Here is a 115,343-nt window from a genome sequence, read left to right as displayed (position 1 = left end):
CCGCTCCCCACTCCAATTCCCGCTTTGCCATTCTGGTGGCTGGGGGCAGCGGCACGCGTATGGGCGCCGACCGGCCCAAGCAGTTCCTGAATCTGCTGGGTGAGCCGGTGCTGCTGCACACCTTGCGCCGGTTTGCGGAGGCGGCCGTGCGGGTAGAAAAGTGCGTGGTGGTACTCCCGGCCGAGCAGTTGGAAACCTGGCAGCAGCTGTGCCACGAGCACAACGTGACTATTCCGCACGCGGTGGTGGTGGGCGGCGAAACCCGCTGGGCTTCCGTGCGCAACGGGCTGGCCCAGCTGGCCCAGGAAACGGCCGGCATCGTGGCAGTGCACGACGGGGTACGACCGTTGGTGTCAGCCGCGGTGATTGAGCAAACCTACGCCGCCGCCGCTACGCACGGGGCGGCCGTGGCGGCCGTGGCGCCCAAAGACTCGGTACGGGGCCTGGCCCAGCAGGGCTCGTATGCCATGGACCGCGCCCGGCTCCGGCTGGTGCAGACGCCCCAGTGCTTTGAGCTGGACCTGCTGCGGCGGGCCTACCGGCTGCCCGAGCTGCCCGCTTTCACCGATGATGCCAGCGTGGTAGAAGACCTGCAGCCCATCTATATGGTGCCCGGCGACTACCGCAACCTCAAGATTACAACGCCCGAAGATTTGATTGTGGCCGAAGCCCTGCTCCGCGCCGAACGGGGTATCATTTGAGGCTAAGCCGGGGCGTGTTTGCCGGGTTCGGCGTACTTTTCGGCTCGCAAATCATTCCACCCGACAACCCTTGCTATGTACACTTGCCTGCTTTACGACGCGCAGAATGGCGTGGCCACTATTACCCTCAACCGGCCTGAGGTCTTCAACGCCTTCAATAACCCGCAGAGCTACGAGCTGCAGGATGCCCTGCAACAAGCCGCCGACGACGACTCGGTGCGGGTGGTGGTGCTGACCGGAGCCGGGCGGGCTTTCTGCTCGGGTCAGGACTTGAAGGCTACGCAGGACGAAGCCGACTTCTCTTTCGCCGATACGCTTCATAAGCGCTATAACCCCATTATCCGGGCTATGCGCGCCATGCCCAAGCCCATCATCGGGCGCCTCAACGGGGTAGCGGCCGGCGCAGGCTGCTCCTTGGCCCTGGCCTGCGACGTACTCATTGCCTCCACCGACGCCTCCCTGATTGAGGTGTTTATCAACATTGGTCTGGTCCCCGATTCGGGCTCCTCCTACTTCCTGCCGCGGCTGGTCGGGACGCTGAAAGCCTTTGAGCTGTGCACGCTGGGCTCGAAAGTAACTGCCGAGGAAGCCCTGCGCCTGGGTTTGGTAAACCAAGTGGTGGCTCCGGCCGAGCTGGATGCTGCCGTAGCGACCATGGCCGCGCGCTACGCTACTGCGCCAACCAGGTCGATTGGCCTCATCAAGCAAATGCTCAACAAAGCCGGCACCGCGTCGCTGGACGAAATGCTGGACTACGAAGCCGAGTGTCAGCAGGCCGCCGGCGAATCGGCCGACTACCGGGAAGGAGTGGCCGCTTTCACGGAGAAGCGCAAGCCTGTCTTCAACGGCCGGTAATAATCTGCATGTAAACAATATCATAGCGTTAAACCCAGTCGTGGCACTCTGCTAAACGCCTGGGTAATCTGCTTTTTATTAGGAGCAGTCGTGCGGAGCAGCTTCGGGCAGCTTCCCGCTAAGAAAGCCACGAACAGTCCTTAGAAACGTTCTTTTTAAAGCCACAGGGCAGCTTTTCACCAAAGGCTGCCCTGCGGTGGTTTCGGGGCTGGCGGTAAGGGCAGCTATGCCCGGCGGTGCTCCCGCTGCTACTACGGCGGTGCTACAGCGCAGATTACCGACTTGGCCCGCACAAATATTACAATAGACTGATTGTTAAATTGTTACAAACACATGTTACTTGTTAGATATTTAAACTTTCGTTTACACTAATGCTCCTTGCAGTCTGAGGCCGAATGGTATTTATCAATATTCAAATATCTATTTTAACTCCTTTCATTCCTGTGTAGCTTATTAGAAGTAATTCATAGTCAACCACTTCTAATCTCTACACCCATGTCACACACCGCCTCCCTATTGCGAATGCTGGCCCTTGGCTCGGCTATGTTGTGCGTGAGCTGCGAAAAGGACAGCTCCCTTGCTCCCCGGAAATCGTGCGGCCCGGAGGCCGCCGCTAGTGCTAATGGCGAAGGCACCGGCGCCTACACCGCTAAAAACTACTTTCAGGTAGGCATGTGTACCTGCCTGACGGGCTTAACCCAGGCCATTGACATGACGCAGAGCAACTACGTGGAAACTCCCAACGGCAACCGGACGTCGGTGTGGACCGGGCCGGTAGCAGCCGCCCTGATGCCCCCGCTGACGCTGAACCCTACGACGGGCGTTGCGGCCTTCACGTATTTATCGTACTGGAACCGGGATGCCGACGGCGTGTACTACGACAGTGAGTGCGTCGTGGTGGCCGATGGCACCGGCGGTGGTATTGCCACGCTGACGCTGCACGCCAAAAAAGCCAAGAAGTAAGCGGCAGGCGGCAGCACCCGTTTCTACACGCAAAAGCGGCCCGGAAACTCCGGGCCGCTTTTCGTTTTACCGCCGCCTAAACCGGCAGTGTGCTAGGTGTGGGGTGCTGGGGCGGAAAGCTAGCGGAGGCGAATCGTGCGCGTGGTGCCGTTCACCGTGATGCTGGCAATGTTGTCGCAGGCCGCGGTGCCGGTGGGGTCGTAGTTCAGCAGCAGGGTTTTGCCCTTGGAGTTGCTGATGCTGACGGTGCCCGCCGTGAAATGCCGGGCGCAGCCGAGCGTGAAGTTTTTTACCAACGGGGTTTGGATCTGGGCCGTGTAGCTTACGCCCTTGCGGTTGACACCCGAAGCCTGCCCCGTTACCTGATACTTATCGTCTTGCACGGTGGGCGTGCCGAAGCCGGCCGTGCGCGAGTATACGCGCTGCGAGGTCCAGCTGTGGGTGCCGTCCGGGGTGGTGATGCTGGCATTCTGCACGCTCAGGTTGAAGGAGCCATTGCCCAGGCTGGTAAAGACCCTGGTACCGGTGTGGCGGTTGTCGTTCACGTAGTAATTTATCAGGTTGACGGTAGCCGTAGCGCCGGCCTGCACCACACCATTCAGGCGGTAGGGGCCGCCGAATACCACTACAATCTGCCCGCGCCGGGTTTTGCCGTTGGGGCACACGCAGTTGGTAGCGCCAAAGTCAATGGTCAGGGTGCGGGTTTCGGCGTTGTAGGTGCGCACGGCACAGGTGCCCACCACCCGAGCCACGTCGCCCGGCTCGCGCACGGCCCCGTTCGACACCCGCTCATTGTCGGGAGTAGCAGCTTCAATCATGTCACCGATGGAGGCGTTTTCGTCTTCCGCGTTGCCGCTGTCCTCCGCCGATTCCAGGTTTTCGGGGGCAGCATCTTTGTCGAGGTCACGGTTGCAGGCGGTGAAGCACAGCAGGCTGCTGGCCAGGGCAGCTAGTCCGAGCGAGCGAAGGATGGGATTTTTCATGCAGAGGCGGGTTGAAGAGTGTGGTATGGGTTGATTTTGTAGCCGTTAGAGGCGGAGGCTGAACCATAGTTTAACCCTTAGCAAAGTTTTTTTTCGGACCGCGGAACTATTTCATTCTGAACCACCCACGCCGATGACCGTATAGATAACCCGGCTGTACCTCCACCTTCCCGGCCGGTATCCTATGCGTTGTTCTTATCGAACCCTAGCCCTGTGGGGCAGTCTGCTGATGCTTGCTGCTGCCTGCTCGCCAGAGCAAGGGCAGAAAGACCCGGTGGCCGAGGCGCAGTTTCAGAACGAGAAGCGGATCGGCGACGAAAACGTGACGGAAAAGCAGGAGCGCGACGCCGAGTTTATGGTAGCTGCCGCCAGCGACGGTATGCTGGAAGTGGAGCTGGGCAAGCTGGCCCAGCAGAAAGCCACCCAGCCGGCAGTCAAGACCTTTGCGCAGCAGATGGCCACGCAGCACGGCGAGGCGAATGCCGCTCTGAAAACCCTGGCCGAGCAGAAAGGCCTGGTATTGCCGGCCAGCCTGGGCCGCGAGCAACAGGAGACCTACCGCACGCTTTCGGGTTTCACTGGCACCCAGTTCGACAAGGAATACATGGCCCGCATGGTAGACGACCACAAGAAAAGCGCCGATGAATTTGAGGACATGAGCAAAGACGCCTACGATGGCGACATCCGGGGCTTTGCCGCCAAATATGCCCCCGTACTGCGGGACCACCTGGACATGGCCAAGGAGGTCGATGACCAGCTAGAAGACTTACCCTAAGTACATTTCCCTTTTTTACTCAACCCAATCACTGTATGATGACCCGATTTCTTTCTCTGCTTGCCCTCGGGGCAATGCTTTCCCTGACTAGCTGTGGCAACGATGAAAAGCGCACCGACGGCACGGCCGGCGAGGCCGTGAGCGACATGGACCAGGCCGCCCAGGAAGGTGGCGTGCAGGCCGATGCCACGGTGATTGACAATGATGCCGGCGTGAACGTGACGGCCAACGCCGACTCGGCCATGGCCGATACCACTACGGCTCCTTAACCCCCCCGATTACCCCGCTCCCGGCTGCTCCTAATGCCATGCCCTGATGGCTGCAGCTACTGTACCAATACCCCCCGCTCCCCTTTTCTATTCCAACCAAACCACCTTTATATGAAACGTATTACGATGAGCCTGCTGTGCGCCAGCCTGATGAGCCTGGGCGCCTGCAGCAACGACAGCACCACGACCACGACCGACGGCACCACGAACTCGGAAGAAGCCGGTGGCAACGCCGGTGACAACTACATGAACGCGGCCACCAACGGCGACTCCTCGACTACTTCGATGCCTGCCGATGCCAGTGCGGCGGGTAGTGCCGCTGCCACGGGCACCGCTCCAGCCGATATGAACGCCAACTCTTCCGGTGCCACCGCCCCTCATTCCACCGACCCGGAGTTTATGATGTCGGCGGCGCACAGCGACCAGAATGAGATTCAGCTTAGCAAGCTGGTACTCTCGAAAGGCGCTACGGGCATGACCAAGCAGCACGCCGACATGATGATTAAGGACCACACCAAGTCGACGACGGACCTGATGGCCATAGCCAAGAAGAAGGGCGTGACCCTGCCCACCGACATGGATGCCGAGCACAAAGCCATTGCCAAACAAATGGAAAGCCTATCGGGGGCTGAGCTGGAAAAGCAGTTCCTGAATCAGATGGTGCTCGACCACCAGAAGACGCTGAACACGCTCAAAGCCCACCAGACCATGACTCAGGACGCCGACCTGCAAGGCTTCATCAGTAAGGTGACGCCCGTAGTCCAAGGTCACCTGGATATGTCGAAGAAGCACGCCAGCATGTAAGCTAGCTGCTGTAGTGAGTATAGAAAGCCGTCGGACTCGTGTCCGGCGGCTTTTTTGTTGCGGCACTTTCCCGGCGGGCGGGGTTGGCTGATCATAGCACAAACTCTATATTTGACCAGCCGGCTTACCATTGCGGGCCCTATGCACTATGGATGGTTCTGAACAGATTCAGCAACACCGCGACACATTCCAGATTGAGCGGGTAATCCTGTTTACCGATGCCGTGTTTGCTATTGCTATTACCCTGCTGGTCATCGAAATCAAGGTGCCGGAGCTGGAGCACCCCACCGAGGGCGCGGTGCAGTCGGTGCTGGCTCATTTGATACCCAAGTTTATCGGGCTCTTTTTAAGCTTCTTCATCATTGCCATTTACTGGACGGCCCATCACCGCATCTTCCGCTTCGTACGCCGCCTCGACAACCGGCTGCTGTGGCTGAACCTGGTGTTTCTGCTCAGCATCATCCTGATGCCCTTCACTACAGCCTACCAGAGCGAATACAGCCTGCTACGCACCCCCTGGATTCTGTACAGCATCAACATTGCCTTCACCGGCCTGATGCAGATTGCCCTGCAACGCCACCTGAGCAAGGCCCGCCCCCAACTAGTAGCCGCGCCCGAGCACGAGCATCCCGACCTAGATATAGCCCGGCCGCTGATGTCGCCGGTAGTATTTATCAGCAGCATTGCCCTGGCCTTCGTACTGCCACCGCTGGCCCTGCGCCTGATACCGGCCGTAGCGTTTCCGCTGCTAGCCTTTCTGCAGCGCAAACGCTACCGGCGCCTTACGGCTGCTTACCAGCAGCGGCATGGAGCAACCGTGCTGGCTTAACAGCCGCTATAATTCTTATTTGGCTGGGCCCACGGCCGAGGCTTCCCACTGCAATTCGTAAGAATCGCACCGTAAGGCATTGATGTTCATGCGGAAGCGGCCGGCAGCTGTTTTGCCCGTGAGCTTGCCGCCCAAATCGAAGCACCAAGCTGATGCGCCGCCGTTCGGGGGCTCACAGATGCGGCCGGCAACTGTGCCATTGGTAACTGCAAAAGTACCCTGCGGGCCGGTAGCACCCAGCATTTCCAGCTTACCGTCGCAGCGCCAATACCCTTTAAACGTAACGTCGCGGATAGTTTTGCCGTCGGGAGCCAGCACAAAGCTGAGCGTATTGCCCTTCATGCCATTGGTAAACTTGCCTTCGAAACGGGTGCCGGTCGGCGGGGTGGTAGCGGCACCAGCAGCTAGGAGTGCCAGAATTGGGAGCAGTAGAAAAACGCGCATAGACAGAAAAAAATGAGGCCGGGAAATAATCATTTCCCGGCCTCATTTGCAATACCTTACTCTTGCTTACGCCTCAGCGTACTTACTACTCCTGAGCTCCTCGGCCAGGAAGCGGGCCGTGTGGCCTTTCTTCACCTTGGCCACCTGCTCGGGCGTGCCCTGGGCCACGATGGTGCCCCCACCCCCGCCACCCTCAGGCCCAAGGTCAATGATATGGTCGGCGACTTTAATCAGGTCCAGGTTGTGCTCGATGATAAGTACCGTGTTACCCTTGTCGACAAGCTTCTGGAGTACGTCGGAGAGGTGGTTAATGTCTTCGAAGTGCAGGCCGGTGGTGGGCTCGTCGAGGATGTAGAAGGTTTTGCCGGTGTCCTTTTTGCCCAGCTCGGTGGCCAGCTTCACGCGCTGGGCCTCGCCCCCACTCAGCGTAGTAGCCTGTTGCCCCAGGGTGAGGTAGCCCAGACCTACTTCGTTCAGCACCTGAATCTTGCGCAGAATCCGGGGCTGATTTTCGAAGTACTCCACCGCTTTTTCCACCGTCATGTCCAGAATGTCGGTGATGCTCTTGCCCTTGAAGCGCACTTCCAGCGTTTCGCGGTTGTAGCGGCGGCCTTTGCAGGTTTCGCAGGGCACGTGCACGTCGGGCAGGAAATTCATTTCGATGGTGCGCATGCCGGCTCCTTCGCAGGTTTCGCAGCGCCCACCTTTCACGTTGAAGGAGAAGCGGCCCGGCCCGTAGCCCCGGATTTTGGCCTCGGGCAACGAGGCGAACAAGCTGCGGATTTCGGTGAACACGCCCGTATAGGTAGCCGGGTTGGAACGCGGCGTGCGGCCAATCGGCGACTGGTCGACCTCGATTACCTTGTCAATCAGCTCCAGGCCTTCGATACTCTGGTAGGGCAGTGGGTCGCGCTTGGCGTTGAAAAAGAACTGGTTGAGAATCGGGTAGAGCGTGTCGTGAATCAACGACGACTTGCCCGAGCCCGACACGCCCGTAACGGCTACCAGCTTGCCCAGCGGGAACTTGGCCGTGACGTTCTTCAGGTTGTGGCCGGTGGCGCCTTTCAGCACCAACTGGCCTCCGTCGCCCTTGCGCTTCTGGCGGCGCAGCTCGATGTGCTTCTGCCCGCTCAGGTACTGCGACGTGAGGCTGCCCGACTGAAAAATATCCGTGGGGGAGCCCTGGGCCACGATATGGCCGCCGTGAATACCCGCGCCCGGACCAATGTCGAGCACGTAGTCGGCATTCATAATCATGTCCTTGTCGTGCTCCACCACAATCACCGAGTTGCCGATGTCGCGCAGGTGCTGCAGGGCCTTGATGAGCCGCTCGTTGTCGCGCTGGTGCAGGCCGATGCTGGGCTCATCCATGATGTAGAGCACGCCCACAAGCTGGGTGCCAATCTGGGTGGCCAGGCGAATCCGCTGCGACTCCCCACCCGACAAGGTGCGGACCGAGCGGTGCAGGCTCAGGTACTCCAGGCCCACTTCCAGCAGAAAGCCGATGCGCTTGCGGATTTCTTTCAGCAGCTCCCGGGCAATCAGGTTCTGGCGGTCCGAAATCCGGCTTTCCAGGCCTTCAAACCACTGGGCCAGCTGAGCAATGTCCATCACCGACAGCTCCCCGATGTTCTTGTCGGCAATCTTGAAGTGCAACGACTCCTTTTTGAGGCGGTAGCCGTGGCACTCGGGGCACTCTTTGGCCTGGGTGTACTCCTGAATCCAGGCGCGGATATTCTCCGAGTCGGAATCCATCTGGCGGCGCAGAAACGGTATAATGCCCTCGAAGGGCTCCACGTAGCCGGCCTTCTTGGGGTCACTGCCTTCCTCTTCTTCCACGCCGTAGAGCAGCTTTTCGAGCAGGTCGGCGGGTAGCTTGTCGAGGGCGGTGGAGAGGCTGGCTTTGTGGCGCTTGAGAATGGTGCTCAGCTGCTGAAAAATCCAGATGTCGCGGTACTCGCCTAAGGGCGCGATGCCGCCGCGGCTGATACTCAGCTTCTTGTCGGGCATCACGCTGTCCTCGGTAATCTCCTGCACCTCGCCCAGGCCATTGCAGGTGGGGCAGGCCCCGTAGGGCGAGTTAAACGAAAACGTATTGGGCGCCGGGTCGTCGTAGGCAATACCGGTCGTCGGGTCCATCAGGAAGCGCGAGAAAAACTGCGTCTTACCCGAGTCCGAGTCCAGCACCAGCATCGTGCCCTTGCCGTGGGTCAGGGAGTTTTGCACCGAGCCCGACAGCCGGAACCGGTCTTCCTTCGTGGCCTTGAGCCGGTCGATAACGATTTCAATGTCGTGGATTTTGTAGCGGTCCACCTGCATCTTGGGCGTAATGTCGAGCAGCTCCCCATCGACGCGTACTTTGGTAAAGCCCAGCTTGGCAATCTGCTGAAACAGCTCCCGGTAGTGACCTTTGCGCCCTTTTACGACGGGCGCCAGCACCACCAGCTTCTTGTCGGCGAAGTGCTTGAGGATATAGTTGATAATCTGCTCGTCGCTCTGCCGGATCATCTTCTGCCCCGTAGCGTAGCTGAAGGCCTCGGCCGTGCGGGCGTAGAGCAGGCGCAGAAAGTCGTAAATCTCGGTGATGGTGCCCACCGTGGAGCGGGGGTTGCGCGAGGTGGTTTTCTGCTCGATGCTGATAACCGGCGACAACCCTTCGATTTTGTCCACGTCGGGGCGCTCCAGCCCGCCCATGAACGAGCGGGCGTAGGCCGAAAACGTCTCCATGTAGCGGCGCTGACCCTCGGCATAAATCGTGTCGAAGGCCAAGCTAGACTTGCCCGAGCCCGAAATGCCGGTGAACACCACCAGCTGGCCCCGCGGAATCTGGACCGACACGTTTTTCAGGTTGTGCTCCCGGGCGCCGTACACTTCAATAAAAGGGGCCTCCACATCGGCAGCCCGCTCCGGCTGGGGGGCAGGCGGGGCCATTACAGCGGCAGAATGAGCAGAAGCACTAGGGGCAGTCGTTTTCTTAGCCATGCAAGCAGGTCGAATAAGTCCGCAAAGGTACGCAAAACGCGGCCCTTTGGCTACCCCGAATAGCTTATTTGCCAGTGGTTTTAGCCCCTGACTTCGAGGGTAGCCGCCAGTAGTTGACCTGGCAGCAGAGGAGTTACAACACGGAGGCTGGGCAGATTGTCCCGTTCCAATCAAAATTAATATGGTGGCCCGCGCAACGCCGCCGAGCTGAACCGTGGCGGGTTGGCGCCGTATTTGCCAGAGCTCCGCTTTACGTTCCCTTCATTATACCCCACCAAACCATGAAACTGCTCAAAATTGCCGCGGCGGGCCTGTTTGCCCTCTCCCTGCACACCACCACGGTCCAGGCTCAGGTTAATATCAACATCACGCCGCCCTCCTGGGGTCCGGCGGTGGGCCCCAACACGCAGTACTACTACATTCCGGAAGTGGACGGCTACTACGACGTGCGCGACCGGCAATACGTGGTGCAGCGCGAAGGCCGGTGGAGCCGGGTACGCAATGCCGGCTACGATACGCGCACCTTTCACCCCGTAGTAGTCGATTACGTGGGGGCCCAGCCCTGGGTACGCATTGAGGAGTACCGCACCAAGTACAAAGGCCACCCGCACGGCATGCCCCCCGGCCAAGCCAAGAAAATGCGCAGCGGCCAGACCGTCATCGTCAACCAGAATGCCGTGTACGAAGGCAACTCGGGCAATGGAAAAGGCAACGGCAAGGGCAACGGGAATGGCAAAGGCCACGGAAATGGCAAGAACAAGCACTAAGGCCGCCCCGGCAGTATAGTACAGCGCAAGGCCTCTCCTACGGGAGAGGCTTTTTTGTGCCGATTATTGTGCGGTATCTCGCGTAACATTACACCTTAGTCCCAGCTCTTGCTTATGCCCCTCTGGTTTACGCGTCGTCGGTCTTTGCTGCTGGTATTTCTGCTGGCCATGGCTCTGCTGTGGAGCAATGCCTACTTCGTGCTGGTCAACCACCCGGCGGCCTATACCATCGATGAGCGCAGCTACCTGCAGATGGCCCAGGGCAACTTCGACGTGCCCGTGACGCACCGCTACCGGGTGGTACTGCCGCTGGTGGCTGGCGCGCTGGCCCGCAGCATCAGCGGAGTTACGAGCCTTATTTCCCCCTCGAATACACCGCCCATCGGCAGCAGCTTTTTCCTGCTGAATGTGCTGCTGCTGAGCCTGGCCGGCCTGCTGCTGTACCGCACGGCACGGGCCCACGGCGCGGCCGCCGGACCGGCACTCATTGGCATGGCGGCAGTAGTGTGCAGCGGCACGGCCAGTTACATCAGCGGGCTGGTGCTCGTGGATAGCGCGGTGGTGCTGGCCGTAGCGGCGCTCTGCTACGCCGTGCGCGTGAAGGCGGCGGGCCTGCTGCTGGCCGTAATAGTACTGGGCCCGGTGCTGAAGGAGTCATTTCTGCTGTTTCTGCCCGTGGCCTTACTCTACGGCCGCTTCGTGCCGCTGTGGCAGCGGCTGCTGGCGTTGCTGGGCGCGGCGGGGCTGGTGGTGGCCCTGCACGCGGCCGTCGATGCGTATACGCCGGCCGCGGCGGTAGGCAGTGTGGCCAATGCCCTGGAGCACGGGCGCAACATTCTCAGCAACCTGAAGTGGCTTTTGTCGCCGCGCGGCCTGTTTATCTGCGGGGGCGTGTTCGGCTTGTTTAATCTGGTACTGCTCGCAGGCTTCTGGGGCGGCCGGACGGCTATTCGCTCGTGGCTGGGCCTGTTGCAGCCCGGCCCTACCCTGCTGGTACTGGCGGCCGTGCTGGCCCACATGCTGCTCTCGGGCGAAATGAGCCGCATGCTGCTGCTGGCCGGGCCCGTGGTGGCTACTGCCGTAGCGCTTATACTTGACCGTCACCCGCTGTTCGCGCCACTGCGGCAGTTACTGGGCGCGTCCGCTAAACCGGATTCCGACTTACCTGCTTCCGGCCGAAATCCGTAAGCAGAAACTCCACCCTGTTTGCTTCACGCCATGCCCCAGAATCCGTATCAACCCATCAGCTGCAGCTTCTACGACGAGCTGGAAGCCCGTGCCACCACCCGCCAGGTCTGCACCCTGCTCTACCGCACCGAGCCCGACACGCCGCCGAGCACCTACACCGGCATTATCACCGACCTGTTCATCAAAGACAAGGTGGAGTATTTGCGCCTGGAAGACGGCTTCGAGCTGCGCCTCGATGCCTTGGTAGCCGTGGATGACAAGGAGCTGCGCAATTACTGCTGAAGTAAGCATACAAAACAGAAATGGCGGACCTGATCAGGTCCGCCATTTCTGTTTTGTATGCTCTAAACGCTGCACTTCCTAAAACTCGGCGCTCTTGGGGAAGCGGGGGAAGGGAATTACGTCGCGGATGTTGCCCATGCCGGTCACGAACAGCATGAGACGCTCGAAGCCTAGCCCGAAGCCGGCGTGAGGCGCGGTGCCGTACTTGCGCAGCTCCAGATACCACCACAGCTCTTCCTCGTGCACGTGCATTTCGGCCATGCGGGTGGTGAGCTTCTCCAGACTTTCCTCGCGCTGCGAGCCGCCGATAATTTCGCCGATGCCGGGAAACAGCACGTCCATGGCCCGCACGGTTTTGTTGTCGTCGTTGAGCTTCATGTAGAAGGCCTTGATATCCTTGGGATAATCGGTCAGGATAACGGGCTTCTTGAAGTGCTTTTCTACCAGATACCGCTCATGCTCGCTCTGCAGGTCGGTACCCCAGTCCACGGGGAATTCGAACTTCTGCTTGGCCGTTTTCAGGATTTCCACCGCTTCGGTGTAGGTCAGGCGGGTGAAATCGTTGTCGACCACGAACTGCAGGCGACCCAACAGCTCCTTGTCGTACTGCTCGTTGAGGAACTTGAGGTCGTCGGCGCAGTGGGTCAGGGCGTAGCGCACCAGGTGGCGGAGGAAGTCCTCGGCCAGGTCCATGTTGTCCTGCAGGTCGTTGAAGGCCACCTCGGGCTCAATCATCCAGAACTCGGCCAGATGGCGGGCGGTGTTGGAATTCTCGGCCCGGAACGTGGGCCCGAACGTGTACACTTTGCCCAGCGCCATGGCGGCCACTTCGGCTTCCAGCTGGCCCGAAACGGTCAGGTTGGTTTGCTTGCCGAAGAAGTCCTGCTTGTAGTCTACCGCCGACTTGTCTTCCATCAGGGGCGGGTTCTGGTCGGGCAGCGTGGTTACGCGGAACATCTGGCCGGCACCTTCCGCATCGGAGCCCGTCACGATGGGCGTGTGCACGTAGTAGAAGCCGTGGTCGTTGAAGTACTGGTGCACGGCAAAGGCCATAGCGTGCCGGATGCGCAGCACCGCGCCAAACGTGTTGGTACGGGGGCGCAGGTGGGCAATTTCGCGCAGGAACTCGAGGGAGTGGCCTTTCTTCTGGAGCGGGTAGGTTTCGGTGTCGGCCTTGCCATACACCGTAATTTCCGACGCCTGAATTTCCACGCTCTGGCCTTTGCCCTGGGAGGCGACCAGCTTGCCGCGCACCATCACGGCCGCGCCGTTTTCGACGCCGTCGGCCTTGAGCGTTTCCTCGGGAAACTTCTCGGCATCGGCCACCACCTGAATGGAATTGAAGCCGGAACCGTCGTTGATGGCAATAAACTGCACATATTTATTCCCGCGGCGGGTACGCACCCAGCCTTTCACCACCACCTCACGCTCCAGCTCCTGGCTCTGGAGCAGCTCCTGCACACTCGACCTTCTGACAGACATCGGACTTAGCTTTCTGTATTGTAAACGTTAAGTCGGCAAAGGTAGGACTTTTGCGGGGTGCAAAAATCAGTTTACCGGATTCGCCTCGTTTGTTTTGTGATTCGGGGCCGGCGGCGTTGTTTTGCCAAAATGATGTGGGGCCCCGGGCTCAACTTTTTTGACCTAACTCAAGTACAGAAAGGTCTATATTTGAAGAGAACCCCGCTGGCACTTTACCGTGGGGTTACACGCTTTCCAGAGTATGCAAAGACTTGACATGAAACAGCTTCTCTCGCAGAAGCTGTCTCCCCAACAGATACAATTCATTAAGCTGCTGCAAATCCCGACAGCAGAGCTGGAGGCGCGCATCAAGGAAGAGCTGGAAGTGAATCCGGCCCTGGAGGAGGGCGACGAAAACACCGACGACGAGGTAGAAGACCAGGAGCGCGACGACGAGGCCGACGATTCGGACGACTTCGACGACCCCGATTCCGAGTTTGACTCCGACGATAACACCCTCGACGAAGACTTCGATCAGGGCAGCGAGGAACAGCCCGAAATTGAGATTCCGACCAAGGAGGATGACCCGGTCGACAACACCAAGGACAATGAAGAGCTGGACCTGGGCGATTACCTGAACGACGACGAAATAGCGGGCTACAAGATGCAGGGCGACGGGCCCGGTGAGCCCGAAGACGACCGGGAAATGCCCCTGGCCGATACCGGCGCCTCCCTCACCGATGCCCTGCTCGACCAGCTGGGCTTTGCCGACCTCGACGAGAAGCAAGAAGCCATCGGCCGCCAGCTGATCGGCTCGATTGACAACGACGGCTACATCCGGCGCGACCTGTCGGCCATTGCTAACGACCTGGCTTTTTCGCAGAACATCGAGGCCGATGAGGCCGAAATCGAAGGCGTACTCCACCTGATTCAGAGCTTCGACCCGGCCGGTATTGCCGCCCGCGACCTGCAGGAGTGCCTGTTGCTGCAGCTGGAGCGGCGGCATCAGGATGAGCTGACTGAGCACGCCGAGCGGATTCTGAGTGAGACGTTCGACGAGTTTACCAAGAAGCACTACCAGCGCATTCAGCAGAAGCTGGACCTGGAAGACGACGAGCTGAAGGAGGCCATTGCCCTGATTCTGAAGCTGAACCCCAAGCCCGGCGGCACTGGCCCCGTGGGCATGGGCAAGGTGCAGTACATCATCCCCGACTTCATCCTGACCAACGACAACGGCGTGTTCAACCTCACGCTGAACGCGCGCAACGCCCCGGACCTGCGGGTGGCCCCGGCCTACACCGAGATGTTCCAGACCTACGACAAGGCGGCCAAGAAGGACAAGAAGATGAAAGAGGCCGTGACCTTCGTGAAGCAGAAGCTCGACTCGGCCCGCTGGTTTATCGACGCCATCAAGCAGCGCCAGCAGACCCTGCTCAAAACCATGGACTCCATCGTGCGCTACCAGCACGACTTTTTCCTGGAAGGCGACGAAAGCAAGCTGCGCCCCATGATTCTGAAGGACATAGCCACCGAAATTGGTATGGACATCAGCACCGTGAGCCGGGTGGCCAACTCCAAGTCGGTGCAGACCGAGTTTGGTATCTACCCGCTGAAGTACTTCTTCTCGGAAGGCATTGCCACCGACTCGGGCGAAGATGCCAGCTCCCGCGAGGTGAAGCACATCCTGAAGGAAATCATCGAGGGCGAAAGCAAAAACCGCCCGCTCAGCGACGATAAGCTGGAGAAAATGCTCAACGCCCGCGGCTATAACATTGCCCGCCGCACCGTAGCCAAGTACCGGGAGCAGCTTAATATTCCAGTAGCTCGTTTGCGCAAAGAGCTGTAGGCCTCACTGGAAAGCATTGCAAATCACAAAGAGCCGCCGGAAGCATTTCGGGCGGCTCTTTGTGTACCTGACTATTGAGAGGTCAGCACCCCGCTTAGCGGTGCATCACGCGGCGGGTGGCCTGCTGTCCGGCGGCCTGCACCGTGAGCAGGTAGCTGCCGGCGGCCAGAGTGGTGGGCACGGCCAGCGGCACCAGGCGGCTGGGGCTTTGCTGACGGGCACGGTAAACCACGCGGCCCTGTGTGTTGGTCAGCGTGGCCATAATGTCGCCGCGCACCGGCTCCCGCAGCTGCAGCGTCAGCTCGTTGCTGAAGGGACTCGGATAGGCACTGGTGAGCAGCGGCGCGGCACTGGCGGCTAAATTCACCATCACGGCGGGCGAGTAGGAACCCGAGCCGTCCTGGTCGAGCTGGTGCAGACGGTAGGCGTACTTGCCCGGGCCAGCCGTTTCGTCGAGGTAGGTATACACGCGGACGGCACTGCTGTTGCCAGCGGCAGCCTGGCTACCGATTGCCTGGAAAGACTTCCCATCGGCGGCCCGCTCTACCACGAAGCTACGGCTCTGGTGCTCCGAAGCCGTTTGCCAGCGCAGCGCCACTCCCGCCTCCGTGCCGCGGCCCGTAAAGCTGGTCAGCTCCACCGGCAGCGGGTTGACGATAAAGACGTTGGAAGTAAAGACACCGCGCCCGTGGGTGGCGGCCACCACCATGCGGTCGGCTTTGCGCAGGCGCAGCATATCCACACGCACGTTGGCCAGGTTGGTGTTAGACGGCGACCAGCTTACGGCGGCGGTCGTCAGGTCGTCGGTGGTCCACACGCCCAGCTCGGTGGCAATCATAGCGCGTTTGCCGCCCGTGGGGTCAAACAGTACCCAGCGCACGGGCATATCGGGCAGGTTGCCTTCGGCCGAAGCCCAGGCGGTGCCGCCGTTGGTAGTCTGCCACACGCTGGTAGCTCCGTAGTTGGAAACGGTGAACAGAATGTGCTGGTCGGCATCGGGCGTAACAGCGCTGCGCTCCACGGCAATGCCGGAAATGGAAACGTTGGTGGGCCCGGTAGTATAAATCGGCGTAACGGTCGGCGTGGCCGTGTGGGCGTTGTCGATGCGCAGCACTTTGCCGCTGCTGGTACCCACATACACCCGGTTGTCCACGTTCGGCGACACGGCTACGTGCGTAACCTGACCCGGGGCGGGCACGGCCGTGGTAACCAGGGAGATAGTAGCCGATACCGGTGAGCCGGTGGCCTGCAGGGTGCGGCGCAGGTTGTTGGCGCTGTAGGCGTAATACAGCGCGTTGTTCTTGCTGTCGTACTCCATCGGGTTGATGAAGGAGCCGGTGTTGTCGTTCACGAGCGTGGTCGGAAACTGGGTTTCCGTGCCGCCCGTCGAGGTGCGGTAGATGTTGCTGTAAACGTAGGTGGCAAACTGGTATTGAGGCTGGTCTTCGTCGATAAAGCAGAAGGCCCCGTCGCCGCCGTTGATGTCCCGGGTTTGCGTGCCGGTGGTACTCCTGAACTGCTGGGTTCCGTTGTCCTGAGCCCCGGCCAGGAAATAGTTGTAGTCGGTGGGGTGAGCCGCCACGCTGTAGAACTGCGTCACGTTGAACCCCGAGTTGATGTGCGTCAGGGTCGGAGTGGCCGCCGTAGCGTTGGTGGTCCGGGCCACGCCGCCGTCGTTGCCGAAGTACGCAATAGTGCCCGAGCCCGGCAGAAAGGCAATGGCATGCTGGTCAGCGTGAATATTCTGGAAGCCGAAGCCGCCGTACCAGTGCGTTACCTGCTGCCAGGAGACGCTGTTGGCCCCGGTAGCTCCCGCATTGCTCGTCTTGAAAATATCGATTCCGCCCACAAACACCGTGTTGGGGTCCGTCGGGGACACGGCAATAGCCAAGTCGTACCAGGCCTGCCCGCGGGTGAAGTCGGCCGCCGTAATGCCGGTATCCGCATCATCGGGCTTAGGTAGCGCCTGCCAGGTCAGGCCACCGTCTAACGACCGGTAGATGTTGAGCAGCGTGCTGGAGGTGGAGCAGAACATGGCGTACATCCGCGTTGGGTCGCTGGGCGCAATGGCCACCTCCACCCGGTAATGGGTGTTGTTGGCCGGCAAGCCGGAGTTGGCCGGAGCGTTCAGGTTGGCATAGGTCCCGGCATCGCCCGAAGCCGAGTACATAATGCCTCCCCCCGCCTGAAAGATACCCAGCGAGGCGTATACCGCTCCCGTGGTCGGGTGCACATCCACGTCCGAAAAGTTTCCGTAGCCCGCGCTGTTATTGTACAGCACGCCCGCCCAGGTGGCGCCACCGTCCTTGCTGCGGCGCAGGCCGCTGGACGTGGCGGCGTACAGCCAGCCGTTCTTGTCGACTACTAGCTTCTGCACATAGTAGAACTCAAAGGTGTTGGTGCTGCTTAGCTGGCTCCAGGATGCGCCGTGGTCGGTTGATTTCCAGATACCCATGCCCCGCACCGCATCTACATTGCCAAAGCCCTCACCCGTTCCGAAATACATAATATCGGAGTTATTGGGATTGTAGGCCATGGTCGTAATGGCCATGTTGGCAAACGAGTCATTCACCTTCGTCCAGGTGGGCGTGGTGGCCATGGCGTTGTTTGTTTTCCAGAGGCCGCCGCCCACCGAGCCGGCCCACACCTTATTGCCGGTAGCGTCAGCGGGGTCGGGCAACAGGGCCCGCACTCGGCCACCGATGTTGCTGGGGCCTTTCTCCGACCAGTTGGCCGTGCTCAGACTGCCGCCAATGGCCCGCTGGCCGGCCTTTTCCGCCAGCATCTGCGCGATCTGCTCCTGGGCTACCAGCAGCCGTTCGCGCGGCACGGTGCCCGTGGCCGGGTCGCGGGTAAGCGCTACTTCCTGAGCCAGGGCCAAATCGGGACGGTCGGGGCGCTTTGGTTCTTCCTCTTCTGACTCTGAGCTCAGACCGTGCGGTGCAGGACGGTGGGACAAGGAAAGCTGTTGCAGGTGGTAGCTGCCCAAGGCAACTCCCATAGTAAGTAAGCTGGCGCATGCCCATTGCATGCCGCTTACGGAGCGTAAATTTTTTTTCAAGCGTTTCTCGAATTGAACCCAACTATTAGGGTTTCCAAATATAACTAGGAGTTTCCTCTGTCGCCTTCTTGCTTTAATCTTATTATTTGCACACTGCTAATCAACCACTGACTTAGGCTACTGCCCGTGCAGCCCAGCTTAAACCATTTGGCACACAAGAGATTCAGATAATAAAAAAGGGGAACCCTGTGTAGGGCTCCCCTTTTTGCAAACACGTACTACGGCTATTACTAGCGTTTTAGTACTACTTGGCGCGTAGCCATTTGCTTGGCGTCACGCACGGTCAGGGTGTATACCCCGGCGCTGAGGCTGCTGGGCACGTTCAGCTTCAGCAGACGGTCAGCAGTTTTCACTTCGGTCTTGTACACCACGCGGCCCTGCATATCGGAGAGGCTGATGGTGGCACCGCTGGCAGCAGCCTGGCTTAGTTCCACATTCAGGGTTTGCACGAAGGGGTTCGGATAGGCACTGCTGATGAACTTGTTATTTACTGCCACGGCGTTCTTGTTAGCTAGGGCCACAAATACATCCGTGGTATAGAGGCCACGACCGTGCGTAGCGGCCACAATCTGCTTGTCCGACGTGCGCATGCGCAGCATGTCGACGCGCACGTTGGCCATGCCGGTGTTGGCGGGGTCCCAGGCCACATCCGGTGCGTCCAGGTTGTCGGTGCTCCACACACCTAGCTCGGTAGCCAGCATTGCCCGCAGGGGGTTAGCAGGGTCAAACAGGGCCCAGCGTACGGGCATATCGGGCAGGTTGCCTTCTACGCTCCGCCACGTGGTGCCACCGTTTCTGGTTTCCCACACGCTGGTCACGCCGTAGTTGGAGTAAGTCACCAGCAGGTGGTTGTCGTTGCCGGGTTCAGCCGCCACGCACGACACCGAGCCGATACCAGCCCGGATTTCCGTGAACGTCGGCGTAGCCGGAGCTTCGGCCAGGGCATCATCAATGCGCAGCACTTTGCCGTTGCTGGTACCCACGAACACCCGGTTATCCTGAACCTTCGAAACCGTTACGTGCGTCACCGAGCCTGAGCCCGCAGGCAGAGCCATGCTCCGGGTCGTGTTGGAAGTCGTTGCGTTGGGCCACACAAACATAGTTCCGGCCGTTGAGCCAGCGTACATCGTGTTGCTCTTGCTGTCGTAGTCCGTGGGGTTAATAAACGAACCGTTGTTGTTGTTGGTGATGCGGGGGAAGGTAGCACCGCTGTTGCTGGAGCGGAAGTAGTTGCTGTAGACGTAGGACGTAAACTGGAACGTTGGGTCATCCTCGTCGATAAAGCAGAAGGCACCGTCGCCACCCGAGGCTTCGGCTGTGCTGCTCAAACCAGCGGCATTAAACCGCTGGCTACCGTTGTCCTGCGCACCAGCCAGGAAGTAGTTCCGGTTGGTGGGGTGAATGGCGGCGGCGTAGAACTGCGTTACGTTCAGACCGTTGTTGCGCTGCCGGAATACCACTTCACCGGTAGCAGGAAAGGCATTTTCCGTGAGAAAAACACCACCGTCACAGCCGAAGTAAGCCTTGCTACCGTCGTTGGAAGCAAAGGTTACCGTGTGCTGGTCGGCGTGCACGTAGCCGGGGTTGGTTTTGCTCCGGCTCCAGTACGAAGCTTGGCTCCAGACTACGGGCGTGGCATTGGCATCCAGGGTGCGGAACAGGTCGACACCACCGATGTAGATCTGGTTGGGGTTGCTGGGCGATACGCCGATGGAGAGGTCGTACCAGGCCTGGCCGCGGGTGAAGTCGTCGGAGTTTTCCCAGCGGGGCTTGTTCAGCGCGGTCCAGGTAGCACCACCGTCGTTCGAGCGGAAGATGTCCAGGATGGCATTGTTCACGTCCTGGAACAGGGCGTACACGCGGTTGGCATCGCTCGGCGCGCAGGCCAGCTCAATGCGCTCATAGCCCGAGGTTGGCAGGCCCGAGTTGGTCTGCGTGTTCAGGTTGGTCCAGCTGCCGGCATTGCCCGTGGTCGAGCGGTAGATGGCGTCGCCTTCCTGCACGCCCATGGCGGCGTAAATCTTATTGTCAGCACCGATTTCGATGTCGGCAGCGCGGTTAGAAACGGCGCCGGTGCCAGCGCCCAGCACTTTCTCCCACGAGGTACCGCCGTTGGCGCTCCGGAACAGGCCGCCACGCGTCGCGGCATATACGTCGCCGGTTACGGGGTGCACCACCAGCTTCAGCACGTACTGGAAGTTAGCACTGCGGGCCGTAGAAGACAGCTGGGTCCAGGTCACGCCATGGTCCGTCGATTTCCAGATACCCAGACCGCGCACGGCATCAGCGTTGTAGTAGCCTTCACCCGTACCGAAGTACATGATGTCGGGATTGAGAGGGTTGAAGGCAATGGCTGTCACCGCCAGATTGGCGAAGAAGTTATCCACGCTCTGCCAAGACACGGGCGTAGTCAAAGCCCCCGTCGTGGTTTTCCACAGGCCACCGCCGGCCGCACCAACCCATACCGTATTACCGGTAGCATCAGCGGGGTCAACTACTAGGGCCCGGATGCGGCCCGCCACGTTGTTTGGGCCCCGCTCCACCCAGCTGGTCTGAGTCAGGCTGCTGACGGGCAGACGCCGGCTGGGGCGCTCTGCCAGCAGCTGCTGAGCGTATTCCTGGGCTTGTATCAGCCGCTCGCGGGGCACAATGCCCAGGGCGGGGTCGAGGGTACGCTCGATGTCCTGCTCAAGAGCCAGGTCGGGGCGGTCTTCCTTCGACTTTTCCTCCTCTTCCTCACCTTCGAGCCGCTGCTCCAGGTTTTGGGAAATGGGGGTGGTAGCGCCGCGCTGCCAGAAGAACAAGCCACCAAAAGCGGTAATGACGCTCAGCAGCAGCAGAGCCCACCACTGACGGTTACGGGGGGTTGATGATTTCACCATTTAGAGAGTAAAATTGAACAAATTGAAGGGGTGTTGGAGTATGGCCTGACACACGCTAAGCGCGTCTTAATCAGGAATAAATATAATGCTTTTGGTAGTTTTGGAGTTCTAGGGCCCAAGACATTAATTTTTCTTTAATCTTTGAACAAGCTGATTGCCAATATATTATCTGGAATTCTCCACCCATTACTGGTGCCTTCGTATCTATTTTATATGATATGTTATCAGTTGCCGGGCACAATTATGCTCCCCGACCCGGCTGATCGGTGGGTAGTAATGGCTATTGTTTTTGCTTTCACCTTTCTATTACCGTCACTTGGAACCGGGGCATTGTACTGGTTTGGCCACGTCAATTCCCTGCTCCTGCGCGAGCGGGCCCAGCGGCCCCTGCCGCTGCTGCTGGCTGCCTTCAGCTTCGGTATGGCCACGATGGTGCTCTACCAGCCCGCCATTTTCGACCGGCTGCTCAGCCAGATCATGACGGGCATGACGGCAGCCGTGTTCCTGACCTTTCTGATTTCGCTGCGCTGGAAAATAAGCGCCCACGGCGTGGGTATGGGGGGCGCCCTGGGTTTGCTGCTCCTGTTTCATCTGACCGGGCCTTCCGCCTACACGCTGTGGGGACTGGTGCTGATGGTGGTGCTGGCCGGTAGCGTGCTCAGCGCGCGCCTAGCCCTGGATGCGCACACGCCAGCCGAGGCCTGGGCCGGCCTGAGCCTGGGTATCGGGCTGGTTTTCGGCCTTAGCGTTGGCCTCTGGCTTAGTAGCTAGACCAAAGGCCAACTCCGGCTAACTTTCGGCCTTAGCCGCGGCGCGCCATTTCCTGCTCCACCAGGGCCTGTACCTCGGGCCGGTCGTAGTCGGCTTCGGCCTGGATATGGGGCATCAGGCGGCTCATAATCTGTTCCTGGGTCTGCCCACTCTGCCAGGCTTCCGCGTAAGGGGTGTGCGAGAAGGTTACCTGCGAGTAAAGCGGCGTCCATTTGCCGGGAAACTGGGCCGAAATGCGGGCTTCGATCTTCTTTTGCAGCAGAAACCGCGGGTCGCCGACCCGGTCGCGCATTTCCTCGAAGTTGTACACGGCTAAGTCGGCAATGGCGTCGGCGTTGGGCTTGCGCTGGCGCTGAAACTCGGAAAAAATGCGGTGCCAGTCGTCGCCATACTGCTCCAGCAGCTGGTTGAGCACCGTGCAGTCCTCAAAGCCGGCATTCATGCCCTGACCGTAAAACGGCACAATGGCGTGCGAGGCGTCGCCGAGCAGCAGCACGTCATCGTCGAAAGCCCAGGGAAAGCACCGGATGGTCACCAGCGAGCCAGTGGGGTTGCGGAAAAACTCGTCCGTCAGCTCGGGCATCAGCGGCACCACATCCGGAAATACCTCCTCAAAAAACGCCTGGACCTGCTCGGGCGTTTGCAGCGAAGCGAAGGAATGCGGGCCTTCGTAGGGAAAAAACAGAGTGCAGTTAAAAGAGCCGTCCAGGTTGGGCAGGGCAATCATCATGTACTGCCCGCGGGGCCAGATGTGCAGGGCATTCTTTTCCAGCAGCCACTCCCCCGCCGGGCCGGGCTCAATGTTGAGCTCCTTGTAGCCATAATCGAGGTAGCTCTGGGAATAGTTGTAGCGCTCGGTTTTCTGCAGGGCGCTGCGCACGGCCGAAAAGGCCCCATCGGTGCCAAACAAGCGCCGGAAAGTGGTGTGCTGCTCCTGCCCGGTGATGGTGTCGCGCAGCTCCAGCTGCCGGGTGCGCGGGTCGAGGCTCAGGCACTGCTGATTGAAGTGCAGCCGGATGCGCGGGTCGGCCTCGGCCAGCCCAAGCAGCGTGCGGTTCAGGCCCGCGCGCGACACGGAGTAAATAGCTTGGTTATCCTGGCCATACGGCTGGTAGCTCAGGTTGCCCTGGGCATCGTGCATCACGCGCCGGTACATGGGAATAGCCACCTGCCGGATTTCGTCGCCGATACCTACCTCCTCCAAGGCCCGCCAGCCACGGTCAGACAACGCCAGGTTGATAGAACGCCCCTCGACGGACCCGCTCAGGCGCATATCGGCTCGCCGCTCATACACATCGACGGTATGGCCGCGCCGCGCCAAGAACAGGGACAACAGGGAGCCGACCAGCCCGGCCCCCATTACGGTGAGTGTTTCGGCAGAAGTGGTAGCGGAAAACGAGTGGGTGGGCATGATGGGTGAACGTAGGAGAAGGAGAGCGGAACTATACAGGGCGAAAGTAACCCTTTCCCGCTAGTTGCTTGGGCCGGAAATTATCCATCTTCAACGGGCAAGTAGCTAAGGTTGGACGTAAATGCGACAATTCCGGGTTTTGGCCACTGTATCTTGCGCTGTTAATTGGCCTGATTAAGCGGGAAAGGAGCAGTGCAGTAAAGTCAATAGGTGGCCCGGGCAACTACTAATACGTTTTACCACGCTCGAAGAGCCTACAACGGCTACCAATTATACTTTTTCCGCTTTCAAAAAACCAACTTCCATTTACTGCCAAGTATATATTCCGGAATAATGCAATTCAATGCATAGTCAGCCAAGATAGCAGCCCATAAGCTGCAATTTGGTTATTCGGCATACATACTTTATTTTTACGAGATTTTTCTGCTCGAAAACAAGCTTCTCCCCACCTTTTGCACACTTTTTTTATGAGGAAACCCTACAGTTTTCTACTCATCCTTTTATGCTTACTTCTAGCCGGCGGCCGGGCCTGGGCTCAGGATGACGTCACCGTCAGCGGAGTAGTACAAACCGAGACCGGCGAAGCCCTCCCGGGCGCTACGGTATTTGTCAAAGGCACCTTTATTGGCAGCAGCACCGACCGAGACGGTAAGTTTCAGCTGCGGGCCGATTTCAGCACGCCGCCGGTCGTATTATCGGTGTCGTTCGTGGGCTATGAGAGCCGCGAAATAACTCTGCAGCAGCCCGACCAGGCCGTGAAGGTGCAATTGAAGATTAACTCGGTACTGACCAGCGAAGTTATTGCGTCGGCCTCCCGCGTGGAAGAAGGTATTCTGCAGGCTCCCGTGACCGTGGAGAAGCTGAATGCCCAGCAAGTGGAGCGCATCACTACCGCCGACCTGCAGGGCGGCCTGAGCCAGTACAAAGGAATTGACGTGAACAGCAGCAGCCTGCTGATGAACTCCATCAGTACGCGCGGCTTCAACTCGGCCAAATCCGAGCGCCTGATTCAGCTGACCGACTACTTCGATACGCAAAGCCCCAGCCTGAACCTGAACGCCGGCAACCTGACCGGCCTCTCGGAGCTGGACGTGGAAAGCGTGGAAATCATTCACGGCCCGGCCTCAGCCCTCTACGGCGCCAACGCCTTTAACGGCGTACTGCTGCTGAACTCGAAAGACCCTTTCGTGAGCGAAGGCCTGAGCGTGCGGGTGCGCGGCGGCGAGCGGAGCTACTTCGACGGCCAGCTGCGCTACGCCAAAAAGCTGGGCGAGAAGTTTGCTTTCAAGATTGTGGGCTCCTACACCAAAGCCAACGACTGGCTGGCGGAAAACTACGGCGCCAACAGCACCGTGATTGAGCGCGCCAACAACGCCGAAGGCTCGCCCCTGGGCTACGATGCCGTGAACCGCTACGGCGACATCGGCCGCTTCACCTTCCCCAGCACCGCCCCCGAGGGCGTGCGTGGCAAGACCATTTTCCTGCCCGGCTACACGGAAAAGGAGCTGATTGGCGAAGATGACCAAGCTAAGTCGCTGAAGGTGCACCCCACGCTGTCGTACTTGCTGACCGACAACATCAAAATGACCGTGGGTGCCAACTATGCCCGCGGCACGGCTACCTACCAGAGCAGCAGCCGCTACCGCCTGCGCGACTTTGGTACCAACCAGCTGCACGGTGAAATCAAAGGCGCGAACTGGTTCCTGCGGGGCCAGACGGTGCAGGACTTTGGCGCAAACTCTTACGACCTGACCTTCTTGGGCGGTTACATCCAGGGCTCCAAGATTTCGCCCGACGGCACCGGTATGAGCTATGCCGAGCGGTATTATGCCACGTACCTGAGCGAATTTCAGAAAGGCAAAACCCTGGAGCAGGCCCAAGCCGCCGCTAACGCTACGCTGCTGAAGCCCTCGGATCCACGCTTCCAAGAGCTGCGCTCCAACATCATCAGCGACCCGACGCCTGGTAAAGGTGCCCAGCTGAACCCCAGCTCTTACCTGAACGAAGGCAACGCCCAGTACAACTTCACCCTGACGGAAAAAACCAGCCTGATTGTGGGCGGCGCTTACCGTAAATTCCGCCTGGGCTCGAACGGTAACTTCTTCTCCGACGACAACGAGCGGATTCAGAACTACGAGCTGGGTGGCTACGGCCAGCTGAGCCACACCATGCTGAACGACCGTCTGAAGCTGGCCCTGGCCGGCCGCGTCGACGACTTCAAGAACTTCAAGCCCGCCTTCTCGCCCCGTGCCTCGGCCGTATACTCGGCGGGTGCCAATAAGGAGCACAACTTCCGCGCCTCCTTCGGTCGGGCCTTCCGCTCGCCCACGCAGCTCGACCAGTACGTGCGCATCGACATCGGGCAGGTGGTGCTGCTGGGCAACGTCGGCAACGGCTTCCAAGGCGTCAACACGACGACCCAGGCCCCGGTTGACATTGCCAAGCTGAAGCTGGAGCGCCTGAACACCTTCGAAGTGGGCTACAAAGGCACCTTCCAGGAAAAGATGGTGGTTGATGTGAACTACTTCCGCAGCTACTACAACGACTTCATCGGCGCGCAACGCTTCATCGGCAACCGGGACGGCAGCCGCCCCACCAAGGAGCAGCTGGCCGCCGGTGCCCCTACCCAATACCGGGAGGCCGCCTCCCAGACCCGCGTGCTGCAGGTGTGGACCAACGCCCGGCAGGAAGTACAAACCCAAGGGGCAGCCCTGGGCCTGAGCTACAACGTGAGCCGCCCCCTGACCATTACGGCCAACTACTCGCTGAACCTGCTCGACGAGAGCAAGCTGCCCGAGGGTTTCCAGGCATTTTTCAACACGCCCAAGCACAAGTACAACGTCGGCGCCAACGGCCTGGTGTCGCGCCACTTCAACTACTCGGTAAACTACCGCTGGGCCCAGGGCCACCTGTACGAAATGCCGTTTGCCGTGGGCACGCTGGACGACTACAGCTCGGTAGATGCCTACGTAGGCTACGTCATTCCCAAAGCCTTCACCACGATTCAGGTGGGGGGCTCGAATCTGTTCAACGCCAACAACACGCAGGTATACGGTGGTCCTAACATCGGCCGCCTGATCTTCGCCGGCCTGTTGATTGACATCAAATAGATTCGGTCTGGCTTCATAAAAGAAGGCTCCCCAGCAATGGGGAGCCTTCTTTTATGCGGGTATAATCCGGCGAAAGGTCAGGTTGAGGCGCGGGCCAACCGGCTGGGTTGTTTTGGGCACCGCGTGCAGCCAGTGCTGCTGAGTGGGGCCGCGCATGAGCAGCAAGCTGCCCGAGGCCAGCTCCAGCGAAACGGGTGCGTGCGGCGTCGCCAGCGGGTCGCGGGGCTTGAGGCGAAACCGGCGCGTGGCCCCCAGGCTCACGGAGGCAATTACGGGCTCGGGGCCCAGCTCCGGCTCGTTGTCGGCGTGCCAGCCCATACTGTCGTGGCCGGCCCGATAGAGGTTGAGCAGTACGCTGTTGAACCCGGTTTGGGTGGCCTCTTCGACCAGCGTGCGCAAGGCCTGCAGAGCCGGCGTCCAGGGCTGGGGTTCCCAACTGAGGCCCGAGTAGGAGTAGCGGGCCGACGGGTCGCCGTGCCAGGCAGTGAGGCGGGGCTGGGGTACCAGCTTGCCGAAGAGCTTAATCGATTCGTGGCGCCAGGCTATGGTTTGCTCCAGCTCGGCGAAAAGGGCATCGGCCGCCGCCACCGGCAGAAACTGCGCGTCGAGAAAAACCTCGGCGTTGGGTAGCGGCACAAAAGAAAGAGGCACGGAGGAGAAAGCAGAACCGGAAGTAACAGGTCAGGTGCACCCGGCGGCGTTTACTTGCCCACCAGGTTGGGCGCCAGCAGATAAAGGCCGAAGATGAGAGCTAAGCACACCAGCAAAGCCGGCAGCCAATGCCGGCTGACGTAGGGACGCGCCCCCACGTACTGGGGCCAGAAATAGAGCAGATACGCCAGGGCGGCAATCAGATTGACCATGCTCACAAACCACAGGTGGGGCCCGTAAGTCATCATCAGCCAATTCACTACGCCAGCGGCGGCCAGCAGAAAGCCCAGCATAAACAGCACCAGGCGGAAAGCTTTGCCCGACTCCTTGAGCCGTACCATATTCACCACCAGCAGCGCCCCGCCGGCAATAAAGGAAATCAGCATGGAGAACAGGGCAATGGTACCGGGCGAGTACAGGGCCGGTCCTTCAGCAACCGGTGCAGCGTCCGGATCAGCAGCGGTTTCCTCGGCTACCTGTTGGGCCTGGGCGGCCTGCTGGGCCTGGCGCTGCTGCTCCACGATGGGCAGCAGCTCGGCCCGGATAGCGGTAGCCTCTTGTGGCGCCTGCCCCCGCTTCTCCAACTCGTCGAGCACGGCTAATACGGCATCTTCGCGGTATTCGGCGCGATTTTGCACGTAGAGCAGCAGCTCCGACAAGGTTTTGCGGGACATTTTCTCCGCGTATTCTTCAGCCATGACGTTTGTAAATCAGCAAAAATCCTTCCCACGTTCCCAGCAGTAATACAACGTAAAACCCGGCTGGTCGGCGAAACATGCTCAAAATATTATACACTGGCCCAGCGCGCCAGCACTTCTCCTACCCGCTGCACGTCGCTGAAGGAGTTGTAGAGCGGCACGGGCGCCAGCCTGATTACGTTGGGCTCGCGCCAGTCGGCAATGATGCCGGCCCCGGCCAGGTAGTCGAACAGGGCGCGGCCGTTTTTGTGCACCAGCATGGAAAGCTGGCAGCCGCGGGCGGCGGGGTCGTGGGGCGTAATGATTTCGAGTACCTCGCGGGGCAGTTCCAGCTGGCGCACCATAAACTCGAGGTAGGCCGTGAGCTTCTCGCTCTTTTTGCGCAACGCTGCCATGCCACCGGCCTCGTCCACGATGGCCAAAGCGGCCCGGTGAATGGCCATCGGGAAAATCTGGGCGTTGGAGAGCTGCCAGCCGGCCGCACCGGTCATGGGCCGGAAGCCTTTTTTCATCTGGAACCGGTCGGCTGGGTCGTGGCCCCACCAGCCGGCCAGGCGCAGCAGGTCGGGGCGGTTCGCAAACCGCTCGTGCACGAACACGCCGGATGTGCCGCCCGGTCCCGAGTTCAGGTATTTGTAGGAGCACCAGCAGGCAAAATCCACGTCCCAGTCGTGCAGGTGCATCTCCAGGTTGCCGGCCGCGTGGGCCAGGTCGAAGCCCACGTTGGCACCCACGGCGTGGCCAGCTTTGGTAATGGCCTCCATGTCGAACGCCTGGCCCGTGTAGTAGTTCACGCCCCCCAGAATAACAACGGCCAGCGACTCGCCCAGCTCTTGGATTGCCGCCTCAATGTCTTCGGTGCGCAGCGTATGCTCGCCCGGGCGGGGCACCAGCTCCACAATGGCCTCGTCGGGCGCGAGGCCGTGCAGCCGCACCTGCGACTCCAGCGCGTACTGGTCAGAGGGGAAAGCACCGCCTTCCATCAGGACTTTATAGCGCGTGGTGTTGGGCTGGTAAAACGACACGAGCAACAGGTGCAGGTTGGTCGTCAGGTTGTTCATTACCACCACCTCCACGGGCTTGGCGCCCACCAGGCGGGCAGCGCTGTCGGTCAGGCTTTCGTGGTAGTGCATCCAGGGCGAGGTGCCGTGGAAATGACCTTCCACCCCCTGGGTTTCCCAGCTTTCAAACTCGGCTTCCACGGCGGCGCGGGCCGCTTTGGGCATCAGCCCCAGGGAGTTGCCGCAGAGGTAGACGCTGGGTTGCCCATCGGGGGCCAGAGGCAGGTGGAAGCGTTGCCGGAAGTCGCGCAGGGCGTCCTGCTCGTCGAGGGCAGCGGCAAATTCGGCGGTGGGCAGAAAGGAAATCATAGAAGTAAAGATAGACAGGTAAAATCGACCCGCTGCTACCTCAGGCCCGAGCATTGCTTGGGCAGCCCTTCGGTTCCTCTTGTTTTTCTCAACCGTGAGCCGGTTGGTATTGGGCTTTTATCACCATAGTCCAGAGTGGTTTCGTGCACCTTTCGCTAGTTAATCCAGATGCCCTGCATGAAGAGCACAAAGAGGTATACCATAAGCAGCACGTTTACAATATACAGTCCGGTAGCAGCTTCCCGGTACCAGCGGGCTGCGTTGGGACTCACGGCCAGGTAAACCACTACATACAACAGAAACAAGGTAAAGTAGACCACGGCCTGCCCCGGATAGAAGCTGGTAAAGCGCCATACTCCGCCCATACACACTATCACTGCAAGTCCAGTCCCCACCACAATACCCAGCAACTTACGCTGCTGCGGGGCGGGCATCGTCCAGCACCACCAGAGCAGCACCACAAAGAAAGGCGAAGCCAAAACATAGCGGGCCATCCCCACTAAATCACCACCCTGATAAAAAATAATGAAGAATGCCGCGCCCACGCAGTACCCCATAGAAAACAACACGGCCTTGGAGGGAAATGCCCCTTCTGCTGGATTACTTTTCTTAAGCCACCGTATCCCCAGCACGGCACAGGAAATGAAGCAGATAAAGCTAATTATCAAAGCGAAGGCATCCAGCCATAGAATGTTAAAGCCCCCCGAACTAAATAAAACAACGTCGGGTAGACGGATCTTATGCCCCCAGAGCTTATCGTGTACCTTGAAGAAGGCAAAGGCGTCGCCATGGCTTTTATACTGAGCCAGCATAACTCCTCCCACAGCTGTCAGTATGGCTAATAATCCAGTAATGATGCGCAGCAAGCTGGCTAGCTTGGCCGACCGGCTCCACCACAGCAACTCGGCAAACAGATACGCCGGCACAAAAAGCGTGGCAGCTGAGCGGCTCAGGCAAGCCAGAAACAGGCCCACCAGCACCAGCCCATGTTTACGCTGGTGTAATCCCACGAGCATTATCGTCGAGAAGAAAAAGAAAAATGCCTCGGCGTATGGTACCAAACCGAAGAAGAGCATCGGGGCCGACAACGCCACCAGAATCTGGCGGAACGATAACTGAAAGCTCCACGCCAGTAATCCTACTCCAACCCAAGTGCAGCAGGCATTGAGAATGCTGACGGATATGGCGCTCATATTCGTGTAATGCCACACGAGGGGAAGCAAAGGAAAAAAGGCGTTGATGCCACTTGTGGCCTGGTCATACCCCGTTTGCGACAAGTTGTGGAATAGGTTGGCATCCCAAGTAAGCAGGCGCTGATCGGTAGGCAACTGTTGAATAACACCAAAGGCATACAGCACCGAATAAGCAACCACTAGCAAAACGGCGTGTAATGCTATTGCCAAGAAGATGGTGGTGCTGCGCTGTAAAACACCACGGATCGGCTGGACCACCGGATGATTTAACTGGGATTCGGATAAAAGCATTAGCGTAGTTTTTCCACGAACATATCATCACACTTCATCCTGTGATGCTCTCCCCACTGCCATATATACACGTTTACCATATCGGTCGGCCTCATATCCGCCGGTAACTCGTGGGTTTGATGCACCAGTTCCCAGGAGCGGTAGCGCTTTACAACCTCCCGAAAGCCCATGCTCTTGTAGTAAATCTTTTCGCCGTCACGCTCTACATTTATGGCCAGCGCCGTGGTTATTCGCCCGTGGGGCAGCCATACCCAGGCGCCCACCCGAATGGTTTTGGGATTGTTTAATTCGGCCCAGGAGCGGGAAAAATTTGGCCCGTAATCATCAGCAATACTTAGGCTGTATGACCAACGCCCGGAGTGTGCTGTGCTATCAGTCAGCCAGGGCGGGTCCTGCGGGCCCCAGCCATGGATGTCGTCAAAGCCGATTCGCACAACTTCTTCGGCCTGGGACTGGCAGCCAGTTGTAAGAATAGCTCCTAAGCCTAGCTTAAGCAAAGCTGTTCGTAGCTGCCGTGCTGCTGAATTACTCATTTATTCTTTTCCTCCTCTGCTTACTAGCAAGTACACTCTAGCAAGCAAGGTACATTAGTAACGCCATATTCATATAAGTCCAGCTACCAGCGGCTAAGCCCAGGGGTAATTCCCAGCCACTCCAGCGCGTTGGAACCCAGCATCCGGGCCTTCATTTCGTCTGGGTACGGCATCGACTCAATCAGCTGGCCGGGCTCCAACTCGCCCAAGGGAAACGGATAGTCGGTGCCCAGCACGATCTTATCGGCCCCGAGCGTCTTTACCAGGTAGTCCAGCATCAGCGGGTCGTGCACCAGCGAGTCGACCCAGAACTTGCCCAGGTACTCGCGCGGGTTCACGGGATTGTCGACGGCACACAGGTCAGGGCGCACGTGGAAGCCATGCTCGATGCGGCCGATGGTGCTGGCAAACGAGCCGCCGCCGTGGGCGACAGCCACGCGCAGCTTGGGCAGGCGCTCCAGCACGCCACCAAAAATCAGGGAGCAGAGCGCCAGGGTGCTTTCGGCGGGCATGCCCACCAGCCAGGGCAGCCAGTATTTAGGCATTTTTTGCTGGGCCATCATGTCCCAGGGGTGCACAAAGACGGCCGCGCCCAGCTCTTCGGCGGCCGCAAATACCTCGAACAGCTCGGGCGCATCCAGGTTCCAGTCGTTCACGTGGGAGCCAATCTGCACGCCAGCCAGGCCCAGCTCTTTCACGCAGCGCTCCAGCTCCTTGATAGCCAGGTCGGGGGCCTGCATCGGAATGGTGCCCAGGCCCATGAAGCGCGTGGGGTAACGGGCTACCACGCCGGCAATGTGGTCGTTGAGCAGGCGGCTCAGGTCCAGCGCATCCAGGGGTTTGGCCCAGTAGCTGAACATGACGGGCACGGTGCTGAGCACCTGCACGTCGACGCCGAACTGGTCGTACTCGCGCATGCGCACCTCGGGGTCCCAGCAGTTGTCCTGAATTTCGCGGAAGAACTTGTCGTCCTGCATCATGCGGGCACAGCAGGGCTTGTGGTGTTCGAGCCGGATAAAGCCGCCGTAGCCGTACCGCTCACGCAGGTCGGGCCACTTCTCGGGCAGAATATGGGTGTGAATATCGATTTTGAGCACGGGTGGAATGCTGCCGACAGTCACGTCGGGATTCTGGGTGGTTGGGTAAGCCGGAAAAGCCGTGGGTTAGTCGGCCTTGACGGGAGCGGGGGGCGCCATCACGGTGCCGCAGTTCGAGCAGGTGCGCTTTTCCTCCGACGCCCAGAAGCGGTTCATGATGGGCGGCAGCTGCTGCACGATGTCGGTAATTTCGGCAAATTCCTCGTAGAGCTTGGTGCCGCAGTTTTCGCAGTACCACTGAAAGCCGTCCAGCTCGCCGGCCGTGCGGTAGCGCTCCAGCACGAGGCCCACGGTGCCGGCCGGACGCCGGGGCGAGTGGGGCACGCCGCCGGGCAGCAGAAACATTTCCCCGGCCTTGATTTCAATGTCCACCGGCTTGCCATCCTCGATGATCTTGACCACGATGTCGCCCTCAATCTGTAGGAACAGCTCCTCGCCCTCGTCGTAGTGGTAGTCTTTGCGGGCATTGGGCCCACCCACGACCATCACGATAAAGTCCTTGTTGTCTTTGAACACCTGCTGGTTTCCCACTGGTGGCTTGAGCAGGTGGCGGTGTTCGTCAATCCACTTCTGGAAGTTGAAAGGGCGGGAAACGGGCATAGGAATTTAGGGTGTGAGGGTAAGCAGGTATGAGAGTAGAAAGGCGTAGTTCGGGAGAAGTATGCGCGGCTCCGCATCAATGGAGTACCCAACTCATACTCCCATACCTGCCTACCCTCACACCCTCGTTATTTTGCCCAACTTACGCAAAACCGCGTAACTGTGCCCGGCAGACCGTTGCCAGCCGTATTTTCCTACTTTTAGCGCATGAATCTCGACCTTACTTCCCACCGCGCCCTCGTGGGCGGCAGCACCCAGGGCATCGGCCGCGCCGTGGCCGAGGAGCTGGCCCAGTTGGGCGCCACCGTAACTTTGCTGGCCCGCAACGAAGCTACCCTGCAACAGGCTGTGGCCGAACTGCCTCGCCCCCAGGACCAGGCGCACGACTACATCGTGGCCGACTTCAGCGACCCGGACACCCTGGCGGCCCGCCTTCATGAGTATCTGGCGGCGCATCCCGAGGGGTTTCATACCCTAGTTAATAATACCGGCGGACCAGCCGGGGGCCCGATTCTGGCCGCGCCGGTAGCCGCGTTCCGAGCTGCTTTCGAGCAGCACCTAGTGTGCAACCACCTGCTGGCCCAGGCCGTAGTGCCGGGCATGCAGGCCCGCAGCTACGGCCGCATCATCAACATCATCAGCACCTCCGTGAAGCAGCCGCTGGCGGGCCTGGGCGTGTCGAACACGATTCGGGCGGCAGTAGCCAACTGGGCCAAAACGCTGGCCAACGAGCTGGGCGGCGCCGGCATTACGGTGAACAATGTGCTGCCCGGCGCCACCGTCACCCAGCGCCACACCTCATTGATTGAGAAAAAAGTGGAGCAAACCGGCCAGACGACCGCAGAAATTGAGGCAGCCATGCTGCGCACCATTCCGGCCGGACGCTTCGGGCAGGCCCAGGAAGTAGCGGCGGCCGTGGCGTTTCTGGCCTCCCCGGCGGCGGGCTACATCAATGGCATCAACGTGCCGGTAGACGGCGGCCGGACCGGTAATCTGTAGTGCTTCTCAGTACAGCAATAAAGCCGCGCTACGGGCTGGCCCCACAGATTTGTGAGGCTGGTCCGTAGGGCGGCTTTATTGCTGTACCAACCTGCTCCCGGACTACTGCCCCGTAATGGTTTAGCAGCAGTCAGTGAGTTGCTATTCGGCGTTGGTAATACGCAGGTCGTCCAGGTACACGGGCTTGCCGGCGCCGTTAGCCCACATATACACTCCCAGAATCTGGTCGGAGGATACGTTTTCGGGCAGAATCAAATCTGTTTTCAACTCCGTCCACTGGCCCGGCTTGCTGCCTTCTGCCAGCGCCAGACCTTTCCAGAACACTTTCTCATCGCCCACGGGCTTGGTAATCTGAACCACCAGTTGCACGGGCGTATTGGGCTCATCGATCCTCACCCAAGCCTCCAGGTGCAGCTTGCGGGGCTTGGCCGCAATCAGCTGGCCCAGCGGCGAGCTGAACGCTATGCCGTACTCTTTGCCGCCTCCTACCGTGATGGAGTAGCGGCCACTATGCGCCGCCTTATCGCTCAGCCCGCCGGAGTAGTTGTTCACCCAGCCCTGGAAATTATCGAAGTTAGTGTTGATCAGCGTTTTTTCATCGGCTTCCGCTGACTTGTCGGAGCCGCCGCAGCTAGCCATCATCAGGCCGCCCAAGAGCAATAGGGAAGAAGCAGTAAGAGTACGCATGTGTGTAAGAGGATTAAAAAAGTGCAAAACGTATGTGTAGGATCTACCAAGTCGACAGCGGCTCGCGCGGGGCCAGCAAGACGCGCGTCCGTTCTTCGCTAACCTGCTTGAAAGGCGCGAAGAACGCCGGATTGACGGCCTGGAGCTTCTGGTACAAGCCGCGCTGGATTACCAGATACCGCAGCCGGTAGTTAGCCATGACCTGATGAGCGTATTCGCCCGTGATATGGTCGGCACTGTCGCTCACCGACAGACCAATGCGCTGGAAGTGGGTCAGGGCCAGGTTAGGCGAGTTTTCCCGTCCGAGCACCATGATGCGGTCCTTTTCGGACACTCCGGACCGGCTCAGCCAGGCGGCTCCGTCGACGGCCCACTCCGAGCGGAAGTTTAGCCCCACGCTGGTGCTCATGCGCTTACGGTAGTGAGTGAAGCCATTATACACCAGCACGACGGCCAGCACGACACTGGCAGCCTGCAGCCACCAGCGGTTGCCCAGCAGGCGCTGCATAGCCAGCACGCCGCCCAGCACCACCAGCACAAACAAGGGCAGCACCGGCGCGATGCTGTAGTAGTCATGGGTGGCAAACTGGGTTCCCATCAGCAGGTAGTAGGGAAAAATGCCTACTGTTGCTACCAGCAGTACAGCCACGTAGGTGGCAAATTGCGGTACCTGCCGCCAGCGCAGCACCCCATAAATCACCAGCACTGCCAGGCTGAAATACAGCAGCCGATACGCCGAAACAGTCAGGTATTCGGGTATTACATACTGCTCGATGGCCCGGATAACCATGTCACTTTCCTCCTTGTCCTTCATGGGCAGCACGGTAGACAGGAAAATCCAGGAAGTATAGTTCTCGTTGAGCCAGCGCATGTAGAAGATCCAGCCGCCCACGGCTGAAAAGCCGACGACCATCATCACCAGAAACACTACTTTTTCCCGCACCGAGAGAAAGAAAGGCCGCACGTAGGATACAATCAGCAGCACCAGGCAAATCGAGCCCAGGTAAAGCACAATCGACAGCTTGACCAGGCTGCCCAGCGTGGCCAGGCCAAACCCGACGACGAAATAGGCCAGGCGCCGCTCCCGGTAGAAAAAGCGGTGCAGGTAATAAAACGACACGCAGAGCAACGACACCCCAAACGGGTCGGGCAGGTAGTTGCCGGAGTAGTAGATATACAAGGGGGCTGACAGCAGAAAGGCCCCGGGTACCAGCGCAATTGACACGTTGCGGGTAACCTCGAACACCAGCCGGAACAAGTAGGTGCAGGCCACGGTCAGCATGAGCATATCCAGCACGCGGAAAGCTTCGCTGATGTGTGCCCGCCCGACCACCAGCCCCAGCAAGGCAGCTATGTAGGCCTGAAACGGAAACTCAGCGCCGACTACGCCATCAATGGGGTGCAGGGAAAACGTGCGGGGCAGGAAGAAATTGAAGCCCCGGTCGTAGTACCCGTAGGCCAGCGACAACCGGTCGGACTGGGCCCATTCGTGGATGCCGCGGGGAAACCAGTGCAGATACGGGCCAAAGAACCAGGCCACCAACAGGCCAAACACCACGAAGGCTAACCAGGAGTAGGTTTTCTCTCTAGCTGATTCGGGTATTAGTGTTGACCAGGCAGACTGAAGGGACATATACTGTTAATTCTAAAATAAAGGGTCCGCCGCAACCGGCAGCCCGGGTTGCTACCAGCTGCTGGGGCCAGTAGCCCGAAACACAGCAACCAGCCTGCTAGTATTTTGGCGAAAGCCAGCCGAAGCGGAACTACTCACCGGTTCTTCAGATAAAGACCAGCGGCGCTTAGGGCTCAACGGTTAGCTCCACGTCATCGAGGTAAGAAGCGCCCGTGGCCTCGTCGCGCCATAGATACACGCGTACCTCACTGGCCGGGTCGATAACGGGCGGCAGGGTCAGTACCTGGCTGACTTCCGTCCAGTCACCTACTTTTTCGAGGCTAATCTTCTCGTAGAAAGCGTTGGTACTGGTATTATCCGGGTTGACGATCTGAAACACGAGGCTGGCCTTGCCGGGCTTGGTCAGCATGTACCACGCTTTCAGCCGCAGCTTGTTGCTACGCGTCGGGGACAGGCGGCCCAGCTTGTTCACGTAGGTCAAACCGAACTCGATGGCGGGGTCGACCTTAACCGAATAGTTGCCGGTATGCGCTTTTTCCTTGGTCAGGGAGGCATTCTCAGGCACCCATCCCTCCAGATTCTCGTAGCTGGTAGAAAGCAGAGCCTTGCCTTTGGTGTCGTCGGCCTGCTCATTTTTTTTCTGCGAGCACGCGGCCGCAAACAAGAGAAGAACCAGGCAGAAAGAAGAAGAGCGCATAAAAATCGGCAGGTGCAAAAAGCAGGTTTTCGGCAAAGATAGACTGACCAGATGATATACTAACGGTTATTATGAGGCTAATCCTGTAGTTTTGACGGCAGTAGCACCCCCAGGAGGCCCCCGGAGTTGCTGCTTTATCTTTTTAAGGCTATTGCCCAGGCTAGTTCCTTCTTACCTCTTAGCATGATTTCTTTTCGCCGCAATACACAGCACTGGCTCGGCATGGCCGGGGTTGGGCTGGCTGCTGCGGGGCTGATTGCCGCGCTTTTTTCCTTTGTGCTGGCCAACCCCGACGACTACTTTTTCTCCGCCGGTGGCGACGGGCTTCAGAGCTACTTTGTTACCACGTACTATGCTCTCTACGATTCCGGCGCCCACTTTTCCGGCATGAACTACCCGTTCGGGGACAATTTCACTTACCCGAACTTACAACCCCTCATTGCCTGGCTGATCAGCGTGCTGCAGCGCCTGGGCATTCCGGCGGCCGAGCACACGGTGGGTATCACCAACCTGGTGGCTTTGCTCAGTGTGCTGGTTACCCCCATGGTGCTGTACGCTATTCTGCGCCGCACCCGCATGTCGGTACTGTATGCCGCCGCCCTGGCGTTGATTATCGGCTTTTTGTCGCCCCAGATTCAGCGGCTCGGCGACCATATGTCGCTGAGTTACGCCTGCTTCGTCCCGATTCTGTGGTACTTTATTATCCGGATGCAGGAAGAGCCGCTGCGTCTGCGCTGGTATGGGCTGTTTGTGGTCAGTAGCCTGCTCATGGGCTTCGTGCAGCCCTATTTCCTGGCCTGCGGCTCCTTCTACCTGCTGGGCCACGTGCTGGTGCTGGCCCTGCGCCGCAACCGGTCAGTAGCTCAGCTGGGCCGCATGGTGGTGGCGGCCCTGTTGCCGCTGCTGTTGTTTCGGGCCTTCCTCTGGGCCACCGACCCCATCACCGACCGGCCCCCAAACCCCTATGGCTTTCTGACTTATATGGCTACGCCGCGGGGCGTATTCACGCCCTACCTGGAGCCACTGCGCAGCCTGTGGGTAACACTGTTTAAGACCGAGGAAATCAGCTTCGAGTCGATGTCGTACGTGGGCCTGGTTGGCACCGGTGTACTGATTATTTCTGCCCTGCTGCTGCTGGGGCGCCTCTGGCTGCGGCGCCACAAGCCCCGCCGGATGCTGGGCCGCAGCCTGCCGCAGCATTTACAAACCAGCTTGTGGGCTTCGGCCCTGCTGCTGGTATTCGCGTTTGCGGTACCCTTCATTTTTCCGGGTTTCGAAGGCTGGGTGCAGTACCTGGGGCCACTCAAGCAGTTTCGCGCTTTGGGCCGCTTCGCCTGGCCTTTTTATTACGCCCTGAGCGTTTATTCAGCTTATTACCTGTACCGGCTCCTGCGCTACCAGCGCCAGCACGGGGTACCGCTGCTGGCCCTGCCCTGGCTGCCGCTGCTGCTGGCTTTCTGGGCGGCCGAGGCCTGGATCAACATCTCCACCAAAGCCAACGCGGTGGAGCAGGGCATTGGCGCCAAAGCCTACCTGGACCCCGCTACCAGTCCCGTACAGCAGATGAGCTGGGCCGGCCGTCAGCCCTCCGATTTCCAGGCCATTATGCCCCTGCCTTATTTCAACAAGGGCAGTGACCGGATAGACCTGGATGGGTCGGGGGCTTCGGCCTACCAGGGCTATAAGATGTCGTTGGCCATGGGTTTGCCGGTGCTGTCCACCTACATTCCGCGCTCCTCCATCGAGCAGATGCTCCGGCACGTGCAGCTGCTCAGCAGCCCGCTGGTCGACAAGCCTCTGCTGCGGCAGTTCCCCTCCGACAAGCCCATTCTGCTGGTCGTTACCCCCGACAATCTTAGCCCGGAAGAGCAGCGCCTGGTCAGCATTGCCAAGCCTTTGCTCAAGACCGAGGGTGCCACGCTGTATGAGTTGCCTATTGCCGCGCTGGCCGCCACCAGCCTGGCCACGGAGCGTGCCAAAGCCGCCGCGCTGCTGCCAACGCTGCCCCAGCGGGCGGGTGGCCTCTACGCCACCACCGACCGGGGAATCGTGCACGACTCGTTCGACAAAAGCCCGGACCGCCGCGGCCGCCTAGCGCCTGGCGCCTTGTATGAGCCGATCGAAAAACAGACCATGCTCTACGAGGGCCCTCTGCCGACGCCCGCCGATACGGGCCGCTATGAAGCCAGCGTCTGGATTAATGGCAAAATGGACTACGGCTACGGCTTCCTGCAGATCAAGCAGTTCAGCGGGGGCGCGCAGGTGAGTGAGCAAATTGCCGACGGACGCTTGGCCAAGGAAATTGCCGGCGACTGGGTGCGGATGCATATCATCTTTACGCCGCAGAAAAACGTGGACCGCATCCAGGTGCTGTATGGCAGCCGCGACCTGCTGGCCGATGACCTGCTGATTCGGCCCCTGAATACAAATGTCTACTGGCTCGACGACCAAAAGAAGCCCGTGCTAAATGGCTATCAGCTCGGCCAGTAGTTTCCGTCAAATGCGACGTCGGAACGGCATCCTGCTAGTCACCTGAGCGGTCTTGCCGACCCTAAACCGCACCAGTACTTACCCACTCTCCGTTTCTGCACCCGCAACCAGCCCATCTCCTTAGCTTGGAATTGTAGCTGAATTCAAAGGGCAAAACTGACGTGATTTAGTTACTATCTTTGCTTTCCGACTCAACAATTAGCCTGTGCATCCTACCTACGAGCAAGCATATCATCAACTGGAAGAGCAGCATTGGTGGTTTGTCGCCCGGCGTGAAGCCGTGTTCAATCAAATTCAGCAGTTGAACTTGCCCCGCACCGCCCGGATTCTGGAAATCGGCTGCTCGGGCGGGCCCCTGATGCTGGCCCTGCGCGCAGCCGGCTACCAGAACCTGCACGGCATCGACGTAAGCGAAGTAGGTATCCGGGTAGCCCAGTCGCGCGGCCTGACCAACGTGGCCGTGATGGACGGGGCCAACCTGCAGTATTCGGAAGCGAGCTTCGACCTGGTTATTGCCTCCGACGTGCTGGAGCACATCGAAAACGAGCAGCAGGCGCTCAGCGAGTGGAAGCGGGTGCTGGCGCCCCAGGGGCAGCTCATCGTTTTTGTGCCCGCCTTCAACTCTCTCTGGAGCCGGCACGACGAGGTAAACTACCATTTCCGCCGCTACTCCCTGCCCGAGCTGCGCTCGGTGGTGCAGCAGTCGGGCATGGCCATCAGCCGGGCTTCGTACTGGAATTCGACCCTGTTTTTCCCGGCCGCCATCATGCGGCTGGCCCAGCGCACCCTCTCCGGCAAAAGCAAAGCGGCGACCGACAGCGGCGACCTACAGATTCTGCCCGGCTTTTTGAACGGCACCCTGCTCACGCTGCTGCGGGCCGAAAATCAGCTGTTCCGCCGCTTCAAGCTGCCCGTCGGTATCAGCGCCTTCGTGCTGGCAACCAAAAAAGCCTAAGCTCGCACTGTTCGCGGCTTTTCCTTTCCCCTACCTCGCCCCTACTCTGTGGACCTCTCCGTCATCATTCCCATCTATAACGAAGAAGCCAACATCCCGGCCCTCTACACCCGCCTCGGCGGCGTGCTCGATCCAATGGGCCTGCAGTACGAGTTTATCTTTATCAACGACGGCTCGCGCGACAAGTCCCTGGCCCTGGTACAAAACCTGGCTGCCCGCGACCCGCGCGTGCGCTACATCGATTTCAGCCGCAACTTCGGCCATCAGATTGCCGTCACGGCCGGCCTCGACCTCGCGGTAGGTCAGGCCGTGGTCATTATCGACGCCGACCTGCAGGACCCGCCCGAGCTGATTCCGCAGCTGTTCCAGAAGCTGCACGAAGGCTACGAAGTGGTGTATGCCAAGCGCCGCTCACGCCAGGGCGAAAGCGCAGCTAAGAAACTGACAGCCAAGCTTTTTTACCGCCTGCTGGCCAGCATCACCAACATTTCCATCCCGGTCGACACCGGTGACTTCCGCATTATCTCGCGCAAGGTGGTAGATGCACTGAAGATGATGCCCGAGCAGAACAAGTTTATACGGGGTCAGATTTCGTGGATTGGCTACCGCCAGACCTACATCGAATACGACCGGGCCGAGCGGGCCGGGGGCGAAACGGGCTACACCTACCGCAAGATGATCAAGCTTGCCCTGGACGGCATCACCGGCTTCTCCGACGCTCCCCTGAAGGCGGCTACCATCAGTGGCTTTATCGTGTCGGGCCTGGCTTTCGTGGTGATGGTGTACACGCTCTACGCCCGCTTTGTGAGCCACGAGTACGAGCCGGGCTGGGCCTCGCTGATGGTGAGTATTCTGTTTCTGGGCGGCGTGCAGCTGATTGCCGTGGGCATCATCGGCGAATACATTGCCCGCCTGAGCGCCAACGTGCGGCAGCGCCCCCTCTACATTATCTCCGACACGAATATTTCCCACCCGGTGGCCCAGGCTTTGCCCGCGCCGGCCGGGGTGGTGCCACCGGCGGCCTCCGCTCACTAAGCCCTACTTTCCGTCATGCTTACCCGCCTTGCTTCGGCCAGCTTTTCCCGTCGTCAGCAGCGCGCTTGGCTTGCCGGAATCATCGGTTTTTTTGCTTTGTGCTACGTGCTGCTGGCCGTAGTCAATCACTATAACTTTCGCACGTTTGCCTACGACCTGGGCATTTATAACCAGGCCATGTGGGACTATGCCCACCTGCGCTGGAATGCCAACTCGCTGATGCGCTACAACAACCTGCTGGGCGACCATTTCGTGTTGCTTCAGCTGTTGTGGTCGCCGCTCTACTGGGTGCTGGGCTCCTACACGCTGGTGGTGGTGCAGATTGTGGCCGTGCTCGTGGGTGGCTACGGCGCTTACCGCCTGCACCGGCTGCGCACCGGCGATACGCAGAATTCGGCTGCGCTGGGCTTGCTGGCGCAGTATTTCAGCATCTGGGGCATTTTCTCGGCTCTGGCCTTCGACTACCACGACAACGTGGTGGCGGCCATGCTGCTGCCCTGGCTGTTCTACTTCTTCGAGCAGGACCGGCGCTGGCCAGCCGCGGGCATGGCCCTACTCATGCTGATCAGCAAGGAGAACATGGCGCTGTGGCTGGTGTTTGTGGGCCTAGGACTAGCCTGGCTGCACTGGCGCCGCCGCGACCGGGTGGCAATGGCCCTGGCTATAGCCGCCGTGGCGGCCGTGTATTTCGTGCTCGTCATAAAAGTGGCCATTCCGACGATTGGCGAGGGCCGCGGCTTCTACTACCAGCAAAACTACGCGGCCATCGGTACCACGCCCGCGCAGGTGCTGCACACGGTATTCACCCGGCCGGGCTTCGTGCTGGGCATGCTGTTTCAGAACGCGCCGCACAGCCCCTACGGCGACTGGATAAAGGTGGAGCTGCACCTGATGGTACTGCTGTCGGGGGGCTACGCTATGCTGCGGCGGCCGGCCTACCTGCTCATGCTGGTTCCGATATATGCCCAGAAGCTGCTCTCGGCTGAAATTGCGCACTGGGGCATCAACTACCAGTATTCCATTGAGTTCGTGCCCGTGATGAGTGCCGCGCTGGGGCACCTGCTGGTGAGCCAGACGCCGCGCCAAGCCACGCGCCTGGCCTGGCTGGCAGCCTTCGTGACGCTGGCAACGACTATCGTTTCGATGGAAGTGCGCGTGTCCAAGTGGCACGACAAGAGCCTTTCGCAGTTCTATCTGCCACGGCACTACCGGCGCGGGTTCGATGTCGGGCAGGTGTATACAGGCCTGGAGCTGCTGCCCGCCGACGCGGCCATCAGTGTCTCTTCGCCGCTGGCCCCGCACCTGGCTTCCCGGCCCTACCTGTACCCGTTTCCGTACGTGGCCAACGCCAACTACATTGCCGTGCTGCGCCACGACAACCCCTACCCGATTTCGGAGGAAGAGCTGGAAACCAAGATTCGTGGCTACCAGCAGTCGGGCGAATGGCAAACGGTGTACGACCAGGCGCCGCTGGTGATTCTCAGGCGCCTGCAGCCCAAGCCCACTCCGGCCCGCCGCTACTTCGAGCGCCGCTCGACCGAGCAGGCCGTTGCTCCGTAACGCGCCTTTACCGTGCTAGCTATAAGCCAAGCTAGTTTTTAGTGGCCGGAGCCAGCAGGACGTAGCCATCCGGGAAAGTGCGCTCCACGAAATCGGGGAAGACCAGCCGCAGGTAGCGGTGGGCGGGCCCGTTGCGCCAGTCGGGGTGCACTACGAGCATAGAAGCACCAAAGTGACGCCGGAAAGCCGCCACCTGCGCCGGTAGCGGGGGCGCAAACAGCGTATCGGCGGGGGCCTGCTGCAGGGCCAGTACCGTGCGCATCACCGGGTCTTGCTCAAACTCCTGAAACCGTTCCTGCGCGATGCGCGAGAAATAGGCCGCCGGGAGCTTCTTGCGGTGGCGCGTCTGGTAGAAAAAGATTTCCGGCTGCACGATGCCCAGCTGCCGGTGCCCGTCGAGCAGCCCAACCGGCAGCGGCAGCAGCGTAGTGCCGGGCTGCCGGGCCGCGGCTTTATACACGGCGGGCAGCTCGGTGGCGGCATACACCGGCAGGGACTGAGGCCAGAACTCCAGGGCCACGCAGCCCAGCAGCAGCAAGCCCAACGACCATTGCAGCCCGCGCGACAGGCGGGGCTGCCACCAGGCTTCCAGGGCCGCAAACACGACAATGGGCAGCAGCAGGCCCACGACCATCACCCAGCGCGTGGGGCAGCGGATATTGTTGAAGAAGGGAATGAAGTGTAGAATGCTGGTAGGCAGATTCAGCAAATTCTTACCAAAAATCCGCAGCCCCGGCAGCGTCAGCAGCACGAAAAACAGCAGCACCCACGCCAGGGGTCGGCCGGCCGCGTCGAGGCGGCGGGCGGAGGCCGCTCGCCCGGGCCAAAATACCAGCAGCAAGCCCAGCAGTGGCAGCGTGTAGCCCAGGAACATAACGTTTTCGATGCTGTTGGGCGTGTTGAAAACGGCAGGATTGCTATGCAGGCGCTGGGCCCAGGCAAAGTCGAGGTAGCGGCTGGCGGCGGGCGGAGCCAGGTACCCGGCCACGTCGCCGCCCCACCAGAAGCCGCCATTGTCGGGAGGCCCGGCCAGGCGCAGCAGCCGAATGGCGAAGTGGCTGCCCGCCACACCCACTGCCAGCCACAGCCAGGTGCGGGGCCGGCGCCAGTTGATGTGCTCCAGCCGCAGCCAGAACCACAGCGCGTAGGCTAGGGAGAAATACAGCAGCCCAAATAGCACGTAGTAGTCGCTCAGCAGCGTGAGCAGGCCCAGCCCACCGCACAGGGCCACGGCCGGCCAACTTTTCACCCGCGGCCAGAGCTGGCCAGCCTCCCACTCAAAAGCCCGCAGAAACGCCAGAATGTAGAACGGCACCGTGGCCGTCAGCACCAGATTGTAGTGGCCCTGCAGGCGCAGCAGCTTGTAGGGCGAGTAGGCGAAAACCAGTCCGGCCAGCCAGCAGAGCAGCGGGTGCCGCACCCAGCGGCGGCACAGCAGGTAGGCCCCGGTGCCCGACAGCACGTAGCTGCCCAGCATAAACAGGTTGATACTCAGCAGCTCCTGCCCAATCAGCAGATTAAACAGCCCAATGATGGGCACGTAGGCGTGCATCAGCAGGGAGGCGCCTTGCGGATACAGCAGCCAGTTGGTGTAGAACGGATTGGAGCCCGCCAGCACGGCCTCGCGGAAATGCCACACGTTCCAGACGTAGATGGAAGCGTCGCCGTGGGGCATGGCCGGAAAGGCATCGGTGAAATGCGCGCCCAGGGGCCAGGTCCAGGTAAAAAACACCACCGCATACAGCACTGCCGCCAGCAGCACCCACCCCCGAAACTCAGATTTCATAAAGCAGAAAATGAGAAGCAACAACGGCGCCAGCCCGGTCGATTCACCAGCCGAACAGCCGTTAGCGCACGAAAGATGAGTCGGGCTGCGCGCCCGAGGCCCGCAGCTCCACCACCTGAAAGTCGCCGACCGTTTTGATAATTTTACCCAGGTACGGGCGTAGCTGCGGGCTGCCTACCAGCGTCGTGTCGTTGGTATACAGGTAGCGGGCCCCACGCTGGATGCAGTTGGCCAGGTAAGGCTGCTGCCCGATAAAAGGCTGAAAAAGCTGGGCGCTTTCGTTGTAGCCGAAGCCCTTTTTGTGCAGGAAGTAGAAGAACTTACAGCCTGATATGTCGGGGCCGACTACGCACAGCGCCGAGTTGGGTACGGCGCCTACCAGCTCGGCCCGGCTGGCCGCTGCAAACAGCTCGACGGGCACTTCGCGGGCGCCTCCCATCCAGCGGGGCGGCGCAATGCGGACGAAGGCCAACACGGGCTGGGCCAGCAGCAGCAACGCCAAGACCGGCCGCCACCGGGGCCTACGGGCCAGCCACCCGGCCCCGATAACCACAGGCAGCAGCAACACAGGCAGATACGGCAGCATGTAGTACTGGTGCACGCTCATTTGCCGCAGCTCAATAAGATGGTAAGCCAGCAGCGCCAGGGCCCACACCAGCACCGGGCCAAACCAGGCATTCCGGTAGTAGCGCCCGCGCCAGATGGCAAACAAGCCAATGAGCAGCAGGCCCGTGTTGCCGTAGTTGATCAGCAACTCGGGAATGTCCGAAATGATATTGTGGGTCAAGGTTTTAATTGCTACGCCCAGGTCGGTGGCGGGGCGCAGCTCCAGGCCGAAATCGGCTAGGCCAGATTCCTCAATCAAGCGCAGGGCGTAGGCGTACCAAGCCAGCGTGCAGCCCACCGTTACGAGGGCAAACAGCGCCAACGGGGCCGCGTCGCGCCGCCACGTAAGGCGGCGCTGCCACAAGTCGCGCAGGATGAGCACGGCAATGGGAAAGCCAATAACCAGGTATTGCAGCTTGGTCAGGCCCGCCAGCGTGGTCAGCAGCAGGCTCAGCCAGAAGTGCAGGCCAGCCCGCTCCCGGTACCAGCGCAGAAAGAAGTACAGCCCGGCCATGGCCGCCGACAACGCCAGAATATCGGGCAGGGCGTTGATGGAATGGTAGAACAGCTCAGGGCTCCAGCTCAGCCCCCAGGCACCCACGGCCGCCAGCCACCGGGAGCCGGTCAGCAGGCGCACCAGACCGAAGAAGGCCACCACGCCCGCCGCGAAAATCAGCCAGGTAACGACCCTGGGAATGGCTTCGTGGAAGCCCAGCATCTTGTAGCTACCGGCCACCAGCCACTCGTAGCTCGGGAACTGCATGCCCGTGACACCATCCGACTCGTTGCGCCGGTCTACGCGGGGCCGCAGCAGGTTCATGTCTTCCTCATAGAGGTTGCGGGCCACGGCCATCGTGTTGCTTTGGCGCCAGACGTGCACACTATTGGGCGGCTGGTTGAAAAACGGCAGGTGCAGCAGCAGGTTCAGGCCCAGCACCAATGGCCAGAACCAGCGTGGCACCGTGTGGCCGTCCAGGAGAGTAAATTTCATATAGCGGGCCGCCGGGCTTGGCCGGGGAAAGGCAAAAGTAGTGGTTTACTATGGCTAGATTTGTACAACGCCCATCCTGCCTTCCCGCCCATGCTTCAGCTGCAAAATTTCATCAACGGCCAGTTTGTACCACCCCAGGCCGGCCGCTACCTCGACAACGTCGAGCCCGCCACGGGCCAGGTCTACAGCCAGATTCCGGACTCCGACGAGGCCGATGTGCAGCAGGCCGTAGCCGCCGCCCAGGCTGCTTTTCCCGCCTGGCGGGCCTTGTCGGCCGAAAAGCGGGGCCGCCTGCTGGTCCGGATTTCGGAGCTGATCGAGCGGGACCTGGAGCGGCTGGCCCAGGCCGAAAGTCAGGACAACGGCAAGCCCGTGGCCCTGGCCCGTAGCGTGGATATTCCGCGGGCGGCCAGCAACTTCGCCTTTTTTGGTACCGGCATCGGCCATTTTGCTTCCGAAAGCCACTTCCAGGAAGGCCTGGCCCTCAACTACACCGTGCGGCACCCGCTGGGCGTAGTCGGCTGCATTTCGCCCTGGAACCTGCCGCTCTACCTGTTTACCTGGAAAATTGCCCCGGCCCTGGCCGCCGGCAACTGCGTGGTAGCCAAGCCCTCGGAAATTACGCCGGCCACGGCCTACTGGCTGGGTGAGCTGTGCCAGGAAGCCGGCCTGCCGCCAGGCGTGCTCAACATCGTGCACGGCACGGGCCCACGCGCCGGCCAGGCCATCGTGGAGCACCCGCTGGTGAAGGCCATCAGCTTTACGGGTGGCACCAAGACCGGTGAGCATATTGCCCGCACCGCCGCGCCCATGTTCAAGAAGCTGTCGTTGGAGCTGGGCGGCAAAAACCCCAACCTCATTTTTGCCGACTGCGACCTGGCGGCGGCTGTGAGCACCAGCATTCAGTCCAGCTTTGCCAACCAGGGTCAGATTTGCCTGTGCGGCTCCCGCATTTTCATCGAGCGGCCCATCTACGAGCAGTTCAAGCAAGCTTTTCTGGCTCGGGTGCAGGGCCTGAAAGTAGGCGACCCGCTGCTGGAAAGCTCCCGGCAAGGCGCCCTGGTCAGTGAGGCTCACCTGCTGAAAGTACTATCCTACATCGAGCTGGCGAAGGAAGAAGGCGGGCAGCTGCTGGCCGGCGGCCGGCGCGTACAGGGAGAGGGCCGCTGCGCCGAAGGCTTTTTCCTGGAGCCTACCGTATTCGAAGGCCTGGCACCCGACTGCCGCACCAACCGCGAGGAAATATTCGGCCCCGTCGTCACGCTCACACCCTTCGATACCGAGGAGGAGGCCCTGAACTGGGCCAACGGCACCGACTACGGCCTCTCGGCCACCGTCTGGACCCGCGACCTGGACCGGGCCCACCGCGTAGCTCACCAGCTGCACGCCGGCGTCGTCTGGATCAATACCTGGCTGCTGCGCGACCTGCGCACGCCGTTTGGGGGCATGAAAAACTCGGGGGTGGGGCGCGAAGGAGGCTTGGAAGCCCTGCGCTTCTTCACCGAGCCCCAGAACGTATGCATCAAGCTGTAGCATGCAGAAACAAAAAAGCCGTTCGTAGCGCTACGAACGGCTTTTCTATTTTTCTATTTCGACGACATGCCGGACTTATTGAATACGCTCCATCGTGCGCTCCAAATCGGCCAGGGTAGTTTCCTGAAACTCCAGCTGCTCGGAAGCAGCCTGCCCGGTTACGGTGCGGCGCATGGCGATAAACGGAGTGCCGTTGCGGTATTGCAGCCCGATGAGCAGCACTTTGCGGTTGCCGGGAATTCCCTGGAAGGAGTAGCCGTCTGCCTGGGGTTGGGCTTCAGCAATGGCCAGGCAGTCTTCGAATACCAGGCGGATGCTGGTCCCTGGCTCCACATCAACCGGCACCGTGAAGCCAATTGAGGAGCTGGCCGTCAGGGGCTTGTCGGCGTTCAGCCAGCCCAGGCGGCGGCAGGTATACACCCGGCGGTTCGAGCTGTTCTCGTCCGAGTCGACTTCGTCATCAGCTACGGTTTGGGCCGTAGCGGCTGGTACTGCCGAGTCGGCGGCGGGAGCTTCGGCCGAGTTGGCCAGCCCATCGTGGAAGGCAAACCGGATGGGCAGCATCATTTTCACCTTCACCAACTGCCCCCCGCTGCGGGCCGGCGTCCACTGGCCCGAGGTCTGGCGCAGTACGCGCAGCACCTCTTCGTCGCAGCCGCCCCCAATGCCGCGCACAATCTCCGGCGACTCGACGCGGCCGGCCTCATCCACCAGAAACGACGCGTACACAATACCTTCCGTGCGGCTGGCCACCGCCGTTTGGGGGTAGCGCACCAGCTTGTTGATATCAGCCGGGCCGCTGCCGTAGGAAGGCATCTGGTCGGCGGTAGCAGCGGCTTTGGGTGCCAACGGCAGCTCGGCCGACGGGCCCGCCGCTACCCAGCGCACTGGCTGCCGTCCGCGCCCACCCTGGCCGTAGAACAGCTTCAGCTCTTTCTTACGGGCCGCCGCGCCGGGCATTTCCAGCTGGAAAGCCTCGCCCGGTGCCAGCCGCAGCTGCTGACCTTTGGCCGAAGCCCGCACCAGCACAATGCCACCCGATTCGAGCAGCTCGCCCTCGGGAGTTACCGTCGAGAGGTTGGAGAGCAGCATATCGGCTACGCTGTAGCACTCCTTCAGCTCCACCCACACCGGGTTGGCGGCGGGCTGGTTGGCGCTCGTCACCAGCACGCCGGCCGGAATCCGAACCACGGTACCTTCCCGGCCGTGCACCTCGGCCGGCTGGGTGGGGTCAATCTGGAAATATTCGCTGGCTTTCAGCGTCAGGTCGTGCAGCTGGGCCTCGGAGGGCGGCAGGGCGGTAGTATCGGAGCCCGGAGCCCGGAGCACGCCGCGCCGGTACACGATGAGGGGCGCAGTACGGCTGGTGCGGCGGCCCAGCTGGTGCCAGTCGCGGCGGCCGACGGCTCCCGAAGCCGGCACTTCGGGCAGAGAATCGGCCAGAGCCGGGGCCACTTCGGCGGGCTGGGCAGCTTCCACCCGGATGGGTTTTTCACTCTGGCAACCGGCCAGAGCAGCACTTATGAACAGACTAAAAAGTAGACGGCGTTTCATTCGGAGTATGCGTGTGGAACTACCTACGCAAAAACTATCCGAAGGAAACGCCGTCTGGCAGCATTTTCTTGTGCTAAGCGGGGCTTAGCGATGCGCAGTAAGCACTATTTACAAGTTTTTCAGCACGAAATCAGTCATTTGCCGATACAAGTGCAGACGCGTAGTGCCCCCGTAGATGCCGTGGTTGCGGTTGGGGTAGTATAACGTCTGGTAGTCTTTGTTGGCTTTTACCAGCGCATCGGTCCAGGCCACGGAGTTCTGGAAGTGCACGTTGTCGTCGCCGGTGCCGTGCACGAGCAGGTAGCGGCCCTTCAGCTGCTGGGCAAACTGCACCGGTGAGTTGTCGTCGTAGCCACCGGGGTTTTCCTGGGGCGTTTTCAGGAACCGCTCGGTGTATACCGAGTCGTAGTAGCGCCAGTTGGTAACCGGGGCCACCGAAATGGCCATCTTGAACAGATCAGCATTTTTGGTCATGGCCAGGGCCGTCATGTAGCCGCCGAAGCTCCAGCCCCAGATGCCGATGCGGGCTTTATCCACGTAGGGCAAGGTACCCAGGTACTTGGCGCTTTCGCCCTGGTCGATGGTCTCAAGCTTACCCAGATTGGCGTAGGTGCTTTTCTTGAACTCGGCTCCCCGGGCGCCCGTGCCGCGGTTGTCCACCGATACCACGATGTAGCCCTGCTGGGCCAGGTGCTGGTGCCAGAGATAGTTGGTGAGGGCAATGCCGCCGCCAATGTCATCCTTCACGGTCTGGGAGCCGGGGCCGCCATACACGTACATCAGCACCGGGTATTTCTTGTTGGGGTCGAAGTCGGCGGGCTTCAGCATCGAGCCGTTCAGCGTCACGCCTTCCGAGGTTTTGAAGCTGATGAATTCCAGCTTGCCCAGGTTGTACTGGCTCAGGGTCTGGCGCAGCTTGGCATTGTCTTCCAGCACCTTCACCACCTTGCCGTCCTTGCCGTTGCGCACACTCACCGTGGTTGGCTCGCCGGCGGCCGAGAAGTAGTTCAGGAAATAGCGGCAGTCGGGGCTCATGTTCACGGTGTTGTTGCCGTGGGCCGCTTCGCTCAGGCGCGTTTTGGCGCCGCCCTTCAGGTTGATGCGGTAGAGCTGGCGCTGCAAGGGCGAAGCCTCGGTGCTGGAGTAGTACACCAGGCCCTTATCCTCGTCGAAGCCATCGATGCTAGTGATTTCCCAGTTGCCTTTCGTGAGCTGGCGCACCAGCTTGCCCTGCATGTTATACAGGTAGAGGTGGCGGTAGCCGTCTTTTTCGCTGCTGAATAGGAACTGCTTGCCATCGGAGAGGTAGCGCAAATCGTCGTTGACTTCCACGTACGCCTTGTCGGTGTCGGTCAGCACTACCTGTGTTTTGCCGCTGTTGGCGTCGGCGTGCAGCACTTCCAGCTTGTTCTGCAGGCGGTTCAGGCGCCGGACGCTGAGCAGGTTCGGCGTTTCGGTCCAGATGATGCGCGGAATGTACTGGTCGGTTTCCGGGCCCACGTCCATCTTGGTCGTTTTACCGGCGGCCACATCGTGCACCGAAATGCTGATAACCGAGTTTTTCTCGCCAGCCTTTGGATATTTGTAGCGGTAGTCTTTCGGATACAGGTCGCCCCACACCTGCATGTTGTACTCGGGCACCTGGCTTTCGTTGAAGGTGTAGAATGCCACCTGCCGCGAGTCGGGCGACCAGAAAAAGGCCTGGGCAAACTCGAATTCCTCCTCGTACACCCAGTCGGTCGAGCCGTTGATAATCCTGTTCTGCACGCCGTCGGTAGTCACGGCCTTTTCCTGCATCGTGGCTAGGTCGGTTACGAACAGGTTGTTGTCGCGCACGAAGGCCACGCGCTTGCCGTCGGGCGAAAACGTGGCGTAGCTCTGCTTACCACCCGCACTCAGGGGCGTGAGCTGCTTCGAGTCCCGGTCATACACGAAGTAGGTGGCACGGGTGCTGCGGCGGTAAATGGGCTCCTCGGCCGTCCAGAACAAGATTTTTTTCTCGTCGGAGTTGAACACGTAGCCTTCCACGGGCACCGGCTGGGTGCTGCCCGCCAGTTTCAGGTCTTGGCCCGCCACGAGGGTTTGCACAGCTTTGCCGCTCGTCACGTCGTGCTGCACCAGGTCGCCGTTGTCGAGCGAGGAGTAGTAGCGGCCGTCGCGCATCCAGTTGAAGCCCGGCACGGTGCGGGCCTGGAAGGTGCCTTTGGCCCAGATATCTTCGAGGGTAATGTTCTGTTTTTGCTGCGCTACGGCCAGCGGGACCGACATAGGCAGCAGGACGGGACTGGCGGTGGTCAGAAAGAAGGCCAGACCGAGAAAGCGAAAATTCATAGAAGCGAAAAAAGTGAACGGCGGAGAGTCAGCTACAGGTACTAAAGGTACGCACGAAAAGGTGGCCCAAAAGTCGGCAGTTGCCCGCAAGTGGTTGCGCCGCCCCCGCCGAAACGATAGAAACATCCGCACTTTTAGCTCTTTCGGGTAATCACGCATGAAATTTCGGGCTCCTGCGTTAGAGTAGTCAGATTCTTTCCGGCGCCTGCCATCCAACTTAGCGCCTCACTCCCGACCTTTGTTTCTATGCGTATTCGTTCGTCTTTGGGTGTTTGCTTTTTGCTGGGTGGGCTGGCGGCCTGTTCTTCCGACCTGAACTCGGACCCCAATCCCTACCTGGATCTGGTGGGTAGTACGCGCTACGTGAGCACCAACCGGGTGGTCACGACGCCCGGCGACACGCTCACCAGCAAGCTGTACGCAGCGGTTGCCAACCTGGCAGGCAGCGACTCGCTCGAGCGTTTGCGCATCACGGTGGCGTATAGTCCCTTCCTCAATCCTATTGCGTACCCGGCCAATTACAACCCCACCACCGACGAAGGAAAGTCGGAGGAACTGGTGTACCTGGATACCATGCTGCGGGCCAAGCCCCCACTGAAGGAAGTAGCCTTTCAGTTCACGTTCGGTACCCGCACCGCTACGGGGCGCGAAGTATGGCGCTTTGAGGTGGAAGACAGCCAGCAGCGCACCGCTAGCCGCAGCTTCCGCCTGACGCTGCGCAACAACGACTCGGCCTTGGTGTACCACCGCTACGCGGTGCGGCTGCAGCGGCCCGCCACGGTGGCCAGCCGCAGCTACCTGGCGCTGCTGCCGGGCCTGGCGCTGCCCAAGTTCACGGTCCGCACAAACCTCGCGGCCCAGCAGCTCATCGACCTCATGTATCTGCCTTCCTCCAGCGGCGCGGTCCTGGCCTCTCCCACCGACGCTGAGGCCCTGAAGATTATGAAAGACCCGTGGCCCTCGGCCACCCGCCGGGCCACGAAGCTGCGCCTCGTGGCCCGCAGCGACAGTACGGGCTTTGGCTCGGCCACTACCAGCCAAAGCTTCCAGGAAATTTATGACCGAGCCCCCCTGGCTCCATCCACTTCAACCGGCGTACTGAGAAAGAACCAACTGGTTGCCTTTCTCACCGCTGATAATAAGTACGGCTTGATACTGGTGAGTGACGTCAAAACTACACCGGTGCCAACGCTGGACCTACAGGTGCGCATTGCGAAGTAAGGCTGCCAACAAGAAAGCCGCTCTGTGTGAACAGAGCGGCTTTCTTGTTGATACCAGATACCTTAGAAGCTCCAGCCGGCCGTTACGGTCGTCGTGTAGCGGGTGCCATCCACACTCACTACTGGCGCGCCATTATCAAGGGCGTAGGGGCTGTAGAAGCGCTTGTTGGTACCATATACGGCCGCTACATCCAGAAAGAAGTTGCTCTGCCGAATGCCGGCACCGGCCGTGAAGTAGTTTTGGGTACGGTCGAAGGCATTTTTCTTGTAGGGGTCGCCGTAGCGGGCATAGCCGGCACGCAGCCGGAAAATGTCGTACCGCAGCTCGCCACCCAGTCGCACATTCACCGTCGACTGGTAGAGTTGACGCACGTTGTCGTTGTCATCACCAAAGTCGTGGTTATTGGCCACTGCCTGGTCACTGTTGTCGTTGCTGAGCCGGGCGTTGCCGTAATTGAGGTATTCCACGTCCCCACTCACGAAGCCATGCTTGCCGATAACGGCCGCTACACCACCCGAAGCCTTAAACGGCGTAGTGAGGGCATAATTGAATTCACCCAGATCATTGTCTACCTCGGCCGAGGTTACGACTCCCTCGTCGGTAGAGATGCCCTGATCATAGGTCACATCCAACGACTCGCCGAACGTTTCCGACAAAGTCATGTACGTGGGCGTTTGAATAGAAGCTCCCACCCGAATTACATCGTTGGCCCGGTAAATAGCCCCAATACGGGCATTAATACCAGCGCCGCGGGTTTCCAGCGTTTCGCGGAAGGAGAGCGAGCTAAAAGCTGTTCCCTCAGCGGTGCTGGGAGCGGCCGGGTCGGTAGCCGTTAGGGTGCTGGTCGAGGTGAAGCGTGTGCTGACAATACCAATGGCACCGCCCACGTACAGCCGGTCGCGGTAGCTGGCGCCGTAGCCCAGGTCAAACTGCGTCTGGGAGCCAGTCGTCAGCACCGTTTCCTCTTGGGTCAGGTTGCCACGGGAGGCGCGGTAATCAGCGGGCACGTACACGCCCAGCGCGTCTTCTTCCGTAAGGTAGGCTCTATAGGCCAGATCATCCAGCGCTTCTCCCCGGTCTTCGCTCAGGCGCTGGAAAATATCCTGCTCCCGGCTGGGCTTACCCCGGTAGCGGAAGCTCTGGTTGAAGTCGTTGATCCGCGTAAGGCCGATGGCAAAAGTGCCGCCGCGCCAAGCGTTGTTGTCATTGTCGGGGCGCCGGTTTACAAAAGCCGCGCCCACGCTACCGATATGGATGCTGTTGCGGGCATCAGAAGTAGTAGTCCCGAAGGCCGAGCTTTCGGTGCTGCCCAATCCCAAGCCCGGCGAAAAGCTGAACTCGGACCGCTGATACATGCCCAGGCCAGCGGGGTTGGTCACTAAGTTGCCCAGGTCGGCCCCAACGGCGACGTTGGCTCCCCCGACGCCCAGCGTGCGGGCGGTTCCGCCGAACTGCGTCTGGGAAAACCGGAGCGCATCTACCTGGTATTGGGCAAAGCCGTAGCTGGCCTGGCCTACAAAGGCCACGGCAAGCAGATATTTGAGATTTTTCATGGGGGAAAGGAAGTGGCCGACTAGTTGCCGGCCACGATAAGATTTCCAGATAATTACTTACTCACCACGGCCCCGGCCACTGCTGCGGCCACCGCCTCCCCCGCTGTTGCCTCCGCCCATCGAAGGCGAAGAGCTACCACGGGAAGGCTCCGAATACGAGCGGGTTGGCGCCTCGTAGGTACGCTGAGGGGCCTCATACGTGCGCTCCGACTGCTGCTGGGGCGCGCTGTAGGTGCGCTGCCGGCGTACGGGCTGCTCCACTACCTGACCGTTGTTCTGCTCACCCTGGCCGGAAGTGCCAAACCGACGACGCTGCTCAGATGGGGTAGGTACCGACTGCTGTCCGCCATTCTCCACTACACGCCAGCGGCGGCCGTTGCCTTCTGCAGTGCGGGGCTGCTCAACGGACTGCTCCCGGCCCCGGGTAGTTTCAATTGCATTTCCACGCTCATCCTCGAAGGTGGCATTACGGCGCAGGACCTGCTCACTACCATCACGGCTGCGGCCCGTGCGCACATTGGGAGTAGTGGTGGTAGGTGTAGCCGTTTCGGTCACGCCGCCCGCTGCCTGCGCCTGAGTGCGGCCCCGGCCATTCCACGAAGGATTAATACCCGTGGCGTTGCCGGTAGAGGTGGCGCCATCAACTGGGGTAGCGATACCGCCCTCTTTGGTGCTGCGGCTGCGGCCCGAACTCGTAGTGGTGCGGCCATTGGCAGTAGTCGCTTCTACGCTACGCCCACCGCGTGGGCCGTAGTTCACGTTGCGCACCGTACCAATTCCGCGGTTGCCGTAGTAGCCAGCGCTCTGGTACAGGCCGTTGCGGTAACCATCGTAGTAGCCGAGGCCATAGCCGCCGCCGTAGCCATATCCACCGTAGCCGTAGCGCCAGGGGTTGTAGTAAGGCCGGCCAAAGCCGATGTTGACAATTACTGCCGAGCCACCGTAGTATGGGTTATAGAAGGGGTCGTAAAACCCGTAGCTGGGGCCCCAGCCGTAGGGCGAATACCCGTAGGAATAGGCACCGCCACCGTACCAGAAAGGGTCAGAGTAGAAGGGGTCATAATACCCGTAGCTGAAGCTGCGGTAGGCTGGCTGGTGGAAGCGCCGGATGCGGGCCGAGTAGCTGTAGTCGTCATCGTAATACTCCGAGCCGCCGCTCTGGTTGGACGAAGATCTGCTGCCGGAGCTGGCGTAGTCCGGATTGGTTTCCGCGTCGGAGGCGTTGCTCTCCTGCGGCGTCGTATTGTTATCCTGCACTGAAGCAGTAGCCCGCGCCGGCTCGTTATACGTGGTGCGGTCTTTAGAGGAATAATAAACCCCGTCGCTCTCCGTGGAGGTAAGAGCCGAGGTGCTTGCGCAGCCACCCAGCGCGAGCAGGGCCATGGCGGGCAAAACGGTGTTAAAGATTGATTTCATGGCTGCTGACGCTGAAAAGTAAACCTTGCAAGGAACAGAGTGGATAAACCTCGAAATGGTTGCCTGACTTCTACTAGACCGGCGAGGTGAGCTCCAGTTTAATAACGTAATTTGGCGCCGAAACGGTGCCCTTTTCCTATGACAAATCTTATACCAGATTGGGGAACTATTTCGCTTACCCAAAGATACCTCGAATATGAGTAAAAGTTTGCCAAAGCGCAGTGAAGATTATTCCCTGTGGTACAACGAGTTGGTGAAGCGGGCCGGTCTGGCCGAGAACTCCGCCGTACGGGGCTGTATGGTCATCAAACCCTATGGTTACGCCATCTGGGAGAAGATGCAGCGCCAGCTCGACGACATGTTTAAACGCACGGGTCACCAAAACGCGTATTTTCCGCTGTTTGTGCCCAAAAGCCTGTTTGAGGCCGAGGAGAAAAACGCCGAAGGCTTCGCCAAGGAATGCGCCGTCGTGACCCACTACCGCCTGCAGAACGACCCCGACCGGCCCGGTAAGCTCCGCGTGGATCCTAATGCCAAGCTGGAGGAAGAGCTCATTGTGCGCCCCACTTCGGAGGCTATCATCTGGAGCACGTACAAAGGCTGGATTCAGAGCTACCGCGACCTGCCCCTGCTGATCAATCAGTGGGCCAACGTGGTGCGCTGGGAAATGCGTACGCGCCTGTTTCTGCGCACTGCCGAATTCCTGTGGCAGGAAGGCCATACGGCCCACGCCACGGCCGAGGAAGCCGTAGCCGAAACCCGCCAGATGCTGGAGGTGTACGCGCAGTTTGCCGAGGAATGGATGGCGCTGCCCGTGGTGAAAGGCGTAAAAACCGAGAATGAGCGGTTTGCCGGCGCCCTTGATACGTACTGCATCGAAGGCTTGATGCAGGATGGCAAAGCGCTGCAGGCAGGCACCTCGCACTTCCTGGGCCAGAACTTTGCCAAGGCCTTCGATGTGCAGTTCACTAACAAGGAAGGCCAGCTGGAGCACGTATGGGGCACTTCCTGGGGCGTAAGCACCCGCTTGATGGGCGCCCTCATCATGAGCCACTCCGACGACGAAGGCCTGGTGCTGCCCCCCAAGCTGGCGCCTATCCAGGTAGTCATCGTGCCGATTTACAAAACCGGCCAGCTGGAAGAACTGACCGAGCGGATCCGGCCGATGCAGATGGGCCTAATTGAGCGCGGCATCAGCGTTAAGTTTGATGACCGTGACACGGAGCGCCCCGGCTATAAGTTTGCCGAGTGGGAGCTGAAAGGGGTGCCGATCCGCATTGCCGTGGGCATGCGCGACCTGGACAACGGCACCGTGGAAGTAGCCCGCCGCGATACCAAGGAAAAGATGAACCTGCCCCTGGCCGACATCGTGAACACGGTAGACCAGCTGCTGACCGACATCCAGACCAACATCTACCAGCGGGCCCTGAAGTTCCGCGAGACGCACACCACCCGCGTGGATACCTACGAGGAGTTCAAGCAGGCCTTGGAAGGCGAAGGCGGCTTTGTGGTAGCCCACTGGGATGGCACCTCCGAAACCGAGGAGCGCATCAAGGAAGAAACCAAAGCCACTATTCGCTGCATTGCCCTGAACGAGCCCGAAGAGGATGGTATCTGCATCCTGACGGGCAAGCCCAGCTCCCGCCGCGTGTATTTCGCCCGGGCGTACTAAGAAGCTCCTTCCATTTCACAGCACAAGGCCGCCAACCCACGTTGGCGGCCTTGTGCTGTTTTGGGCAATTTGGAAAGGGCTATTGAGCGGCGGTTATGGCGTTGGTCAGCTCTTCGTCGGTGAGGGTGTCGAGCCAGTCTTTGGCCAGCTCCAGGCGCACGGTCTGGGCGCCGCCGCTGGGCGTGCACACCACTGGCACGCCACCATCTTCGGTTTCGCTGAGGGATGCGGCTTTGTCGGCAGTGTCGGTGTCCATGGCGGCGTAGGCCTGCACACAGGTCCACTGGGTTTTATCGGAGGCGGTTACTTCGCGTTGTTTCATCATGCGGCAGCATACGTAGCCCCGCTCAGTAACGATACGCGCCGCTGGCCGCTACACTACCAGAATCGGAGCGGTGGTGGCCTGGTGAGCCGCCCGCAGCGCCTGCTGCAGGTGCCGCTGCTCGTGGGCTACTACAAACTGCAGCGCCTCGCCCACGCGCAGCTTCAGCAGCTTGAAAAACTCGATGCGCACCGCTTTGCGGTTCAGGTTAGTGCCCTGCGCGGCGGCCAGCATCTCCAGAAGGCACTTTTGGTGTTGCAAGAATTCGTGTAGTGCCTCTGTGCCCAGCTGGCTGCCGGCGGGATTCATGTGCGTGATGGTGCGGTGCTTTTTACCGTTGTCGGGCCGCACGGTGTCGTACGACTTACGCCCCAGCCAGCTAAAGCCGACCTCGTGCGGAGTAGCTGTTTGCGGCTGTGCGTGCAGGGCGGTGGTCAGCTCCGCGTTGTAGAAGCGGCTATAGCGGTTCAGGTGTTCCAGGCACTCAAGTGCGCTCCAACTGCCGGGGGTGGGCTTGAAATTCAGCACGGGCAGCGGCAAGGGCTGTAGCTGCGACTCGGCAGTAGTGTGGAGCTCCTGAACCTGGTCGGTGAGCTGGCGCAAAAGGACGGTAGAAAGCATGGCTGCGGGCGTTAAGATTGGTATACACAAAGGTGCCGGCCGCGCGGCTGCCAAACCTTGACCAGAATCAATATTTAGCGCAGCCGGCTCAGGGTTTCGGGCGTCATGCGCAGGTAGGAAGCAATGTACTTTTTGGGCACCAGTTGAAAGATATGCGGACTGCGGGCCAGCAGCCGGGCCAGCCGCCGCTCGGGCTCGGGCAGCAGCAGGTCAATTTCCCGCTCGATGCGGCCCACCAGCACCCGCTCCAGTTCCTGGCGCCAGAAGCGGGCAAACGGGGCGTTACGCTCCACAAACTCGGTGAAGTCGGCGCGGGACAGGGCCAGCAAGTCACACTTTTTCAGGGCCTGCAGGCAGTAGTCGGACGGTTGGTTGGCCACGAAGGAGGGAAACGAGCACAGCATATTATTGGCGTAGCCGAAGCCCACGCAGATTTCCTCGGCCTGAGTAGGGTAATAGATGCGCAGTAGGCCGCTGGTGACGAAGTACAGGTTGTGCTCTACCTGCCCGGCCTGCACCAGAAAGTCGCCGCGCCGGAGCGTCACCCGCCGCTTCCACAGCGCCAGAAACTCCTGAACGTCGGTTTCACGCAAGTACGGCACCAGCCGCAGCAGGGCCGCCAGCATGGCTACACCGTCGGGACTCTCAGTTGCCATACAGTGGAGGGAACAAAGGATTACTTGGGCCTAAAATAGTAGCCCGGCCGCCAACCCCGGCACGCAACCCCGCCGCTTTCTGCGTATATTTAGCATACCCTATACCTTCTCTACCTATGGACTGGATTACCATTGCGCTGCTCCTACTGTTTGGCCTGCTGTTTCTAGTGGCCGAAGTGCTGTTTATTCCCGGTACTACCCTGGTGGGCTTAGTCGGTTTTGCGCTGCTGGCCGCTGGTATCTGGTTTGGCTACCGCGACCTGGGCAGCTCGGCCGGGCATATCACGCTCATTACCGCCGTCGTGCTGGCCGGGGTGATTATCTATATTGGCTTGCGGCCCAAAAACCTGCACAAGTTTGCCCTCACCGACGTGAACAACAGCAGTGTGCGCGACGCCCGCCGCCCCGACATCGAGCCGGGCACGGTGGGCCGCACGTTGTCGGCGCTGCGGCCCGCAGGCACGGCCCTCTTCGAGGACGACCGGCGAGAAGTCGTGACGCGGGGTGAATTCCTGGCGGCCGGTACCGTGGTGCGAGTGCTGGGCATCGAGCAAAACCGCATTGTGGTGGAGCGGGCCGCCTAATGGCCATTGCTTGAGAAGCTCAACAGCGAAAGTCAGCTAAAAACTCGTAACTCGACCCCGGAACTAGCCTTTTCTTGATGGACCTACCCTTCGCCCCGCTTATCATCGCAGCCATTGCGCTGCTCGTTTTCCTGTATTTTTTCCCCATTAGCCTCTGGATTACGGCCATTTTTTCCGGAGTACGGGTCAGCCTGTTTCAACTAGTGCTGATGCGCGTGCGCAAGGTGTCGCCCACACTCATCGTCAACTCGCTGATTACGGCCACCAAGGCAGGCCTGCACATTACCAGCAACGAATTGGAAACCCACTTTCTGGCCGGCGGCAACGTGCCCAACGTCATTAAGGCCCTGATTTCGGCCGACAAGGCCAACATTCCGCTTGATTTCAAGCAGGCCACGGCTATCGATTTGGCGGGCCGCAACGTGTTTGAGGCCGTTACCACATCGGTGAACCCGAAGGTGATTAACACACCCAACGTAGCCGCCGTGTCGCAGGATGGCATTCAGCTCATCGTCATTGCCCGCGTTACGGTGCGGGCCAACATCACCCAGCTCGTGGGCGGTGCTGGCGAGGAAACCATTCTGGCCCGCGTGGGCGAAGGCATCGTGACCAGCATCGGCTCGTCGGTGTCGCACAAGGAGGTGCTGGAAAATCCCGATAAGATTTCCAAGCTCGTGCTCAGCAAGGGCCTCGATGCCGGCACGGCCTTCGAAATTCTCTCCATCGATATTGCCGACATCGACATCGGAGAAAACATCGGCGCCAAGCTCCAGATCGACCAAGCCACTGCCGACCTGAAAGTGGCCGAAGCCAAAGCCGAAGAGCGCCGCGCCATGGCCGTGGCCGTGGAGCAGGAAAACCGCGCGAAAACCCAGGAAGCCAAGGCTCTGGTGGTACAGGCCGAAGCCGAAATACCCAAAGCCATAGCCGATGCTTTCCGCTCGGGCAACCTGGGCGTGATGGACTACTACAAGATGCGCAACGTGCAGGCCGACACCGACATGCGCGACTCCATTGCCAACCCCGGTGGCCAGAACAGCAGCACCAAGCCCGGCCGCGACGAGTCGCGCCTGACTTAAAGCTCGTGTCATTGCGAGGCACGAAGCAATCCGTCCTCTGCTAGTGATAAACGCTCTTTTATCAGAAAGCCCCTTACTACCGCAGTAGTAAGGGGCTTTTCACTTTAGAAGGCTAAGCTCATTTCAGAGGACAGATGGCCGCGGCTGCACCTCACAATGACACAGTGGGAATTAGCACATCAGCACATTCCACCGCATTTGCACATTACTTCTTGGTAATGCGGAACTCTACGCGGCGGTTAAGCTTGCGGGTATCTTCCTGCTCGTTGCTGGCAATGGGCTTGGTGTCGCCAAAGCCCTCCGTGGTAATCCGGTGGCCGCTGATGCCCTTGGACACGAGGTACTTTTTCACCTCGTTTACGCGGTCCTGGCTCAGTTTCAGGTTCAGGGCCGGGTCGCCCTGGTTGTCGGTGTGGCCTTCCAGCTTGATTTCCACCGTTGGGTAATCTTTCAGAACCCGCACCAGGCGCAGCAGCTCGGGGTAGGAGTTGTCGCGCAGGTAGTACTTGCTCTGGGCAAAGAAGATGTTGTTCAGCTTGATGGTCGAACCCACGGCAAACGGCACCAGGAATAAGTCGTGCGTTACTTCGGAGTAGTTCTGCCGGTCCGTCACGTCCAGGTTGTCACTTTCCGCCAGGTAGTTTTCAGCATCGGCCCGGTAGCCGTAGTGGGCCCCCGAGGGCAGTACAATAGTGTAGGAGCCATCCACGGGGCTGGTTTCGGCCACCCCGATTTCTTCGCCGGTCAGCAGGTTTTCGTACTTAATGGTGGCTGCCACCGGCTTTTTGGTAGCCGCATCCAGCACCCGGCCGCGCACCAGCGTCACGACTTCGGGCTTAAACTGCGGTGTCAGGTTGATGCGGAAAATGTCGCGCGAGCCACCAATCCCGTTGCGCGACGACACGAGGTAAGCATCTTCGCCGGCCGCCGACAAGGTAAAGTAGCCGTCGAAATCGGGCGAGTTGATATTAGGGCCCAGGTTGCGCGGCTTGCTCCAATTAGTCCAGCTGTCGTCGAGGCGCTTAGACGAGAAAATATCACTCTTGCCATAGCCGCCCAAGCCTTCCGAGGCGAAATAGAGCGTCTTGCCATCGGCGGCCAGGAATGGAGCAAATTCCGCCTTTTTGGTATTTATAGTGCTTCCCAGATTTTTGGGGCGCGTCCAGGTACGTTTGTCTTCTTTGATGAAGCTCGCATAGATGTCCTGCTGGCCCTGCCCGTCTTTGCGTTGCACGGCCATCAGCAGCACTTTGCCGGAGGTGCTCAGAAAGTAGTCGACGTTTTCGTCGTCGTCGTTGTAGAAATCCTCAATTTCAATTTTCACCGGCATACCCCAGCCCGTTTTGGTGCGGCGCGAGATGCTGGCGCCTTTCGGATCGAGCGTGCCGTCGGGCTTGTAGACGTTGATGAGCACGGCCGTATTGCCGTCCGACGACACCGAAGCTAAGCCGTTGGGGCCCGGCGTGTTGATAGGGCCACCGATGTTTTTGGCCTGGTTCCAGGTTTTCTTGGCGGCGTTAGCCAGCGTGCTGTACCACACGTCCTGCACGTCGTTGCTACCACCCACGTTTTGCGGGCTTTCCTGGCGGGCAAAGAACAGCGTCTTGCCGTCGGGCGAAATAACCGGGTGCGTATCAACGTACTTGGAGTTGACGTTCTGGCCCAGGTTCACCATGGCCGAATCGAAGCTGACGCCTTCCGACTCGCCCTTGAATTCCTTTTTCACCATTGTCTCGGCCACGTCGGCAATGCCGATGGCATCGATCTGGTTAACGCCTTCCACGGCTTTGGTATTCATCGTAACCACCACGCCGATGGTGCGGTAGGTGCCGGCGGCAAACGTGACGCTCAGGGAGCGAAACAGCTCGGGAATGGGGCCCGGGTTCTTGTTTTCGTACACCTGGTGCTTGGTGCCCCGCGTGTCGACCAGCTCGATTTTGGTGACGGAGCCTGGATTGAAGTTTTCTACGACCGTCACCTGCTTGGCGATGATGGATTTGCCGTAGCGGACTTCAATAAATTCGTTGGCTCCTTCCTTCTTCGGAATCCAGGCGTCGTTGTTGATTTGGCCCAGGGGCTGCGCATTGGGTTCTCCCAGCACCTTTTCCGGGGAAAAAGCTTCTTTCCCTTCGGCTTTTTGGGAGGAGACTTCTACTACTTTCGCCGCCCAGATGGCCCGCTGTGCCTGCGCCCAGCTTCCCATTCCAACAATTAATCCAAAGGAGAGAACAAGTTTTCGAACAAACATAAGCTATAGGGCAAAACAAAGGCCTCCGGGAGCAACGGGCCGGTTCTTACGACAGACCCGGACACCTCAAGACGTCCCGAACTGCAAGGAGGTTTCGATGCATTGCGAAAGGCAGGCCAAAAATACGCACTCGGGTAGTTACAGGGCATTATTTTTTGTCTAAAACCCAGATTACCTCAATGGTTGCAGCCCGATTACCGATTAGCTAACTTACGCATTATCGGTTGTTTTCTACCACGTAGCCGATTCCTCCGTTATCATGCGTCGGTGTCGCGCCTACTGTTGTGCTCTATGCATTTGCCTGCTGCTGGTGCTAGTGGGCCTGGGCAGCCCGGCCATAGCGCAGGCAGTAGCGCCCGAAACTACCTCTGCTCCTGCCGATTCGCTGTTGCTGCTCTCCTTCCGGGCCCGGCGCGTGGGCGTGAGCACCTACTCCCAGCAAACCGAGCTGCGGGGCCGCCTGCTACTCACGCCGCAGCAGATGCTGCATTACCGCCTGCTCAGCGACTGGATATACGATGAGCGCGGGCAGCCACCTTTTGTGCGGGAAGACTACGGCGCCCATGTGCTGCACACGCTGACACTGGGCCGCAACTGGCAGGTAGGCCAGCTCGCGCACTACGAGCAGAGCCGGGCCAACGCTACCCGCACCGGCGCCTGGCAGGCCCGCCTGGGCTACCAGCACCGCCTGCGCCCCGCCACGGCCCTCGATACGCTGTCGGTGGCGCGCTATGTGCTGCTGGGCGGGGTGGCCTACGACGCCCGCAACGGCCGCCGCGACACGGGCCCTACCTACGGCCTGGAAGTAACGACGCTGATTTATCCCAGCCAGCAGGCCAAAGACCCCGTGGCCGTCCGGCTGTTTGGCACCCGCGCCCAGCTCGGCCCGCGCATCTGGCAGCGCACCCTGGCCGAAGGATTTTATGCCCGCGCCTTCGATGCCTTTTCCAGCGGCTCGCTGCGCCTGGGCTACCGCGCCAACCGCGCCGAGGACTACGTACCGGGCAACGTGCAGCGCATTCAGAGCGACACCCTGGCCGGGCAGCTCAGCTGGGTGTATCAGCTCAGCGACAAAGCCTCATTCCGGTCCGACAACCTACTGGCCTTGCCCCGTCGCGCTTTTGCCTACCGCCAGCTTAGCGCCGAATCGGATACGGTGCAGAACCTGGGCTACCAGCAGCAGGAGCTCGATACGCGGCAGGAAGTGCGGGTAAACAGTAAAAAGCTGCAGTTTGTGCTTTTGTTCAACTACCGGGAGCGAAACCGCAACTACGCCCTGGAAAACAACCGCAACCTTTCGCCTGCCCGCCTAAGCACGGCCACGGAGCGGGAACAGATCAAGGATATTTCGGAGAAAACTACCCTGTGGCAGTCGGAGCTGACGTGGCTGCCGCTGCCGCGCCACTCTCTCTCGGTACTGGGCTCGGCGCAGTTGCTGCGCGTGGATACGCCCAGCCAGGAAAACAACCAGGACCGCGACGAGGCCCAGCATAGCTTGCGCCTGGTGTGGGTGGGCCGCTGGGCCGGGGCCTTCCGCACCTCCCTGGCCGTGGGCGGCGAATACCGGCAGTTCGTATTTATCCGGGCGTCGCTGAGCGCGGAAAACTACGCCGACCGCCTGTTGCACTGGGAGCCGTCCTTTACCTGGGCACCGGGCCGCTTCAGCCTGAAATCGACCTACCACCTGTGGGTGAGCTACCAGGTGCGCGACCGGCTGAGCGAGCAGCTGAAAAACCGGGCCAGCCGCGTGCTGGAGCAGCAGCAGCACCTGGGCTATCAGTTTACGCCCCGCCTGCTGGCCTCGCTGGACTACATCCGGCGGGAAAACCGCATTGGCCTGCTGAACTGGGAGCAGTTCAAAGAAAGCCCGCTCGACACCTCCATTACCCACGACTTCTCGGCCAGCCTGCGCCACAGCTGGGGGGCATTGCGCGGGCAAAACAGCCTGCGCCTGGGCTACCGTTTCTTGGAACAGCGCAGCCACGGCCGCGCGGCCCTGCTCGATGGCGGCGCCAATGGCTCGGCTTCCACCCTGATTTATTTGCGCAGCCTTACGCGCCAGCAGGGGCCCGAGCTGGCCTATGAGCGCCGCACCCAGACGGGCTTTACGGTAGCCGCCAGCCTCTGGCTGCAGCAGCTGCGCACGTTTTACCGGTATACCGAAGGCCAGGGAGCCTACGTGGGCGCCGGCTACACCACCGAAGATCTGCAGCGGAGCACGCGTAACCTCTACCCCTACTTCGAGGTGGCCGTCAACTGGCGCATTCGCAGCTTCCGGAAAGTATAGCGCCAGCAGGTGCACAGAAAAGGCCCGGCTGCTTCTCAGCAGGCGGGCCTTTTTGCAATAATTTAAGTTACGCCGGAGCTTTAGGGCTGCAGCGTGAAGTTGCGCGTTACCGAGTTGAACGGGCCGGGAATCAGGTTGCCACTGGCATCTACCAACTCCAGCTTCACCGTGTTCTGGCCGGCGGGCAGGCCTTCCATCATGAAGGGAGCCCACTGGTCGAGCATAAACTCGGTGCCGTTGATAGTAGCGCGCACTTTGTTGCCTTCCGGCGACAAGGTGGTGTTCACCAGGTAAAAGTCCAGCATCACCTTGGCCGCGTCCTTACCCGAATACGTGTCTTTGGGACGGCTGTAGAACAGGTGTGGCGCCTGCAGATCGGCATTCAGGGGCGTGGCGGGTGCTTTGCCCACCGTAATTACCCGCAGATCGTAGGCACCACGGTGCTTGAGGCTTTCGTGGTAGGAGCGCGACAAAAAAGACAGCACTACGTGCTGGCCATCGGCAATGGGTTTCGTAAATTCAGTTGTGTAGTGAGCCGTATAGGGCTCATTGTCAACGATGTTGTGGATATGCTGTCCCTGCTGCGAGTTAGCCATTTCTTCCGAGTGCATGCCCCCGGTCATCTTGGTGAGCTGGAAGTTGGTGATGTCGTAGTCGAACGAGACGTTGCCGCTGGGCACTATCGAGCCCGTCACCGGCGACTTAAGTTGCACCTGGGCTTCGGGGTTTTTGGGCGAATCAGTGAAGGGAGTCAGCCGGATGCCGTTTTTCTCCATGGAAGCGGTATTAGCCGAGGACACACGTTCGGCCGTAGCCTGCGAGCCCGACTCTTGTTGTTGTCTGGCCGTATCGCAGGCACCTAGAGCAAGCAGCATCGCGCTGCCCATTAGTAAAGCAGATGCTTTCATGAGGGAAATGGTGGAAGGGTTAAGAGGACCACCGGACCGCTTGTCCGGCCGCGCCCCGACACCGGGACGACGAATGATTTTTTAAGTACCTTGCGCAATACGTAAGGATTGCTCAAAAGTATATTGATTTTCCGCTATGGAAGAAAAATTGTTGGAAGAAATTCCCTCCCTCGACTTGGCCGATTTCCGTTCCGGTGACCCGGAGCGTAAGGCCCGCTTCGTACAACAGCTCGGCGAAGCCTATCAAAACATCGGTTTTGTGGCTTTGAAGAACCATGGCCTCACCGACGAACAGACGGCGGCGCTCTACAATGACGTAAAAGCGTTTTTCGCTTTGCCTGATGATGCCAAACAACGGTACGAAAATCCGGAGCTGGCGGGTCAGCGCGGCTATATCAGCAAAGGAAAAGAACACGCCAAAGGCCGCAACACCGGCGACCTGAAGGAGTTTTTTCACGTGGGCCAGGAGGTCGACGATGAAACTGACCCCATCGGCAAGGAGTACCCGGCCAACATCTGGCCTGAGGAAATTCCGACGTTCCAGAAAAGCACCTTCACTACCTACCGCACGCTGGAAGCGGCCGGCAAGGATGTGCTGCGCGCTATTGCCCTGTACCTGAAGCTGCCCGAGAATTATTTCGACGACAAAGTACGGAACGGCAACAGCATTCTGCGCCCCATCCACTACTTCCCCATCGAAAACCCGGATGCCGTACCGGCCGATGCCGTACGCGCTGCCGAACACGGCGACATCAACCTGATTACCTTGCTCATGGGCGCCTCCGCCGATGGCCTGCAGGTGAAGCGCCGCGACGGGAAGTGGATTCCCATCACGGCCCTGCCCGACCAGATTGTGGTGAACGTGGGCGACATGCTGCAGCGCCTGACCAACGGCGTGCTCAAGAGCACTATTCACCGCGTGGTAAACCCAGCCCGCGAAAAGATGAACTCGTCGCGCTTCTCGGTGCCGTTTTTCATGCACCCCCGCTCGGAAATGAGCCTAGCCGCGCTGGACAACTGCGTGACGCCCGACAACCCCAAGAAGGAAGCCGACATTACGGCCGGTGAATTCCTCAATGAGCGTCTGATTGAGCTGGGCCTGAAGAAAAAGTAAGCCTGGTTGAAGTACTAGCTGCCGGTTGTTGAAGGTCTGCGCCCTGGAAGTCTCCGGGCCACCGCTCAGCAGCCGGCAGCTTTTTTTATTGGTTGCCAACCTCTTAAGTGACACGACCGGGCCAGTAGTACCCTTGCTTTTGCCCCGGCTTTCTGCGTCCTTGCCCTTCCCTACGCACCTCGATTTGGAAACGGAAGAAATTCAGCTCGCGCCGCCGCCCCGGGGTGCCCGAGGCGCCCGCACCAAGCGGGTGCGCGGAATTATTTTCCTCAAGGACGTAGCCGCGTTGGGCCTTACCGCCTTCGGGGGCCCTCAGGCCCACATGGCCATGATGCTGCGCCTGCTGGTAGATAAGCGGCGCTACCTCACGGCCGCCGAACTGCTGGAGCTAACGGCCCTCTGCCAGATCCTGCCGGGGCCAACATCCACCCAAACCATTACCGCCATCGGCTACCGCCTGGGTGGTCCCAACCTGGCTTACCTCACGGTGCTGGTCTGGATGCTGCCGGCCGTGACGCTCATGACGCTGGCGGGCCTTACCATCTCCTACCTCGATAAAGACCAAGTGGCGCACCTGGTGCAGTACGTGCAGCCCATTGCGGTGGGCTTTGTGGCGTACTCGGCCTATAAGATTGCGGAGAAGGTTATCCATACCAAAACCTCGGTGGCCCTGATGGTGGCGGCGTCCATGCTGGCCTACCGGTTTCAGCTGCCGTCGGTGCTGCCGCTGCTGCTCATTGCGGGCGGCGCCATCACGACCTTCCGCTACCGCAAAATGCCGGTGCTGGAGCAGAAAAAGCCGCTGAACATTGAGTGGGCTAATTTTGCGCTGTGGCTGGCTGTGCTGGTAGGCGCGGCCGTGCTGGGTCACTACACCCGCCTGCTGCCCGTGCGGCTGTTTGAGAACTTCTACCGCAACGGCAGCCTGGTGTTTGGTGGCGGGCAGGTGCTGGCCCCGCTGCTTTACGCCGAGTTTGTCGAGTTTAAGGAATACCTTACTACCCAGGAGTTCCTCTCGGGGCTGGGGCTGGTGCAGGCCATGCCGGGGCCCAACTTCTCCTTCGCCTCCTACATCGGGGCGCTGGCTATGCGGCAGGAAGGCAGCGGCATCGGCGGCCAGATCCTGGGGGCCGTGGTGGCCGCGGCCGGTATCTTCATGCCCGGCACGTTGCTTATCTTCTTTCTGATCCGCTTCTGGGACCAGCTCAAGCAGTACCGCGTAGTAAAAGCCTCGCTCGAAGGCATCAACGCTGTATCGGCCGGGCTGGTGTGTGCGGCCACGTTTCTGCTGTACCACCCGCTGCCCGACACGCCGATAAACCTGACGCTGGTAGCCGTTACTTTTCTGGTGCTGCTCTGGGACAAGTTTCCCTCCTACGTTATCGTGCTGGCGGGCTTGCTGGCGGGCGTCGTTTTCTGAGCTGACTAGTGGGTTGAACACAAAAAAGCCCGTGCTAGGCATAGCGCGGGCTTTTTTATTATTTATAAAGTCAGCTATTACTTCTCCAGCAGCAACGACTCGGGCAGGCTCATCAGGTAGTCGCCGTAGCCGCTCTTGCGCAGGGGCTCGGCAATAGCACGCAGCTGCTCGGCATTGATGAAGCCCTGGCGGTAGGCAATCTCCTCAATGGAGCCCACCTTCAGCCCCTGGCGCTGCTCGATAACGCGCACGAACTCGCCGGCCTGCATCAAGGACTCAAACGTGCCGGTATCGAGCCAAGCGGTGCCGCGACCCAGGATACCCACTTTCAGCTTGCCGCGGCGCAGGTATTCCTGGTTCACGTCGGTGATTTCGTACTCGCCGCGTGAGCTGGGTTTCAGGTCTTTGGCAATCTGGATAACCTCGTTGTCGTAGAAATACAGACCGGGCACGGCGTAGTTGCTCTTGGGCTGCTTGGGCTTTTCCTCGATGCTGAGCGCCTTTTTGTCGTTGTCGAACTCCACCACGCCGTAGCGCTCAGGGTCGTGCACGTGGTAGGCATACACCACGCCGCCGTCGGGGTTATTATTGCTTTTCAGCAGCTCCTCCAGGCCTTCGCCATGGAAGATGTTGTCGCCGAGGACCAGGGCCACGGTATCGTTGCCGATGAAGTCGGCGCCAATAACGAAGGCCTGGGCCAGACCGTTGGGCACTTCCTGTACGGCATACTGGAAGTCGCAGCCCAGCTTCTGGCCGTCGCCCAGCAGGCGCTTGAACTGCTCCTGGTCGTGGGGCGTGGTGATGATGAGAATTTCGCGGATGCCCGCCATCATCAGAATCGACAGCGGATAATAAATCATCGGCTTGTCGTACACCGGCATGAGCTGCTTGCTAACGGCCAGCGTGAGTGGGTGCAAGCGGGTACCGGAGCCACCGGCCAGGATAATGCCTTTCATCTGTGAATTAGTGAGTTAGTGAACGTCTGTCGTCCTGAGCTTGCGAAGGACCTTATGGGAGACGAACGAGTCGTTCCAAAGTAATATGCTCCTTGGCGGGCTCAGGATGGCAAATGGGTTTTAGTTTCGCTCGGCAATAAACGCCTGATTGTCCTTAAACCAAGCCAGGGTTTTCTGCAACCCTTCCCGAATGCGGATCTGGGGCTCGTAGCCCAACAGATTTTTGGCCTTGCTGATGTCGGCCAGGGAGTCGCGGATGTCACCGGCGCGGTCGGGGCCGTACTCGGGCGTGATGTCGGAGCCGGCCTCGTCCTTCAGGATGTTGAACAGGTCGTTGAGCGAGGTGCGGTCGGCTACGGCCACGTTGTACACCTGGTTTACCGCCTCGGGGTTCGGTGCCAGTGCGGCTTTGATGTTGGCCTGCACGCAGTTTTCCACGAAGGTAAAGTCGCGGGTCTGCCCACCGTCGCCGTTCATGCGCGGGGGCTTGCCCTGCAGCACGGCGTCGATAAAGAGCGGAATAACAGCTGCGTACGCGCCATTCGGATCCTGGCGCGGACCGAAGATGTTGAAGTAGCGCAGGCCGATGATTTCCATGCCGTAGGTTTTGCCAAATACGTCGGCGTACAGCTCATTAGCGTACTTGGTTACGGCGTAGGGCGACAGAGGCTTGCCAATGCGGTCCTCCACTTTGGGTAGGGCCTTATGGTCGCCGTAGGTCGAGGATGAGGCCGCGTAAACGAAGCGCTTCACGCCGGCTTCCTTGGCGCCCACCAGCATGTTCACGAAGCCGCCCACGTTAACGTCGTTGGAGGTAATCGGGTCGTTGATAGAGCGAGGCACCGAACCCAAAGCCGCTTGGTGCAATACCACATCCACGCCCTGGCAGGCATCGATGCAGGTTTGCCGGTCCCGGATGTCGCCTTCGATGACCTGCAAGGCCGGATTGTCGGCAAACAGGTTCACGTTTTTGCGGAAGCCGTTAGAGAAGTTGTCCAGCACGCGCACCTGCTTGGCGCCGTACTTGAGCAGGTATTCTACCAGGTTGGAGCCGATAAAGCCGGCGCCGCCCGTTACCAGGAAGATCAGGTTATCGAGCGGCTGGTCGTGAAAAGGGGTATTATACATTCTGTTCAATATGCTAATGTGCTAATGTGTTTGAATGTGAGAAATGTGCTGATACTGGCCATTCAGGCGCTAGCACATCAGCACATTCAACCACACTATTCACATTACCGGTTGTACTGCTGCTGGTAGTATTGCTGGTAGGCGCCGCTGGTTACGTGCTCCAGCCACTCGGTGTTTTCCAGGTACCAGTCCACGGTCTGGGCCAGGCCCTGCTCGAAGGTCACGGAAGGCTTCCAGCCCAGCTCGTTCATGATCTTGCTCGAGTCGATGGCGTAGCGCAGGTCGTGGCCGGCCCGGTCAGTGACGTAGGTAATCAGCTTGCGGGACGTGCCCTTCTCGCGGCCGGTTTTCTCGTCGAGCACGTCGCAGAGCAAATTGATAAGCTCAATGTTCTGCCACTCGTTTACGCCGCCGATGTTGTAGGTCTCGCCCACGGTGCCCTTGTGGAACACGGCATCAATAGCGGTGGCGTGGTCTTTCACAAACAGCCAGTCGCGCACGTTTTCGCCTTTGCCATACACCGGCACGGGCTGACCGTGCTGAATGCGGTGAATAGCCAGCGGAATCAGCTTCTCGGGAAAGTGGTTGGGGCCGTAGTTGTTCGAGCAGTTGCTCAGCTTCACCGGCATGTGGTAGGTGTGGTACCAGGCCCGCACGAAGTGGTCGGAAGCGGCCTTGGAGGCCGAGTACGGCGAGCGGGGGTCGTAGGGCGTATCCTCAGTGAACATCTCGGGGCCCATTTCCAGGGAGCCGTACACTTCGTCGGTGCTCACGTGGTAGAAGGTTTTGCCTTCGTAGCCCAGCGGCTTCCACAGGTTTTTGGCCGCGTTCAGCAGGTGTACCGTGCCCAATACGTTCGTTTTCACGAAAGCCAGCGGGTCGGTGATGCTGCGGTCCACGTGCGACTCGGCGGCGAGGTGAATCACCGCGTCGGGCTCCTCGGTGGCGAAGAGGTGGTCCACGAAAGCCTGGTCGGTAATGTCGCCTTTCACCAAGCGGTAGTTGGGCTCATTCTCGATGTCGCGCAGATTTTCCAGGTTGCCGGCGTAGGTCAGCGCATCCAGGTTCAGAATCTGATACTCGGGATACTTAGTGACAAACAGGCGCACCACGTGCGACCCAATGAAGCCGGCCCCGCCGGTGATGATAATTTTCATGATCGGTAAATTGTGAAGTTTTGAGGTAGTGAAATGGTGAGACGGTGAAATAGTGAGTTTGATCTTCTAGCCACGCATATGGCGCCTACCGAACAAAAACTCACTATTTCACCAGTTCACTATTTCCCTAATGACTGCTGCCATTTCCAGGAGCTGGCCAGGGCTTCGTCCAGGGTAGCCGTAGTCTTGAAGCCTAGCTCCTGCGTGGCTTTCGTGACGTCGGCGTAGATGGCGGGCACGTCGCCGGTGCGGGGCGGGCCGATGGTGTAGTTCAGCTTCTGGCCGGTGGCACGCTCGAAAGCCTGCACCACTTCCAGCACGCTGTTGCCGCGGCCGGTACCCACGTTAAAGGTTTCCACGGCCTCGCCTTTGGCATCGAGCAGGCGCTGCACGGCCACAACATGAGCTTTGGCCAAGTCGACCACGTGCACGTAGTCGCGGATGTTGGTACCGTCGGGCGTGTCGTAGGTGTCGCCGTAGATGGTGAGCTTCTCCCGGATGCCGGCAGCCGTCTGGGTGATGAACGGCACCAGATTATTGGGCACGCCCAGGGGCAGCTCGCCAATGCGGGCCGACTCGTGAGCCCCAATCGGGTTGAAGTAGCGCAGCAGAATGGTGCGGATGGCGCCATTCGATACCGAAGCCACGTCGTTGAGGATATCCTCGCAGATTTTCTTGGTATTGCCGTAGGGCGAAGTAGCCGGTTTGGTCGGGGTTTGCTCGGTTACAGGCAGCTGGTCCGGAATGCCGTACACGGTGCACGACGAGGAGAAAACCAGGTTGGCCACACCGTAATCGGGCATTACCTTGAGCAGGGTAATGAGCGAGCCGACGTTGTTCTGATAGTATTTCAGCGGCTGCTGCACCGATTCACCCACCGCTTTGAAGGCGGCAAAGTGAATGATGCCCCGGATATCGGCTTCCTGGTCGAACACGCCGCGCAGGGCCGCCTCGTCGCCGCAGTCGATGCGGTAGCAGGGCACGGCCACGCCCAGAATATCCTTGATGCCATCCAGTACCGATTCCTGGGAGTTGCTGAAGTCGTCGATAATAATGGGCTGATACCCGGCCTCATACAGCTCAACCACCGCGTGGGAGCCAATGTAGCCCGCCCCGCCCGTCACTACGATTTTCGTTCTTGCCATCTTGGTGTGATTTAGTGATTTAGCGACTTAGCAACTTGGTGAGTTTGTTGTTCAATATCGCGCAAGTGGCGCAAGCCGAATATAAAACTCACTAATTCACTAACTCCCTGACTCACAGTTACAGGCTCCAGTACTGCAGGTCCTTCATCTTGCCCCGGTAGAGGCCTTTGATATCGACCAGCACCGGGTTTTCCGACGTAATCGACTCAAAGTACGCTTCGTCGTGGGCCAGATAGGGCTGGTGACTAACGGCCACGATTACCGCGTCGTAGTCTTTGCGAATGTCGGTTTCGGGCGTCAGACGGAAGCCGTACTCGTGGTGCAGCTCATCGGAGTCGGCGTGCGGGTCCACGATGTCCACGTTCACGGAGAAGTTCTTCAGCTCCTGAATCACGTCGGCTACCTTGGAGTTGCGGATGTCTTCCACGTTTTCCTTGAAAGTAGCGCCCATCACCAGCACGCGGCTCTTGGCCACGTCTTTGCCCTGCTTAATCATCATCTGCACCGTTTTGCGGGCGATGTAAGCTCCCATGTTGTCGTTGGTGGTGCGGCCGCTTAAAATAACTTTCGCGTCGTAGCCCAGTTCCTTGGCCTTGTAGGTCAGGTAGTAAGGGTCCACGCCGATGCAGTGGCCGCCTACCAGGCCGGGCGAGAACTTCAGGAAGTTCCACTTCGTGCCGGCCGCTTCGAGCACTTCGTAGGTGTTGATGCTCATGCGGTCGAAAATCATCGACAGCTCGTTCATCAGGGCAATGTTGACGTCGCGCTGGGTGTTTTCGATGATCTTGGCGGCCTCGGCCACCTTGATGCTGCTGGCACGGTGCACGCCGGCCTTCACCACCAGCTCGTAGAGCTTGGCAATAACGTCGAGCGACTCAGCGTCGCAGCCGCTTACCACCTTCACGATGCTGGTCAGGGTGTGCTCCTTGTCGCCGGGATTGATGCGCTCGGGCGAATAGCCCACTTTGAAGTCACCGTTGGCGAAGCTCAGGCCCGAAAGCTTTTCCATTACCGGAATGCAGTCTTCCTCGGTGCAGCCGGGGTACACGGTGCTTTCAAACACCACGTAGTCGCCTTTTTTGAGCACTTTGCCCACGCTGCTCGAAGCGCCCAGCAGGGGCTTCAGGTCGGGCATGGCGTGCTCGTCGATGGGCGTGGGCACGGCCACGATGAAGAAGGTAGCTTCCCGCAGTACTTCCAGCGAATCGGTAAAGGTGATGTCGCAGCCGTCGAAGTCTTTGGCCTCCAGCTCGCCGCTGGGGTCAATGTTGTTGCGCATCAAATCAACGCGGGCGGCGTTGATGTCGAAGCCGATAACACTGAGCTTGCGGGCAAATTCAAGGGCGATGGGAAGGCCCACGTAGCCGAGGCCGATGACGGCCAGTTTGGTCTGTTTCTGGAGGAGTTGCTCGTACACGTTGCGAAATTCAGAGTTAGCGGATGCTAATACGGGAAACCTGATGATTGGTAAGCAAATATTCTTCGCCGCTTTCGGGGCAGGTGGCGTGGCCGGCCGCATCAAACTGCAGCCGATGCCCGAAGGCACTCATCCAGCCGTGCTGCCGCGCCGGATTGCCGTACACTAGCGCATACGGCGGCACGTCCCGAGTGACTACCGAGCCGGCCCCGACGAAGGCATATTCGCCCAGCCGGACCCCGCACACGATAGTGCTGTTGGCCCCAATGCTGACGCCCTTTTCCAGCACCGTGGTTTGGTACTGGCCGCGGCGCACCACGGCGCTGCGCGGGTTGCGCACGTTGGTAAACACCACGGACGGGCCCAAGAAGACGTCGTCGGCGCACTCTACGCCGGTGTAGAGGCTCACGTTGTTTTGCACCTTCACGTTGCGGCCCAGCTTCACGCCGTCGGCTATCATAACGTTCTGGCCAATGCTGCACTTTTCACCCAGCTCGCAGCCGGGCATCAGGTGGGCAAAATGCCAGATACGGCACCCGGCCCCAATGCGGCAGCCTTCGTCGAGGACGGCGGTAGGGTGCGCAAAGTAGGCGGGAGCATCCGGCACAGAGGAGAAGCTTGGGTTCGGGTCAGCAGTTTTTGAGCCCGCAAAGGTAGGGCTTTTCGAAGGTTTGTCCGTTAAGAAGCCGAGAAGTTTAGCGGCCCGCCTCCCGCACGCGGTTTGGTAGTGAGAACTTTACCCCTTTTTAGAGGCCCGCACCATCCGGTCTTTGCCGAAAATATCCTGGCGCGGCTCAACACTAGCGTAGCCCTGCCGACCTAGCATTTCGACCAGCTCGGCCGCATACTGCTCATTGATTTCGAAGTAGAGCGCGCCGCCGGGCCGCAGCCAGCGCTGCCCCAGCGCCCCAATGCGCCGGTAGAACAGCAGCGGGTCGTGGTCGGGCACAAACAGGGCGGTGGCCGGCTCGAAGCCCAGCACGTTGCGCCGCATCAGGGGCCGCTCGTTTTCCAGCACGTAGGGCGGGTTGCTGACCAGCACGGCCACTGAGCCCGGCTCTATCCCATCCGGTTCCTGGGTTAAAATATCAGCCTGCACAAACTCCACCGGGCTCTGGTAGCGGGCCGCGTTGCGCCGGGCCACGTCCAGCGCCGGCGCCGAGATATCCACACCCACCATGCGCCGGGGCTGCAGGGCCTGTTGCAGGGCAATGGGAATGCAGCCGCTGCCGGTGCCAATATCGACGATGGTTAGCTCGGCCCGCCCCCGTTGCTCTTGGATGATGAGGGCTACCAGCTCCTCGGTTTCGGGCCGGGGAATGAGTGTGGCGGGCGTCACCTCCAGCTCCAGGCCGGCAAAGTGAGCCACGCCCAGCACGTACTGCACCGGCTCGTGCAGCAGCAGCCGCGCCTGAATCTGAGCGACTTGAGCATCTACCTGGGCCGGCACTTCTTCGGCGCTGCGCATCCGGCGCTGCAAGGGTGAAAGCTGCAGCAGGTGCTCTACCACGATGCTGGCTATGCTGTCGGCCTCCGAAACCGGGTAAACGGCGTGCAGGGCGGTGGCAAGCTCGGTGGTCAGCTGGCGAATGGTGGGCATAGGCAAAACGGCTTCGATGAAGCCCGGCGGGTAGCGCGGCTCGGGTGCAAGTGCGTACCTTCGGGGACTGCAAAGCTACGCTCTAACCCACCATGACCGACTTTGACACCTTAATGATGCTCCGCGCGCTGGAACTGGCCCGCCTGGGCACCGGCTACGCCCGCCCCAACCCTTTGGTCGGCTGCGTGGTCACGCACGAGGGCCGCATTATCGGGGAAGGCTGGCACCGGCAGTACGGCGGCCCCCACGCCGAGGTAAACGCCCTGGCCTCGGTGGCCGACCAGCGCCTGCTCACGCAAAGCCGCGTGTACGTGACGCTGGAACCCTGCTCTCACTTCGGCAAAACCCCACCCTGCGCCGATTTGCTTATTGCCAAGGGCGTGAAGGAAGTAGTTGTGTGCAACCTCGACCCCAACCCGCTGGTGGCCGGCCGAGGGCTGGAAAAGCTGCGGGCGGCGGGTATCCACGTCGAAACCGGGGTGCTGGAAGCCGAGGGCCGCTGGCTGAACCGCCGCTTTTTCACGTTTCAGGAAAAGCAGCGGCCTTATGTAGTGTTGAAGTGGGCTGAAACGGCCGACGGCTACCTAGCCGGGCCCTATTTCCAGCCGGTGCGCATTAGCGGGCCGCTGGCTCAGGCGGCGGTGCACCAGTGGCGCACCGAGGAGCAGGCCATTCTTGTCGGTACCCGCACGGCGCTGCACGACAACCCACGGCTAAATGCGCGTGAATGGCCGGGACAAAATCCCATCCGCGTGGTTATCGACAAAAACCTGAGCTTGCCGCCCACTCATCATTTATTCGACGGGCAGCAGCCTACGCTGGTGTACACCTACCGGGAGCGGCCGACCAAGGAAAACCTGGGCTACATCACGCTTTCGGAGGCCGATGACCTGTTTCCGCAGCTGTTTGCCAACCTCTACCAGCGCCAGGTGCAGTCAGTGCTGGTGGAAGGTGGGCCCACGGTGCTCAGCTCTTTGCTGCGCGACGGGCTCTGGGACGAAATGCGGATTCTGCGCAGCCGCAAAACCCTGGGGGGTGGCATAGCAGCACCCAAACACGGCCTGTCGGGCCTGCACGAGCAGTTCTCGCTCGGTGAAGACGACGTATTCATTTACCACAACCGGTGAAGTGGTGATTTAGCAACTCAGTGAGTTGTTTGGGCGACGCAATTTTATGCCAGCGGAACATCTAACGTCTTTTTCCCATTTCATCTGTTTTACCCCTACCACTCCGCGCCAGTTGAGCGAAAAACTCACTAAGTCGCTAAATCACTAAATCACCACTGTATGGCTGAAGAACTCATCCTTGATACCACGCTCACCAAAACCGAAAAATACCGTCAGCTATTACCCCAGATTGAAGCCCTGACCACCGGGGAGCCGGATCTGGTAGCCAACCTGGCCAACACCGCCGCCGCGCTGCGCCAGGCATTTGGCTTCTTCTGGGTCGGCTTCTACCTGGTCAAAAACGACGAACTGGTGCTGGGCCCGTTCCAGGGTCCTATTGCCTGCACCCGCATCCGGCACGGTAAAGGCGTGTGCGGCAGTAGCTGGGCCCAGGCCCAAACCCTACTCGTGCCCGACGTAGAGCAGTTTCCCGGTCACATTGCCTGCAGCTCGGAGTCGAAGTCGGAAATTGTGGTGCCGATTCTCAAAGACGGCCAGGTGGTAGCCGTGCTCGACGTGGACAGCGACCAGCTCAACGACTTCGACCAGGACGACCAGGTGGCCCTGGAGCAGCTGATGCAGCAAGCAGCCCGCTGGTTTTAGGTAGGTAAAGCTTATAATACAAAAAGGCCCGCAGCATAATGCCGCGGGCCTTTTTGTTGCTTCGGAAAGAAGAAAGCTTAGTTGCCGAACAAGGAAGGCTGAGTACTTTTCAGCTGGGCAATAACGGTCTGGCCGCCTTTCACCTTCTCCCCGATCTGCACTTTCACCTCGGTATCGATGGGCACGAATAGGTCGACGCGGGAGCCAAACTTGATGAAGCCGAACTCCTCGCCCTGGCTTACTTCGTCGCCCTCGTTAACATACCACACAATGCGGCGGGCCATGGCCCCGGCAATCTGGCGGAACAGGACCATGGGCCCGGCTTCCGACTGCACCACCACGGTGGTCCGCTCGTTTTTGGTGCTGCTTTTGGGGTGCCAGGCCACTAGGTAGTTGCCGGGATGGTACTTGAAGTAGCGCACGATGCCCGAAATCGGGTTGCGGGTAATGTGCACGTTAATCGGCGACATGAAGATGCTGATCTGCTTGCGCATGTCGTCAAAGTACTCCGGCTCGTGCACGTCCTCAATTACGACCACTTTGCCGTCGGCGGGGGCAATGAGCAGATCTTCGTGGGTAAGCAGATTGCGGAACGGGCTGCGGAAGAACTGCAGCAGCAGCAGAAACGCAATGACAGAGGCCCCGACAAAAATGCGGTTGAAAGTGACGGCGTCAGCATTGAACTGAAACAGCAGCAGGTTGATGGCCAACAGCGCCAGCAACGTGAAGAAAAGTATGCGTCGTCCTTCTTTGTGAATCTTCATAAATCGCAGATTAGCGCTGAGTAACGAATCGATTTTCGCTGATTCAAGCGCTTATTCAGAAACGGGTACCGGCCAACTGTTGAGTTGGGGCAAGTTTTAGTCCTTACGTGTCAAACTACACAAAGATAGCCCGAGCCTGCCGGCCCGGGCTATCCGAAAGCAAATATAGCCGCTTTGCGGTAGTGAATTAGCGACTTAGTGATTTAGTGAGTTTATCGTTCCGCTTGCACCAATTGCGCAGTATTGAACATCAAACTCACTAAATCACTAAGTCGCTAATTCACTTCTTTAGAAGCCGCCGCGGAACTTGTAGGTCTGGGCTACTTTGTCGATAGCTACCACGTAGGCCGCGATGCGCATGGGCACCTTGTACTTCTGCGACGTGGCATACACTTTCTCGAAGGCGTCGGTCATGATGCGCTCGGCGCGCTCAATTACCATGTCCTCGCTCCACTTGTAGCCCAGGCGGTTCTGTACCCACTCGAAGTAGGAAACCGTCACGCCGCCGGAGTTGGCCAGAATGTCGGGCACCACCATGATACCTTTCTCATTGATGATCGGGTCGGCGGAGGCCGAGGTGGGGCCGTTGGCGCCTTCCACAATCAGCTTGGCTTTGATATCGTGGGCGTTGTGCTCGGTAATAACGTCTTCCACGGCGGCGGGCACCAGCACGTCCACATCGGCGAGCAGCAGCTCATCGGCGTTCATGAGGGTGGCACCGGTGTAGCCTTCGAGGCGGCCGTTGTGCACGTTTTTGTAGGCAATGGCTTCGTCGATGTTGATGCCGTTGTCGTTCCAATAAGCACCGCTAATATCCGATACGCCCTTGATTTTCACGCCTTTCTCCGCCAGCAGCTTCGCGGCCCAGGAGCCTACGTTGCCGAAGCCCTGTACCACGGCCGACGACTCTTCGGGCTTCATGCCCAGCTTGGCCATAGCAGCCAGCGCCGATACCATTACGCCGCGGCCGGTAGCCTCAGTGCGGCCCAAAGAGCCCCCCATTACCAGCGGCTTGCCGGTAACCACAGCGGGTGAGGTAGCACCCACCGTCTTGGAGAATTCGTCCATCAGCCAAGCCATTTCCCGGGGGCCGGTGCCCATGTCGGGAGCTGGAATGTCGCGGTCGGGGCCGAATACGTCCTTCAGGGCCAGGGTGTAGCCGCGGGTCAGGCGCTCCAGCTCACCGGGGCTCATGGTAGTCGGGTCGCAGATGATACCGCCTTTGGCACCGCCATAAGGGATGTCAACTACGGCGCACTTCCACGTCATCCAGGCCGCCAGGGCCTTTACTTCGTCGATGTGCACGTTCACGTCGTAGCGGATACCGCCTTTCGAGGGACCCAGAATGGTGTTGTGCACCACGCGGTAGCCTTCGAAGACGCGCACCTTGCCGTTGTCCATCGTCACGGGGATGTTGACGATAACCTGCTTGTCGGGCGCTTTGAGAACGTTATACGTTGAATCGTCGAGCCCTAAGATCTCCGCCGCGATGTTGAAGCGCGACATCATTGATTCCAGGGGATTTTCACGGTCCACGATTGGGGCCGGCTCTTTGTACACCGTGGTGGCAGCCATACGGGAAGAGGTAAGTTGAAGTGGGTGGGTAATGAAAAAGCGGGGCTTAGCGGTGGGAAGCCGGGGCCAGACGCCTGAATTGAGGGGCCAAAGGTAGTAGATTATGCCATACGCAGGAAAGCACAGCGGGGTGCGTCTTTCTTAGCCACAGCCCCATAGCGGCCTCACTAAGTTCCTCAGAACAGTTTTGACACGACAGAAGAGGATTGAAGAAGCCCCAGAGCAGTTTTGACACGCCGAAACTGCTCTGAGGCTTCTTACATGCGGAAAAGGCATAGGGGGAGTTCTCCAATACCATGTTGGCACGCCGAAAGGCATTTTGAGAACTCCCCAACCCTGTTTTATCTGGTGGAAAGGCGTTTGGAGGGTGTGGGGATGCCTACTTGCGCCTTCTCATTGGGCAAAGTGAAACTGCGCAACCCCATAATATCAGCAATGATTGCGACGCGACTATGCGTCGCAACGTCGTTCGTTAGCCGAAAAGCAGCTGCAACAGGGCCAGCACGGGCAGGATGAACAGGAAGGCATCGAACCGGTCGAGCAGGCCGCCGTGGCCGGGCATGATGGTGCCAGAGTCCTTGATGTCGACGCTGCGCTTGAGCATGGATTCGGCCAGGTCGCCGAGGGGGCCGAAGAGGGCCACGGTGCCGGCGGCCACGAGGCGGTAGGTCAGGGACAAATCCGTGAGCCAGAAGCCCAGGACCCAGCCCATGACCAGCGTGAGCAGGAAGCCGCCGATGGCGCCTTCCCAGGTTTTGCCGGGCGAAATCTTAGGCGCCAGCTTGTGCTTGCCAAAGGTTTTGCCGGCCGCGTAAGCCCCGATATCGGAGCACCAGACCAGAAATAGCAGGGCTACGATGCGGCGGTAGTCGTAGCCGTTGTCGCCACTGAAGGCCACCACATTGAGCAGGCTCATGGGCAGGCTCACGTAGAGCAGGCCCAGCAGAGCTACCCCCACGTTGGAGAAGGGCGAGAAATCCTGGTTTTCGCGGGGCCAGGCAGTCATTTCCCGCAAAATAAGAATAACAGGCAGCAGCATAACGATACCCAGCACCGCAAGGCCGGCAGAGCGCGCTACGTCACTTCCTGGAAAGTCCAACCTCAGATACGAGGCGCTCCTATGATTTGCAGCCACTACCGTAAATACAGCAGCAAAAACGAGTAAGCTGATGCTGATACCAAGTATAGCTGCCGGCTTGTAGCCTGCCCCCTGCATCATCCTATAGAACTCATGCAGCATCTTGGCCTGTACCAGGGCAAAGAAAATAGCAAACGACCAAGCGCCGTACCATACGGAACCGAGCAGCAGCACGGCTCCGATGACGCCGAAAAGGACGCGCTGGGCCAGGTTGGACATGGGCTTTTTACCGTCGGCAGGAGCAGCTGCGGGGGCAGTAGTAGCGGGCGAGGGGGAGGGCTCTGACAACGGGAATCGGAATTCGGGAACGGAGAATAAGAACGGGGCGGAAGCTACCGGGCTTCGGCGCCCTTACTGCCGAGCGTACGGGTTTCGGTGGGCGCGGTTTCGGGCAAGACGACGGCCACACCCGCGGCACTGAGCGTGTGCATTTCGGCGGGGGCAGCCTGCTCACGCTGCTTAAGGAAATACAGGATGGCGGCGGTGAACAAGAGGGAGAGCAGCACCAGGTACCAGGGCATGCTCTCAGTAGAATCGGGGTTGAAGCCGGGGTCGGTCCACTGGCTTTGCTGCACGTACAGCAGCACCAGCTGAAAGGCGTTATGGGTGAAGTGCGCGGCAATGGGCACCAGAATGTTACCGCTCCACTCGTAGAGGTAGCCCAGAATCAGGCCCAGCACAAAGCGCGGCACGAAGCCTAGGAACTGGGTGTGCACAGCGCTGAAAATGGCCGCGGCAATGAATATGCCGACGTGGCGCGACTTAAACCAGGCCACCAGATTGCGCTGCATTACTCCCCGGAAAAACAGCTCTTCGCTGACGGCCGCCACCACGGCAATGACCAGTAGCGCGACGCCAAAGCGGCCCGGCGAGTTGAACCGGGTCAGGAAGGCCGTCATTTTTTTCAGCTCCTCCTCTTTTTCCAGCGCCCAGGCTTCAAAATTAGTCAGCCAGGAAACGTCTTTCCAAGCTTCCGGCACGTGGGCGTGGGAATTCCACTCAATCAGGTAAGACATAGCGGGCAAACTCAGTAACATGATAGCGGCGGCGGCCACATACCACACCGGCGAAACCGAGCGGCGCGCCATAAAATACTCCCGCCACGAGTGGCCCGTGAGCCATACCAAGGCCAGCGCTGCGCCAGCCAGTCCGATGAGCAGCGTGAGGCCCTGGTTGAGCATAATCGCGCCCCAGCTGTTGGGATTATTCTGCGGATTGCGGGCCACTTCGCCCATTTCGACCAGGCCTACTCCAAAGAACAGCTTGGTGAAAACAGTGGCAATGAAGGCCCCCACGCTCAGGGACGCCAGCGCCAGCCCGATAAGCAGCAGTAGGCTCACAAAAGGGTGCAAACGGCTGGACACGAAACCTTTCATAGGGGGCAGGCGGTTACGGAAACTTGGAAGAGTCGTAAATTTGCGCAAATTCCTGTAATAGCCTTCCCCTGTGGTACACATCCGCGACCTTGCCCTGCCCGATTTCCCGTTGCTCCTGGCTCCTATGGAGGACGTTTCCGATCCGCCGTTCCGGGCCGTATGCAAAGCCAATGGGGCCGATTTGATGTACACCGAGTTTATTTCCTCGGAAGGCCTGATCCGGGACGCGGCCAAAAGCCGCAAGAAGCTCGACGTGTTCGACTACGAGCGACCCATCGGTATCCAGCTCTTCGGCTCCGACGTGGACACCATGGGCGAGTGTGCCCGCATCAGCACCCTGGCCGGCCCCGACCTGATTGATATCAACTACGGCTGCCCGGTAAAGCAGGTGGCCTGCCGGGGCGCGGGCGCGGCCCTGCTGCGCGACATTCCCAAGATGGTGGAAATGACCTCGGCCGTGGTGAAAGCCACGCACCTGCCCGTGACGGTGAAAACCCGTCTGGGCTGGGACGAGAATACGCTGAACGTGGAAGAAGTAGCTGAGCGGTTGCAGGACATTGGTATTGCAGCCCTCACCGTACATGGCCGCACCCGCGTGCAGATGTACAAGGGCGACGCCGACTGGCGTCTGATTGCTAAAATCAAGGAGAACCCGCGCATCAAAATCCCGATTTTCGGCAACGGTGACATCGACTCGCCCGAAAAAGCGGTGGAGTACAAAAACCGCTACGGCGTCGATGGCATCATGATTGGCCGGGCCAGCATCGGCTACCCCTGGATTTTCCGCGAAATCAAGCACTTCGTGGCTACCGGCGAAAAGCTGGCTCCGCCTACAGTGGAGGAGCGCGTGGCCATGTGCCGCATGCACTTCGAGAAAAGCATCGAGTGGAAGGGGGAGCGGTCCGGCATTCTGGAAATGCGCCGCCATTATGCCCACTACTTCCGGGGTCTGGAAGGAGCCAAGCAGTGGCGCATGCGCTTGGTCGAAACCTATTCCGTGGCCGAAGTACAGGCTATTCTGGAGGAAATCACCGCCGCCGAGCCGGTGCTGGTAGGGTAATTCCTCCAGTCCTATTTTGAACGTCATGCTGAGCTTGCCGAAGCAACTCTCCCCCAGGAGTAACTAATTCTGGTTTTGGCGGGAGAGATGCTTCGACAAGCTCAGCATGACGTTCTTTTCTTCGATTTCTCTTTCCGCTTTCCCCACCCCGCATGTCGCCCACCCCTACCGCCCCGGCCGTTTCTACGGCGCCCGAAACCACCCCGGTAGCCTCGCCCCCGCCCCACCGCACGCCGGCTTCGGCCTGGGTGCTACTCATCACGCTGGCAACTATCTGGGGCACGTCGTTTATTCTGATGAAGAAAGGGCTGGTGGTGTTTTCGGCTATGGAGCTGGGGGCCACGCGCGTGACGGTAGCGGCCCTGCTGCTGCTGCCCTTTGCCCTGAAGCACCTGCCGCAGCTGGAGCGCAGCCGCGTGAAGTGGCTGGTGCTCAGCGGCGTGGTCGGCACGCTTATTCCGGCGTTTCTCTTTGCCTACGCCGAAACCAAGCTGGCCTCAGGCCTGGCCGGGGTGCTCAATGCCCTGACGGCCGTCTTTACGCTGGTGGTCGGGGCGCTGTTTTTTGGGCAGAAGCTTACGCCGCTGCGGGTACTGGGCATCGTGCTGGGCCTGGTGGGCACGGTGGTGCTGATGCTGCTGGGCGGCAACGGCGGCGAGGCTACGCCCACCGGCGAGGGCAATGCCTGGTACGGCCTCTACATCGTGCTGGCCACGGCAGGCTACGGGGTGAGCGTCAACGTTATCAAGAACCGGCTGCACGGCATTCCGCCCCTGGCCGTCACGGGGTTGCTACTGCTTTACATCGGGGGGCCGGCGTTGGTGTACCTGCTCGTGGGCACCGATTTTATCCACAAGCTGCAAACCGTGCCGGGCGCCTGGAAAGCCTTTGGCTACATTGTGCTGCTGGCCACCATGAGTACGGCCGTGGCCATGGTGCTCTTCAACAAGCTGATTCAACAGTCGACAGCGCTGTTTGCGGCTTCCAACACCTACCTAGTGCCTATTATGGCCCTCACCTGGGGCGTGCTCGACGGGGAGGCCTTCAACCTGTGGCACCTGCTGGGCATGGTCATCATCCTGATCAGCGTGGCCATTATTCACCGGGCCAAGTAAGCGCCCGGCCGAGACGAATATGCCCTGCCCATGCAACCCTGGTGGTAGGCGGCGGGCTCTGTTCAGTGATGTCAAGGCCGACCATTCGGCTCGGCGACTTCTATTCTAACCTTATCCCAGCATTCGAGCTATGCAAAAAGCAGCACTACTCCTGGTGGCCCTGGTAGCGGCGGCCTCCGGCGCCACGGCCCAAACCACGTATCGTATCGGCGTCCGGGTGGGCGGCAATCTGGCGGCAACTTCCACCGAGGGCTCCACGGCGCAAGCCGTTCCCAACGCCAGCAGCTGGTACGAGAAGGCGCCGATTTTTACCGGACAGGCCGGCCTTGTGCTGGAGGTAGCCCGCGGCAACTTCGCCTTCCAGCCCGCGCTGCTGTTTTCGCAAAAAGGCACCAAAATCAAGGGCGGCAGCACAGTCAGAGACCCGGAAACCGGTTACGAGTTCCGCCGGGAAGGCCAGACCACTGCCCGCTACAACTGGCTGGAGATGCCCCTGAATTTCGTGTATACCTTGCCGGGTAACACCGGCCTGCAGGTTTTTGCCGGGCCTTACGTAGCGGTGGGCGTTGGGGGTAGCGCCAAAACAACCATTAACAACACCACCACCGACCCCGGCGCGACGACAGTGCCCGTAACCCGCTACACGTCTACCATTGCCTACGCCTCCGGGGAAGCCAACTCCACCGCCATTTCTATCCGTGACTTTCACTCGCGCCGCTTCGACACGGGCTTCAACGTGGGAGTGGGCTACCGCCGCGGCCCCGTGCAGCTGCAGGCCGGCTACGGCATCGGCTTGGTGAACCTCTACTACAGCAAGGCCGGGGGCAACACCGACCAGAGTGGCTACAACCGGGTAGCCCAGCTAACGGGCACGTACTTTCTCAAATAGGCCGAACGCCGAGCCGCCCGCTCAAAGAGCCGCACCCAACCCAAACTGCACCCAGGCGTGGGAGCGGCTGCCTCGGAATTCGGGCGTAATCCAGACGGCAGACGTGCGGAAGCTCAGGCCGCCGTACGCGGCTACGATGCTGGCCGTGCCCTGGGCCACCACTCTTTTCACGGCGGAAGCCGGCAGCGTATAGGGGCTGGCGCGGTTGAGGAGCCCGCCCTGCAGCGTGGCATTATAGCCCACAAGGCGGGCGTCGGCCTGGCCGGTAGCATACAACTGAAACTGCTGCAGCCCCGCTTTTTGTGGCTGAGAAACCAGGCCCAGGTTGCGGAAATACGGATTCATTTTGCCCAGGCGCAGCAGCAGCCCGCCCCCAGCGAAGGTGTTGAGCGTGCCGATAGAAGCCTGGCCCTGCCCAATCAGCTCGGCTACGTTTGCGAGGCTCATCAGCTGCTGCTCCAGCTTCACTTCGTAGCCCAGCACCAGGTCGTTGCGAATCTGGTAGTCCCAGCCGCGGGGCGTGGGGGCGTCGAGCAGCTCGTGCACCTTGGTCTGGAACCCCTTGGCCCCAGCGGCCGGCCCGATGAAGCCGAGGTTCAGGCCCGAGGTCAGGCGGCGGTGGCGGGCGGCGCTGGTCGAAATCCGGTAGAGGGAGGCGTAGATGTAGGACGCATAGGGCCGGTCGCCGCGCCGGATGGTGTCGTCCTGGATGCGCAGGGGCGTGAAGCCGTCGTAGAACAGCTGCACGCCGTAGTGCTGCGCGCCGCCGGGCAGGGCGGGCAGCAGGATTTTGCGGGTTGGCAGCTTACTGAACGCCGGCAGCACTACGTTCAGCGTCATGCCCTGGGTGAAGTAGTAGTCGGTGCGGAAAAAGGCGTCGTTGGCGAAGGTGTAGCTGATGAGCTGGTCGGGGCTGATGCTGTCGGCGCTTTGGGCAGCGGCGCGGCTGCTCCTCAGCAGGGTCAGTAGCAGAAAAACGACCAGAACGAGGCGGTGCATAGGTTAATGGGGTTATTTCGTCTGGCATTTTGCAGCCTGCGTGGGCACAGGATGGCAGAGCATCCCGCCAAGCTCCTACTTAGAACCCGGCGCCGCGTAGCAATACGGCCAGTTGAGCCAGCGGCCGGTTTTGCCGCTACGGGCAGCATTGCCCACCACGTAAGCCACCAGACGGGGCAGCTCGGCGGCATCATGTACGGCGTAGTCGTAGCTGCCGGTTTGCCAGAAGTCAGCTTCGGCGGGCAGTAGGGCCCGTACCACGCGGCGGCATTGCGCGGCGGTGCGCTGGTGCAGCAGCTGCAGGGCTTTGTGGCAGGAAACGCCGCTCCCGACCGGCAAATGCAGTACCGCATGCACGTGGTTGGGCAGCAGTGCGAAGCACAGCACCCGAAACCCCAGCTCCTCCAGCAACAGCAGCTCCCCGGCCACGATGTCGGCTATTTTCTCTTTTTCCAGGAACGTCGGCCCCACGGTAGCGGCATCCAGCAGCTTATCAAAGCCCGCGAAAAACACCTTCTCGGCCCGGTGGTGCGCGGCGCGAAATGCGGCGGCATCGGGCAGCGCGCGGGCCTCATTCTGGGCCTGCTGCCGCTGCTGGTGTAGCTCCCGAAACGCCCGCGCCGGCACCGAGCCCGCCAGCCGAAACGTAACAAACAGGGTTTCACCGGCCGCTAGCAGCTGAGCAGAGTCCATATTCGGGAGTAGCATGAGCGTTTAGCCAATAGGCTGCAGCACGCCGTTGGTTTCGAGCAGCGTCCCGTTGTCCACTAGGCGCTGCACGGCCGTGTCTATCTGCTGGCGCATTTCCTCGCTGGGGCGCGCAAAGCCCAGCAGGCGTGCCGTGGGCAGCACCACCGCCGCCCGGCCGAGGGCAAAGCTGTGTTGCACGATGGTGACGATGGCCTTTGCCAGCTCCTCGGGCGCCACGAAGCTCAGCTTGCGCGACACGGCCGGCAGGGCGCTCCGGTCGCGCAGGGGCACGGCGGCCGCAGTCATGGTCGGCGTCCAGAGAAACTCGCCCTCCTGCCGGATGTGGCGCAGGTTTACGGCCAGCCGCACGGCCGCCGCCACGCTGCTCCTAATGCGAGAGCCCACCTGCGTAGCGCCCGTGGCCTGAGCCATGCGGCGCGTGGCCTCATCCAGGTGTACCGGGCTTTCCACGGCCACAATCTGCGTCAGCCAACCCGCCAGGCGCCCCATCGGGTGCTGATGTACTTCCAGCTGCCTAGCCGCGGCGGGCAGCTGAGCCAGTTGGTAGGGCGCGGCCAGTGGGGCCGGGCCCGTGGGGGCTTCTTCCCGCGTTATGCCGGTTGGTGCTTCCTCAATGGCCACCAGCTCTTCCTCAGGCTCATCCTCCTGGTCGAGGGCGGCCAGGCGGCGGGCTTCCTCGATGGCCAGCACCACCCGCTCGGTTTCACGCGCTGGGTCCCGAAACCAGTCGGTGCTCCAGATGCGGTGCAGCGTCCAGCCCACGTTTTCGAGCACCTGCTGACGCAGCCGGTCCCGGTCGCGGGCCGAGCGGGCGCTGTGGTACATGGCCCCGTCGCACTCAATACCGAGGATGTAGCGGCCCGGCTGGTCGGGGTCGACGACGGCCAGATCGATGTAGAAGCCCTGGGAGCCGATCTGGGGGCGCACCACGTAGCCGCGGGCGGTGAGGGCGCGGTGCACGGCCTCCTCAAACGGCGACTCCATGGCCCGGCCGGTTTCCGCGTTATGGTTGAGGCGGCCGTGCTGGGCAAATTCCAGAAACGTTTTCAGCGCCGCCACACCCTTGGCCTTGGCCCGGCTCAAATCGAGGTCGTCGGCTGTGAGGTTGGTGAAGACTTCGCAGCGCTGCTTGGCGCGGGTAATCAGCACGTTGAGGCGCCGCTCGCCGCCTTCACCGTTCAGCGGGCCGAAGCTCATGCTCAGGTAGCCCTCCTGGGTGCGGCCGTAGCCAATGCTGATCAGAATCACGTCCCGCTCGTCGCCCTGCACGTTTTCCAGGTTTTTCACGAAGAAAGGCTCGTGGGCGTGGCGGTTGAAAAACGCTTCGGTTTCGGGGTGCTGCCGGCGCAATTTTTCCAGCGCGTCCTGAATGGCCTGGCGCTGGACCGTGCTGAAGGCCACCACGCCCAGGGTAAGCTTCGGCGTGGTACGGGCGTGGTGCAATACGGCTTCGGCCACGGCGGCGGCTTCCAGCGGATTGGTGCGCGTGGTGCCCCGCTCGTAGTGGGTGGCGGGCAAATGGTGGTAGACCAGGCCCAGCTGCCCCTGCCCGCCAGGACTCGGGAAAATCACCAGCTTGTCGTCGTAGAACAGGTGGTTGGAAGCGGCAATCAGCGACTGGTGGAGGCTGCGGTAGTGCCAGCGCAGCATCCGCTCGGGCATCTGCCGGGCCTTGCACAGCTCCAGAATACTTTGAATATCGGCCGTCACGTTTTCCTCGTCGGCCTCTTCCCCCGCCCCGGTCAGTGAATCGAAGAACGAGGTGGGCGGCAGCTGCTTCGAGTCGCCGACTACTACCAGCTGCCGGCCGCGGGCAATGGCTCCCAGCGCATCCACTGGCTTCACCTGCGAGGCTTCGTCGAACACGACCAGGTCGAAGTCCACGGCCCCCGGCGGCAGGTAGCTGGCCACCGACAGCGGCGACATCATAAACACCGGCTTGATGGCCTGCACGGCGCGGCCGGCCTGCTGCATGAGCTTGCGCAGGGGCAAATGGCGGGTTTTCTTGGCAAACTCGTTCTTGAGCAGCAGCATTTGCCCGCTGGCCTGCTGGTGAGGCAGCTGGTTGAAGTGCTGTTGCATAGCCCGCACCCGGTTGTGGTAGAGCGAGTCTTCGTCGGCTTCGCGGAAGCGGGCGGCAGTTTCCTCGTGGCTGGCCCGCTCAAACTGGCGGAGCGCCGGATGCTGGGCGTAGGCCTGCTTCTGCAGATACTCCAGCCAGGTCTGGCGCACGGCGGCTACCAGGTGTTGGGCGGCCGGCTCCCAGGTTTCTGCCAATATCAGCAGCTCGGACAGGTTGTCGGCGGCTACGCCCGCGGCCACGTTGTTCCACTCGGTCGTCAGGCGCAGGGCGGGCACGTCGGCCAGCCAGGCGCTCAAGGTGTGCTGTTGCGCTTCGAACAACTGAAACTCCATTCGGCCTGCCGGCCCAAACCGGCGGGGCTCATTGAGCAGCAGGGCCCCAGCCACCGCCCGCGTGGCGGCGCGGTGACCCGCCAGAGCGGTTTCCAGAGCTATCAGCGGAGAGGTAATTTCCGCCGGGTTTGGGGATTCACTCAGGTAGTGCAGCAACTCGGCGGGCAACTGGCGCTGGGCTATGCGCTGGTGAGTAAGCATCAGGAAGTCGGCCGTTTTGCGCACAGCAGTCCAGTCGGAGCGCAGGCCTTGCCAAGCTGGGCCGAACAGCTTCCCGGCCCAGAACTCAGCTTCCTGCACCGCCTGCGCGTGGCGGCTGGCTTCGTGAATGGCATCAATGACGGGCAGCACTGCGGCGGCTTCCTCGGGCAATGGACCGCGCCACAGGCTTTGCAGCCGTTTTTTGGCTTGCCGGTAGTCGCCCTTGAGGAATTTCCACCACTTGTCGCCGTAGGAAAGCAGGGCCGCCCGCTCCGGCAGCAGGGTTTGATTCCAGGCCTCGGGCAGCAGTATGGCATCATACTGCTGGTGCAGCGCCGCGTAGCTGATTCCCGCCTGTAGCAGCTCTCCTGTTCTGCCCGCCTGCGTCGTCCAGGCCGAATCCGCGACGGCCATTCCGGCTAGCGGTGGGGCCAACTGGGCGTGGCGGGCGGCAGGCAACAAAGCTTCGGCGGCCGTGCGCTCCGTGGGCACGGGCACGCCTAGCAGCTGGGCCAGCACCTCGGCGGCCACTTGCAGCGCGGCTACGGCCTCCTGAGCCTCGCGCAGCCGCAGCGTCAGGGCTTCCTGGTCGGCGGGCAGCAGCACCGTCAGCTCACTGCCCCAGAACAGCAGGCTTTTCGGCTTCCCGATTTTCTGCAGCGTAGCCTGCAAGCGGGCGGCCTGACTTTCGGCGTGGGCGGCATCGGCATCGGTCCAGTCGGCGAGAGTGGTGAAGGCCAGGCGCGGCAGCTCCACCGGGCCACGCTCTTCGTTCAGGCGCAGCAGCTCGCCTACCACCTGCTGTACGGTGCGGCGGCTGCGGCCAACAGGTGCGTTGACGGCTAACGCGTAGTTGTTCAGGGCGGTGCGGTAGCGGGGCAGCTGGGCCATCTGGTCGGCCACGGTGGCATCTACGGCGGGGCGGCCCAGGCCCAGGGTGTGGCGTAGCTCGTCGTGCAGGGCCTTTTTGTTGGCTTTGTGGCTGTGCAGCTCCAGGCAGGCCGCACCCAGGCCCAGGGTATCGAGGCGGCGCTTCACCACTTCCAGGGCCGCCATTTTCTCGGCCACGAACAGCACCTTTTTACCCGCCCCAATGGCTTCGGCCAGCAGGTTGGCAATGGTCTGCGACTTGCCCGTGCCGGGTGGCCCCTGAATCACGAGGTTGCGGCCCTCGTGCACGGCCAGCAGGGCCAGCAGCTGCGACGAATCGGCATCGAGCACCTGGTGCAGCTCGTGGGCCGGGCTTTCGGTGTCCAGAAAAGCGGTGTCGCCGATGGTGGGCGCGGCATCCTGAAAGCCAGTATCGGTGCCCAGTAGCGCGGCCAGGGCGGGGTGGTCGAGCAGGGTGGCGTCGGCGGGCCAGGTAGTGGGGTCCAGGTCGCGGTAGAGCATGAACTTGCCGAAGGAAAAGAAGCCCAGGGTAATGCTGTCGGGCACGACCTGCCAGCGCGGCAGGCCCGCTACGGCCTGCGCTACGGCGGCAAAGTAGTCGACCACGCGCAGCTCTTCCTCGGCTTCGGGCAAGGGCAGCGCCACCCCGAAGCTGGCCCGCAGCTTGGCCTGCAGGCTCAAGTTGCCTTCGATTTCGGCCCCGGTGTGGCGCAGCTTGAACCGCTCGGCGGCAGTGCTACGCTCCAGCAGCACCGGCACCAGCAGCAGCGGGGCCTGCCGCGGCTCCTGGCTGCTCTCGGCCTCATACCAAGTCAGCTGGCCCAGAGCCAGATACAGGATGTTCACGCCCTGCTCTTCTAGGCTGGTGCGGGCGGTATAATACGTATTGAGCAGGCGCGCTTCGAGCTTAGCCAGGGGCTCGGCGGTTTGCAGCTTGTTGTCGGTCAGCAGGCGTTGGCGCTCGGCTTCGGATAGGTCAGGCAGCAGATTGGCGGCTTCTTCGACTGGCGCGGTTTCGGGCACCTTCCCCCCCTGCCCCCTCTCCGAAAATGGAGAGGGAGAGTCTGACGGTTCAGAAGTGTTGATTTCAATGAATGTGTCTGCTAATGGCAGGAGCAACGGCGTTGCGGCCAGCTTCTTAGCCTCGGGGAAAGCCAGGAAATACATGGTTTTGCCCTGGCGCACCAGCACCTCGTACACCGCCGCCGACTCTTCCTGCGTTACGACCACCCCGCGGGCCGGGGAAGGCCGGAAGTTGAGCAGCGGGTTGCGCAGGCCAAGGTCGAGCAGCTCCTCGCGGGAGGCGTGCAGGCGGGCGAGCAGGCCAGAGGCCGACGACGAAACCGGGGTACTTTCCATAAAGCAGGTAGAATAAGGCCAGACGCAGCGCGGGCTTTGCCCTGGGGGCGCGTCAACCAAAGTTCTCGGTTAATGCGCCTCCGGACAAAGCCCGCGCGTAGATTTTAAGTATTGACTCCCGCCCGGCGCTAGCGAATCGGCGTGGGGCGGTTGTTGGCCGTGGCTCCGGCGTTCAGCTTGCTGTGCTTGTAGCCGTAGTTGAAGTACAGGGCCAGACCAATAACGAGCCAGCCGAAGAACAGCAGCCAGTTATTGATGCCCAGCTGGGTCATCAGGTACAGGTTGGTGAGCAAGCCCAGCGTGGGCAGCAGCGAGAGGCGGCGGCGCACCGAGGCCACAGTCAGGTAGATGCAGAAGCCGAAGAACACCAGCATCGGGATGTAGTGCTGGAAGCCTTGCACGCCTTCTGCGCCCCCTACGATACGGCCCATTTCGGACACGGCTTCCCCGTTGTACACGAACAGCAGCACGATGCCGATAACCATGATAAGGGGCAGCAGAAACTGGCCGTTGATGTAGGGCACTTTAAAGCGGGCCTCGGAGGTGCCGTGCGGGTCCAGAATCAGGATGCCGCCGCACACCAGGGCAAAGGCAAACAGCGTTCCGATGCTCGTCAGGTCGATAACCAGGTCCATGTTGAGCAGCAAAGCCGGCACGCCCACGAAGAAGCCCGTAACGATGGTGCTGAACGAAGGCGTGTGAAACTTGGGGTGCACCCGGGCGAAAATGGGGGGCAGCAGACCGTCGCGGCTCATGCTCATCCAGATGCGGGGCTGGCCGATCTGGAACACGAGCAGCACCGAGGCCATGGCAAAAATAGCACTCACGGCCACCACGCCGGCCAGCTGGGGCAGGCCTACTTTCTCGAACACAAAGGCTAGCGGGTCGCCCACGCCCAACTCTTTGTAGGACACCATGCCGGTGAGTACCATCGTGATAATCACGTAGAGCACAGTGCAGATAATCAGGGCGTAAATCATGGCCCGGGGCAAGTCGCGCTGGGGGTTTTTGCACTCCTCAGCCGTCGTGGAAATAGCATCGAAGCCGATGTAGGCGAAAAACACCGCCGACACGCCCTTGAGCACACCCGCCACGCCATTGGGGGCAAACGGGCTCCAGTTGGCCGGATTCACGTAGAACACGCCCACGGCAATAACGACGCCCACCACAATCAGCTTGAGCAGCACCAGTAGGTTACTGGCCGTTTTGGACTCCTTGATGCCAACGTACACCACGGCCGTAATCAGCACCGTAATCAGGAAAGCGGGCAGGTCGCAGACCAAGCGGAAGTCGCCGAACAGCAGCGGGGCCGTGTTCCAGGTTTTGTAGGCTTCCAGGGTGGCCGGGGCCACATCGGTCAGGGGCTTGCCGCTTTGCATCAGCTCCAGTACCTCGTGGTAGCCTTTGTAGGCGCTCTGAGTGCCCATGGTCAGGTAGGCCGGTATTTTCAGCCCGACGCCCTCCATCAGGCCGGTAAAATAGTCAGACCAGGAAATAGCCACCACGATGTTGCCCACGGCATATTCCATGATGAGAGCCCAGCCGATAATCCAGGCCGTGAGTTCCCCGAAGGAAGCGTAGGCGTACGTATAAGCCGAGCCGCTGATAGGAATGGTGGCGGCAAACTGCGCGTAGCACAAGGCCGAGAAGGCGCAGGCAATGGCGGTGAAGACAAAGAGCAGCGACACGGCCGGGCCGCCGTCGTGGGAGGCGTTGCCGATGGTGCTGAAAATGCCGGCCCCGATGACGGCGGCAATGCCCAGGGCCGTCAGGTCGCGCACCGAGAGGTTGCGCTCCAGGCCACCATGGCTGTGGCCCTCTACGTCGGCCGGTGGGTTTTGCAGAATAGCGCCGATGTCCTTACGGCGAAACAGATTGGAGAAAGAACTCATTTATGGGTTGTGAGGGAGCGGGGGATTTGAGGCCCAAAAGATAAAGAATAATGCGGCGGGGTTGCTGATGCAGCGGCAAAACAACGGCTTCCCAACATTTTCAGCGCGGCTGCTTCGTGCCGAACCCTGGCAGCCCCGGATATCCAAGGGCCTCAGCCACCATTGCCCTGCCTGTCAGCAGCCCCTGGTTGACATTACCAGGATAACCCAAGAATTCTACTCCAGCCAAGCGGGCTGCAGGAGTAGGTTATCCGGCTATATTTGAGGCTGTTTTTACTACTTTATAATGGATAACTGGCCGATTGCCATAGTACTTGCGCTTGCTTTGGGGGCAGCGGCTTTGTGTTTTTCCGCAGTCTATCACCCGACCATGAAGATGGCAAATATCGTCGGCATCTGACCAGGCAGGAGCGGGCGGCCTTGCAGCGGGGAGAGGTAGTCGAGAAAACTCATAAATCCTACCCGGCTATCCTGGGCACCTATTATGACGAAGGGCCGCTGCGGGTGCTGCCCACACCCGACGGCAAGTACAGCTTTAATCCGTACGGGAAATGGAAGCGGCTGACGCGCACGGGCCAGTTGATGGCGGATTTCAACCCCAGCAAGTCCTCCCAGGAGTCGTACTGGCACGAGTATCACCCGAACGGTCAACGCTACTATTCTATCTATACCGTGCCGTTGGTGCTGGCAGGGGACACCGTAGAGGAGACGCGAATCGTGGTTTTTTCCGTAGAAAACCCAACCGATACGGCCTATGTGCAACACTCCTTCAGCAAGAACAACCGGGAAGTTGCCAAGGGCTTTAAATCGTTTGATATCAAAGGAAAAAAGCCGGTACCTGCGGGCTGGAAGCCCAGCCGCTAAACCAACCAGGGCCGTATCGGGCGGCGGGCCGCTTTGCCCTTATGCTACGGCCGGGCCCAACACCCGCCGTAGCACCTGTTCCAGGGCGTCGAGCGTTACCACGTCGCCTTGTACCAGGATACGGCCGCGCTGCCAGAGCAGCATCTTGCGGGGGCGCCCGTCTTCGCCCGTGGTACAGAACATGGTGCCGCCGAGGGCCGCGCTGGTCGGGCGCTTGTAGAAGCCGGGACGCTGTAGCTCAAAGCCCCACCGGATAAGGGTATCGTGGAAGTACTGCATGCGCTAGTAAACGCAGCTGCCGCAGCCAGGGTCACTTTTTGCAGGCGGCCCCGACGTTTTTTCGGGTGCTGCCGGGCCGGCTACTTGCCGGCTTCCAGCCGCTGCACCCGCGCCAGCAGGTCCTGCAGGTTGGCTTCCAAGGAAGTGGTTTTTTGCTCGGCCACGCCACTGGTGGGCACCTGAAAGCTCAGCCGCCCGCGCACACTCCATAGCTCGACTACATCGGCTAGCGGCACCACTGCATCAGCAGAGCCAGCGGCATCGGCTTTTAGCACCAGCTTGCCCCGCTGTTCGGGGTGGGCAAAGACCCGCCGCACAAGCACCTGAGCGTTGGTTACAACTACGTATACAGCACCATTCTCAAGCGGCGCGGCCAGGTTATCGGCACGGGCAATAACCCAATCCTGGGGCGCGAAGGCGGGCAGCATCTCGGCGCTAGCTAGCTGAAAGCACCGGAATACGCCTTGCTGCACCTCGGGCAACGCCAGCGTGAATACCGGCAGGCTCCGATAAAACGCCGGGTCCAGGTAGCGCGCCGGGTAGTGGCTCTGCGCCTCACTGCTCACCATGCTCAGAGTGGCCGCGCCGGCAGCGGCAGGTATGGGCGCAACAGCTTGCTTGCGGGCTCCATAGCCGGAGGGCCTGTCTTCCTGCACCAGGGCGGGCTGGGGCTGGTTTTCTTCCGCCAGATATTTCCGGGGGGCTCCTGAAAAACCGACCAAATCGGCCACGCCCTGTTCTGGGTCGGTGAAGAGCCAGTTCAGATCAACGCCCCGGCTATGCAGAAATTGAATAAACTCTTTGGGCAGTCCCTCCTTGCGGCCATTCTCCAGCTGGCTGATGTCGCGCTGGGACAAACCGCTGGCCTGAGCCAGCTCCAGCTGGGTCATTTTGAATTCCTGGCGAATCGTGCGCAGCTTGGCCGGAATCCAATCCATTGAAATTTATTCAAAAAAAGAATGCAAAATTTGGATACTATTCATTTATTGAATAAGATTGTATCCTCTACTCATAACAAATATGCTTATCCCTACTGCCCGATGCAAGTATTGCTACTGCGCTAATTAGGTATCATATCTGAAAAGGTCTTCTTAACCGAGGCCTTTTCCATTGCTTCTCACTTGCCGATAGCGCCACTCTTGGCGACTTATGCGGGCAGTGTTCATACTTCCTTAACGCTTTGCCTGGCCAGCAAGGCACCGCTTACTCCTCTCGCCGCTCCCGCTACTACCTACCTATTTGCGCAGCTCTCCTACGGCACAGGCCCTAGGCTGAATCAGTCTGTCCCTATATCACTATCCTATGACCACACTTCTCCTCTCCTCCCGGCTGCGAACCGGGCACTATGCCTGGCTTATAGCACTTATTTGCTGGCTGTTACCGCAGCTGATATCGGCACAAACGATGGACCGCCTGACCGGTGGCACGCCGCCGCCCCCGGAAGCCGCTGCTCTCGGTAAATTCTCAGAAACGCCGGTCAGCCTGTACACGGGTGTTCCTAGTATTACGATTCCTATTTATGAAGTAAAGCTGCGGGGCGTGTCGCTGCCTATCAGCCTTAACTATCATGCTGCAGGCGTCCGGGTTTCAGAAATAGCCAGCTCGGTTGGGCTAGGCTGGGCCCTGCAGGCGGGCGGCAGTATCTCGTCGACCATCATGGGAAAAGATGATTTCGGGGGCGGCGGCTATGTGTATGGCGCCAATCCTATTCCCATCGACCATCGGCTGGTTCCCCTGCTGCACACACCTGACTACAAGTTCTGCATGTCGGCTACCGGCACGCCAGTAGGTGAGTCGCCGTGGATGATGAGGCCTAATTTTGACACGCAGCCCGACTTATTCTACTACAACATGTGCGGGCGAAGCGGAAAGTTTTTCCATACGCAAAACGGCAAGGCCCACACCATGCCCTATGAGCCGCTGGAAATTAAGCGGGCCAAAGGCTATACCATTACGGACGAAAAAGGCAACCGCTTCTACTTTCAGCATGTCGAAGTAGCGGCTACGAGTATTACCAAGCTGGGTGCCCCTCTCCACTATCAGGATGATTACGAGCCCAAATCGACGGTATTTTACCTTTCCCGGGTAGAAACCCCTACCCACGAAAGCATCACGCTTAGCTACGACACCATTACGTACGGCTATGCGAACCTGGGAAGCTACACGCGTTACCGCACATTTGCCAAGGAGGCAAACAGTGCCAGCGCGTGCGTTGATAAACCATCTACTTCTACGAGCAGCGTTACCCGCGTGGCTGGGCTACAGCTCAAAAGCATCCGTTCCAGCCGGGGCGACTTGGTAGAGTTCGTGTACAGCTCCTGCACGCGGCTTGATTTGGCAAAGGCGAAAGCGCTGAAACAGATACGAGTGCACCAGGGCAATACCGTACGCAGCTTTACGCTCGGATTTAGCTATTTCAACGCCACCCAGGCCAAATCAGAATGTGACTGGAACCCGGCAGGAACCCTGCCGGATGAATACCGGCTGAAGCTGCTCAGTGTGACGGAAAGTGGCAAGCCAGGCTATATTATCAAGTACAATGAAGCCATTCCGATGCCCAACCGCCTGAGCGAAGGGCAGGACCATTGGGGTTTCTTCAACGGACAAAATATGCTGTTACCCGCCGAGCCCGACAAAGGATTTTACCAGGGCGGCAACCGGAGCCCAAACGCCGATTTCATGAAGGTCGGTATTATCAAGTCGTTGCGCTACCCCACGGGCGGCTGGACGGAATACGAGTTCGAGCCCAATACCTACCCGATTCCGGGGGCAACCCTCACCGTCGATAGTGTGGTCGTGCCGGTGAATTTTTTCGCGGGCCGACCAGATGATTCTACTCCTTCTCCAAGTTCAATATATCCTCAGCAAAAGACCTTTACCATACCTGCTGGGGTTGATTTTCAATCGATTCAAGTGACCTACAAAGCTGGCTGTGGCTTTCGAGAAGCTCAGAACTCTCCGCAGTTCTCACCAAATTTAGTAGGCCCTAATAACTACTCCCGCTCTTTCGGCTACAATGGAGAGAGACCCGTTACGGAAGCACTGGCGCTAGTACCGGGCGAGTACACGCTGACGGCTACTACCTACGGTTACTGCCCCGAGGACTTCATCCGCATAAGTTACACTTGCCAAGTACCGCGCGTCATGCCCGCGACCAACCGCATGTCGGGTGGGCTGCGGATACGGGAAATTCGGAGTTTTGCGGATTCTTACCAGAAAGAGCCGATCCGGCAGCGCTACCGCTACGCCCCGGTGCAGGATTCTACTATATCCAGTGGCCGGGTACTATCCGTTCCCACCTATTCGTACGAATCCAGGGAGTATACCTGGAACAAGGATTACCCGAAAGCTATTGACCGGGAGTGCCGTTATCAGGCTCAGTCGTCGAGCAGCATATTGCCCCTGAGTAATGTGCAGGGCGGTAGCACCGGCTATACCTCGGTGCAGGTGTTTAAGGACAAGAGCGGCGAGCATGGAATGACGCATCATACCTTCTCCTGGGCCCAGGATTATGCACTATACAGCGGTTACCCTTTCACGCCTACTACCAGTCTAGACTGGCAGCGCGGACTGCCCCTGCAAACGACAGATTATAGCTGGAATACTGCAACGGGCTATCAGCCGCTACACCGGGTTATCAACCATTATACCCACCACTACACCCCGCCCAGTGACTTTAGCTGCGAAGACTGCGCTAACTACACCCCGGCTTCCCAACCAAACGAAACGCATGCCATCGGCTTGAATATCCTCGTGCAACGCCCGGAATCGATGCAGCCGGCCGGAGGAGCGGGTAGCTGGAGCTTTTTGGAGTTGACCGCCGCTCAATTCCTGATTGAATCCTTCAAGTACGTTTCGGTATGGTCCTACGTCAATCAGAAAGACGAGTATTTCTACAACGAAGCCGACACAACCAATTTTCGGCTCACTAAAACGTTTTTCAGCTACGATAACCCCCGGCATGCCCAAATATCCCGCGTGCAGACCCTGAACAGCACCGGCGACACGCTCATGACTCGGCACCTCTACGCGCTGGATTATGACACAACCCAGGCCGCCACATCCGTGGCGCTTGGCATCCGCACGCTGGCTCGCCAGCACCGCCTGAGCGAGCTAATAGAACAGCAGCAATGGCTGAAGCAGGGTATAAACCTTTATGTTACCGACGGCAAACTAGCCTACTACCAGCAGGGCTTACCTAGCCAGGACCTAACGCTACAGCTGGCATCCCCGATTCCGGCCACCGACTTTGCTTCCTCCTCCATCAGCGGTGGACAATTCCGGCAGGATTCCCACTACCGGCCGGCCCTGGCCTATGAGCGGTACGATAAGCTGGGCAATATTCTACAGGCCCGACAGAACCGGGCCGGTGCGCAAAGCTTCCTGTGGGGCTACTCGGCGACGCTGCCCATTGCCCGAGCCGTGAATGCCAACTACGACCAGCTGGCCTATACCAGCTTCGAGCCTGGCAGCGCGGGGCGGTGGCACTATTCTGCGGCTGGTATAGTCGCGGGTGGCCGTACCGGCAACTGGTGTTACAACTTGGCCACTGCAGTCACCCGTGACTCGCTGCCTGCGGGTACGTATCAGCTTTCCTTCTGGGCCACCGCTAGGCCCGATGTTTACCAGAACAGCGCTTTAGCACCCATCAGTGCCAGCCAAGCCGGAGGCTCAACTGATACCAATGGCTTCCGGCAGTATACCTACACCTTGAATCTTTCGGCCGCTCAGAATACGCTAGGGCTCCAAGCCAGCCAGCCGATACGCCTCGATGAGGTGCGGCTGCATCCGGTGGGCGCACAGCTCACGACTTATACGCACGCGCCTCTTATCGGCATTACCTCGCAAACAGATGCTGCCGGGCGCACCACCAGCTACGAGTACGACGCGCTGGGTCGATTGCAGCGCGCCCGCGACGAGGCAGGTAATATTCTAACCCAACAAGAGTACCACTACGCCCGCCCGTAGGCATTTACCCTCCTAATTACTCTGGTTTTATCGCTCCCATTTAAATCTATGGCTTGTATGCGTATGTCCTCATTTTCTGCCGTATTCGTGTTCTTAGGTCTCCTGTTCGTACTCTATAGCCGCCCTGGTCAGGCGCAGCGCTACGAAGGCCTCGTCCCTGATTCCACTGAGCTTCGGGTGTTGCACCAATTTTATTATGCTACCAACGGGCCCGAATGGACTGACCAGACTCGGTGGCTCGATGGTACTACCGTAGCGGAGGCCGCTACCTGGTATGGCGTGCAGGCCAATGATTATGATATTATCAGCCTTCAGTTACCCGGCAATAAGCTTGTGGGAGAGTTGCCTGCCAGTATCCAACTCTTAATTGGCTTACAGCATCTGAATCTTAGTGGAAACACCGAGCTAGGGGGGCCGATTCCAGATGGATTTGGACATTCCCAGCTCTCAACATTAAACCTCAGTAACTGCCAGATAAGGGGCCAGATTCCGGCCAGCATCGGACTATGCAGGAACCTAAGAGTACTTAATCTCAGCTCCAATCAGATCCGGGGAAGTATTCTGACAGAAATAGGCAACCTGCCCTTGTATTACCTGTTGCTGTCCGATAATCGGTTAACTCAAGGAGTGCCAGCCGCCCTGGGCCGCATTACGTCCTTGGTCACGCTAGACCTTCGGCATAATTTACTGACGGGCTCATTGCCCGATTCGCTGGGCTATCTAACCAACCTCACATACTGCTTTCTCGACCACAACAAGCTGAGGGGGGAAATTCCGGCCAGCCTGGGCGCGTGTCCGAACCTCACTCAGTTGGATATGAGCCACAATGAGTTCACCGGGGCGTTGCCAGAATCTTTCACCGCCGCGCCCCGCTTATACTGGTTGGGATTGAGCCATAACGAGCTAACGTCGATTCCCTCCTGGGCTGGTAAGGCAACCATTCCCGGCTTTCTTTTAGTACAGTATAATTATTTAACGATTGGCTCCATTGAAGCCAACTACCAGGCCGCTGGTGTACACTGGCCGCAGCAATTTGAATTCGAGCCTCAGCTGACCCGGCCTGCTGATACCATCAAGTGCCTGGCGGGAACCACGAAAATATTGCACCGTAGCATGCCCGGGCAGCGCAACCACTACCAGTGGGAACGGCAAATAGGTGGTGCCTGGGTCGACGTTCCTGCAGGCCGGGAGCTGCCGGTAGGCCAGGATACCCTACTGACCTTGGCTCCCATTACTACCTCTGATGCCGGCCTCTACCGACTCCGGGTTTGGAATAGCTGGGTTACTCGCTGGGGCCGCCCTGTGTACCTGTATACGCGGCCACAGTACGTGAAAGTAGCGCCTTACAACCTCCTGGCCGAGAACCTGCCCGTAAATGGCGACACGGGGTATACCCTTACCGCAGCCCTAATTCCACCGGTCTTCGCAGGCTCTCCCGACTCGTTGCAGCTCAATTATGTTCGGACCTACAGCGCCCGAGAGGCTATTACCAATCCCGGGCAGTTGGTTCGCACCAATGTCGACTCGGTGCAGGTGAAAACTGATTATCTGGATGGCCTGGGGCGACCTATCCAAACTATATTACGGCAGGAGTCGCCGCTCCGCCGCGACATTGTGCAGCCCATAGCCTATGATGCTTTGGGCCGCCAGCCCAAGAGCTACCTGCCATACACCGCCACCAACAGCACAAGAGCACTAGGCGACTACCGGCCCAATGCCCTGCGGGAGCAATATGAGTTCTACCACGATGCTCCCGTTGGGCGCGGGGCCCCTACGGAAGGCCTTGCCCGTACTGGAGTGCCGTACACCGAAACCGCCTTTGATGCCTCACCCCTAAATAAAATTGTAGCCCAGGCCGCACCGGGTGAAGCCTGGCAAATGGCTACGGATCATGTAGTTGTGTTAAACGAACACCCCAACACAGGCTCGGAAAACGTGTATAACTATACCGGCAGCCGTTGGGATAGAACGCCCATCATATACCGCCCAGGCTTTTATGGTCCAGGGAAGCTATGGGTCAAGGAAACGCGAGACGAAAACCACGCCCGCACGCTTCAATTTCAGGACAGCCAGGGCCAGGTAATACTGAAACGGGTAGAAAGCACCATTCCCGGCAAGGCATCTCAGTGGCTCGATACCTATTATGTTTTTGACTACCTGAACCATCTGCGGCTTGTGCTGCCCCCCAAAGCCGAAGTACTGCTACGTACTCAAAACTGGCAGATGTCGCCGGCAATTGAGCAGCTACTGTTTGGCTACCGCTATGATGGCCGGGGCCGCATCATCGCCAAGCAAATTCCGGGAACCCAGGGCGAAACCCAACTGGTCTACGACGAGCTGGACCGGGTTATTTTGAGTCAGGATGCAGTGCAACGTGCCCGCCAGCAGTGGGCGTTTACGAAGTATGATGCCCTGGGCCGGCCCATCCTGACGGGGCTGTGCCGGAGGAATGCCGGCCGCGATTCGCTGCAGGCCGAAGCCGGCCGCACGCTGGTCCAGCACGAAAACCGCACTGCTGCCGGGCCGCATTATTACACCCTCTCCGAATCGTATCCGCAACTAGCCTCGACCAGCTTATTTACCCAGCCGCAGGTGCTGACCGTGACGTACTACGACGACTACAACTTCGATAACGATATAGCCAATACTCCCGACGCAGCCTACGACACACAGTACAACAGTCAATTTACGACCGGTCCGGTTCCGCAGGCTGACAGCCGGGTTACAGGCCAGGTGACGCGCACCAAAGTGCGGGTGCTGAACGTGCCGGAGTCGGCGGCAGGTGCCTGGCTTACCACCACCAGCTTTTATGATGCCCGTTCCCGCCCTATTCAAGTGCGTGGCACCAATGCCCGGGGCGGCGAAGATATCACTACAACACAGGTTGACTTTGCGGGCAAGGTACTAAAGAGCTACTCCGTGCATTCCGACCCACGGAGCCTACCCATACCCGTAACTATTGCCGAAAGCTTTGCCTACGACCACGCTGGCCGCTTACTGACCAATACCCAGCAACTAAGCGGCGAGACTCAGCCTACGGTGTTGGCTACGCTGCGCTACAATGAGCTCGGGCAGCTTCGGCAGAAGCAGTTGGGACTGGGCAAGCAAAGCCTGGATTACCAGTATAACATCCGCGGCTGGCTGACCCATCTGAACAACGTGGCACAGCGTGACCCTAATGACCTGTGGGGCATGGAGCTGTATTACAACTATGGCTTCACGCGTGATTACCGCCAGTACAACGGCAACATCACAGGCCAGAAATGGCGCAGCAAATCCGATACCATTACCCGCGCCTACGGCTACATCTACGACAGCGGCAACCGCCTACTACAAGGTGACTTTGTAGCCCGCGCCGCCTCGGGCGCCTGGACGGCGGAAAAGCAGAACTATGGACTGCACTACGTGAGCTACGACGAAAACGGTAATATACTCACGATGCACCGTCACGGCCTGGTAGCCGCTTCCACCCGCACCACTCCCAAACAATATGGAACCATTGACCAGCTGACCTATGCCTACCAAGGTAACCAGCTGACCTCCGTCAATGATGCCATTCGACCGACCGGCTCCAGGGAAGCAGGGACGGTTTCTCTGGCGGGAGACTTTCAGGATGCCAGTACCAGCACCACGCAGAATGAATATACCTACGATAATAATGGCAACCTGACAGCCGACTACAACAAAGGCATCACCAACATTGCCTACAATCACCTGAATCTGCCCCAGCGCATTGCCTTCGGCAACGACTCCATTGTATTTCACTATACTGCTGTTGGCCAAAAAGTTAGCAAGCTAGTGTACCAGGGCAGTAAGCCGGTGCAGCAAACCGATTACGCTGGTAGCTTCCAGTATGAGCAGGACTCTTTGCGGTTTTTCCCCCATTCTGAGGGTCGGGTACTGCGCTTTGTCAATCTGGATAATGCCGGCCAACCCCAGGTGCGCTACTCCCGTGAATTCAGCCTGAAAGATCATTTGGGTAACCTGCGCGTAGCCTACCGCTCAGGCGACTCAGCAGCGTACGTCGCCACCATGGAGCCTACGCCCGCTGCCGTAGCTCGCCGCGAAGAGCACCAGTTTGATTCCGTAAGTATTGTCAGCACCCGATTTTACGCAGGTATGGCGTCTCGCACCGGCTCGTATGTAGCTCGCCTCAATGCCGCACTTGGTCAGCCCCTCGGTCCCATCAAAATGCTGCGGGTGCAGAAAGGCGACACCGTGCATATAATGGCTCCAGGCATGTACACGCAGGAAGTCCGGAATGCAAATTACACCTTCTCCCTGCTCAGCTTTGTGGCGAGCCTGCTCCAAAACCAGTCAACTACTTTTCAAGGCCCCGAGTTGTCCCATAAACTCAAGCCACTGCCTTTCCTGGGCCTGAGCCTCTCGATGTTACCTCTGCTACAGCAGAACGGCCGCATACCCAAAGGCTATGTGCGCCTGCTGGTCTTCAATAAGGATTCTGTACTCATCGACAACCGCACCCAGCAACTAACCAGTGCTGCTCTTAATAGCTACGAGCCGCTTCATCTCAGCATTGTGGCTCCCACCGATGGCTACGTGCAAGCCTATGTAGGCAACGACAGTGACGTTGACGTCTTCTTCGACGATGTAGAAGTGAAGTATAACCCTACTTTGCTCGTTCAAGAGAATCACTACGACCCTTGGGGGCTGAATCTGGCTGGTATTGAGCGAAGTAGTGGTGCATTAGAGAATAAATTTCAGTATACTGGTAAGGAAAAACAATTAGAGCTCGGCTTGAACTGGCAGGATTACGGAGCTAGGATGTATGATGCCCAATTGGGTCGATGGCACTCTATAGATTTATCGAGTGAAAAGTATTACTCTTGGACTCCATATAACTTTGTAGCGAACAACCCTTTGCTTTTAGTCGATCTAGATGGCAAGGATTGGTTTTACTATAAAGCGCAAGGTGCAACTGATGCTGGCTGGCATTGGCAAAACGGGAACAAATATGAGCATAAGTACAAAGACAAGGATGGCAAAAGCCAAAGTACTACTATAACAGGTACACAGGCGGCCGTCGTTTTTAATGGTTCTAGGTATGAACGGCTAGGTACCAACAGTAAGGGAGAAGCCGGCTATATTGATGGGAACGGGGCTATAACTGCATCAGTGACTGTATACGGCCCAAATGGCAAAGATGATATACATACGTATACAGGTTATACAATGAGTTCAGATGCCAATGCCTTCGGCGCTATTGATGAAGGAACTTACAATGGAAATTATGACAGTAAAGGTAAAAGTGGCGCTTTGACATCAAATTGGGCTCTAGCAAATAGAGGCCATGTAAGAATGTTAGATGGAGCTTTAAACCCATTTATACCATCTCAAACAGAAACAAATGGCGAAGGCTATAAAGACGGGATATTTATTCATACTACGAACAAAAATGGTTTTGCTGGAGCAATATCGGGTGGTAAAAGTGGAATTTCGGTTGGATGTTTACTAATCTCACCATCAGATTGGAAAGATTTCAATAAATCAATGTCTGGAGTAAAAGATTTCAAGGTACAAGTCATCAGGCAAATGAACGTTTTTTCTGGCTTTTCATACCCACGCCAACCATCACCTTTGGTTACTATACCCACAATAACAATTCATAAAAAAGACTAAATCATGAAAACAAAATATTTTTTGTTAGTGTTAATCACTTTTAATAACGCTAACCCAATTATAACGAACATTTATACTCAAGGCAACCTTCAATCCATAACAGCCCACGAATACATGGAAGGAAAAGTATTTACAAATGAATACAAATCAGCATCAATAAGAAAATCAGCAAATAGAATATATATTCCAAAATGCAAGTCATATTATGACAATTCATCAAATGACAATTTCACAGTTTATAGTTATCTAAAAAACCTAGATAAAAACAATTTAATTCATGTAATAAAAAAACAATCATACAATGGAAATAATTATATTATAATAGACAAAAGAAACTCATGCAAAGAATACTTAGTGTACGGCGAACCATTCACAATAAATAATGAATTTATCACATTTAACGAATCAGAGAGCACTGATTTGAAAAATTTTTTGAAAATATACAAAATAAACACGAATAGCATAAGACTCATTAAAACTATTAATCTACCCCAAGGCTTTTATCAAGTCCAGGTGAAACATTCATTGGACTTCAAGAAAATATTAGTAAAAGACAGTAAAAGTAAATATTGGTCCTTACCGCTGTAATTTAAATATTGTAGAACTTACTACTAAACCTTTTACCCCCGAAAATCCTTTTTCGGAGGTATGAAGAATCTGCTGCTCCTTGCCCTGCTCCTCTTTGCCAATGCCTGCGCCTTTAAGCCGACCAACAAGTTCGACGTATATCAGGCCCAAGCGGTACTACCCCAGGAAGAAGCACCCCACCTGCGCAACTCGCTTGAGTGGTGGTACTTCACCGGGCACCTGAAAGACAAGGCGACGGGGGAAGTGTACGGGGTAGAGTATGTGTTCTTCCACTTCAACCCTACCGGGAAGAAGGACTGGCAGATGGTGAACTTCGCGCTGACGGACCCACAGAAAAAGCAGTTCCGCTACGACTATAAGGTCGAGAGCCTGCCAACGCTGCTGCCCACCACGCTGCCCCTGAACCTGTCTATGCAGAAGAAGGCCCAGCGCTGGAGCCTGACCGGGCAGGAAGGCAGCTACCACCTGCAGGCTACCATGGCCGACCACGCCGGGCACGGCATCAACCTGATTACGACGCCTACGAAACCGGTGCTGCTGCACGGCGGCACCGGTTACGAGCAGTATGGCACCGTGGCCAGGGCCGGCTACTACAGCTATACCCGGCTGGCCACGGCCGGCACTATCGAGGTGGGCGGCCAGCAGCGGCAGGTGGAAGGCGAGCTGTGGTACGACCGGCAGTGGAATTGTAACGCTGTGATGAGCAAGGACTCCGGCTGGGACTGGCTCAGCATTCAGCTCGATGAGCCGCGGGAGGAGATTATGGCCTACCAGCTGCGCAACAACATTACCGGGGAAAGCCTGAGTGGCGGCTCCCACTACTCGGCCCAGAATCAGAATACCCACCTGGTCAGCTCCGACTTTCAGCTCGAGCCCCTGGCCTATTGGCAGAGCCCTCGCTCCAAGCAGCGCTACCCCATCAAGTGGCGCCTGCGGATTCCGAGCCAGGGCTACGACCTGCTGATTGAGCCCGTGATACCCAACCAGGAGCTGAACCTGCGCCTGTTCAAGGCCATCAACCTCAACTATTGGGAAGGAATGTGCAAAGTTACAGGCACGCACAACGGTAAGCCCGTGACGGGCAACAGCTACGTGGAAATCACCAATCCGGGCGACCCGGCGGCGGCACGTAAGGCTACTTCAGCAGCGGCGGCCAAGTAGCCTTAGCCGTTCAGCACTACCCGAAACGTGGTACCCTTGCCCACCTCTGACCAGCGTACGTAGAGGCGGCCCTGGTGGTAGTTTTCGATAATGCGCTTGGCCAGCGCCAAGCCCAGGCCCCAACCCCGCTTTTTGGTGGTGAAGCCCGGCAGGAACACCGTTTCCACTTTGCTTTTCGGAATGCCTTTGCCGGTATCCGTAATATCGAGGGCAATGAGCTGCTTGCCTTTGGCGGCCCGGCGCAGGTGCAGCGTGATGTTGCCTTTGCCGTCCATGGCATCCACGGCATTCTTACAGATATTCTCGATTACCCAATCGAACAAGGGCACGTTGATCTGGGCGGGCGTGTCGGTGGGTAGGTCGGTCTTGATTTCGAAGATGACCTTCTTCGACACCCGGCTTTGCAGGTAAGCAATGGCGTTTTTGGTGGCCTGCAGGATGTTTTCGTCCTTGAGCACGGGCACCGATCCGATGTTGCTGAATCGCTCGGTGATGATTTCCAGGCGGCGCACATCCTTGCCCAGCTCATCCACAATGGGCTCGTCCTTCCACTTGTCCGAGTCTTTGAGGTAGGTGTGCCAGGCCATCAGGCTGCTGAGCGGAGTGCCGAGCTGGTGGGCCGTTTCCTTGGCCAGGCCCACCCACACGCGGTTTTGCTCGGCCCGCCGCGAGTAGCTGAACGAGAAGTAGGCCATAACGCCGAGGCAGGCAATAACGGCCAGCTGCACCAGCGGATACGTGCGTAGCTGGGTCAGCAGCTGCGAGTCCTTGTAGTAGATGTAGTTACGCAGGCCGGCCCCTAGCTCCACCACAATGGGCGGGTGCTGCAGCTTCATGACGGCAATTTCCTGGTGCAAAAACGCCAGGGCCACTTTTTCCGACACGTTCTTGGGAATGTCCACGTTGCGGGTACCCAGAATGTTGGCTTCCCCGTCGGTGAAAATGATGGGAATCGTGGTGTTGGCGTTGATGATTTCCTCGAACACGAAGTTGGTATTCGAGTCGACCTCCGAGTTAATGATGAAGCGCTGCGCCTTGGCGTAGAGGTCAATCTGCTTCTGCTCCCGCTCCGAGAGGCGCTTTACCAGCACGTTGGTATAGACCACCGTGGCCGCCGCAATCAGGATGGCGCCCGCCAGGATGCCCAGCTTGATGCGGGATTTTTGGTCGTAGATGGGTAGCACTTGCCGGGAGAAGGAGAAAAAGGCCATGAAGCGTCATAACGGAGCCGGGCTCCTAGGCGAAGGTAAGCAGCGCCGGCGGTACCGGCGCGTGTGCGCTCCTAACGGTGGAACGCGGCCGGGGTTCTGGGCAGTGGCTGGCTCCGGGGCCGCTACTGTATACCGAGGGCAGGCAACCGAAGCTGCGCGCTACCCGAGTTAGCCGCCAAATATTCATTCTCAAAGAAATGATTTTTGTCAGCTTCCTTCCGTACAACATGCCGTTCTGAGCCAGTCAGGCGGGTTTCTTGCTTGCCTTCAGTTTCTGTCGAACCTCTGGGGGCTGGCAACTGTTTCAGACTACCGATTTACGCCGTAATTTTGCCTTCTACAATACGCCGTAGCCCCAGCTATGCTCCATCCATTTAAGGCTGTTAGCCTATCGTTTAAGAAAGCACCACTCGAAATTCGGGAGTTGATTTCATTGGACGAGGCCGCCTGCCGCCGCTTCCTGCACGCCCTCCATCACGACCTAGGCCTCACCGACCTACTCGTGCTCAGCACCTGCAACCGTACAGAAATCTACTACTCCGCCGACCGCGACCAAAGCCCCGCCGTTATTGAGGCGCTTGGTCAGCTCAAGGGCTTGGGCGATGTATCGGCCTATTTCCCTTACTTCGATGTGCTTGACACCTACCAGGAGTCGGTGCAGCACCTGTTCGAAGTGGCTATGGGCCTCGATGCCCAGGTAGTTGGCGACCTGCAGATCAGCAACCAGGTGAAGCAGGCTTACCAGTGGTCGGCCGATGAGGATGCCGCCGGGCCGTTTTTGCACCGCCTGCTGCACACCATCTTCTTCACCAACAAGCGCGTGCAGCAGGAAACCAGTTTCCGCGACGGCGCCGCCTCCACGTCTTACGCCACATTGGAGCTGGTAGAAGAGCTGACCGCCGATATTGCCAACCCGCGGGTACTGGTGGTGGGCTTGGGTGAAATCGGGGCCGATGTCTGCCGCCACTTCGCCGACAGCAAGTCGTTTACCGACGTGACGCTCTGCAACCGCACCCGTACCAAAGCCGAAGCCTTGGCCGCCGAGTGCAGCCTGCCGATCCTGGAGTTCGAGGACTTGGTGCAGGGCATGAAGGATGCCGACGTGGTGATTTCCTCGATTTCCCGCGACACGCCTTTCTTCACCCGCGAGATGGTGGAACGCCTGGATGTGCTCAGCTATAAGTTCTTTGTCGACCTCTCGGTGCCGCGCAGCATCGAGGCCGACGTGGAGAACGTGCCGGGTGTGCTGGTGTATAATATCGACACAATTCAGAGCAAAGCCTCGGCCGCGCTGGAGCAGCGCCTGGCTGCCGTGCCTCACGTGCGGGCCATCATTGCCGAAAGTATTGCCAGCCTGGCCGACTGGACCAAGGAAATGATGGTTTCGCCCACGATTCAGAAGCTGAAGAATGCCTTGGAGCAGATTCGGCAGGAAGAAATGGACCGTTTCCAGAAAAAGATGAGTCCCGAGGAAGCCAAGCGCATGGATGAGGTGACCCGCTCTCTGATGCAAAAGATTCTCAAGCAGCCCGTGCTGCAGCTTAAAGCCGCCTGCAAGCGCGGCGAGGCCGACCAGCTCATCGACGTCCTCACCGACCTGTTCGACCTGGAAAACCAGACGACCCACGCGTAACTACTGTCGTTGCGAGCGGCACGAACTCCAGCCGCCCTCTGCGCAGTACGACCTGCCCTTTGACCAGAAAGCCCTTTCCCGCCCGAGCAGGAAAGGGCTTTTCACAGTAGCAGGTTTCGTCCATTTCAGAGGACGGATTGCGTCGGCTTACGCCTCGCCATGACACGAGCATTAGCACATCAGCACATTCCGCCACCTTCGCACCTTAAACCTTTGCCCACGAAAAAAGGACCGTCATGAGGCGGTCCTTTTTCATTTTTTCGGCGGAAAAAACGGCTGGAGTTCTACAGCGAGTCGCAGCAGTCTTCGAGCGAGTCAATAACGTCGAGCAACTTTGGAATCGAGAGGGAGTAATAAATCTTGGTTCCTACTTTGAACGAAGATAAAATACCGCGGTCCTTCAGCGTAATCAGGTGCTGAGAGGCAATGGCTTGAGGCAAATCAAGGGAACGGTAGATTTCCGTTACGGTCATTTTATCCTCTTTGCCGAGCAGGTCGACGATGGCAAGGCGCTTGGGGTGAGCCAATACTTTCAGCATGGCGGCGGCCTTATCTACTTTCTTGGATTCTACGCGCGAGAGTAATGGTTTCATGAGGATGTTACAACGGTGGTCCTGCGGGTGGGTCGGGCAGGAATATGCTTAATACGATATTCCTGGCTCCAAGAGTTCCGTTTCCCGAGGATTTTGCGGAGAAAATTTGATTAAACCGGTAATTCTGTTAGCACAAATGGCTTTTTATTAACGGAGCCCAAAGACTCTATCCCCTTGCCGAGGGCTGCTTACCTTTGGGCATTATTTCCCACCCACCTCACTATTTTCTTTGCTGCTGATGAAAGACCTGCTGGCCAAATTCGAGAACAAGCGCCCCGAAATTGTCTTTGAATGGAAGGACTCCGAAACCGAAGCCGAAGGCTGGGTGGTAATTAACTCGCTGCGGGGCGGGGCGGCCGGCGGCGGCACCCGCATGCGCAAAGGCCTGGACAAGCGTGAGGTGGAGAGCCTGGCCAAAACGATGGAAGTGAAGTTTACCGTGTCGGGCCCGGCCATCGGCGGGGCCAAGTCGGGCATCAACTTCGACCCCCAGGACCCCCGCAAGCGCGGCGTGCTGGAGCGCTGGTACCGCGCCGTGATTCCGCTGCTCAAGAATTACTACGGTACCGGCGGCGACCTGAACGTGGACGAAATTCACGACGTAATTCCGATTACGGAAGATTACGGCCTGTGGCACCCCCAGGAAGGCATCGTAAACGGCCACTACCGCGCCACCGAGCCCCAGAAGATTCAGAAGCTGGGCCAGCTGCGCCAGGGTGTTATCAAGGTGATTGAGGATGCCGCCTTCACGCCCGAGCTGAGCCGTAAGTACACCATTGCCGACCTTATCACAGGTTACGGCGTGGCCGAGGCCGTGCGCCATTACTACGAGCTGTGGGGGGGGCGTGACGTGCGCGGCAAGCGCGCCATCATTCAGGGCTGGGGCAACGTGGGCGCGGCCGCCGCTTACTACCTGGCTACGCAGGGCGCCATCATCACCGGCATCATCGACCGGGCCGGGGGCCTGCTCAAGCCCGAAGGCTTCTCGCTGGCCGAAATCCGCCAGCTGTTTCTCGACCGCAAAGGCAACGCCCTGACGGCCGACAACCTGCTGTCGTTCGAGCAAATCGACCGGCAGGTATGGACCTCGGGCGCCGAAATCTTTATTCCGGCCGCCGCTTCACGCCTCGTTACCCGCAACCAGATCGAGCAGATGATTCAGAACGGACTGGAAGTGGTGAGCTGCGGGGCCAACGTGCCCTTTGCCGACCCCGAAATCTTCTTCGGCCCCACCGGTGAGTACGCCGATCAGCACGTGAGCATTATCCCCGACTTTATTGCTAACTGCGGCATGGCCCGGGTATTTGCCTACCTGATGGAAACCAACGCCGAAATCACCGACCAGGCCATCTTCGGCGACACGTCGCGCATTATCCGCCGGGCCCTGGAGCGCACCCGCCAGCAGGGCGACAGCACGACGGGCGTGGCGCAGAAATCGTTTGAAATGGCCCTGCGCCAGTTGGTTTAATTGAAATGGGAGAAATGTGGCTGTAAGAGCTTAATGTGCACGCACTGACGACGCACGTCCACTTCTCACCTTTCTCCTATTCAGCCACATTCCGCACATTCCTTTCATGAACCTGCACGAAATTCTGAACATCCGCTTTCTGGGCAACAACCTGGGCGCTTACCTCACGTGCCTGGGTATCCTGCTGTTTGGCTACGCCTTCAAGACGCTGCTCTCCAAGCTATTGTCCCGATTGGTATTCCGTTTTATCCGGCGGCGCACCGAGGGCGTGAGCGAGCTGCAGTTTCAAGCCCTGCTGATTCAGCCGGTATCCATTGTAGTGTTTCTGGTCACGGTGTATCTGGCGTTTCAGGTGCTCGACTACCCCGTGCGCAGCTCCGAGCTGACGCGCAACCAGCCCTGGCCCCAGGTGGCGTTGTTTCGGCTGTATCAGCTGGGCATCATCTTCGGTATGGCCTGGATTGCCCTGCGCCTGGTTGACTTTCTGGAGCTGGTATTCCGGCGCCGGGCCGAAACCAGCGTGTCGCGCCTCAACGACCAGCTGATTCCCTTCGCCAAGGATCTGCTGAAAGTGCTGGTGCTCACCTTTGCTTTTCTGGTGATGCTGGGCCGGGTGTTTGGCGTCAACGTCACGGCCCTCATTGGCGGCTTGGGCATTGGCGGTCTGGCCGTGGCATTTGCCGCTAAAGAGAGCCTGGAAAATCTGATTGCCTCCTTTACCATCTTCCTCGACCGGCCCTTCGCCGTGGGCGACCTGGTGGAAGTAGGCAACGTGACGGGCACCGTAGAAAAGGTGGGCTTCCGGAGCACGCGCCTGCGCACGGCCGAGAAGAGCTACGTCACGGTGCCCAACAAGTCCATGATTGACAAGCCCCTGGACAACCTCTCGCTGCGCACGGCCCGGCGCGTCACCTTCACGCTGGCCCTGAGCCATGCCACCAACAGCGAACAGCTGCGGGGAATTGTGCAGGACGCCCAGCGCACCATTCAGGAGTACCCGCTGACCAGCAACGACGTGCAAATCAAGTTTGCGGCCCTTACGCCCGCCGCCAAGGAAGTCACGGTGCAGTACTTCGTGGAAACTACGGATTACGACCAGTACCTGAATGTGAAGGAGGAGCTGAACTACCGCCTCGTGGAGCTGGTGGAAAAGCACGGCGGCACGTTTGCCAGCAGCGGCACAACCATCGTCCAGATTCCGGCCGTCGACCGGCTGCGGGGTCTGCAGTCACCAGAGCAGCACATTCTGTAAGGCATTAGCGCGCATAGCACACACAAAAAGCCCCGGCAGAAATCTGCCGGGGCTTTTCTATCAGTTTTGCTGGGCTGCCCCTAGCGGCCGCCGAACAGGCCGCCGAGCAACGAGCCCATGCCGCCGCCACCGCCGAGCAGACTGCCCAGGCCGCCACCGCCGGCACTCCGGGGAGCCGAGCCGGGCACGCCGCCCAGGCCGCCCAGAATAGACGTGAGGGAGCCTAAGCCGCCGCCGCCCACGTGGGAGCCTTGCTGGGGCATATTGCCGTAGCTACCAGTGCTGCCACCGCCGCCCATCATACCGCTGAGCAGACCGCCGCCGAGCAGGCCGCCGAGCAAGCCGCCCATCGAACTACCGCCCATAGCGCCGCCGAGCAGGCCGCCCATGGTGCCGCCACCGCCGAGTACGCTGCCCAGGCCACCGCCCATGCCGCCCATGCCCGCCGAACGGCCGCCACGGTTCATCACGCCCGAAATAACCATGGGCGCTACCACGCCGAGCAGGCCGGCCATCAAAGCACCTTTCGGAATGCCTACGCTGCTGAGCTTATCGGTGATGCCGCTCAGGAAGCCTTGCTTGCCGGGGTCATTGGGGTCGTGGGGTACGGCCGCGGCCTGGTCTACTACGCTTTCCAGAGCCTTGGTCTGCTGCTGGTTAACGCCGAGGTAGGCAGCCATTTTGTTTACCATTTCCTCTTCCGTGTTGGAGTAAGCACCATCGGCGCGGGCAAAGCTGATCAGGTCGGTAATAAGGGAAAAGCGCAGCTCACTGCCGCGCAAAGCGTCGAGGTTCTGCTTGATGCTTTCGTTGGAGGCATCCTTGGCGGCCGTCAGTACCTGCTGGGTAGCGCCGCCCGAAAGACCAGCCGTTTGGGCCAGCTGCTGCAAAAACTCCACCTCTGCCGGTGAGGCTTCGCGGTCGGCCGAGGCCAGGCTGGCAATAACACTTAAGTAAGCGGCTTTTTCCTGATCGGAATAGTTCTGCAGAAGTTGGGTATCGTTCATGGGTAGTGAGAGAAAGGGTGAGAACACAAACCGAAAATCTTAACGGCAACCGGCCGATTAGGTTGAACCCCAACAATCAGCGGTGGCCCACGGGTAGGCTGACCACCCAACAGCCCTTCTTATCAGCTGCAGCCTGAGTTGTTGAATACTCTGACAGTAAAATACTTGCGCTCTATCCGCGCCCTTGAAAAGATTTTTTGCCTTGATTTTTTGGGCAAATGGTTGCGTAATCAAAAACGACCTACCATATTTGCATTCCCAAACGGGACCCGGGAGATTAGCTCAGCTGGTTCAGAGCATCTGCCTTACAAGCAGAGGGTCACTGGTTCGAACCCAGTATCTCCCAC

Annotated in this window: 86 protein-coding genes and 1 tRNA gene (1 of these 87 running past the window's edge); 39 read left to right on the top strand and 48 right to left on the bottom strand. The window is 59.5% G+C overall.

What is annotated here, in order from left to right:
* The 3 genes from LGH70_RS20770 to LGH70_RS20760 form a co-directional block, all read left to right on the top strand.
* A protein-coding gene (locus LGH70_RS20770; RefSeq protein WP_226189684.1) for a 2-C-methyl-D-erythritol 4-phosphate cytidylyltransferase crosses the window boundary here: on the top strand, positions 1-701 show its 3' portion. Its footprint begins 37 nt before the window's first position; the window shows 701 of its 738 coding nt (coding positions 38-738); the start codon falls outside the window, past its left edge; its stop codon occupies positions 699-701.
* Between the two features lie 75 nt (positions 702-776).
* The gene (locus LGH70_RS20765) at positions 777-1,556 is read left to right on the top strand and encodes an enoyl-CoA hydratase-related protein (protein WP_226189682.1); all 780 of its coding nucleotides are present in this window, start codon (positions 777-779) and stop codon (positions 1,554-1,556) included.
* Positions 1,557-2,051: 495 nt separating this feature from the next.
* Positions 2,052-2,519, top strand: coding sequence for a hypothetical protein (locus tag LGH70_RS20760; protein ID WP_226189680.1), 468 nt, complete (start codon positions 2,052-2,054; stop codon positions 2,517-2,519).
* Between the two features lie 119 nt (positions 2,520-2,638).
* Here LGH70_RS20760 and LGH70_RS20755 read toward each other — a convergent pair whose 3' ends face one another.
* Positions 2,639-3,502, bottom strand: a complete 864-nt coding sequence (locus LGH70_RS20755) for a hypothetical protein (RefSeq protein WP_226189678.1) — start codon at positions 3,500-3,502, stop codon at positions 2,639-2,641.
* 184 nt (positions 3,503-3,686) lie between these two features.
* Here LGH70_RS20755 and LGH70_RS20750 point away from each other — a divergent pair, with 184 nt between their 5' ends.
* The 4 genes from LGH70_RS20750 to LGH70_RS20735 all read left to right on the top strand — a co-directional run bounded on the left by LGH70_RS20750 (position 3,687) and on the right by LGH70_RS20735 (position 6,179).
* Positions 3,687-4,277: a DUF4142 domain-containing protein gene (locus LGH70_RS20750; RefSeq protein WP_226189676.1), complete on the top strand. Its 591-nt coding sequence runs from the start codon at positions 3,687-3,689 to the stop codon at positions 4,275-4,277.
* Between the two features lie 74 nt (positions 4,278-4,351).
* Positions 4,352-4,546, top strand: a complete 195-nt coding sequence (locus tag LGH70_RS20745; protein WP_226189674.1) for a hypothetical protein — start codon at positions 4,352-4,354, stop codon at positions 4,544-4,546.
* A 111-nt stretch (positions 4,547-4,657) separates the two neighbouring features.
* The gene (locus LGH70_RS20740; RefSeq protein ID WP_226189672.1) at positions 4,658-5,350 is read left to right on the top strand and encodes a DUF4142 domain-containing protein; all 693 of its coding nucleotides are present in this window, start codon (positions 4,658-4,660) and stop codon (positions 5,348-5,350) included.
* Between the two features lie 148 nt (positions 5,351-5,498).
* Complete coding sequence (locus LGH70_RS20735; protein ID WP_226189670.1) at positions 5,499-6,179, top strand: TMEM175 family protein; 681 nt, start codon at positions 5,499-5,501, stop codon at positions 6,177-6,179.
* Positions 6,180-6,194: 15 nt separating this feature from the next.
* Here the strand turns inward: LGH70_RS20735 and LGH70_RS20730 are convergent, their stop codons facing one another.
* Positions 6,195-6,623, bottom strand: a complete 429-nt coding sequence (locus LGH70_RS20730; RefSeq protein ID WP_226189668.1) for a hypothetical protein — start codon at positions 6,621-6,623, stop codon at positions 6,195-6,197.
* A 66-nt stretch (positions 6,624-6,689) separates the two neighbouring features.
* The gene (gene uvrA, locus LGH70_RS20725; RefSeq protein WP_226189666.1) at positions 6,690-9,554 is read right to left on the bottom strand and encodes an excinuclease ABC subunit UvrA; all 2,865 of its coding nucleotides are present in this window, start codon (positions 9,552-9,554) and stop codon (positions 6,690-6,692) included.
* A 332-nt stretch (positions 9,555-9,886) separates the two neighbouring features.
* Here uvrA and LGH70_RS20720 point away from each other — a divergent pair, with 332 nt between their 5' ends.
* The 3 genes from LGH70_RS20720 (at position 9,887) to LGH70_RS20710 (ending at position 11,842) form a co-directional block, all read left to right on the top strand.
* Positions 9,887-10,372 (top strand): hypothetical protein, encoded by a 486-nt coding sequence (locus tag LGH70_RS20720; protein ID WP_226189664.1) that lies wholly within the window; start codon positions 9,887-9,889, stop codon positions 10,370-10,372.
* A gap of 114 nt (positions 10,373-10,486) precedes the next feature.
* Positions 10,487-11,560 (top strand): hypothetical protein, encoded by a 1,074-nt coding sequence (locus tag LGH70_RS20715; protein ID WP_226189662.1) that lies wholly within the window; start codon positions 10,487-10,489, stop codon positions 11,558-11,560.
* Positions 11,561-11,590: 30 nt separating this feature from the next.
* Complete coding sequence (locus LGH70_RS20710; RefSeq protein ID WP_226189661.1) at positions 11,591-11,842, top strand: hypothetical protein; 252 nt, start codon at positions 11,591-11,593, stop codon at positions 11,840-11,842.
* Positions 11,843-11,920: 78 nt separating this feature from the next.
* Here LGH70_RS20710 and asnS read toward each other — a convergent pair whose 3' ends face one another.
* Complete coding sequence (asnS, locus tag LGH70_RS20705; RefSeq protein WP_226189660.1) at positions 11,921-13,324, bottom strand: asparagine--tRNA ligase; 1,404 nt, start codon at positions 13,322-13,324, stop codon at positions 11,921-11,923.
* A gap of 241 nt (positions 13,325-13,565) precedes the next feature.
* Between asnS and rpoN the strand changes: the two genes are divergently transcribed.
* On the top strand, positions 13,566-15,149 hold the full coding sequence (gene rpoN, locus LGH70_RS20700; protein ID WP_226189659.1) for an RNA polymerase factor sigma-54: 1,584 nt from the start codon (positions 13,566-13,568) through the stop codon (positions 15,147-15,149).
* A gap of 94 nt (positions 15,150-15,243) precedes the next feature.
* Here rpoN and LGH70_RS20695 read toward each other — a convergent pair whose 3' ends face one another.
* Entirely contained in the window at positions 15,244-18,150 is a 2,907-nt protein-coding gene (locus tag LGH70_RS20695) for a T9SS type A sorting domain-containing protein (RefSeq protein WP_226189658.1), read from the bottom strand.
* Positions 18,151-18,440: 290 nt separating this feature from the next.
* Positions 18,441-21,089, bottom strand: a complete 2,649-nt coding sequence (locus LGH70_RS23880) for a T9SS type A sorting domain-containing protein (protein WP_226189657.1) — start codon at positions 21,087-21,089, stop codon at positions 18,441-18,443.
* Positions 21,090-21,335: 246 nt separating this feature from the next.
* On the opposite strand from LGH70_RS23880, the gene LGH70_RS20685 reads away from it, so the two are divergent.
* Complete coding sequence (locus LGH70_RS20685; RefSeq protein ID WP_226189656.1) at positions 21,336-21,863, top strand: hypothetical protein; 528 nt, start codon at positions 21,336-21,338, stop codon at positions 21,861-21,863.
* Between the two features lie 31 nt (positions 21,864-21,894).
* Here the strand turns inward: LGH70_RS20685 and LGH70_RS20680 are convergent, their stop codons facing one another.
* Positions 21,895-23,274, bottom strand: a complete 1,380-nt coding sequence (locus tag LGH70_RS20680) for an FAD-dependent oxidoreductase (RefSeq protein ID WP_226189655.1) — start codon at positions 23,272-23,274, stop codon at positions 21,895-21,897.
* Positions 23,275-23,741: 467 nt separating this feature from the next.
* On the opposite strand from LGH70_RS20680, the gene LGH70_RS20675 reads away from it, so the two are divergent.
* The gene (locus LGH70_RS20675; protein ID WP_226189653.1) at positions 23,742-26,384 is read left to right on the top strand and encodes a TonB-dependent receptor; all 2,643 of its coding nucleotides are present in this window, start codon (positions 23,742-23,744) and stop codon (positions 26,382-26,384) included.
* Between the two features lie 51 nt (positions 26,385-26,435).
* Here the strand turns inward: LGH70_RS20675 and LGH70_RS20670 are convergent, their stop codons facing one another.
* The 7 genes from LGH70_RS20670 to LGH70_RS20640 form a co-directional block, all read right to left on the bottom strand.
* Entirely contained in the window at positions 26,436-27,035 is a 600-nt protein-coding gene (locus tag LGH70_RS20670) for an alpha-ketoglutarate-dependent dioxygenase AlkB family protein (RefSeq protein WP_226189652.1), read from the bottom strand.
* 50 nt (positions 27,036-27,085) lie between these two features.
* A complete protein-coding gene (locus LGH70_RS20665) occupies positions 27,086-27,733 on the bottom strand; it encodes a hypothetical protein (protein ID WP_226189650.1) in 648 nt (215 codons plus the stop codon).
* A gap of 89 nt (positions 27,734-27,822) precedes the next feature.
* Positions 27,823-29,103, bottom strand: a complete 1,281-nt coding sequence (gene kynU / locus LGH70_RS20660) for a kynureninase (protein ID WP_226189648.1) — start codon at positions 29,101-29,103, stop codon at positions 27,823-27,825.
* A gap of 155 nt (positions 29,104-29,258) precedes the next feature.
* On the bottom strand, positions 29,259-30,587 hold the full coding sequence (locus tag LGH70_RS20655; RefSeq protein WP_226189646.1) for a hypothetical protein: 1,329 nt from the start codon (positions 30,585-30,587) through the stop codon (positions 29,259-29,261).
* Positions 30,587-31,084, bottom strand: a complete 498-nt coding sequence (locus tag LGH70_RS20650; protein WP_226189644.1) for a hypothetical protein — start codon at positions 31,082-31,084, stop codon at positions 30,587-30,589. Before LGH70_RS20650 ends, LGH70_RS20655 begins: the two co-directional genes overlap by 1 nt.
* Before the next feature lie 119 nt (positions 31,085-31,203).
* Entirely contained in the window at positions 31,204-32,241 is a 1,038-nt protein-coding gene (locus tag LGH70_RS20645; protein WP_226189642.1) for an amidohydrolase family protein, read from the bottom strand.
* A gap of 42 nt (positions 32,242-32,283) precedes the next feature.
* Positions 32,284-32,817, bottom strand: coding sequence for a 3-hydroxyanthranilate 3,4-dioxygenase (locus LGH70_RS20640; protein ID WP_226189640.1), 534 nt, complete (start codon positions 32,815-32,817; stop codon positions 32,284-32,286).
* Between the two features lie 207 nt (positions 32,818-33,024).
* Here LGH70_RS20640 and LGH70_RS20635 point away from each other — a divergent pair, with 207 nt between their 5' ends.
* The gene (locus tag LGH70_RS20635) at positions 33,025-33,816 is read left to right on the top strand and encodes an SDR family oxidoreductase (protein WP_226189638.1); all 792 of its coding nucleotides are present in this window, start codon (positions 33,025-33,027) and stop codon (positions 33,814-33,816) included.
* A gap of 141 nt (positions 33,817-33,957) precedes the next feature.
* Here the strand turns inward: LGH70_RS20635 and LGH70_RS20630 are convergent, their stop codons facing one another.
* The 3 genes from LGH70_RS20630 to LGH70_RS20620 form a co-directional block, all read right to left on the bottom strand.
* On the bottom strand, positions 33,958-34,503 hold the full coding sequence (locus LGH70_RS20630) for a carbohydrate binding domain-containing protein (RefSeq protein ID WP_226189635.1): 546 nt from the start codon (positions 34,501-34,503) through the stop codon (positions 33,958-33,960).
* A 43-nt stretch (positions 34,504-34,546) separates the two neighbouring features.
* Entirely contained in the window at positions 34,547-36,136 is a 1,590-nt protein-coding gene (locus tag LGH70_RS20625; protein WP_226189633.1) for an ArnT family glycosyltransferase, read from the bottom strand.
* Between the two features lie 166 nt (positions 36,137-36,302).
* Positions 36,303-36,833 carry a carbohydrate binding domain-containing protein gene (locus tag LGH70_RS20620; RefSeq protein ID WP_226189631.1) on the bottom strand — a complete coding sequence of 177 codons (531 nt, stop codon included), beginning with the start codon at positions 36,831-36,833 and terminating at the stop codon, positions 36,303-36,305.
* Positions 36,834-37,016: 183 nt separating this feature from the next.
* Here LGH70_RS20620 and LGH70_RS20615 point away from each other — a divergent pair, with 183 nt between their 5' ends.
* The 4 genes from LGH70_RS20615 (at position 37,017) to LGH70_RS20600 (ending at position 42,873) form a co-directional block, all read left to right on the top strand.
* Positions 37,017-39,323, top strand: a complete 2,307-nt coding sequence (locus LGH70_RS20615; RefSeq protein WP_226189629.1) for a DUF6311 domain-containing protein — start codon at positions 37,017-37,019, stop codon at positions 39,321-39,323.
* A 205-nt stretch (positions 39,324-39,528) separates the two neighbouring features.
* Entirely contained in the window at positions 39,529-40,278 is a 750-nt protein-coding gene (locus LGH70_RS20610; RefSeq protein WP_226189628.1) for a class I SAM-dependent methyltransferase, read from the top strand.
* A 48-nt stretch (positions 40,279-40,326) separates the two neighbouring features.
* Positions 40,327-41,313, top strand: a complete 987-nt coding sequence (locus LGH70_RS20605) for a glycosyltransferase family 2 protein (RefSeq protein ID WP_226189627.1) — start codon at positions 40,327-40,329, stop codon at positions 41,311-41,313.
* A 15-nt stretch (positions 41,314-41,328) separates the two neighbouring features.
* Positions 41,329-42,873, top strand: a complete 1,545-nt coding sequence (locus tag LGH70_RS20600; protein WP_226189626.1) for a DUF2079 domain-containing protein — start codon at positions 41,329-41,331, stop codon at positions 42,871-42,873.
* 31 nt (positions 42,874-42,904) lie between these two features.
* Here LGH70_RS20600 and LGH70_RS20595 read toward each other — a convergent pair whose 3' ends face one another.
* Together LGH70_RS20595 and LGH70_RS20590 are read right to left on the bottom strand one after the other, a co-directional pair.
* Positions 42,905-44,659, bottom strand: a complete 1,755-nt coding sequence (locus LGH70_RS20595) for a DUF6311 domain-containing protein (RefSeq protein ID WP_226189625.1) — start codon at positions 44,657-44,659, stop codon at positions 42,905-42,907.
* Positions 44,660-44,720: 61 nt separating this feature from the next.
* A complete protein-coding gene (locus tag LGH70_RS20590) occupies positions 44,721-46,256 on the bottom strand; it encodes an ArnT family glycosyltransferase (RefSeq protein WP_226189624.1) in 1,536 nt (511 codons plus the stop codon).
* Positions 46,257-46,346: 90 nt separating this feature from the next.
* Between LGH70_RS20590 and LGH70_RS20585 the strand changes: the two genes are divergently transcribed.
* Complete coding sequence (locus tag LGH70_RS20585; RefSeq protein WP_226189623.1) at positions 46,347-47,789, top strand: aldehyde dehydrogenase; 1,443 nt, start codon at positions 46,347-46,349, stop codon at positions 47,787-47,789.
* A 75-nt stretch (positions 47,790-47,864) separates the two neighbouring features.
* Here the strand turns inward: LGH70_RS20585 and LGH70_RS20580 are convergent, their stop codons facing one another.
* Both LGH70_RS20580 and LGH70_RS20575 read right to left on the bottom strand, forming a co-directional pair.
* Entirely contained in the window at positions 47,865-49,343 is a 1,479-nt protein-coding gene (locus tag LGH70_RS20580) for an energy transducer TonB (protein ID WP_226189621.1), read from the bottom strand.
* A gap of 108 nt (positions 49,344-49,451) precedes the next feature.
* Positions 49,452-51,674: a S9 family peptidase gene (locus tag LGH70_RS20575; RefSeq protein ID WP_226189620.1), complete on the bottom strand. Its 2,223-nt coding sequence runs from the start codon at positions 51,672-51,674 to the stop codon at positions 49,452-49,454.
* Between the two features lie 246 nt (positions 51,675-51,920).
* On the opposite strand from LGH70_RS20575, the gene LGH70_RS20570 reads away from it, so the two are divergent.
* Positions 51,921-52,895 (top strand): hypothetical protein, encoded by a 975-nt coding sequence (locus LGH70_RS20570; RefSeq protein WP_226189618.1) that lies wholly within the window; start codon positions 51,921-51,923, stop codon positions 52,893-52,895.
* A gap of 62 nt (positions 52,896-52,957) precedes the next feature.
* Here the strand turns inward: LGH70_RS20570 and LGH70_RS20565 are convergent, their stop codons facing one another.
* Positions 52,958-54,448: an OmpP1/FadL family transporter gene (locus tag LGH70_RS20565; RefSeq protein ID WP_226189617.1), complete on the bottom strand. Its 1,491-nt coding sequence runs from the start codon at positions 54,446-54,448 to the stop codon at positions 52,958-52,960.
* A 57-nt stretch (positions 54,449-54,505) separates the two neighbouring features.
* Positions 54,506-55,864 carry a hypothetical protein gene (locus tag LGH70_RS23740; RefSeq protein WP_284438448.1) on the bottom strand — a complete coding sequence of 453 codons (1,359 nt, stop codon included), beginning with the start codon at positions 55,862-55,864 and terminating at the stop codon, positions 54,506-54,508.
* A 196-nt stretch (positions 55,865-56,060) separates the two neighbouring features.
* On the opposite strand from LGH70_RS23740, the gene proS reads away from it, so the two are divergent.
* Positions 56,061-57,536, top strand: a complete 1,476-nt coding sequence (proS, locus tag LGH70_RS20555; RefSeq protein WP_226189615.1) for a proline--tRNA ligase — start codon at positions 56,061-56,063, stop codon at positions 57,534-57,536.
* A 79-nt stretch (positions 57,537-57,615) separates the two neighbouring features.
* Here proS and LGH70_RS20550 read toward each other — a convergent pair whose 3' ends face one another.
* From LGH70_RS20550 to LGH70_RS20540, 3 genes are all read right to left on the bottom strand, one after another.
* Positions 57,616-57,861: a hypothetical protein gene (locus LGH70_RS20550; protein ID WP_226189613.1), complete on the bottom strand. Its 246-nt coding sequence runs from the start codon at positions 57,859-57,861 to the stop codon at positions 57,616-57,618.
* A gap of 48 nt (positions 57,862-57,909) precedes the next feature.
* Positions 57,910-58,479, bottom strand: coding sequence for a DinB family protein (locus LGH70_RS20545; RefSeq protein WP_226189612.1), 570 nt, complete (start codon positions 58,477-58,479; stop codon positions 57,910-57,912).
* Positions 58,480-58,553: 74 nt separating this feature from the next.
* Positions 58,554-59,135 carry a Crp/Fnr family transcriptional regulator gene (locus LGH70_RS20540; protein WP_226189610.1) on the bottom strand — a complete coding sequence of 194 codons (582 nt, stop codon included), beginning with the start codon at positions 59,133-59,135 and terminating at the stop codon, positions 58,554-58,556.
* On the opposite strand from LGH70_RS20540, the gene LGH70_RS20535 reads away from it, so the two are divergent.
* Together LGH70_RS20535 and floA are read left to right on the top strand one after the other, a co-directional pair.
* Entirely contained in the window at positions 59,129-59,719 is a 591-nt protein-coding gene (locus tag LGH70_RS20535) for an NfeD family protein (RefSeq protein ID WP_489146045.1), read from the top strand. The genes LGH70_RS20540 and LGH70_RS20535 overlap by 7 nt on opposite strands.
* 77 nt (positions 59,720-59,796) lie before the next feature.
* Complete coding sequence (floA, locus tag LGH70_RS20530; RefSeq protein ID WP_226189606.1) at positions 59,797-60,798, top strand: flotillin-like protein FloA; 1,002 nt, start codon at positions 59,797-59,799, stop codon at positions 60,796-60,798.
* Positions 60,799-61,003: 205 nt separating this feature from the next.
* Here floA and LGH70_RS20525 read toward each other — a convergent pair whose 3' ends face one another.
* Entirely contained in the window at positions 61,004-62,899 is a 1,896-nt protein-coding gene (locus LGH70_RS20525; RefSeq protein WP_226189605.1) for an OmpA family protein, read from the bottom strand.
* 406 nt (positions 62,900-63,305) lie between these two features.
* On the opposite strand from LGH70_RS20525, the gene LGH70_RS20520 reads away from it, so the two are divergent.
* Positions 63,306-65,333 carry a hypothetical protein gene (locus LGH70_RS20520; RefSeq protein ID WP_226189603.1) on the top strand — a complete coding sequence of 676 codons (2,028 nt, stop codon included), beginning with the start codon at positions 63,306-63,308 and terminating at the stop codon, positions 65,331-65,333.
* An 80-nt stretch (positions 65,334-65,413) separates the two neighbouring features.
* Here the strand turns inward: LGH70_RS20520 and LGH70_RS20515 are convergent, their stop codons facing one another.
* Positions 65,414-66,208 (bottom strand): hypothetical protein, encoded by a 795-nt coding sequence (locus LGH70_RS20515; RefSeq protein WP_226189601.1) that lies wholly within the window; start codon positions 66,206-66,208, stop codon positions 65,414-65,416.
* 169 nt (positions 66,209-66,377) lie between these two features.
* Here LGH70_RS20515 and LGH70_RS20510 point away from each other — a divergent pair, with 169 nt between their 5' ends.
* Positions 66,378-67,355, top strand: coding sequence for an isopenicillin N synthase family dioxygenase (locus LGH70_RS20510; protein WP_226189600.1), 978 nt, complete (start codon positions 66,378-66,380; stop codon positions 67,353-67,355).
* Positions 67,356-67,515: 160 nt separating this feature from the next.
* On the top strand, positions 67,516-68,775 hold the full coding sequence (chrA, locus tag LGH70_RS20505; RefSeq protein ID WP_431357432.1) for a chromate efflux transporter: 1,260 nt from the start codon (positions 67,516-67,518) through the stop codon (positions 68,773-68,775).
* A 77-nt stretch (positions 68,776-68,852) separates the two neighbouring features.
* Here chrA and rfbA read toward each other — a convergent pair whose 3' ends face one another.
* The 7 genes from rfbA to prmC all read right to left on the bottom strand — a co-directional run bounded on the left by rfbA (position 68,853) and on the right by prmC (position 76,178).
* Entirely contained in the window at positions 68,853-69,731 is an 879-nt protein-coding gene (gene rfbA, locus LGH70_RS20500) for a glucose-1-phosphate thymidylyltransferase RfbA (protein WP_226189598.1), read from the bottom strand.
* Between the two features lie 120 nt (positions 69,732-69,851).
* Complete coding sequence (locus LGH70_RS20495; RefSeq protein WP_226189596.1) at positions 69,852-70,859, bottom strand: SDR family oxidoreductase; 1,008 nt, start codon at positions 70,857-70,859, stop codon at positions 69,852-69,854.
* A 104-nt stretch (positions 70,860-70,963) separates the two neighbouring features.
* The gene (rfbB, locus tag LGH70_RS20490) at positions 70,964-72,016 is read right to left on the bottom strand and encodes a dTDP-glucose 4,6-dehydratase (RefSeq protein ID WP_226189593.1); all 1,053 of its coding nucleotides are present in this window, start codon (positions 72,014-72,016) and stop codon (positions 70,964-70,966) included.
* A 119-nt stretch (positions 72,017-72,135) separates the two neighbouring features.
* Positions 72,136-73,161, bottom strand: coding sequence for a UDP-glucose 4-epimerase GalE (gene galE / locus LGH70_RS20485; protein ID WP_226189590.1), 1,026 nt, complete (start codon positions 73,159-73,161; stop codon positions 72,136-72,138).
* A gap of 118 nt (positions 73,162-73,279) precedes the next feature.
* A complete protein-coding gene (locus tag LGH70_RS20480) occupies positions 73,280-74,578 on the bottom strand; it encodes a nucleotide sugar dehydrogenase (protein WP_226189587.1) in 1,299 nt (432 codons plus the stop codon).
* Between the two features lie 16 nt (positions 74,579-74,594).
* Positions 74,595-75,185 (bottom strand): acyltransferase, encoded by a 591-nt coding sequence (locus tag LGH70_RS20475; protein ID WP_226189586.1) that lies wholly within the window; start codon positions 75,183-75,185, stop codon positions 74,595-74,597.
* A gap of 129 nt (positions 75,186-75,314) precedes the next feature.
* Positions 75,315-76,178, bottom strand: coding sequence for a peptide chain release factor N(5)-glutamine methyltransferase (gene prmC / locus LGH70_RS20470; protein WP_226189584.1), 864 nt, complete (start codon positions 76,176-76,178; stop codon positions 75,315-75,317).
* A gap of 92 nt (positions 76,179-76,270) precedes the next feature.
* Here prmC and ribD point away from each other — a divergent pair, with 92 nt between their 5' ends.
* Both ribD and LGH70_RS20460 read left to right on the top strand, forming a co-directional pair.
* Positions 76,271-77,305, top strand: a complete 1,035-nt coding sequence (gene ribD / locus LGH70_RS20465; RefSeq protein WP_226189583.1) for a bifunctional diaminohydroxyphosphoribosylaminopyrimidine deaminase/5-amino-6-(5-phosphoribosylamino)uracil reductase RibD — start codon at positions 76,271-76,273, stop codon at positions 77,303-77,305.
* Positions 77,306-77,464: 159 nt separating this feature from the next.
* Positions 77,465-77,947, top strand: a complete 483-nt coding sequence (locus LGH70_RS20460; RefSeq protein WP_226189581.1) for a GAF domain-containing protein — start codon at positions 77,465-77,467, stop codon at positions 77,945-77,947.
* Positions 77,948-78,024: 77 nt separating this feature from the next.
* Here LGH70_RS20460 and LGH70_RS20455 read toward each other — a convergent pair whose 3' ends face one another.
* From LGH70_RS20455 to LGH70_RS20440, 4 genes are all read right to left on the bottom strand, one after another.
* Positions 78,025-78,711, bottom strand: coding sequence for a phosphatidylserine decarboxylase family protein (locus LGH70_RS20455; RefSeq protein ID WP_226189579.1), 687 nt, complete (start codon positions 78,709-78,711; stop codon positions 78,025-78,027).
* A gap of 288 nt (positions 78,712-78,999) precedes the next feature.
* A complete protein-coding gene (locus LGH70_RS20450; RefSeq protein ID WP_226189577.1) occupies positions 79,000-80,286 on the bottom strand; it encodes a Glu/Leu/Phe/Val family dehydrogenase in 1,287 nt (428 codons plus the stop codon).
* Positions 80,287-80,758: 472 nt separating this feature from the next.
* On the bottom strand, positions 80,759-81,712 hold the full coding sequence (locus LGH70_RS20445; protein ID WP_226189575.1) for a phosphatidate cytidylyltransferase: 954 nt from the start codon (positions 81,710-81,712) through the stop codon (positions 80,759-80,761).
* A 44-nt stretch (positions 81,713-81,756) separates the two neighbouring features.
* Positions 81,757-82,764, bottom strand: coding sequence for a CPBP family intramembrane glutamic endopeptidase (locus tag LGH70_RS20440; protein WP_226189572.1), 1,008 nt, complete (start codon positions 82,762-82,764; stop codon positions 81,757-81,759).
* Positions 82,765-82,870: 106 nt separating this feature from the next.
* On the opposite strand from LGH70_RS20440, the gene dusB reads away from it, so the two are divergent.
* The 3 genes from dusB to LGH70_RS20425 all read left to right on the top strand — a co-directional run bounded on the left by dusB (position 82,871) and on the right by LGH70_RS20425 (position 85,864).
* A complete protein-coding gene (gene dusB / locus LGH70_RS20435) occupies positions 82,871-83,860 on the top strand; it encodes a tRNA dihydrouridine synthase DusB (RefSeq protein WP_226189569.1) in 990 nt (329 codons plus the stop codon).
* A gap of 152 nt (positions 83,861-84,012) precedes the next feature.
* Positions 84,013-84,975, top strand: coding sequence for a DMT family transporter (locus LGH70_RS20430; RefSeq protein ID WP_226189567.1), 963 nt, complete (start codon positions 84,013-84,015; stop codon positions 84,973-84,975).
* A gap of 130 nt (positions 84,976-85,105) precedes the next feature.
* The gene (locus LGH70_RS20425) at positions 85,106-85,864 is read left to right on the top strand and encodes an outer membrane beta-barrel protein (protein WP_226189566.1); all 759 of its coding nucleotides are present in this window, start codon (positions 85,106-85,108) and stop codon (positions 85,862-85,864) included.
* Positions 85,865-85,885: 21 nt separating this feature from the next.
* On the opposite strand, the gene LGH70_RS20420 is transcribed toward LGH70_RS20425, so the two are convergent.
* The 4 genes from LGH70_RS20420 to LGH70_RS20405 form a co-directional block, all read right to left on the bottom strand.
* Positions 85,886-86,863: a lipid A deacylase LpxR family protein gene (locus LGH70_RS20420; protein WP_226189564.1), complete on the bottom strand. Its 978-nt coding sequence runs from the start codon at positions 86,861-86,863 to the stop codon at positions 85,886-85,888.
* Positions 86,864-86,938: 75 nt separating this feature from the next.
* On the bottom strand, positions 86,939-87,556 hold the full coding sequence (locus LGH70_RS20415; protein ID WP_226189562.1) for a hypothetical protein: 618 nt from the start codon (positions 87,554-87,556) through the stop codon (positions 86,939-86,941).
* Positions 87,557-87,577: 21 nt separating this feature from the next.
* Positions 87,578-92,440 (bottom strand): anti-phage protein ProA, encoded by a 4,863-nt coding sequence (gene proA / locus LGH70_RS20410; RefSeq protein ID WP_226189559.1) that lies wholly within the window; start codon positions 92,438-92,440, stop codon positions 87,578-87,580.
* 128 nt (positions 92,441-92,568) lie between these two features.
* Entirely contained in the window at positions 92,569-94,332 is a 1,764-nt protein-coding gene (locus LGH70_RS20405) for an amino acid permease (RefSeq protein ID WP_226189557.1), read from the bottom strand.
* A gap of 342 nt (positions 94,333-94,674) precedes the next feature.
* On the opposite strand from LGH70_RS20405, the gene LGH70_RS20400 reads away from it, so the two are divergent.
* The gene (locus tag LGH70_RS20400; RefSeq protein ID WP_226189555.1) at positions 94,675-95,196 is read left to right on the top strand and encodes a hypothetical protein; all 522 of its coding nucleotides are present in this window, start codon (positions 94,675-94,677) and stop codon (positions 95,194-95,196) included.
* A 39-nt stretch (positions 95,197-95,235) separates the two neighbouring features.
* Here the strand turns inward: LGH70_RS20400 and LGH70_RS20395 are convergent, their stop codons facing one another.
* Both LGH70_RS20395 and LGH70_RS20390 read right to left on the bottom strand, forming a co-directional pair.
* The gene (locus tag LGH70_RS20395; protein WP_226189553.1) at positions 95,236-95,475 is read right to left on the bottom strand and encodes a hypothetical protein; all 240 of its coding nucleotides are present in this window, start codon (positions 95,473-95,475) and stop codon (positions 95,236-95,238) included.
* Positions 95,476-95,555: 80 nt separating this feature from the next.
* Positions 95,556-96,413: an XRE family transcriptional regulator gene (locus LGH70_RS20390; RefSeq protein ID WP_226189551.1), complete on the bottom strand. Its 858-nt coding sequence runs from the start codon at positions 96,411-96,413 to the stop codon at positions 95,556-95,558.
* Positions 96,414-96,879: 466 nt separating this feature from the next.
* Here LGH70_RS20390 and LGH70_RS20385 point away from each other — a divergent pair, with 466 nt between their 5' ends.
* From LGH70_RS20385 to LGH70_RS20375, 3 genes are all read left to right on the top strand, one after another.
* Positions 96,880-100,443: an RHS repeat domain-containing protein gene (locus LGH70_RS20385; protein WP_226189549.1), complete on the top strand. Its 3,564-nt coding sequence runs from the start codon at positions 96,880-96,882 to the stop codon at positions 100,441-100,443.
* A gap of 63 nt (positions 100,444-100,506) precedes the next feature.
* On the top strand, positions 100,507-106,083 hold the full coding sequence (locus LGH70_RS20380) for a DUF6443 domain-containing protein (RefSeq protein WP_226189547.1): 5,577 nt from the start codon (positions 100,507-100,509) through the stop codon (positions 106,081-106,083).
* 648 nt (positions 106,084-106,731) lie between these two features.
* Positions 106,732-107,832 carry a lipocalin-like domain-containing protein gene (locus LGH70_RS20375; RefSeq protein WP_226189544.1) on the top strand — a complete coding sequence of 367 codons (1,101 nt, stop codon included), beginning with the start codon at positions 106,732-106,734 and terminating at the stop codon, positions 107,830-107,832.
* Between the two features lie 2 nt (positions 107,833-107,834).
* Here LGH70_RS20375 and LGH70_RS20370 read toward each other — a convergent pair whose 3' ends face one another.
* On the bottom strand, positions 107,835-109,043 hold the full coding sequence (locus LGH70_RS20370; protein ID WP_226189542.1) for a sensor histidine kinase: 1,209 nt from the start codon (positions 109,041-109,043) through the stop codon (positions 107,835-107,837).
* A gap of 361 nt (positions 109,044-109,404) precedes the next feature.
* Between LGH70_RS20370 and hemA the strand changes: the two genes are divergently transcribed.
* Complete coding sequence (hemA, locus tag LGH70_RS20365) at positions 109,405-110,676, top strand: glutamyl-tRNA reductase (RefSeq protein ID WP_226189539.1); 1,272 nt, start codon at positions 109,405-109,407, stop codon at positions 110,674-110,676.
* 284 nt (positions 110,677-110,960) lie between these two features.
* Here the strand turns inward: hemA and LGH70_RS20360 are convergent, their stop codons facing one another.
* A complete protein-coding gene (locus LGH70_RS20360; protein WP_129922283.1) occupies positions 110,961-111,269 on the bottom strand; it encodes an ArsR/SmtB family transcription factor in 309 nt (102 codons plus the stop codon).
* Between the two features lie 238 nt (positions 111,270-111,507).
* Between LGH70_RS20360 and LGH70_RS20355 the strand changes: the two genes are divergently transcribed.
* Positions 111,508-112,737: a Glu/Leu/Phe/Val dehydrogenase dimerization domain-containing protein gene (locus tag LGH70_RS20355; RefSeq protein WP_226189536.1), complete on the top strand. Its 1,230-nt coding sequence runs from the start codon at positions 111,508-111,510 to the stop codon at positions 112,735-112,737.
* A gap of 106 nt (positions 112,738-112,843) precedes the next feature.
* Positions 112,844-113,989 (top strand): mechanosensitive ion channel family protein, encoded by a 1,146-nt coding sequence (locus tag LGH70_RS20350; protein ID WP_226189533.1) that lies wholly within the window; start codon positions 112,844-112,846, stop codon positions 113,987-113,989.
* Positions 113,990-114,069: 80 nt separating this feature from the next.
* Here the strand turns inward: LGH70_RS20350 and LGH70_RS23680 are convergent, their stop codons facing one another.
* Positions 114,070-114,996, bottom strand: coding sequence for a TerB family tellurite resistance protein (locus tag LGH70_RS23680; RefSeq protein ID WP_262905421.1), 927 nt, complete (start codon positions 114,994-114,996; stop codon positions 114,070-114,072).
* Positions 114,997-115,267: 271 nt separating this feature from the next.
* Between LGH70_RS23680 and LGH70_RS20340 the strand changes: the two genes are divergently transcribed.
* Positions 115,268-115,342: transfer RNA gene (locus LGH70_RS20340), tRNA-Val, on the top strand.
* The last annotated feature ends 1 nt before the right edge of the window (position 115,343 follow it).

The organism is Hymenobacter nitidus (genome assembly GCF_020447315.1).
GTDB lineage: Bacteria > Bacteroidota > Bacteroidia > Cytophagales > Hymenobacteraceae > Hymenobacter > Hymenobacter nitidus.
This window is presented reverse-complemented; position numbering and strand designations above follow the sequence as displayed.

Excerpts from the sequence above, each read along its gene's own strand:
- LGH70_RS20765 (WP_226189682.1), top strand. The coding sequence starts at position 777 with ATGTACACTTGCCTGCTTTACGACGCGCAGAATGGCGTGGCCACTATT.
- LGH70_RS20760 (WP_226189680.1), top strand. The coding sequence starts at position 2,052 with ATGTCACACACCGCCTCCCTATTGCGAATGCTGGCCCTTGGCTCGGCT.
- LGH70_RS20755 (WP_226189678.1), bottom strand. The coding sequence starts at position 3,502 with ATGAAAAATCCCATCCTTCGCTCGCTCGGACTAGCTGCCCTGGCCAGC.
- LGH70_RS20750 (WP_226189676.1), top strand. The coding sequence starts at position 3,687 with ATGCGTTGTTCTTATCGAACCCTAGCCCTGTGGGGCAGTCTGCTGATG.
- LGH70_RS20745 (WP_226189674.1), top strand. The coding sequence starts at position 4,352 with ATGCTTTCCCTGACTAGCTGTGGCAACGATGAAAAGCGCACCGACGGC.
- LGH70_RS20740 (WP_226189672.1), top strand. The coding sequence starts at position 4,658 with ATGAAACGTATTACGATGAGCCTGCTGTGCGCCAGCCTGATGAGCCTG.
- LGH70_RS20735 (WP_226189670.1), top strand. The coding sequence starts at position 5,499 with ATGGATGGTTCTGAACAGATTCAGCAACACCGCGACACATTCCAGATT.
- LGH70_RS20730 (WP_226189668.1), bottom strand. The coding sequence starts at position 6,623 with ATGCGCGTTTTTCTACTGCTCCCAATTCTGGCACTCCTAGCTGCTGGT.
- uvrA (WP_226189666.1), bottom strand. The coding sequence starts at position 9,554 with ATGGCCCCGCCTGCCCCCCAGCCGGAGCGGGCTGCCGATGTGGAGGCC.
- LGH70_RS20720 (WP_226189664.1), top strand. The coding sequence starts at position 9,887 with ATGAAACTGCTCAAAATTGCCGCGGCGGGCCTGTTTGCCCTCTCCCTG.
- LGH70_RS20715 (WP_226189662.1), top strand. The coding sequence starts at position 10,487 with ATGCCCCTCTGGTTTACGCGTCGTCGGTCTTTGCTGCTGGTATTTCTG.
- LGH70_RS20710 (WP_226189661.1), top strand. The coding sequence starts at position 11,591 with ATGCCCCAGAATCCGTATCAACCCATCAGCTGCAGCTTCTACGACGAG.
- asnS (WP_226189660.1), bottom strand. The coding sequence starts at position 13,324 with ATGTCTGTCAGAAGGTCGAGTGTGCAGGAGCTGCTCCAGAGCCAGGAG.
- rpoN (WP_226189659.1), top strand. The coding sequence starts at position 13,566 with ATGCAAAGACTTGACATGAAACAGCTTCTCTCGCAGAAGCTGTCTCCC.
- LGH70_RS20695 (WP_226189658.1), bottom strand. The coding sequence starts at position 18,150 with ATGGGAGTTGCCTTGGGCAGCTACCACCTGCAACAGCTTTCCTTGTCC.
- LGH70_RS20685 (WP_226189656.1), top strand. The coding sequence starts at position 21,336 with ATGCTCCCCGACCCGGCTGATCGGTGGGTAGTAATGGCTATTGTTTTT.
- LGH70_RS20680 (WP_226189655.1), bottom strand. The coding sequence starts at position 23,274 with ATGCCCACCCACTCGTTTTCCGCTACCACTTCTGCCGAAACACTCACC.
- LGH70_RS20675 (WP_226189653.1), top strand. The coding sequence starts at position 23,742 with ATGAGGAAACCCTACAGTTTTCTACTCATCCTTTTATGCTTACTTCTA.
- LGH70_RS20665 (WP_226189650.1), bottom strand. The coding sequence starts at position 27,733 with ATGGCTGAAGAATACGCGGAGAAAATGTCCCGCAAAACCTTGTCGGAG.
- kynU (WP_226189648.1), bottom strand. The coding sequence starts at position 29,103 with ATGATTTCCTTTCTGCCCACCGCCGAATTTGCCGCTGCCCTCGACGAG.
- LGH70_RS20655 (WP_226189646.1), bottom strand. The coding sequence starts at position 30,587 with ATGCTTTTATCCGAATCCCAGTTAAATCATCCGGTGGTCCAGCCGATC.
- LGH70_RS20640 (WP_226189640.1), bottom strand. The coding sequence starts at position 32,817 with ATGCCCGTTTCCCGCCCTTTCAACTTCCAGAAGTGGATTGACGAACAC.
- LGH70_RS20635 (WP_226189638.1), top strand. The coding sequence starts at position 33,025 with ATGAATCTCGACCTTACTTCCCACCGCGCCCTCGTGGGCGGCAGCACC.
- LGH70_RS20630 (WP_226189635.1), bottom strand. The coding sequence starts at position 34,503 with ATGCGTACTCTTACTGCTTCTTCCCTATTGCTCTTGGGCGGCCTGATG.
- LGH70_RS20625 (WP_226189633.1), bottom strand. The coding sequence starts at position 36,136 with ATGTCCCTTCAGTCTGCCTGGTCAACACTAATACCCGAATCAGCTAGA.
- LGH70_RS20620 (WP_226189631.1), bottom strand. The coding sequence starts at position 36,833 with ATGCGCTCTTCTTCTTTCTGCCTGGTTCTTCTCTTGTTTGCGGCCGCG.
- LGH70_RS20615 (WP_226189629.1), top strand. The coding sequence starts at position 37,017 with ATGATTTCTTTTCGCCGCAATACACAGCACTGGCTCGGCATGGCCGGG.
- LGH70_RS20600 (WP_226189626.1), top strand. The coding sequence starts at position 41,329 with ATGCTTACCCGCCTTGCTTCGGCCAGCTTTTCCCGTCGTCAGCAGCGC.
- LGH70_RS20595 (WP_226189625.1), bottom strand. The coding sequence starts at position 44,659 with ATGAAATCTGAGTTTCGGGGGTGGGTGCTGCTGGCGGCAGTGCTGTAT.
- LGH70_RS20590 (WP_226189624.1), bottom strand. The coding sequence starts at position 46,256 with ATGAAATTTACTCTCCTGGACGGCCACACGGTGCCACGCTGGTTCTGG.
- LGH70_RS20585 (WP_226189623.1), top strand. The coding sequence starts at position 46,347 with ATGCTTCAGCTGCAAAATTTCATCAACGGCCAGTTTGTACCACCCCAG.
- LGH70_RS20580 (WP_226189621.1), bottom strand. The coding sequence starts at position 49,343 with ATGAAACGCCGTCTACTTTTTAGTCTGTTCATAAGTGCTGCTCTGGCC.
- LGH70_RS20575 (WP_226189620.1), bottom strand. The coding sequence starts at position 51,674 with ATGAATTTTCGCTTTCTCGGTCTGGCCTTCTTTCTGACCACCGCCAGT.
- LGH70_RS20570 (WP_226189618.1), top strand. The coding sequence starts at position 51,921 with ATGCGTATTCGTTCGTCTTTGGGTGTTTGCTTTTTGCTGGGTGGGCTG.
- LGH70_RS20565 (WP_226189617.1), bottom strand. The coding sequence starts at position 54,448 with ATGAAAAATCTCAAATATCTGCTTGCCGTGGCCTTTGTAGGCCAGGCC.
- LGH70_RS23740 (WP_284438448.1), bottom strand. The coding sequence starts at position 55,864 with ATGAAATCAATCTTTAACACCGTTTTGCCCGCCATGGCCCTGCTCGCG.
- proS (WP_226189615.1), top strand. The coding sequence starts at position 56,061 with ATGAGTAAAAGTTTGCCAAAGCGCAGTGAAGATTATTCCCTGTGGTAC.
- LGH70_RS20550 (WP_226189613.1), bottom strand. The coding sequence starts at position 57,861 with ATGATGAAACAACGCGAAGTAACCGCCTCCGATAAAACCCAGTGGACC.
- LGH70_RS20545 (WP_226189612.1), bottom strand. The coding sequence starts at position 58,479 with ATGCTTTCTACCGTCCTTTTGCGCCAGCTCACCGACCAGGTTCAGGAG.
- LGH70_RS20540 (WP_226189610.1), bottom strand. The coding sequence starts at position 59,135 with ATGGCAACTGAGAGTCCCGACGGTGTAGCCATGCTGGCGGCCCTGCTG.
- floA (WP_226189606.1), top strand. The coding sequence starts at position 59,797 with ATGGACCTACCCTTCGCCCCGCTTATCATCGCAGCCATTGCGCTGCTC.
- LGH70_RS20520 (WP_226189603.1), top strand. The coding sequence starts at position 63,306 with ATGCGTCGGTGTCGCGCCTACTGTTGTGCTCTATGCATTTGCCTGCTG.
- LGH70_RS20515 (WP_226189601.1), bottom strand. The coding sequence starts at position 66,208 with ATGCTGCTTGCTCTAGGTGCCTGCGATACGGCCAGACAACAACAAGAG.
- LGH70_RS20510 (WP_226189600.1), top strand. The coding sequence starts at position 66,378 with ATGGAAGAAAAATTGTTGGAAGAAATTCCCTCCCTCGACTTGGCCGAT.
- rfbA (WP_226189598.1), bottom strand. The coding sequence starts at position 69,731 with ATGAAAGGCATTATCCTGGCCGGTGGCTCCGGTACCCGCTTGCACCCA.
- LGH70_RS20495 (WP_226189596.1), bottom strand. The coding sequence starts at position 70,859 with ATGTATAATACCCCTTTTCACGACCAGCCGCTCGATAACCTGATCTTC.
- rfbB (WP_226189593.1), bottom strand. The coding sequence starts at position 72,016 with ATGAAAATTATCATCACCGGCGGGGCCGGCTTCATTGGGTCGCACGTG.
- galE (WP_226189590.1), bottom strand. The coding sequence starts at position 73,161 with ATGGCAAGAACGAAAATCGTAGTGACGGGCGGGGCGGGCTACATTGGC.
- prmC (WP_226189584.1), bottom strand. The coding sequence starts at position 76,178 with ATGCCCACCATTCGCCAGCTGACCACCGAGCTTGCCACCGCCCTGCAC.
- ribD (WP_226189583.1), top strand. The coding sequence starts at position 76,271 with ATGACCGACTTTGACACCTTAATGATGCTCCGCGCGCTGGAACTGGCC.
- LGH70_RS20460 (WP_226189581.1), top strand. The coding sequence starts at position 77,465 with ATGGCTGAAGAACTCATCCTTGATACCACGCTCACCAAAACCGAAAAA.
- LGH70_RS20455 (WP_226189579.1), bottom strand. The coding sequence starts at position 78,711 with ATGAAGATTCACAAAGAAGGACGACGCATACTTTTCTTCACGTTGCTG.
- LGH70_RS20450 (WP_226189577.1), bottom strand. The coding sequence starts at position 80,286 with ATGGCTGCCACCACGGTGTACAAAGAGCCGGCCCCAATCGTGGACCGT.
- LGH70_RS20430 (WP_226189567.1), top strand. The coding sequence starts at position 84,013 with ATGTCGCCCACCCCTACCGCCCCGGCCGTTTCTACGGCGCCCGAAACC.
- LGH70_RS20425 (WP_226189566.1), top strand. The coding sequence starts at position 85,106 with ATGCAAAAAGCAGCACTACTCCTGGTGGCCCTGGTAGCGGCGGCCTCC.
- LGH70_RS20420 (WP_226189564.1), bottom strand. The coding sequence starts at position 86,863 with ATGCACCGCCTCGTTCTGGTCGTTTTTCTGCTACTGACCCTGCTGAGG.
- LGH70_RS20415 (WP_226189562.1), bottom strand. The coding sequence starts at position 87,556 with ATGGACTCTGCTCAGCTGCTAGCGGCCGGTGAAACCCTGTTTGTTACG.
- proA (WP_226189559.1), bottom strand. The coding sequence starts at position 92,440 with ATGGAAAGTACCCCGGTTTCGTCGTCGGCCTCTGGCCTGCTCGCCCGC.
- LGH70_RS20405 (WP_226189557.1), bottom strand. The coding sequence starts at position 94,332 with ATGAGTTCTTTCTCCAATCTGTTTCGCCGTAAGGACATCGGCGCTATT.
- LGH70_RS20395 (WP_226189553.1), bottom strand. The coding sequence starts at position 95,475 with ATGCAGTACTTCCACGATACCCTTATCCGGTGGGGCTTTGAGCTACAG.
- LGH70_RS20390 (WP_226189551.1), bottom strand. The coding sequence starts at position 96,413 with ATGGATTGGATTCCGGCCAAGCTGCGCACGATTCGCCAGGAATTCAAA.
- LGH70_RS20385 (WP_226189549.1), top strand. The coding sequence starts at position 96,880 with ATGGACCGCCTGACCGGTGGCACGCCGCCGCCCCCGGAAGCCGCTGCT.
- LGH70_RS20380 (WP_226189547.1), top strand. The coding sequence starts at position 100,507 with ATGTCCTCATTTTCTGCCGTATTCGTGTTCTTAGGTCTCCTGTTCGTA.
- LGH70_RS20375 (WP_226189544.1), top strand. The coding sequence starts at position 106,732 with ATGAAGAATCTGCTGCTCCTTGCCCTGCTCCTCTTTGCCAATGCCTGC.
- LGH70_RS20370 (WP_226189542.1), bottom strand. The coding sequence starts at position 109,043 with ATGGCCTTTTTCTCCTTCTCCCGGCAAGTGCTACCCATCTACGACCAA.
- hemA (WP_226189539.1), top strand. The coding sequence starts at position 109,405 with ATGCTCCATCCATTTAAGGCTGTTAGCCTATCGTTTAAGAAAGCACCA.
- LGH70_RS20360 (WP_129922283.1), bottom strand. The coding sequence starts at position 111,269 with ATGAAACCATTACTCTCGCGCGTAGAATCCAAGAAAGTAGATAAGGCC.
- LGH70_RS20355 (WP_226189536.1), top strand. The coding sequence starts at position 111,508 with ATGAAAGACCTGCTGGCCAAATTCGAGAACAAGCGCCCCGAAATTGTC.
- LGH70_RS20350 (WP_226189533.1), top strand. The coding sequence starts at position 112,844 with ATGAACCTGCACGAAATTCTGAACATCCGCTTTCTGGGCAACAACCTG.
- LGH70_RS23680 (WP_262905421.1), bottom strand. The coding sequence starts at position 114,996 with ATGAACGATACCCAACTTCTGCAGAACTATTCCGATCAGGAAAAAGCC.